The sequence below is a fragment of the Apibacter sp. HY039 genome, from assembly GCF_004023655.1.
GTDB classification, from domain to species: Bacteria; Bacteroidota; Bacteroidia; order Flavobacteriales; family Weeksellaceae; genus Apibacter; species Apibacter raozihei.
The window spans coordinates 57672-173014 of the sequence record NZ_SAYM01000005.1 but is presented as its reverse complement, the minus strand read 5'-3'; the positions used below and the strand labels follow the sequence as shown (position 1 = coordinate 173014).

The window sequence follows — 115343 nt, the reverse complement described above, 5'->3', positions numbered from 1 at the left end:
TGACTTTTATTTCATTTTATAATCTACCGGCTTTCCAATAGCTCCACTCGGCATTTGTATTTTTAATAAAGCCGAAATCGTGGGTGCAATATCTGTCATATACACTTCTTCAGTAGTCCGGCCATGTGGAATCCCCCACCCCATTAAGATAAAAGGAATATGCGCATCATCGGGTCCCCAGGTCCCATGCGTTCCTCCTTTAGTAGGATCCGGATAGTCCCAGTCATACCAACCTGCCTTTAAAATAATTTGTATTTCTCCCGAAAGGTCTTTGTTATAACCATTAATAATTTTTTCTTTAATATAATGAGGTACCGTAGCCTGAGATGCTTTCTTCATATCTACGGCATACAAAACTCCATCCATAGTTTGCAGATAATCTATACAACTTTGTTTTAACTCCTCTATGTTTAAACCACTTTCTTTGATAGCATCATAGTTTAAATTTACCTGATAATTCATAAAGCTTCTTACCAAATTATCTTTCCCGAATTTGGATTTTAAGTGATCATTTAGTTTTTTTGCATAGGGTGAGAATACCCAAACATCTGCGGGCATTTTATGATCATTAAGGAATTTTGCATTTGGATTTCCGGCATGATCTGCACTTAGAAATACAAGATAATTACCTTTTCCTATTTTAGTATCCAAATGATTCAATAAATCTGCTATTTCTTTATCCAGCTTAATATAAGAGTCCTCTGTTAAAATTGAATTTATGGAATAATGATGGGCCATCTTATCTGGAGATGAATAACTAACTGCAAGAAAATCGGTATCTCCTGAAGAGTTATTCCCCAATTTTTCATTGTCAATTACCAGTTTGGCTATATCTGTAGTTGTTGTATTACCATATGGTGTATATTGAATCAAACCAACTCCTAAAGTTTTTATCATTTCAGAAGTTTTCATAGGAAATGAGGGAGTTTCATAATTTTTAAATCCTGTTTCATATCTACCTAATAATTTAATATCCGGACTTTGGATATAGGTAGATATCTGGTATTCGGGATTCCAATCTCTTGAAAGATATTTTTCAGGCATTTTTTTTGAATTGTATTGAGATAACCAGGCTGGAAGACTCTGCATATAATATGTACTGCTTATCCAATTTCCTGATTTAGCATCAAACCAATATGCCGCATCTGCGGCATGGCCTGCAGGAAGTATGCTACCTCTATCTTTTAATGACACTCCTATTACTTTAGAACGAAAATTAGTGGCGTATTTCAATTGATCTGTTACTGTTGTCACTTTAAGGTTATAGGGTGACATTTTTCCTACTTTATTTTCCGGATCATCAATACCTACTGTTTTTACTTTAGGATCTTCAGTACAATAAATATTTCTACCGGTTGCCTGTTCGGTAAAATCATTGCCGGCAATTCCATGTATGGATGGTACGGAACCTGTATAAACTGTACTATGACCAATGGCTGTAAATGACGGTATGTAATTGACCATACAATTTTCAAATGAAAATCCTTCATTTAATAATCTTTTAAAACCATTGTCTCCATATCGATCGTACAAACGATATAGATAATCCCATCTCATTTGATCTACAATAATTCCAACGACTAATTTCGGATGACTTTCCTGTTTCTTTTTCTGTGCTTTGACTAATGAGCATAACATTAAAAAGCTCAATAAAGCAAGAGTACATTTTTTAATTTTCATAATCTTTTCGATAAATATTTCGGATAAACCTAAGTATATAAAGGCTTTTTGATGGGTTGTATTTGTTGCTTTATTTGCTTACAACTATTTACAATAGAAAAGCATTTTATCAGATCATATTTTTTGCTTTGATATGATTATTTTTTTTTCAATAAACAATCTGAAAAAATTATTTTATCTGAAAAAATGACAAAAAAATTAAAAATGATTTCGAACTGGTTTATTTTAATAAAAACCAAAAGTTCCGATTTTATATATGGATATTAGATATAAAATAACTCCACATTAAAATTATATGAAAAATTATCTTTACTTATTTAAGGTTCTTACTCTATTATGTTTATTTTCTTGTAAAAAAAATCATTCTTTGCTTCCACTGAATCAGGCAGAATTTTTTTTTGATGATCAGCTGTCATCCATTTCAACAGATTTTACACACTCTATTTGGATAGGTTCTGAGAATGGAAAAGTTTTTAAATTTTCCAATTACGAGGTAAAAAAATTTAATTTAGCTGATGACAGAATATATAAAGTTTCTTCTATTAGTTATAAATCTGATACGTTACTTCTTGTTGCTTCCAGAAATAATGGATTAGAAGTCTGGAAAAATACTAAAAGCAAAAATTTAATAAAAATAAAAACCTACACGATTCACAATAAGGGTTATCAATATTCCCCATATGATTATATTATGGATAAAGATTCTCTTTTTGTAGCTACTTCGTTTGGATTATATAAAACTTCTTTAAAATCAGACTTTATTGATATGAAACCGGTTATCACACTTACTTACGGAACACAAAATAAAAATAACCATTTGCTGATAATACATAATATTTGCATTTATCGGGACAGTTTAATTCTGGGTTCCACTTCTCAAGGACTGGTTTCATACAATAGAAACAAAAATTCATATACGTATTTGATTAAAAATAAAACTATTGAGTATGTTTCTGTTTTCAGAGATACTTTATATGCTTTAAGTGGAAACTATTTGTATAGTAAGTCTTATGATCAGAAAAATTGGAAAAAAAAGCAGGTTAAAGAAAATTCAAAGGTATTTATAAAAAATACTGATACACTTTCAACTCTACTATCTTCCCATCATTTCACGCTTACTTATAGATCCGAAAAATTTTCCATACAAAATTTGGATGGATTTCCGTTAAGTTACGAAGGGAGAAATATTTGTATTACCGATTCTTTGCAAAAACTTATCTATGTCATAAGTAAGAATGCTCTGTGGAAGATTCCTTTTAATTACAATCTTAAATATAAAAATGAGAATAAAAGGATCATTACTTCCTTTCAAAACAGCAGTTTCTCTTATTTCCTGACTTCGCAGAATGATTTATATTGTTTGAAAAATAATTCATTAAAAGCTTATTGGGTTTGCACTTTAGATCAAAATCAGAGCATAGCAGGGATAGATGTTATAGGTAATTATTTGTATTATTATACAGACAAGAATGAGGTTTACAGAATAAAAATTAAATTAAAATCTTTTTACCCCTTAGCTAAATCTGAATTTATATTTAAGTGTCCATCACGTATTATTTCAACATTTTCAAGTTCAGAGAATTTAACTGATTTCACCTATCTCATAGGAACTCAATCCGGTTTGTATTACTTAAATAAAGACTTTCAAATTAAAAAACAATACTCAGCCGAATCATTATATATTACGGCTTTTTATAAGCTGAATAAAAATGTTTATTTTTCAACATTGAACAACGGAATTTATCTTTACTCCGATACTTTAAAAAAAATAAGCCATACTAGAGATTATCCATCAATCAAAGATTTTATATTAAAAAATATAAATAATAAAGAATTTATCATTCTCACTAATAAGCACATCATTTATAAAAAATTTAAATTTCCTGTCTATTCATTGAACATAAATAAGCTGAAGCCTGTTAACGACAGTATGTTTTTAGCGATTTCTAATAAGGGTATTTACCCTTTTTATATACATCAGGATAGTTTTCAAATTAAATCACCCGGCTTTCAAAACTTAAGCATCTATAATTCACTGGTTCAATCGAACGATATACTTTTATGTACGGAATCCGGAGTTTTAAAGATAAATTCTGACAATTTAAAAAAATATGAAGAAATACATCTTAATAAAATAAATTATTGGTCTCTTTTTATCACCTTTTGTTTTTTCTTTTGTTTTATTTTTTATACAATTTATAAAACTGTTTATTTAAAAAATATAAAACTTGAATGTAGAGTTCAAAAATTAAAAGATCTTATTATCGATTTACCTGACTTAATAAAAAATTCTGATTTAGAAATTTTAGATATTTATTGGAACATACAACAAAATTTATCAATAACTGACAAGAAAAAACCAAAAAATCAAAAAAATTTTTATACTAAACAAATCAACTCAATATATTCTTTATTTATATTAATATTATTAAAGCAAAAAAAACAGTTAAAAGAAATAAATTCATTCGAATCTCTTAAAATGATATCCAAGTCGGAAGAAATTCAAAACACCGGTGACTGCTATAAACTTAAAATATGCATTGATACGAATTATCTTTGGATAAATGATTTTTACAAGCTTAAGAATGAGATTACTGAGATAATAAGATTAATTAATTCAGGGATAATTATTGAAGGATATACTGATGTTTTATTAAATCATATGGAAAATATGTACAAAAGTATGTATGATGAAAAGATTGCAGTTCTTCGTTTTAAAAAAGATCATCTAATTTCTGATTTTGTAAAAGATAATAATACGAATATTTATTCTCATATTCATTTAAAAAAAGAAATTATGCTGATACGTGAAACTTTAGAAAAATACACTTTATATAACTCTTATACGGATTCTATGAGGGTATCCTTAGCAAAATACAGTCAATTATCAGATTATGGTCATGAAATATGGAAAATACTTAAAGATTTAAAGGAAATAAAAGTTCAAACTCAAATACTTTTAATTTTAAATACAGTTTTTAATTTGTGTTTGAAATATAAATCAAATATTGATATTCTTATGAAAGAAAATACACTAAACTCTAATACTTCTATCGTAAATACCCTTTATTCAGAAACACAAAATAAAAATTTTATTTTATCCAGAGAAATAGATGAATTACTATCAACTTTTTTTAAGAGTCTCCCTAAAGATGAATTTAACTTAATCACTGAGGTACTGAAAATAAATAATTTTAAGAGTCAAAATGCTAAAATTCTGGTATTGTTGCTTTCAGATAAACATATAAAACGTACGATTATTCCCGGAATCCTTAATGTATACAGTAATTTAAATCCAATCATTAGCCGATTACTTAATAACCGGATTAAAAATAACATAAATGCTATTGAAGAATTTGAGCTTTCCCATCCTAACAGCCTAATAGCTAAAATTTTAAAATCTTTATGTAAATAAGTGCTAATATAATTCATAAAAAAAAGTTTCAGCGTATACGCTGAAACTTTTTTTATAATTGGTTAGAATGAAAATTTTCAAAATCCGGAATAATCTTTTCCGTATGAGATTGTAAGCTTTCTTCCGAATTTGTCGTAGATAGCGCTATCACTTTCATTCCCGCTTTTTTACCTGCTTCTATACCCGCAAAAGAATCTTCAAAAACAACACATTCATCGGGTTTACAGCCAACCAATTCAGCAGCCAGCAAGTAACAATCGGGTGCAGGTTTTCCTTTTTGTATATCATCCCCTGTTACTTCTGCATCAAATGTATTTTTTAAACCCAATTTTTCCAAAGCTATATTTGCTTTGAACTTCATGGAACTTGTTACAAGTGCTATTTTAAATCCCTCAGCCTTCAATTCCTTTATGAAATCATGAATTCCTGGAATAGGTCTATATTCTAAATCGTTTTTTTCAAAATCCGATACTATAGTCGCTAGATCAGTAATTTCTTTTTCTGACATATGTGAAAAGTAATTCGAAACAATATCCGGCCATCTAACTCCTTTGATTTTACTCATAAAATCAGAAGGTAAATTATATTTAGGAATAAACGAATGAAAAAAAGTATCGTATTGCGTTTCTGTATCTGTAACCACACCATCCATATCAAACAGGACTGCTTTTATTGCCATAATTATAATGTTTTTTAAAATTTTAAATTTAATATTTAAGGAAAAAGCCATTGGGTAAAAAAACTGGCTTTACCACGTATAATCAATTTTTATAAGGTAGTGCTTAAACCAGAAATTCTGATTTCGCATATCTATTTCTCTAAGTAATCAGCTTACAACAAATGTACAAATTTTATACTTCTCAAAAACAATTGAACATCTTTATTGCCTGTAGTTATAACTGAATTTAAATTCTTTAAATTATACTGTTTTCAACAAGTTTATTCTTCATTCATGAGTTTCTGAAATTTATCTGTAAACAATCCTACATGATAACCATCCATAAGTCCGTGATGTACGTGAATAGATACAGGCATGGTTTTTATCCCTTCCTTTTCTGTTACTTTACCAAATGTAATTTTGGGTGAGCTGTCGGGGTAAGTAAAACTTCGTGCATGCGAGAAAGCTGTAAAATCAATCCAAGGAATAGCTGAAAAATGAATCACACTTTCTCCAGATACTGCAGGCATTAAATCATTTGACTGCTGTACTCTTTGAATCTCTTTTAAAGCCTCAGCATAAAAAATATTTTCATCCCGGAAATAATTTATATAAGCAAATCCAAAAGTACCATTAGGACGGTTAATGGTTGGTGAAGCACTTATGCTATCAAATAAATATATTTGTTTGTCTATGATACGGTATCTAAAATTTTCTATACTATTAGCTGCTTTTAATGCTCTGAATAAATAACTGAGAAAAAACGAATTATCATTGTCCTTTGCCATTCTATACGCTTGCGTACAATCAATAGTGACTGTAACTCCAAAAAACGGTTCTTCAAATTGAGAAAAAAAAAGAAAATGTTCTTTTCTATCCCATTGTTCCATATCAATTAATGTCTTCATTTCTACAAGTAATTCAAAATATTGTCAATACTTTTTAATTTTATAAAATTATCATTTTGCAGATTGATCTCTTGTTGCTCATGTGCCCAGGTCACATGGTATGGAATGTATCCACCATAACCGCCCAACTCTAATACAGGTAAAATATCCGATTTAATAGAATTACCTAACATTAGAAAGTTTTCGGGTTTACAATCCATATGTTTCAATAACTTCTGATAATCATGGACTTTTTTATCGCTCATTATTTCGATGTGGTGAAAATAGATTTCCAATCCTGATTTTTTAAGTTTCCTTTCCTGATCTAACAAATCTCCTTTGGTAGCAACTATTAATCGGTATTTCCCATTTAACTTCTCTAAAATCTTGTTTACACCAGGTAATAATTCTATAGGCTTTTGCAGAAGTTCCTTTCCTATAAATAGTATTTTATCAATAATATCTGATGAAACAGATTGATTTGAAATTCTATTTGCCGTCTCAATCATACATAAAACAAAGCCTTTTACACCATAGCCATAAAGATGTAGATTTTTCATTTCGGTTTTAAAAAGTTCCAGTGATATTAAGTGCTTAGGAAGATAATTTTCAAGTAAAGTACAAAATTGCTTTTCAGCTTCCTGAAAATAAGGTTCATTTACCCACAATGTATCATCTGCATCAAATGCGATAGTTTTTATATGGTTTTTCATTTTTTTCTTTTTAAAGATATTTTTATATCCTTAACTTACTTACAAATATAATTTAAATTAGTTACAGATGTTTATATTGTAAATGTTACTTAAATGAGTCATTATACTTCAAGTTTTAAAAGTTGAAATAACGAATTAACTGACAAATTTTTAAAATCAGGTATAGCAATCGTAGCAACTTCTTCCAACTGTTCTTTCGAATAATTAGTCATAATACCCACAATTAAATTTACACCGGCTGATTTTGCTGATTCAATCCCATTGAATGCATCTTCAAAAACTATACATTCGGAAGGTAACACATGAAGTTTATCTGCAGCTTTTTGGAAACATTCGGGATTAGGTTTTCCTATCGTTACATCATCAGCCGTCATAAGGATATCAAAACTTTTATCCAGACCAATATCTTTCATAGCTTTTTCCGCTCTTATTTTCAATGCTCCTGTGACTAATGCCAGTTTAAACGGATATTGTTTTAATGAATTTACAAAATCAACAACACCTTCAATCGGAGTATAAACCATCTCATTTAATTCATAGTATTTTATATCATCGGCAACCTGTTGCTGCTGCTCTGAGGATAAAAATGAAAAAAACTGAGCAACGATATCCTTAAGTCGTTTTCCTTTTACTTTATCCTTAAAGTCATCCATTACAAGACCGTATTTATCTTTTAATTGATCCCAAAAAATTTCATATTGTGATTCTGTATCTGTAACCACTCCATCCATATCAAGTAAAATTGCTTTGATTTTTGCCATAATTTCATTCTTTAAATTTTAAATAAGAAAGAAGAATTAAAGTTATTAATTCTTCTTTCCTTACCTTATCCATAAATAACCACAATTATGGATCTATATATGTAAAATATTTAGCCTAAAAATTCTTTAACCTGCTTATAAACATTTTCAGCAGTAAAGCCTAATTTTTCATCCAAAACAGCTGCAGGTGCTGAAAATCCAAAAGATTCCAATCCCCATATTTTTCCGCTGTCTCCCACCAAACCTTGTAGATTAACCGGAAGTCCTGCAGTTAAACCAAACTTTTTCTTGTCTTTTGGTAATACAGAATCCTGATATTCTTTCGGCTGACTTCTGAATAATCCTTCGGAAGGAACAGATACTATTCTTGTTTTTATACCGTCATTTTTAAGTAATTCAGCACCTTCTACCAAAGTGGACACTTCAGAACCGGAAGCTAATAAAATTACATCATAACCAGCATCTTCCTGAACGACATAAGCACCTTTAGATGACTGTAATGCTTCGTCATATCGGTTTTGCTTAGCTGGTAAATCTTTTATATTCTGACGGGAAAAAATTAATCCGGTAGGTGTATGAGTGTTTTCCATTGCAAGTTTCCAGGCTACAGTAGTTTCCTGAACATCTGCTGGACGAAGCACTAACATGGAATTATGTCCTTTATGATTTTGAAGTTTTTCCATTAAACGGATTTGAGCTTCCTGTTCTACAGGCTCATGTGTAGGCCCGTCTTCTCCAACACGGAAAGCATCGTGAGTCCAGATAAATTTAACCGGTTGCTCCATCAAGGCTGCAACTCTGACTACTGGCTTCATATAATCAGAAAAAACGAAGAAGGTTGCACATGCAGGAATTACGCCACCATGAAGACTCATCCCCACGCATAAACAGGCCATTGTAAATTCAGCAACTCCTGCTTGTAAAAAAGCACCGGAAAAATCTCCTTTGGTTAATGCGTGCGTATGTTTTAAAAATCCGTCAGTTTTATCCGAGTTTGATAAATCGGCAGATGAAACTACCATATTTTCAACTTGCTGAGCCAATGTTTCCAGCACCGTTGCTGAAGCTGCACGGGTTGCTGCATTAGGTTTCTGCTCAATTTTCGCCCAATCAATTTCTGGTGTTTGACCTGAGAACCAGAATTTCATTTTCTCAGCCAATTCAGGGTTTGATTTAGCCCATTGTTCCTGTTCTGATTTTTTAACTGCTACAATTTTTTCAAGTTCTTCTGCTCGTTTAGCATATAATTCTTTAACTTCAGGGAAAATTGTAAACGGATTGGCCGGATCTCCTCCCAAATGCTGAATTGTATTTTCTAAACATGCACCTGCTTCCCCTAAAGGTTGTCCGTGTGTTGAAACTTTATTTTCAAAAGAATTTCCATTAGCATCTACAGCTCCTTTACCCATAATGGTATGACCGATGATTAATGTAGGTCTTGATTTTTCTGCTTTAGCTTCGGTTAATGCCTTACGAATTTGTTCCGGATTATTACCTTCAATGGAAATAACCTTCCAACCCCATGCTTGGTATTTGGCAGCGACATCCTCATTATCTACATCTTTCACTTTAGTTGAAAGCTGTATTCCGTTTGAATCATAGAACATAATCAAATTGTCAAGTCCTAAATGTCCAGCAATTCTTCCTGCACCCTGGGAAACTTCTTCCTGAATTCCGCCATCAGAGATAAATGCATAAATTGTCTGATTCATCTGCTCACCCAAACGGGCTTTCAGAAATTTAGCAGCAATAGCAGCTCCAACAGCATACGCATGCCCTTGCCCTAAGGGACCTGAAGTATTTTCGATACCGCGTTCTACATCCAGTTCCGGATGTCCGGGAGTGATACTTCCCCATTGACGGAATTGTTTAAGATCATCCATGGCAAACTTTCCGGTAAGCGCCAGTGTTGAATATAGCATTGGAGACATATGTCCAGGATCCATAAAAAAGCGATCCCTTCCTTCCCATTTCGGATTTTTGGGATCATATTCTAAAAATTCAGAATACAATACATTAATAAAATCAGCTCCACCCATGGCACCTCCGGGGTGTCCAGATTTTGCTTTTTCTACCATTGATGCAGCTAATATTCTGATATTGTCTGCTGCTCTGTTTAATGTTTGAATGTCAGCCATTTTTCGTCTTTTATTATTTTGAATATACAAATTTACATTTTAATTATCCTTAATATTAATTATATATAGTGAATTATACAACAAATATTATTTTTTTCTTTTAACTTAATTTATTTTTTTTATACTTTTCCCTGAATTGCATTCTCTTTTATTTTCTTTAACCTACTCATTACCTGATTGGTTCCTTCTCCAAAATAATCATGCAGGGTTAAGTATTCATTATATAGCTCATCATATCGGACCGACCGATCTTCGTGAGGTTTATAAACATTAGGTATTTTGCTTCCCATAGCGTCCGAGGCTTGCTGCAATGTTTCATAGCAGCCCGCTGCAACAGAACCATAAATTGCTGAACCCAGTGCTCCTACCATAGTAGCTTCCGTAATAGATAATGGTATACGGGTTACATCACTGATTAACTGCATCAACCATTTATTTTTAAGCAACCCACCTGCTGCCACGATCTCTTTAATAACAACTCCATGTTGTTTCATTGTTTCAATAATCTTACGGGCACCAAAAGCACAAGATTCCATCAGAGCACGATAAATATCCTCTGCACGGGTAGTAAGTGATAACCCTAAAACCATACCGGATAAATTATGATCACAAAGAATTGAACGATTCCCGTTATGCCAGTCTAATGCCAACAATCCGTGCTCACCAATTTCTTGTGTTGATGCTTTTCTTGTTAAATAATCATGAAGATTTAAGTTTTCATTTTTTGCCGATTCTGCGTATTCTTCCGGTACACAATTTTGAATATACCACGCAAGTATATCGCCAAAAGCTGATTGACCGGCTTCAAAACACCAGGTGCCATCGGAAACACCTCCGTAGGTTATACCCAGCATACCGGGAACTTCTTTAAATTCAGGTCCGGAAACAATATAACACGCAGAGGTTCCCAAAATTGCAGTCATAATTCCAGGTTCTACCGCTTTAATTGCTGCGGCGGTTACGTGCGCATCGATATTTCCAACGGAAACGGATATACCGGGTTCAAGCCCAAGTCTTTGAGCCCATTCCTGAGTAAGATTTCCACTTTTCGATCCCAATGGTTGTATGGGTGCTGACATTTTATCGATGTAAACTCTTCCAAAACCTGGGGATACCTTTTCTAGATATTCTGGATCCGGATATTTTCCATCCTGATAATGTCTTTTAAATCCGGAATCTGCACTGGCATATACTAAATTACCTGTTAAAAGCCAACTCATCCAGTCTAATGCATCTACAAAATGAACCGTGTTTTTATAAATTTCAGGGTCTTTTTCAAAGGTTTCCAAAACTTTAGGTAAAAGTAATTCTGAAGATAATAACCCTCCATATCGGGGTAACCAGGGTTCCTTCCTTTGCTTAGCAACCTCCAGTAAACGTTGTGCTTGTTCATTAGCTCCATGATGTTTCCATAATTTAGCATAAGCATGAGGCCGATCTGAAAATTCAGGATATTCACATAACGGTTTTCCTTGATCATCGGTAGCCAAAACTGTGGCTGAGGTAAAATCTATACCTATTCCAATTATATGCCTAACCACTACTCCGGAATTAAGTATTGCCTCCTGCGCTGATTTTTGAAAGGATTCGAGATAATCAGAAGGAACCTGTAAGGCAAAATCCGGGGGTAATAATTCATTTTTACTTACTGTAAGATGAGTATCCATTACTCCGTGCTTATATCTTACCGCAGCTGTTCCTTTTTCGAAACCATCACTGACTCTTACAACGGTAGAACGCACGGAAAGTGTTCCGAAATCTACTCCTAAAATATATTGATCTGACATTTTTGTGGTTTATAGTTGTTGTTTGTTTAATCTATTTTCTACATTTATTTCTCTCCTCCAAAAAATTTATTCCAAGGCATCTGTAAAGGTTGGTCATTAACAATGATATCGTATAAATGTCTTAATAAAGGAAAATCTGTGTCTTTAATAATGCCCCGTCTGGTTAAAGGTTCCATCGCTGCCCCTATAACCCTTATTGCCGCAACACCTTCCATAGTTACCCCTTTCATATAATGATCTCTTACTTCGGAAAAGGGTATTCCTGCTCCAACATATCTGCCTGCTTTTACATTTCTGCCGCCCATTGAGGTTACAAACATATCACCAGATCCTACTAACAAATGCTTAGGACTTAAAACATTATTATCTGACAATAACTCCATAAACTGGGTAAGTTCAACCTGTCCTTGGGCAAATACTGCTGAACCATAATTGAAACGAACATATTTTTCTCCCTGCTCATTGTTTTTATCTCTGATACCTTCGTTAAATCCTGCTGCAAATGCGTAAATATTTTTAGTTGCTGCAGCTACTTCCATACCTACAAAATCTGTGGATGTCCAAACATGATAGTAATCTGTACGAAATAACGCAGCTAACTTATTTAGAGAATCCTGATCTTCTCCACAAAAGACTACACATGTATCACGATGTACAGCAACTTCCCCTGCTATTGAAGGACCCACGACTGCAGACCAGGTAACTGATTCAACTAATTCTTTTGTAAAATATTTTTTTATGATATCAGGAAGAATAAAAAGATTACCTTCCTGATCGGCCTGCATTCCTTTAGTAATAGAAAACACCATCATTCCAGGCTTAACTACTTTTGCCAATTGCTCTCCTACCCAGTCAACTCCAAACGAATTCACTCCTGACATAGCTACATCTGCTCCTTCAAAAGCTTTTTCAACTTCTTCTAATTGATATACTTTAACTGATTCAGGAATTTTCAATTCCAGATTTGGATGAATCCCCGTTTTTCTAATAGTATCAATAATATCTTTATCTAAATGTGTCCCAACTAAATGAACTTCATGTCCGTTTTCAGCCAACGGAAACGTTAAAGCAGTAGCCATTATACCTGCACCTAAAATAGCTATTTTATATTTTTCAGTTTCAACTGATATTTCATTTTCTTTCATTTCAATATCTTTTTAAATTTTTAATTAACTATTGATTTACAATAAATTACAAATAATAAATAAGTTTTATGTATTATTTACAACAAAAATAAATAATAAAAAGCATATAATAGTTATGATTTAGAAATAAAAACAAAATTTGTGAAATAAATCATGCACTAAGAAAAAAATAATATAACTTACTATAAATCAATTTTTTAATTAAAAAATGATTTAAATACACTAATTTAAATCTTATTTATTATTTAAATAAAATGTAAGTATTTATTCGTAAAAACAATTTAATAATTTAAGATAAATTTAATTATACTTTTATTTATAAAACATTAATAATTAATGTTATAAAAAACATAATAAATTAATATTATAAAAAAAGCTTATTTTTTATATATACATAAACATAAAATTTGAAATAAAAAAACATTCAATAACCAAAATCTTTACTAATTCGAAATTAAATTAAATTATTTTACGATATTGAAATATCACATACATCTAAACAAAAAAAAACATATATCTAAGATATATAGTAATATATCATGTTTTATATTGAAAAATGTTTCTAAATTTGAGCTAATTAAAATTAAAAACCAAAAAAAATGGAAAGAAATACTTTCGATTTATCACTAAAACGAAAACAACGCTTTAATGATACCCAGCAAGGGTATGATGTAGTTATTGTAGGAGGTGGTGTAAATGGACTAGGCACAGCCTGGGACAGTGCTTTAAGAGGAATGAAAGTTCTTTTAGTTGAAAAAGGAGACATTGGATCCGGCACCTCATCATGGTCAAGCCGAATGATTCATGGCGGATTAAAATATTTGGAAAAATACGATATTCCTCTAGTTCGTGAGTCTTTAAGAGAAAGAGAATGGTTAGTCAAATCTGCACCTCATCTGGTTCGTGAATTACGATTCATTATTCCTTTTTATAAACAAAATCAAAATTCACCTTTTATTCTCAGATTAGGAATGATAGCCTATGATATTCTTTCATTTGATAAATCATTAAAAAGCTTTGATTTTTTTTCGAAAAAAAAGATACTGGAGAAAGAACCAGGACTTAACCCCGATCAACTAACCGGCGGTTGTGCATATTCTGATGCTCAGGTTAATTACTCAGAAAGACTTTGTTATGAGATAGCTTTATCGGCCAGACAAGCAGGTGCAGAAATATTAACGCATGTTAAAGCGACCGATCTTGAAGTTGAACAAGGAAAAATAAAGGCGATTAAAATCAGAGATGAAATAAGCGGTGAAGAAGTGAGGGTTCCAACCCAAGTAATAATTAACAATGCAGGACCATGGATAGACGAAGTCTGGCCTAAAGATCATATTTCGCTACCCCGCATGAATGGAGGCACTAAAGGCACTCACTTAGTTGTAGATTCTTTTCCGGGAGCTCCTACCGATGCATTTTATTATGAATCAGATGACGCTCGCCCCATGATGGTTATACCCTGGAAAAACAGATATCTCATAGGCTCAACTGATATTCCATTTACAGGAAATCTTGACACAGCATCAGCTACTCAGGACGAATACGATTATATTCTACACGAAACCAATAAAGTTCTTCCTGAAGCACATTTGACCAAAAATGACGTAATCTATGCTTATACCGGCGTAAGACCTCTACCTTATAGCGAAGGAGCTAAGGTTTCTGATATTACCCGTAGACACAAAATTGTTGACCATAAACAAAATCAATTAGACGGCCTGTATACACTTGTTGGAGGAAAATTAACAACCTTCAGGCAGGTAGGAGAAGATTTCGGAAACATTTTATCTGAACGATTTCATAAAAATACAAAAAGCAGAACCAGAAAAATGAAATTACCGGGAGGTTCTATTTCATCTATGTATGAACTAAAAAAAGAAATTGAAAATACAGGTATTCCAAATTCTTTAGTCAATCGTATAGCAGACCAATATGGAAAACTAGGCATTAAGCTGGCCGAATTTATTATGGAAAAACCTGAGAGACAAGAAATAATTGACGAATCATTTGGATTAACCCACGGAGAAGTTGAATGGGCGGTAACTAACGAAGAAGCGTACAGACTTTCAGATGTAGTTGCCAGACGTATCATGACCGGATTAGAGGATGATTTAGGTCTCAATTCTCTTGAGGCCGTATCCGTAATTTGTGCTAACCTTTTAAACTGGGATGAAAATAGAAGACAGGAAGAAATAAATAGTTACAAAAATTATATTAAAAGACTTCAGGTGAAGTAAAAATCATTTAAAACTAAAATCAAACATAAATCACAAAAAATAAGTCAAAATTATGAAAACAAAAGTTGTAATAGGAATAGACATCGGTTTAACCGGCATGAAAGCGGTTGCTTTTGATTATCAAGGCAAAATTATAGCCTCGCAATCTGATTCTTCACCACATGACATGCCCAAACCACACTGGTCTGAAAGAAACGGAGAAGATTTTTGGGCTGCAGTCAGTAAAACTTTAAGACATCTTATGGGTAAACTGGAAATGTATGAAGTTACAGGTGTAGGATGCAGTGCTCATGGGGATGGAATCTGGATTTTAGATGAAAACAACCGTCCTTTAAGACCCGGTATATTATCTTTGGATACCCGTGCTTTTGAAACTTCTTTAAAATATTCAAAAAAAATAAAGGATTTGTTATCGGTAACCGGACAAGGTGCTTCACCCTCTTCCCCGGCAACTCTACTGGCATGGCTAAAGGAAAATGAACCGGAAACGTTAGCAAAAGCCCGATCATTTATGTGGGCAAAAGACTACATTCGCTTTCGCTTATCAAGAACTATAGGAACAGATCTTACTGAAGCAAGTACATCGTTTTTTAATTATAAAAATCAGGACTGGGATAGTGAAGCCTTTAAACTTTATGATCTAGAAGAGCTGGAAGCGATAGCTCCCATTGTAAATCAACCTACTGATATTGTAGGAAAAATCGGATATGATACGCACATTCATACCGGTTTACCCGAAGGAATCCCTGTTGTTGCCGGTCTTCACGATGTAGATGCAGGTGCTATTGGTGCCGGAGCAACCCATCCGGGACAATTAGCTGTAATGGCTGGTACTTACAGTATTAATGAAGTTATTTCCGATGAACCCAAGGTTTCTGAAGACTGGTTTTGCAGAAGCTTTATAAAAAAAGGATTATGGATGAATATGGCTATATCACCGGCTTCATCTTCCAATCTTGAATGGTTTGTACAAACTTTGTGTCAGCAGGAATTAGATCTTGCCAGAAGAGCCGGAATAGATCCTTATGGATTTGTAGATAAAGAAATTTCGGAAATTATAAATGATCCTTCCGACATTTTATTCTTTCCTTTTTTATATGGAAATCCACTCGATGTAGATGCAGATTCCTGTTTTATGGGAATGAGAGCATGGCATAAAAGAGGCCATCTGCTTAAAGCTATATATCAAGGCATTGCCTTTAATCATAAATACCATATAGATCCTTTAATTGAAAATTTCAAAGTTGATGAAATAAGAGTGGTTGGAGGCGTTACACGCAGTAGTATCTGGCCTAAAATGCTTGCCAGCGTTTTAAACCGCCCTATCTTAATACCGGAAGTTTCCGAAGGAGGCGCATTAGGTACCGCTATGATTGTTGCTGTTGGTATTGGTCAATATAAAAACCTTGACGAAGCAGCTAAAGCTATGGGCTCTAAATCTATTACCATAGAACCAGATCCAAAGATTCAGGAAAGTATCATTCCTGCATATGAAAAATATAAAAAATATATGAATCAAATTTATCCTCTTTGGAAAGATAAATGATTGAATTTATTCAGCAGGAGATGTTTAATATCTCCTGCTGAAAATTTTCATTTATCTGGTGATTGAATAACTAATTTTATTTATATAATTCTAAAATCTCATCCATGCACCTCTTCTTGATAAACTCAATAAACTTAATACATTCCTTAATCTTTCAAAAATGCTAATGCCGTATCATAAATACCTTTATAATCTATTCCGTAATATTTATAAATATCCTGAGGCTGAGCATTAATAACATTTTCATCCGGAATCCCTAAAATCTTCATCGGTACGGGATAATTTTGACAAACGATTTCAGAAACAATTGCCCCTAATCCCCCATAAATGCTATGCTCCTCTACCGTAATAATTTTACCGGTTTCTATAGCAGATTGAATTATCATTTCTTTATCTATAGGCTTTAGTGTGTGTATATCTACAACTTTAACAGAAAAACCAGCTTGTCCAAGCATTTCCGAAGCTTCTAAGCAATGATATACGGTTTCACCTGTACCTACCAACGTTAAGTCTGTTCCTTTTTTTAAAACTGAAGCCTTCCCTATCGTAAATTTTTCAAAGCCTTGATCATAAATTACCGGTACAGGATTCCTCCCCATCCGAACATATACCGGAAAATCATAATTTATCAAATTTTCTGTCATCCACCTCATCTGCACCGGATCACTCGGAGACAATATATGTATACCCGGAAAAGCCCGAATTGCAGCTATATCATGCAAACAATGATGAGTAGCGCCAAAAGGCCCATAACTAACTCCACCATTAACACCAATTATTTTAATCCTGGAATTTGAGTAAGCAACATCAACTTTAATTTGCTCTAAACTCCGGGAAGAATAAAAACAGGCAGGTCCACAAACAAAAACCTTTTTCCCGACAGATGCTATACCTGCCGCTACTCCAATTGCATTTTGCTCAGCAATACCTACATCTACTAACTGATCCGGTAATTCTTCAGCAAACTGATTGAGAGTTACGGTACCCGCAGCATCAGAAGTAACTATAATGATATCTTTATTTTGTTTAGCCAACTCTAAGATAGTTTGTGTAAAACTTTGGCGATTTGATTTCATTGTCTTATTCATGATTAATTGTAAAGCTTATAGATAATTAACTGATTTCCCTTCCCATTCTTCAATACTTCTGGATATCTCTCTGACTGCCTGTTTATACTGAACTTCATCCGGTACTCCATGATGCCAGTGCAAAGCATTCTCCATATAAGACACCCCTTTTCCTTTAGTGGTTCGGGATATGATAAAATGCGGCTTTTGGATTGTATAATTAATTGAATCTAAAATCTTAATACAATCTTCTATCTTATCTCCGTTAACTTCTAAAACCTCCCACCCCATTGTTTCCCAACGTTCTTTTAATGGCTCAAGAGTCATTACTTTTTCCGTTGAATTACTAATCTGCAATCCATTTCTATCAACAATTGCAACCAGGTTATTTAACTTAAAGTGTCCTCCAGACATGGCTGCTTCAAAAACTGCACCTTCATTTAGTTCTCCATCCCCCATGACAACAAAGGTTTTAAAATCTTTATTGTCCATTTTCGCCCCTATGGCAACACCCACTCCTAAGGATAATCCATGCCCTAAAGATCCTCCGCTAAATTCAATTCCTGGTATTTTATTGGAAGGATGACCTGCCAATAAAGAATTAAATTTCCCATAGGAATTTAGCGTATCTGAATCAATAAATTCAAGGGATTCCAGTACACAATAAAGAGCTTCAACACAGTGCCCCTTACTTAAAATGAAACGATCCCTGTTTTCATGATCCGGATTTTGTATATCAAATTTTAATGTATGATAGTATAAGGCCGCGATCATATTTAGGACAGACAAATCTCCACCTACGTGACCCGACCTGGAATTATATATAACCTCAAGTAACCTCAAGCGCACTTTTTCGGTTTTAAGAGCTATTTTTGATATTTCATTTATTGAAAGCATATTTGAAAAATATTTTTGATAACAAAATTAATCAAAAAATACATAATAATCTTAAAAAGCTATTTTTAAAGTATTTAAAAAAAATATCTAATTAATTAATAAAAACACAAAAGTTTTGATTACTTTCGAAATGACAACAATCATTTCATTTACTTATGATTTGTAATTTATTTTAACAATATTTGTAAGTAATAAAAACTTAGTAATCCGATAAATATGAAAGAGATAATTAATGATCCGGAAAATATAATAAGCGAAGTAATGGATGGCTTTATTAGTGCTTATAGCTACCTCTATGAGAAAGTTCCTGAAGTCAACGGTATTTTATTAAAAGAAAGACGTAAAGATAAGGTAACGCTTGTTATTGGCGGGGGAAGCGGACACGAACCTATGTTTGGGGGATTTGTAGGTGAAGGACTTGCTGATGCTGCTGCATGTGGGAATATTTTTGCTTCACCGGATCCCAACACCATTTATGAAACTGCAAAATCTGCACATGCCGGTAAAGGAGTATTATTTCTTTATGGATGTTATGCCGGAGATAATCTGAATTTTGATATGGCTGAAGAAATGCTTCAGGATGAGGGCATAAAAACTGCTCATATAAGAGTCTGGGACGATTGTGCTTCTGCTCCTATAGAACGTATAGAAGACAGGAGAGGTATTGCCGGAGATGTGTTTATGGTAAAAATTGCAGGTGCTGCCTGTGATGCCGGTCTTTCTCTTGAAGAAGTTGTACAGGTTTTGGAGAATGCAAGAAATAACCTTAGAAGTATAGGTATTGCTACTAAACCCGGAAAAATACCCGGTTTAGAAAAACCAACTTTTGAATTAAAAGATAATGAAATGGAGTTCGGAATGGGACTTCACGGAGAACCCGGTATCCAAAGAACCCAAATGAAACCTGCTGATGAACTGGTAGAGATACTTTACGGTCATATAACTAAAGATATGCCTCTTATCTCAGGCGATAATGTATGCATACTTGTTAATGGATTAGGTTCAACTACCATCATCGAAATGAGTATTGTTTTTAGAAAGGTTAGACAATTATTAGAATCTGATGGTATTCAGATTCACGATGCTGATATTAACAGCTATTGCACTTCTTTGGGAATGGGAGGATTTTCAATCAGCATACTTAAATTAGACAGTGAATTGAAAAAATATTATAATTCTCCTTGTTATTGCCCTTATTACGCTAAACAACAAAGATAAATATTTAGTTGTTTTTTGAGATTAATCAAATTTATCAACTGAATACTACTGATTTAAATATTGAATATAGATTATAATCTTAAATTTTTTATACTATGTCGTTAAATGTTATAAATACAAAAACAGCTAAAGAAATGCTTATATATGTTGCTAATCAGATTATTGATAGTAAGCCATTATTAACTGAAATTGATAGTAAGATTGGAGATGGGGATCATGGTATCGGCATGTCGGGAGGATTAAAAAAAGCAAAAGAGAAATTAATGTCGTATGAAGAATCTTCTAATGTGTATGATGTTTTCAGTTTAACCGGGAAAACCATGCTGATGTCTATGGGGGGAGCTTCCGGAGTCATTTTTGGAAGCTTATTTCTTGCAGGAGCTAAAAATGTTTCTCCTAAAGAAGAACTAAATACCCGTGATGTGACAGAAATGTTTGACAAAAGCTTACAAGCAATTAAAGAAAGAGGGAAAGCCGAAGTTGGTGATAAAACCATGGTGGATGCTCTTGAACCTGCTGTAAAAGCAATGAAATCGTACGAGGATAACAATCTTTTAGAGATGTTTAAACTAGCTGAATCAGCGGCTCAGGAAGGTGTTGAAAATACAAAAAATTATATAGCCAAATATGGTCGGGCAAAATCACTGATGGAAAGGGCTATTGGTTATCAGGATGCTGGAGCAACATCAGTATGGATAATATTTAAATCTATGCGTGAATTTATTGAAAATGATTAATAAAAATTAATTAAAAATCATCCACAAACATGACAGAACAAAAAAAGATATATTTAGGTACCAATACAAAAATGTATAAAAATATATCGCAGACAGAATGTTTTTTGAGAGAACTGAATCAACTTACTTCAGATATAGGCAGGGAAAAACTGGAATTATTTGTAATTCCTTCTTTCACAGCTTTAGCTAATGCAAGAAACTGTGTCCCTGAAGATAAAATTTTGATTGGTGCCCAAAATATGAACTGGGAAGATGAAGGACAGTTTACCGGTGAAATTTCGCCTCTGATGCTGAAAGAAGTGGGTGTTAATTTAATTGAGATCGGACATTCGGAAAGAAGACATATTTTAAAGGAAACAGATCAGGAGATTAATAAAAAAGTTTTAAGTGCTTTAAATCATTCTTTTAAGGCTCTTTTATGCATTGGAGAAACTTTGGAACAAAAAAATTTTCATACTAGCAATGAAATATTAAGAATTCAATTAAAAATAGGTTTACATGGAATTAAGGAAGAGCAAATTACTAATTTATGGATTGCATACGAACCCGTTTGGGCTATTGGTGTAAACGGAATTCCAGCGACTAAAGAATATGCCGCTGAAAAACATTCAATTATTAGGGATACTTTAAAAGAACTTTTCGGTTCTGATAAGGGAAAATCTATACCTATCCTTTATGGTGGAAGTGTTAATTTAGAAAATGCAAATGATTTAATTCAAATGCCAGACATTGATGGTCTTTTTATTGGTAGAAGTGCGTGGGATGCTAATAATTTCAACACCATTATCAGAAATGTTATCCCGTTATTTTATTCAAAAAAATAAACTTGAACGAAAAATTTAAAACAAGCTTGGTACATGGCAACATATCAAGCTTATTTTAAATTTTCATGTTTATTACTACAACTTGTTTGCTGAGCCTAATACATCTTTAATTAAATGAATATAAACTGCTTTCATATCCTCTCTTGCTTTAGCCAAGTATAATCTAGGATCGTATTCCTGAGGCTTTTGTTCAAAAAATTCTCGTAAAGTTGCCGTCATTGTTAACCTACTATCAGAATCTATGTTTATTTTACAAACCGCTTGTTTAGATGCTTTTTTAAGTTGATTTTCCGGAATTCCCACAGCATCGTTTAGTTTCCCTCCGTATTTGTTAATTAATTTTACTTTTTCTTGCGGAACTGTGGATGAACCATGAAGTACTATGGGAAAACCGGTCAGCTTTTTTTCAATCTCTTCTAAGACTGAAAATGCTAATGGAGGAGGTTCCAGTATTCCGTTTTCATTTTTGACACATTGCTCTGCTGTAAATTTAAACGAACCGTGAGCCGTTCCTATAGAAATAGCTAATGAATCACATCCTGTTCTTCTGACAAAATCTATAACATCATCCGGCTCTGTGTATAATGAAAGTTTTGAATTTAAATACCCTTCAGCTCCTGCTATTACTCCTAATTCACCTTCTACCGTTACATCATATTTATGCGCATATTCCGTAACTTTTTGAGTTAACTCTATATTTTTTTCGAAAGGTAAATGAGAACCGTCAATCATTACTGAAGAAAAACCATCATCTATACAATTTTTACATAACTCGAAAGAGTCTCCATGATCCAAATGCATTGCGATTTGAGGTGATTCCAGCCCTAAATCCATTGCATATTTTACCAGACCCTGAACTATGTTGGGAACTAATTTAGCACCGATATATTCTCTATCACTTTTTAAAATCTGTAATATTAGCGGAGATCTGGTTTCAACAATCGCCTGAATGATTGCCTGAGCTTGCTCTAAATGGGAAAAATTAAATCCAGGAACTGCATAGCCACCTGCCAAAGCTTTTGACAACATTTGACGCGTATTTATAACGCCTAAATTTTTATAGTTTATCATTATCTCTGTTTTTAAGGTTTGTTTATTTAATCATTACTATTTAAATTTTTTCTCTGTTTTAAAACAAAAAACCAACATTATAAATGATGGTTTTTTGTTTTCACACGTTTATATATAATAGATTGAATATTTTAATAAGGTGTTAAATCTTTTACTTTTTCTAATTGTAAGTATTTCTGGAATTCAATATTGTAATGTTCATGGTGTTCCTGATTAGGATAATATATGGTTGATATTTCCATTCCCATTTTTTCCTGAGCTTCCTGTACAGATTCATACACTCCGGCGACAACAGCTGCACACATGGCTACTCCTAAAGCACATGCTTCTCTTGTTGCAATTACTTTTATAGGCATACCTATAACGTCAGCCATTACCTGCATCACATAAGGTGATTTTTGAGAAATTCCTCCAACAGCAATAATTTCCTTTAATTCAACTCCATTATTTACAAAACGATCAATAATATTTCTCGCTCCATAAGCCGTAGCTTCAACTAAAGATTTATATACCAGGGGAGCAACACTTGATAGTGCTAACCCTGTTATAGTTCCCTTTAAATCATAATCCACATTAGGTGAACGTCTTCCGTTTATCCAGTCTGTAGCTATGATATGGCTATCTTTAGGCGGAATAACTTTTGCCTGTCTGGCCAGATTAGGTATCATTTCAGCATATACCTCATCTCTTAATTTCTGACGAGTTTCGGGATCACTGATATTAGACTTTAGCATAATATTATCCAGAGGCCACATTAAGAGCTTTTTAAACCAGGCATATAAATCTCCAAATGCTGATTGACCTGCTTCATAGCCTACCATACCTGGTAAAATAATATCATCGGCTTGTTGGGGTATACCGGGAACTAACTTATTTCCGGAACTTTTAGGTCCAACAGTTATAGCACATGTCGAAGTACCTACAATTTCAACCATTGCTTTATCTTTTACACCTGCACCGATAGCTCCTGCATGGCAGTCTAAATTACCTACAGCAATCAAAACCGACTTGGGTAACCCTAACTTATCAGCCCACTCTTCCGTAATAATTCCCGCTGGTTGATCACAGGTATATGCTTCTTTATGAAATGTGTCTACTAAACCGTCTAAAGCAGGATCCATAGCTTTGAAAAATTCATTAGGCGGATATCCACCCCATTCTTTATTCCACATTACTCTTGAACCGGCAATTCCCATTCCTCTCTTCATATCTTCCGGTCGGGTATTACCACATAATACTGCAGGAAGCCAGTCACTTGCTTCTACAAAAGAATGAGCTTTTTGACGAATTTCAGGCTTTTTAAATATATGCAATGCTTTGGTCCAGAAATGCTCGGTTGAATAATCTCCACAACCTGCAGATTTTGTATAGTCAATATGCCATTTTTTAGAAAAACTATTCAAATAATCGTTGTCTTTTTGTCCTGTGTGATCTTTCCAGAGTACAAACATAGCATCGGGATTTTCTTCAAATTCCGGAAGCAGAGATAAGGGTGTCCCTTCCTTATCAACCGCTACAGGTGTGGAACCTGTTATATCAACACTTATAGCTTTTACTTTGCTGGCTGCACCGGGAACTCTATTTAAAACATCTTTAACTATAAACTCTAATACTTCAATATAATCTTTAGGATGTTGTCTGAATTGAGATTTCACTGCATTGCAATACATTCCCTTTTTCCATCTTGGATATTCTTTTATAGATAATGCTAATTCTTTTCCGGTTTCGGCATCCATAAGAATTGCCCTTCCTGAATCAGTACCATAGTCCAAACCGATTACTAAATTATTTGATAATTCCATTTTTGTTATTTTAGTTTCTATTTTTGTGCTTAAAAAGCAACTGATATAGTTTGTTTGATAACTACCTGCCGCTTTTCGTCATTATAGTTATTATGTTAATTCTTTCACCTTTTCAAGTTGTCTGTATTTTTTATATTCATTATTATAATGCTTATGGTTTTCTTCATCTGGATAGTAAATTGTTGAAATACCCATTCCCATTTTCTCCTGAGCATCTTCCAAACGATTGTAAATTCCGGCTGCTACAGCTGCACACATGGCAACTCCCAACGCACAAGCTTCTCTCGTTGCAATTACTTTTATTGGCATACCTAAAACATCTGAGAGCACCTGCATTACATAGGGAGATTTTTGAGAAATACCTCCTACAGCTATGATTTCTTCAATTTCAATTCCATTGGTTATAAATTGTTCTACAATAGCACGAGATCCATAAGCTGTAGCTTCAACAATAGACTTATATAGTAAAGGTGCCGAACTGGAAAGTGTTATACCTGTAATTGTTCCTTTTAATGTATAATCTACATCGGGAGTACGTCTTCCGTTTATCCAGTCTGTTGCTATAATGTGACTGTCTTTTGCCGGAATTGCTTTTGCCTGACGGGCTAGTTCAGGAATCATCTTGTCATATACTTCCTGGATTACTTTTTGCTTTGTAGCTTCATCTATTGATTCTGTTTTAGCAAAAATTTCACGTAAGGGCCACATTAAAACTTTTTTAAACCAGGCATAATAATCTCCATACACAGATTGACCTGCTTCATATCCTACCATTCCCGGTATTACGGAATCATCTGCCTGTCCTGAAATTCCGGGAATCAACTGATTATCAGATTTTTTGGGTCCTACTATTATATCACAGGTTGAAGTGCCTATAATTTGTACAATCGCTTTGTTTTTAACTCCGGCACCAATACCTCCTGCGTGAGCATCAATATTTCCGGCAGTAACTTTAACATGAGTTGTAAGTCCTAGCCTTTCCGCCCATTCTTCTGTTAGTGTACCTATAGTTTCAACGCAAGTGTACACATCTTTTGAAAATGTATCTACAATACCATCCAATGCCGGATCCAAAGATTTAAAGAATTCATTTGGCGGGTATCCTCCCCACTCTTTATTCCAAAGCACCTTAAATCCAGCGGTGCATATATTTCTTTTTAATTCTTCGGGTTTATTTATTCCCACTATAACATTAGAAAGCCAATCACATGCATCTACGAAAGAATGACCTACTTCTTTTACCTGAGCATCAGTCCGGAAAACATGGAGGCATTTTGCCCAAAAATGTTCTGCCGAGTAGTTTCCTCCTCCTCCGGCATAACGTGTATAATCAATATGCCATTTTTTTGAAAACTCATTAATGTCATCACAGTCTTTGATTCCTGTGTGATCTTTCCAGAGAATAAACATTCCGTTCGGATTTTCTGAGAAATCATTTCTTAAAGCAAGTGGTGTTCCTTCTTTATCAACAACTATGGGTGTGGAACAGGTCACATCTATGGATAAGGCTTTTACCTTATTTTTAGAGCCTGGAACTTTATTTATTACGTCATTTACAATAAACTCAAGTACTTCTATATAATCTAAAGGATGTTGCCTAAACTGGTAATTCACCGCATCGCAATATAATCCTTGTTTCCACCGGGGATATTCTTTAACTGAAAGAGCTAGTTCATTTCCTGTTTCTGCATCCATAAGCATCGCTCTTGCTGAATCTGAACCATAATCTATCCCTATCACTAAATTATCTGATAATTCCATTTTTTTGATTTGTTTAGTTTTGTTTTTGTATTGTACCGGATCTTATTGTCCGTAATAAGCATGATAACCATGCTTTCTGTCGTAGTGCTTGTTAATGAGAGCGTCTTTTAATCTTGGAGATTCAGGATTAATCTGTCTGGTTAGATAGGCCATTTTCGCAACATTTTCCAACACGGCACTATTGTATACTGCTTTTTCTGCAGATTCTCCCCATGTAAAAGGTGCATGGTTTCCCACTAGAACCATTTCCATCTCCTGATGTTTAAGTCCTTTGTTTTTCAATATGTCCAGAATTTGAAATCCTGTCTGATATTCATAGTTACCTTCTATCATTTCATCACTCATTGGAGGAGCACAAGGTATATCTGAGGTGTTATGATCTGCATGCGTAGTCCCGAAAATCGGAATATCTAATTGAGCCTGAGCCCAAGAAGTAGCATAGGTACTATGTGTATGAGCAATTCCATTTACATCTTTCCAATGCTTATACAATACGGCATGCGTAGGAGTATCGGATGATGGTTTTAATTTGCCTTCAACCACATTTCCTTCAAAATCTACGATAACCATACTTTCTATAGTTAATTTTTCATAGGGTACTCCACTAGGTTTTATGGCAAAAACTCCTTCATTATGATCTGCTGCACTTACGTTTCCCCAAGTAAATAATACTAAATTTAATTTTGGTAATTTAAGATTTCCTTCGTAAGCTTCTTCTTTTATATAACTATATTTTCCCATTTTATTTATTTATCTCTGGTGTATTCAATTAATTCTCCAAGTACTTCAATACTAGGTACAATTAGATCCAATTCAGGTTCTGCATTTTGTGCGTCTTCCAAAGTTGCCTCTCCTGTCAGAACCAAGACTCCAAATGCTCCTGCATTGTGAGCCATCATCATATCGGTATAAATTCGATCTCCTACCATAGCTATCTGCTCAGGTTTCAACTTTTTACTATTCAAGATCCCGTCTAACATCTCTTTTTGAGGTTTTCCTAAAACCAAATCAGGAGTTCTGCCTGTAGCTGTTTCGATACAAGCATAAATAGAGGCACAATCCACTAATACATTAGGTTGATCGGTTGGACATACCCTATCCGGATTAGTTGCTACATAGAGTACACCTTGTTTAGCCCACCAGGCAGCCCTGCATAATCTTTCGTACGTTAAAGTCATGTCAAAGGCCACGACTAAGGCATCTGGCAAGTCTTCCGCTGAATCTGAGGTGGATATATAGCCTGAATTTTCAAATTGCTCTACCATACTGGGAGTTCCCAGAATGAAAAGTTTTTTTACTTCCGGATGTTCATTTTTAAGGTAATCAATTGTAGCTACAGCTGAAGAATACATTTCTTCTTCTGTTGCAGGTATACCTAATTTTTCAAGTTTTTTTAAGTAATCCGAAATACTTCTTGATGGATTATTGGTAAGAAAAGAATGACTGACTCCTATTTTTTTTAATCTTTCCAAAAAACTTATCGTATAAGGAAAAAGTGTTGTTCCGTTATAAATGGTACCATCCATATCCAAAGCAACATGTTTTAGTTTTTTTATTTTTTCCTGTAATTCGGGAGTTAATTGTTTTATATCTGTTATATAATTTTTCATTTGATAATCTGGACTTTATTAAAACCACATCCGTAATTGTTTAAATTACGGGATGCGGTTTACTTTAAAATATTAACCTTTTAAAACTCCGTTTTCACCGAATAATTCATTTACCCATTGGTCAAAATATCCGGCTCTGTAAGCAAAATCAAGAATTGTATATCTGCTCCTTATTTTATGCGCTCTATAGAAACTTTCTCTAAGCCTGTTTCTGTCCATTCCTATTTCTTCGGGCTCAACTGGTGCTCCTACAGCTGCCAAGCGTTTTTTAGTTTCATTATAAGGTATTACTTGTTTCCTAATACTTTCTTTTAACGCAGGCCAGTTATTTTTGATTTTAGTCAGCTGTTCTTTTAATTCTTCTTTGGATACACATTTATCTGTAGTCTGAGTTGTAGCAAAAGGATGAATGTCCGAACCTCCAAACATTTCATCTATCTCTTTTAACTGCTCTTCCAGCGAAGGCCATTTTTCTACTGCAGCATCAATATCCAATTCTTCTACAGGAGTTTTTAACATCAGTTCATACATGGCCGTAATTGCCAACGTACCTATACCAACTTTAAACCCATGAGAAGGAGCTTGTTCATCCTGATTGGGATATAAACCGAATTTTTTTGCCATTTCACCTTTGAAAGTATGATGTTCCATATCCCATAAATGACTGAACTGATGTTCAGATCCAGAGGCAGGTCTACTTACTCCTGCGCCCCACGATTCCATAGATTGCATTGCAAAACCTCCTAACATTAAACCTTCAGTTAATAATTCGATTGCTTTATGCTCTCCCTTTTTAGCTCCTTCCGGATCTTGTAATGCTTCAGCTAATCCATCCTGTACTATATTCCATGCACTGGTCATGGGTTCAATTCCTTTTTTAGGATTTTGTGGATCTGCCAATTCTGCTGCTAATAACCAATCTGCACCGGAAACAACTTTAGCGTATAAATCTGCATATCCTGAAGCTGTCATTAATGGTGGAGCATCTGCAATAATATCAATATCCGCAAGCAAAGCTTTAGGTGCTTCACAAGCATGAGTAATTTTAGCCCCTTTGTTAGTTATGGAAGCTCCTGCAGAGGAATAACCATCCATAGATGCAGCTGTTGCTACACACATATAAGACCTTTTAAGTTCTGAACTTGCTCTTTTTGCCAAGTCGTTTATTACTCCTGAACCTACGGCTACTGGCGTTACATCTTTATCTTTCAGATAATCTCTTATTTTTTCTACAAACACATAGTCTGCATATAAATTAGGATCATCTAATATATAAGGCTCCTCTCCTTCTAAACCAGCTTCTTTTAGAGCTTTGTGGACTTTTTCACCCGCTACTTTATAAGTATTAGGATCTGCTATCACTATGGCCTTTTTTCCTGGAAACTGTGCAGCAAATATTTCAGGAACTTTATTAATTATATCTGAGCCAATTTCTAAAAACTTAGTTTCGGTTGCCTGCTTCAGGGCTGAGGCTATACTTTCTTTTGACATTTTGTTTTTTTTAAGGTTAATATATTTAAAGGTCTATTAAAGTTTTTTGGCGTCTTCTATAAATTGTGCTAGTCCATTATCGGTTAAAGGGTGCTTTAATAACCCTACTATTGGAGCTAATGGAGCTGTTATTACGTCCGCTCCTATTTTCGCACAATTGATAATATGCATAGGAGAGCGCACGGATGCAGCAAGTATTTCAGTTCTATAGCCATAATTATCATAGATAGTTCGTATGTCTTCTATGAGATTCAATCCATCGGTTGATATATCATCCAGACGACCTATAAAAGGAGAAACGTAAGTTGCTCCTGCTTTAGCTGCAAGGATTGCTTGTCCAGCTGAAAATACCAGCGTACAATTCGTTTTAATACCTTTTCCTGAAAAATATTTAATAGCTCTTATTCCATCATAAATCATGGGAATTTTAACCGTAATCTGATTATCAATTTTAGCCAATTCTTCACCTTCCCTAATCATTCCTTCATAATCTGTGGATAATACTTCTGCGCTTACATCACCGTCTACTATCTCGCATATTGCTTTATAATGCGCATGAATATTCTCTTTCCCTGTAATTCCTACTTTAGCCATAATTGAAGGATTAGTTGTTACACCATCTAATACCCCTAATTCCTGAGCTTTTTTTATTTGCTCTAAGTCTGCTGTGTCAATAAAAAATTTCATCTGATTAAATACTTATAGGTTTATACTTTTATTTTATACGATTACTTATCAGGTAATCTTTTTATATCTAAAAATTAGTTAGTGAAAATGTGCTGATAACAAATTCACGGATGGATTCATCAAAATATCCACCGATAACGCCATACAAAACTCCAGCGATAGATGCTCCGATAAGCGGAGCTATTGAAGCATACAAAAATCCATAGCCCCAATCACTTCCTCCTTTACCTTCAATTGGCAAAATCTGATGCGCCAAACGAGGCATCAAATCTCTGGCTGGATTTAAAGACCATCCTGTAATCCCACCAAATGCCATACCTATGGTAAATATCATGAAACCAGCAGGCAATGCACCGATAGCTCCAAAACCAACGGTTCCGGCTGCTTCTCCTACACTTGCAGCACCTAAAGGTAGAGATGACATACATGAAACTATTAGCACAAGGAAAAATGTTGCAAGCATCTCTGAACTAAAATTGTTTACTGAATTATTCTCGCGTATTGATGAGCTGGTTGCAAATACCCCTAAAAGAGTACCTGGCTGATCTTTAGTTGCTTTAAAATGACCACGATAAACAAACCAAACGGTTATTGCTCCAAGAAAACATCCTATAAACTGAGCTAATACGTATGGCAATACATAAGCCCAATTGAATAATCCGGCTACTGCCAGACCTAAACTCACTGCAGGGTTAAAATGACCACCACTGTTAAAAGGTGAAGATATAATTACAGACATTGCAACTGCGAAACCCCAGGCAAGAGGCCCACTCAAAGCAGCTTTATTTCCGGCTCCGTAACTTTTATTTAAACTGAGATTCATGTTTATTCCACATCCGAAGGCTATTAGTGAAAAGGAACCTATAAGCTCCCCTACGAATTTTGTTGTTAATACTTGATCCATAATTTCAAATTTTTGGGTTTAGTTAAATTTTCTTTTTTATTAAATGATTAATACTTAATTTTAGACACAACAAATATATTTACTAAATCGAAACTAAACAATGATAAATCGCAATTTTTTTCATGACAGTTGACATAATTACGTAAGTGTTTAATTTCGAACATATAATACAAAAATACAAACAAAACATTAATAAACAATAATTTAACACCAAAAAAACATATTTTCTATTTCGAAAGCTTACTTATTTTTCATGTAAGAAAAAATAACTTTAATTTTTTTCATTGATATAAAATATATAATTTTGCGTTAATCTAAAAGCTTTTATTTTTTCTCTTTAACCTATAAACAAAATAAGAACAGTATAATTAATGAAAAATAATAATATAAACAATATAAGACAACAAGAAATATTAGATGAATTAAATTTAAATCATTACGTTTCCGTAACTGAACTTTGTAAAAAGCTAAACGTATCTGCTGTTACGATTCGGAAAGATTTAACTCATCTGGAGAAAATAGGCAAATTATATCGAACCCACGGCGGAGCCACAAGAGAATCTTTTATTGTTGAAGAGCGTCATATTAACAAAAAAGAAACTATACAGGTAGAAGAAAAAACAAAAATAGCCAAAGCCGCGCTCAACTTTATTGAAGATAATGATTTTATAATTATTTCATCGGGCACGACAACACAAATGATTGCTCAGGTGATCAGTAATAATTATGAAAAATTAACCATTCTTACTTCTTCTCTGAAACCTGCAATGCTACTCTATGGAAATCCTAATTTTGATGTGATACAACTGGGAGGTGACGTAAGAACCAAATCCGGATCTGTAATGGGGCCGTATGCAGAACTAATGATTAGCAACTATGCCTGTAATAAGCTTTTCATTGGAGGTGATGGATTAGATTATGAATTCGGATTATCTACATCAAGCACTATGGAAGCTAAAATGAATCAACTTATGATAAATAATTCAGAAAAAATTATTGTTTTGGCTGATTCAACTAAAATAGGAAAACGTGGATTTGGTAAAATTATAGACCTGGACAAAATACATGTCTTGATTACAGATGAGGGCATTTCTTCCAAAGACGTTGAAAAACTTGAAGATCTTGGCATTGAAGTTGTAATTGCCCGTTAGACGCCGGTTGAAAAGAAATTTTCATTCAAAATTATGGAGTTATCTGCCTTTTCAACTTCATATTCACCTATTTTTGCTCTATGTAAAGATGTAAGATATCCGCCAGTACCTAATTGATTTCCAAAATCGTGGGCTAAAGAACGAATATAAGTTCCTTTACTGCAATGTACTTCAAAGTCTACATAGGGTAATGCTATTTGAGTAATTTTAAAATCGTAAATAGAAATCATTCTAGCAGGAACGTCTACCTGCTCTCCTTTTCTGGCTAATTCATACAGTCGTTTACCCTCTTTTTTTAATGCTGAGAAAACAGGTGGTATTTGTTGAATTTCTTCTCCGATAAATTCATGAACCGCTTCGTTAATCATTTTTTCTGTCAAAAATTCGTAATTTTTCGAATTGATTTCCTCTGTCTCTGTATCGTACGATGGGGTTTGAACCCCTAATTTTATTGTGCCCGTATATATTTTTGAGGCATCCTGAATCTGCTGAATTTGCTTGGTTGCCTTTCCTACACACACAATTAATAGGCCTGTAGCCTTAGGATCCAAAGTTCCTGCATGCCCTACTTTAATTTTTTTTATATTAAAATGTTTGCGGATTCTCCATTTTATTTTATTTACAATATCGAAAGAAGTCCAATCTAATGGTTTATTAATTGAAAATATTTTGCCTTCCTGAAGTTCTTCTAATGAATACATAGAGTTAATGATATGGGCAAATATATTAAATAAAGCTGCATTTTTAGTATTATTTATAAATAGTTGTATTTTTGCACAAAGCAAATCAACCTTGTTGCTTCTATTTAATGGTAGAAGAGGAAAGTCCGGACACCATAGGATATCATAGCGGGTAACGCCCGTCCATCGTAAGATGAGGACCAGTGCAACAGAAAGAATGTACAGTTCGGCTGTAGTGAAATCAGGTAAACTCTATGAGGTGCAATGCTATGTATACCGGCGAATTAAGGGCTATCCGTCCAATGCCGGGGGGTAAGCAGTTTGAAATAAGGAGTAATTCTTATTCTAGATAAATAACAGGGCTTTTTTCAGCAATGAAAACTGACAGAATCCGGCTTATTGATTTGCTTTTTTTATTTTCAATGAATGAATTGTATCTAAAATTGCCCATGATGAATCTAAATAGCTTTGTAAAAACCCACGGACTAGGAAATGAATATATTGTTCTGGATGAAAATGCTATATCCTTTGAACTAAATCCAAAGTCTATATCCCGAATATGTAATGTTAATTTCGGTATTGGTTCGGATGGTATTTTATTAAAAACATCATCTTCACGAGCCGATATTGGTTTAAAAATATACAACCCTGATGGTTCAGAGGCTGAAAAAAGCGGAAATGGTTTACGAATTTTTTGTAAATATGTTTACGATTATCATATTGTTACTAAAAAACAATTTACTGTTGAAACTAAAGGAGGAATTGTAACGGCTGATATTATTGAAACTGAAAACGAAAGAGCGAAAATAATAACTGTCGATATGGGAAAAGCTATTTTTACTTCTCATTTAATTCCTACTCAGTTTAAAGATGAGGAAGTTCAAGATAAAATTATTTCAATAGATAATCATAATTTCACCATCAATTGTGTTTCTATGGGAAACCCTCATTGCGTAATTATTAAAGACGATTTGGTTGTTGAAGAGATTAAAGAATGGGGTCCGAAAATAGAAAATTATTTTATGTTTCCCAATCGAATAAATGTACAGTTTGCTAAAATAATATCCAGAAATGAGGTTCAAATTTTAATATGGGAAAGAGGGGCCGGATTTACTCTTGCATCCGGTAGCTCTTCATGTGCTGTTGCGAGTGTTTTAAGAAAAAAGAATCTTATTGATACCAATGTGACTATAAAAATGCTTGGAGGAGAACTCAAACTTGAGGTTAAAAATAATTGGGAGGTTCGTATGACGGGTGAAGTCAGACAAATTTGTGAAGGAACATTTCACCCGGAATTAATACAGGATTTACTTCTATAATTATTATTATTTTCTATATCATAATCTTCTGAATAGTTTCTAATAGTAAAAACAAGATTAACTGGTTAGTTTTTTAAGGTTTCAGCCTTAATTAAAGGTATGAAAGGCTTTTTGTAAAAAGCCTGAAACCCGCAATTACTTAAGCGATAAAAACTTTTTTTTAGGCTATGATTTATTTTAACAAAAAACTATCCATTTTACTAATATTTTTAAAGATATTTGTGCTTTGAACTTTTTTGCAATTATAAAATGAAAATAAAATACCATGATTTAATCCAGCAGACTTTTGATTTTCCTCAGCCAGAGTTCAAAGTCGAAGATGGAAATTTATTCTTTCATGAAATCCCTTTAATGGAACTAATTGAAAAATTCGGAACTCCTTTTAAGTTTACATATCTCCCCAAGATATCACAAAATATACAACAAACTAAACGTTGGTTTAAAAAGGCTTTTAAAGAGAACGATTATAAAAACGATTATCGATATTGCTATTGCACCAAATCCAGCCATTTTTCATTTATACTGGATGAAGCTTTAAAAAATAAAATAAGCATAGAAACTTCTTTTTCTAATGACATGGAAATCATACGTCGTATGTATGAAAAAGGAAAGGTTACACAAGATATAGAAGTTATATGTAATGGTTTTAAAACCGATGAATATTTGCAGATTATTTCTGAAATGATTAATAATGGATTTTCCAACATTATTCCTGTATTGGATAATTTCCGTGAACTTGATCTTCTTTCAGACAGTATTGATACTAATTTTAATGTAGGAATCAGAATTGCTTCTGAAGAAGAACCTAAATTTGAGTTTTATACTTCACGTTTAGGAATTGGTTATAAAGATATTGTTCCTTTTTATGCGCAAAAAATTCAAAATCATCCGCATGCGCGATTAAAAATGCTGCATTTTTTCATTAATACGGGAATTAAAGATACTTCGTATTACTGGAATGAATTGTATAAATGTCTACGAGTGTATGCACGTTTGAAAAAAATTGCTCCGGAAGTAGATTCTTTAAATATAGGTGGTGGTTTTCCTATTAAAACGTCATTAAATTTTGAATACGATTATTATTATATGATTAATGAAATCGTTTATCAAATTAAGAAATTTTGTGAGGAAGAAGGTGTTGAAGAACCTACTATTTATACTGAATTCGGTTCCTATACAGTCGGTGAAAGCGGTGGAATCGTTTATAAAATACTGAACCAGAAAAGGCAAAATGACAGAGAAAAATGGAACATGATCAATAGTTCTTTCATGACCACTCTTCCAGACTCCTGGGCTATTTCGAGAAGATTTTTGATGCTCCCTGTCAACCGATGGGAAGATTCGTATGAAAGAGTTTTTCTTGGAGGGCTCACTTGTGATAGTGATGATTATTACAATTCTGAACAACATGTTAACGCCATATATCTTCCTATTTATAGTGAAGATAAACCATTATATATTGGTTTCTTTAATACAGGGGCTTATCAAGATGCTATCAGCGGTTTTGGTGGTGTTCACCATTGCTTGGTACCTCAACCGAAACATATTCTTATAAACAGAAATAAAGATGGAGAGTTTACCTATGAAGTATTCCGAGAAGAGCAAACTTATAAGGAAATTCTAAATCTTTTAGGATATTGATATTTTAATGAATAATAACTTAAAAAAAAATTAGTTTATAACTTATATACTGCATTATTTCTGTAGTTATATCAGATAAATGAAAAGATTAACCTTATTCATATTTATTAGCTTCTACTCATATTCTTATGCTCAGATGGGAGAGGAAATTTATACATTTATGAATATGACTGTATCTGCAAGACAATCTGCTTTAGGTGGTAATGCTAATTCGTCATGGGATAACGATCCTAATATGGCCATGTTTAATCCTGCAATGATGAACGAACGCATGCATAATCAGGCCGGACTTAATTATTCTTCATATTTAGCAGGAGTAAAATCAGGCTCACTTTCTTATGTATTTAATCCAGAGGAAAGCGAACATTTTTTTGCTGTTCATGGTAGATATATAGATTATGGTGATTTAAAAGGAGCTGATGAATCAGGAATTGCAACCGGAAATTTTTCCGCTAATGATGCTGCTGTAACATTGGGCTATGCTTATCGAATTTCTGATTTTTTTACAGTTGGAGGTAATCTTTCTTATGTAACCAGCAAAATTGAAAGATATAGTTCTTCTGCTATTTTAGCTGACATTGGAGTTGTTTTTCATGATATTGATTATTACACAACCGTTTCTGCCGTAGTGCGTAACTTTGGTAAGCAATTAACGTATTATAACGATAGAAGGGAAAAATTACCTATTCAGGCTAATCTGGGAATTTCTCAGAGATTTGAAAGAATTCCTCTGGAACTAAACGTTACGTTACATGATTTACAAAAATTCAATATATCTTCTCCTACAGATAAAAATGGACAGAAAGTAGGAGTTGGACGTAAAATTATAGATCACGTTTCTATAGGGGCAGAATTGTTCCCTGAAGCTGGATTTAATTTAAGAGCAGGATATAATTTTAAAAGAGGAAATGAATTAGCTATCGCTGATCAAAGATCCTTTGCTGGTATTACTGCTGGTTTTGGAATAAAAATTTCTTATTTCCGTTTAGATTATGCCTGGGGCAGGTACAATGCTGCTGGGAATACTCATACTTTTGGTCTTCGTATAGACATAGAAAATTTACTTGCTCCCAGATACGACTGGTAACTTACTATAATATGAAAAAAGATATAGACAAATATATTATTGCTATTGATGGTTATTCTTCTACAGGAAAGAGTACTTACGCCAAAATGCTTGCTAAAGAATTTGGATGGAAACATATTGATACCGGTGCCATGTACAGGGCGGTAACTCTTTATGGTATTGAAAATTATTATAAAGGAAACTCTATTGATGCAGGTGAATTAATTAAACATTTAAATTTAATTCAGATAAACTTCAAATTTAATCCGGAAACAAAAGAAAACGAAACCTATCTGAATCAAAAGAATGTTGAATCAGAAATTCGTGATATGCAAGTTTCCGAACAGGTTTCATCTGTTGCTAAAGTTGCCGAAATACGTACTTTTTTAGTTGATCAACAAAGAAAAATAGGTAATGTTGGAGGTATTGTTATGGATGGAAGAGATATTGGAACTGTAGTTTTTCCTAACGCAGATCTAAAATTTTTTATTACAGCCAGTGTTGAGGTCCGGGCTGCAAGACGCTTTTTAGAATTTCAAAACAAAAAAAGCCCCATTACTCTTGAAGAGGTTACTGAAAATCTAAAACAAAGGGATTTTATTGATGAAAACAGAGACATTGCTCCCTTAAAAAAAGCTTCTGATGCTTATTTGATAGACAATTCAGAATTAAGTAAGCAAGAAACTTATTCTAAAATTGTAGACATCATTCATGAAAAATTGAATATTTAATTTTTTATATCTTCTTCTTGTTCAAACTTAAGCACAACATTTTCAGCAAATTTCCTTAATTGCTGCATTTGTTTTCTGGATTTAATTTGTCCTAATTTAACAGCAGCATAGGTAATAATTAAACCGATAATGCAAAATATTGAGGCAATTCCAACCCAGTTAAAATCTTCATCATTTTTACTTTTTGCTAAATGCATAGAGTAATAAAGACATCCTAAAGTTATTAATGTTGTTCCTAAACCTATATATAAAAACATAAAAAGTGTCCAGACAGACGGCCTTGGACCAAATATCCCCCTAATATACGTACATTCTCCGGGTTCTTCTTCTGCCCTTAAAGTCAGTCTTGGTTTCCAGACAGGATCATCTGGAGTTAGAACTTCAATATAAGTTTCCTGAGAAGTTATTTTGAAAGAAAATTTTTGCCCTTCACTTTCCACTTCACAAATTCTGCTTTCCTTATATTTTTTTAACTGCTCTGTAAACTCATCCGGAGTTAATGTTGTTTTAATTTTAAAACGGGGCCGATTACGAATTGCATTTAAAGACTCTCCCATTTTTTTAGCTTTTATATAAACTAAATATAATCATAATTTAAAATTAGTACTAAAATAACGTGTACTATTTTTATAATTACTTATATGGATTAATAAAAAGGGAGTTGTAATTTTTATTATTTTATTTAATAAAAATCATTTTTAAGCAATACAGATGAAAGTGAAAATTGTTACCTAATGTAGGTAAAAAATCAAATTTATTATTTACACTATTTTTATTCGTTAATTTCTTCCTGCTTATGATAAGCTTCCAATATTTTCTTTACGAGTTTATGCCTTACCACATCCATTTCAGTGAGCTTAATAAATCCTATACCTTTAACATTTTTTAGTAAAACTATAGCTTCTTTCAATCCTGATTTTTGTTGTTTAAGCAAATCTATTTGACCCGGATCTCCAGTAATGATAAACTTTGCATTTTCTCCCATACGAGTTAAAAACATTTTCATCTGTAAATGTGTTGTATTCTGAGCTTCATCTAATATAACAAATGCATCGTCCAGAGTTCTTCCTCTCATAAATGCCAGAGGTGCTATTTCAATGATACCTTTATCAAGGTATGATGCAAGCTTTTCGTGGCTTATCATATCTTTAAGGGCATCATATAGTGGTTGAAGATAGGGATCTAATTTTTCTTTTAAATCTCCGGGAAGAAATCCCAGACTTTCACCTGCTTCTACAGCCGGGCGAGTAAGAATTAATCTTTTTACTTCTTTATTTTTTAAAGCTCTTACTGCAAGTGCCACGCTAGTATAAGTCTTTCCTGTCCCGGCAGGGCCAACAGCAAAAACCATGTCATTTTTATCAACTAAATCTACCAGTTTCTTTAAATTTTCTGATTTAGCACGTATTAATTTACCTCCTATTCCATGAACAATTACATCATCTTCATTATCAGCTATTTTAATTAAATCGGATCTGTTTAATATTCCTTCCATAGCAAAGTCATTTAACTTATTATATTTATTAATATAATCTGTAATTTCTTTAACTTTTCTTTCAAAAATAGCGATATCTTCATCACTTCCAGAAACTGAAATTATTTGATCTCTTCCCGTTATTTTCAATTTTGGAAAATGGTTTACCAATAACTTAAAATTCTGATTATACTCACCATAGAATATTTTCAGATCTACTCCTTCTAATATGATTTGTAATTGATTCAAATTTTACCGGTTTTAAAATTTTACAAAACAAAAATAAGCAATAACTTTGTGTTAGAGATAAAAATATGGGAATAATAACACTCACAACCGATTTTGGATTAGACGACTTTCATGTGCCTTCAATTAAAGGGGCCGTATATAGTCAGCTTTCTGAGGTTACCTTAGTAGATATATCTCATCAGATTATGCCTTTTGATCTTATTCAAACCGCTTATATTCTAAAAAACTCATATAAAGATTTTCCGGAAGGAACCATACATATTATAGGTGTTGATGCTTTGCCTTCTCCTTTTGTTAAACCTATTGCTGCGGAGATGAATGGTCACTTTTTTATCTGTAATGACAATGGAATACTTTCATTGCTTGATAGTGAGTTCATACCGGATCAATTGGTAGAAATAACAATTAACAAATATGAGGAAATTCGTTTTCTTATAAAAGATATTTTTGTTCCTGTTGCCTGTCATCTGGCTAGAGGAGGAACGCTAGATTTAGTGGGTAGAAAGATTGCTGAATATAAAAAACTGACTCAGCCTAAACCTGTAGAAAAAAGTGAAGATTCTTCATTATCAGGTATGGTTATTTATATTGACAATTATGGCAATGCTATTACAAATATTTCTAAGGAACAATTTAGACAATTCGGAAAGAACAGAAAGTTTACCTTATTTGCAAGAAATGTTGAATTTACTGAAATTGTAAATAAGTATACGGATATCCTAGATGCTGAATCGGAAGAAAACAGATACCACGGGAAAGCTCTGGCCATTTTCAATTCTTCAGATTATTTACAAATATCTATGTATAAAAGCAATTTACGAACTGTAGGAGGTGCAAGTTCTTTAATGGGACTTGATATTGGCACAAATATCAGAATTGTTTTTTCATAAATTTATATAAATGTTAAAAATTTATAAATTGTTTATGTTATCTAAATTCCAATTATTTTTTTATCTATATTAGCATAAATGTATGAAAAAATAGGGTATGCTGGTTATACATATTAGTACTGAATGTTATCCGGTTATTAAAAACGGGGGTCTAGCTGATGTAATTGGTGCATTACCAAAATATCAGTCAAAATATAATATAGACACTCAAACTGTTATTCCTTTTGTCGATAATAGTTTTACACAATCGGAAGAATTGACCACCGTATATGAGGGAAGCTTTTTTTTAGAAGAAGAAAAGATAAGTTTTTCGGTCTATAAAAATGTAAGTTTAAATCATGACTTATATTTTATTTATATACCTAGTCTGCTGGATCGTCCAAATGTTTATGGATATGATGATGATCCTATTCGATTTCTGGCTTTTCAATTAGGTGTATTAGAATGGTTAATTACCTGGAACAGAAAAATTGATATCCTGCATTGTCATGATCATAATACCGGTTTAATTCCATTTTTTATTAAACATACTCAGCCTTACGATTGTTTTAAAGATATTCCTGTTGTATTTACGGTTCATAATACTTTTTTTCAAGGAATTATGCCTTTGGAGATAATAAATAAACTTCCTTCCTTTGATCCGGTTCAGACAAAGTTTATTTTATGGAACAATTCGATTAACTCAATGGCTTCCGGAATATCTTGTGCAGATAAGGTTACAACAGTTTCACCTAATTATATGGATCAACTATGTTTAGATTCAAATGGTTTGGAATATATTTTTCAAATAAACCGATATAAATGCATCGGCTTATTAAATGGAATTGATGATTCAATCTGGAATCCTGAAACGGATCCTATGATTTGTGAAAATTATTCACTAAATAAAGTTGAGAAAGGCAAAACTTTAAATAAAAAATCTCTCTGTAAACAATTTAATCTGGATGATAAAAAACCATTAATTGCTTTTATCGGAAAATTGAATAATGCTAAAGGTGGAGATGTACTTGAAAATCTGATTGAAAAGGTTATTGATACTGGTCTACAATCAAATTTTATAGTTATGGGAAAAGGTGGCTACGAAATAACCAGAAGTTTAGAGTTGTTAAACATATCCAATAAAGAAAGACTATATTTTATTCCTTCCCTTGAGGAAAGCATAGTTCATCAAGTATTTGCCGGTGCAGATTTTTATCTAATGCCTTCACGTGAAGAACCTTGTGGTTTAGGGCAGCTTTATTCTTTAAAATATGGAACTGTCCCTATTGTAAGCAATAAAGGTGGTCTTGAAGACACTGTAAAAAATTTTGAAGATATTGACGGCTATGGTATAAAATTTTCTTATTTTTCGTTAGATGATATTTTATTTTCTATATCCAAAGCTGAAAAAATTTTTCAGGATAAAGGATTATTGCACGTCCTTAGAAAAAGGATGATGAAACTTGATTTTTCATGGCTTAGCCAAGCAAAACAATATATAAATTTATATAAAGAATTAACTGAAAACAAAAAAATAATATGGAAATTGACATAGAAAAATTCCTTGTAAAAGAAGGAGATAAGCTAAATATAAAAAAAATAGGTACTGAAGCTTCCGATAAGTTTCAGGATAAAGAATCAAATAAAAAAGAACTGAGTAAAATTGTTGAACAAATAGATGAATTACAGAATATTCTGTATGCTGAAAACAAACAGTCATTACTTGTTATTTTTCAAGGAATTGATGCTGCAGGTAAAGATAGTTCGATTAGGGCTATAATGACAGGGGTAAATCCTCAGGGTGTTGAGGTTTCTGCATTTAAAACACCTTCATCACTGGAATATGAGCATGATTATTTATGGAGACATATCTTAAAACTTCCTGAAAGAGGTAAAATTGGAATATTTAACCGTTCTCATTATGAAAATGTTCTGGTTTGTAAAGTTCATCCTGAATTTATTTTAAATGAAAATTTGCCCTCTGTTAGCAGCGTTGAAGATATAAATGACGAATTTTTTGCTACTCGTTACAAAGAGATTAAAAATTTTGAAAAATATATGTGTAATAATGGTACTAAGGTGATTAAATTTTTCCTTAATATCAGTAAAGAGGAACAAAAGAAAAGATTTATTAAAAGAATTGAAAATAAAGAAAAAAACTGGAAATTTTCTTCTTCAGATTTAAAGGAAAGAAAGTTCTGGGATAAATATCAGGAAGCCTTTACTTCAGCATTGGAAAATACTTCAACCTCTCAGAGTCCTTGGTATGTGATTCCTTGTGACAATAAATCATATGGTCAGCTTATTATGGCAACTGTTATTAAGGAAACTTTACAAAAAATGAATCCGAAATTCCCTAAAGTTAATCCTTCTGAAGAAGAAGCTTTAAAAAATGCGTATCAGGAATTATTAAATGAAAAAAATTAATAGTTTAATTTAAAGCTTTTTAGTGTTAATTATGCCGTAAATATTATTAATGTAAAGATAGCTTAATTTATCAAATTATTAGATTCGTTATGAGTGTAATAGTTTGTTTTTTATTTCTAATTATAGAATTATAACTGATTATTTTTTCGTTTTATGAAAATTTAAGCAAGTATCTTCATTTATTGGAAGATAAGTTAAGCTATCGTATTAATTTTAAAAAAATTTTAGAAGATTTAAGATTTTTTCTTTCCTAAATTTTCAACGTGCTCATATTGACTTTTGAAAAATTCTATTCTTTGAATTTCACCACTTTGAGAAATCAGTACTGCATATCTTTTTAATGATTCAATCCATTCTTTCTGTGCTTCACATACTTTCGGATCCTGATAGCTAATACTATTGATACTAAACACTCTCATATGGCTAACTTGAAATTGTTCAAATTCATAATAAGAATAACAGGCTTCAAAATTAATATTGGATATATAAATTAAAACCTCGTTACCTTTTTTATTTTTCCCAATCCTTGCAAGTTCTTCCATATCTTCAAGCATCTGTTTAAGCTCCTTTTTTAAACTAAGAAGCTCTTCATCTGTTATAAGATTAAGTTTATAGAAGTATTCAATTTCTATGATAAAAGATGTAAATGTATTTTTGTCTAGTATTATATGCGTGGATGCTAATGATTCTAAATTTTGAGCGTATTTTGTTTGCGTAGTGAGTAGTTCTTTAGATAAATTTATTGTTGAATAAAAAACGGGAGTTTGTAAACTTACTGACTGATGAATCCATCGAAATAATCTAAATTTAAGTATATGTGAATAGGGGGTATAAAGTACAAACGGTAACGAATTATACGCTAATATTGCTTTAGACTTTTTTATATTTTCAATTTTATTAAAAACCTGAATATATTCTTTTATTGTTGTACAATAACTATTCATAAAAATATGAATACTTTCATTATTAAACAATTGAACATCAAAAACGGCTTTTTTATTGTGATAAATACCAATAATATTATCAAGCGATATTCCTAACTGATACGAAATTTTAGCAGCTTCATCAAGAGTAAATATAACCTCTCCTCTCATTCTTCTATAAGCCGCTTCTTTTCCAATACATAAAGTATCCATCAGTATGTTTACTACGTCATTTTTAGGGACATGATTTCTTATATAAGAAATCAAAGCTTCATTAAACGGGTTTCCCATAGTTAATCTATATTCTACTTTTTGTAGGTTTTATGAATTTAAATAAATGATTTTTAGGTGCTAAAATTGAATACCAAATCTGCAAAATATTCTAAACCGAGAAGTATTATCTAATAAATTAACTAATAAATATTATCTGACTTGCAAATTACAAAAAATATTACAAAGTCTTTTACTTTTAGTTTACATTATATGTATTCTAAATTATAAATTTGTAATAATTATATTTTTATAAATTTATATAATAAGAAGTATAACAGTATTTTAATTATGAAAAATCATTATACATTTAAAAAACTTATTTACATAACTATGTAAACTTAATTTAATGATAACTTGAAATTATTTTTTTTCAATTCTTTTAACTTTCGTTATTCCTTCTAAACTGTGAAGTGCCTGAAGTATTTCTTCCAACTGTACCGTATTTTTAACAAATAATGTTAGATTTCCTTTAAAAATTCCATCATCTGAGTTTATATTAATTTTCTTAATATCTACTTTCAACATATTAGATACAGTAGTTGTTATATCATTAAGTATTCCCGTCCTGTCAATCCCCTCTAATGCTACTTCAATTAAAAAATTTCTATTGGCGCTATTAACCCACTTGGCAGGAATAACTCTATAATCATAATTAGCCCGCATATCTACTGCATTAGGGCAGGTTTCTTTGTGAACTTTAATTCCTTTATTAATGGTTACAAATCCGAAAATTCTGTCTCCGGGAATAGGATTACAACACTGAGCCAATTGATAGTCCAGTTTTTTTTCGTCATCACCAAAGACAATCATATCTAATTTACCTTCTTCTTTGGTCTCTGAGGTTTCTTTAGGGTCTACTAATATAGGGCGCTTTCTAAATCGTGAAAGAAAATTATTTAGTACTCCTTTACTATCTGCATATTTTTTTAATTCTTTACTATCTATTACTCCTGTAGCTACCTGATAAAAAATATCATGACTTGTCTTAGCTCCAAAATATTTTTGTATTGAATTAAGTTCTGCTTCTGTAAAGTTTATTTTAAGATGTCTTAATTTTCTAATTAAAAGTTCTTTTCCTTCTTCCGTATATTTTCTCTTCTCTGTATTTAATGCTGCCTTTATTCTTGATCTTGCCTTGGAAGTAGTTACAAAATCCAGCCAATCAGGTTTTGGTTTCTGATTTATAGATGTTAATATCTCAACCTGATCCCCACTTTTAAGTTTATGGCTTAAAGGAACGAGTTTATTATTGACTTTAGCTCCCAAACAATGATCTCCTATACTTGAGTGTATAGAATATGCAAAATCTAAGGCTGTAGCTCCAATTGACAAAACTTTTAAGTCTCCTTTAGGCGTAAAAATAAATATATCTTTTGTATATAAATTAAGCTTAAAATCATCTAGAAGTTCTTTAGTACTAGTTGAATCCTGATTTTCGAGCATTTCACGAACCTGAGTTATCCAGTTTTCAATCTGATTATCTTCTTCTATTTTATATCCTTCTTTATATTTATAATGAGCAGCTATACCTTTTTCGGCTATTTCATCCATTCTTTCCGAACGAATCTGTACTTCTACCCATTTGGATTCTGGTCCTATAACGGTAACGTGAAGACTTTCATACCCTGTAGACCTAGGTGTAGTTATCCAATCTCTCATCCTGCTTGGATTGGGTATAAATTCATCAGTAACTATTGAATATATTTTCCATGCCAGAAATTTTTCATTTTTCACATCCGATTTATAGATGATTCTTATAGCAAATAAATCATAAACTTCTTCAAAAGACACATTTTGCTTTTTCATTTTTTTATAAATGGAAAATATAGATTTGTGTCTTCCTTTTATGTAAAAATTTAAATTTTCATCTTTCAGTCTCTCACTTATAATCTTAGTAAATTCGTCAACATATCTTTGACGATGAATTTCTGTTTCCTCTAATTTTTTTACGATTAATATGTAATTTTCCGGATCTGTATATTTAAGACTTAAATCCTCTAATTCGGATTTAATTGTATATAACCCCATACGATGAGCTAAAGGGGCATAAATATAAGTAGTTTCTGCAGCAATTTTCTTTTGTTTGGAGACTTTCATACTGTCCAAAGTCCTCATATTATGAAGTCTGTCCGCTATCTTAACCAGAATTACCCGTACATCTTCAGATAACGTTAAGAGAAGTTTCCTGTAATTTTCAGACTGCATAGACAGGTTCTGATGATCTATATTGGATATTTTAGTCAACCCATCTATAATTTTAGCTATTTTGGGGTTAAATAATCGACTAATATCTTCTACAGTATAATCGGTATCTTCTACGACATCATGTAATAATGCACAAACGATGCTTGTAGCACCTAAACCTATTTCATCTGCTACAATTTTAGCAACAGCCAAAGGGTGATATATATAAGGTTCTCCAGTTTTTCTTCTTTGGTCTTTATGAGCTTCTTTGGCTATTTCAAAAGCTTTTCTTATAAGAATTTTATTTTCGTCAGTCAATACCCTATAGGTATTACGAAGCATATCCTTATAACGTCTGGCTATTTCTTCTTCTTCTTTATCTAGATCAACCTGGTACATAAACTTGTTCTTTATTATTTTAGCGTATAGAAAACTCTTTGTGATAAAAGTCTTTCATAGGTTAATATACAAAAACTTTATCTGCTTATAACAAATTTAATTAATTAATTTAAAATACATTCAATTTGTTAGTATCTCTAATTAAAATCACTTCAATTTTTTTATATTTGAAAAATACGTTTTTTTATATGAAAATAAATACGAAATTAATTCTGATTACTCTGATCTTACTTGTTAACCAACAAGGGTTTAATGCTCAGCAAGGTGGAGGAATGTGGATTCCTAATCAATTAAATGAAAAGGAAATGAAACAAATGGGAATGAAAATTTCTGCAAAACAAATTTTCGATCCTGATAAAACAAGTATTAAAGATGCAATTGCTCACTTTGGAGGAGGTTGTACATCGGAAATAATTTCGCCTCAGGGTTTATTATTGACCAATCACCACTGTGGATATTCTCAAATACAATCTCATTCCACGGTAAATAACAATTTACTTTCCAATGGTTTTTGGGCAAACAGCTTAGAGAGTGAACTCCCCAATGATGGATTAAATGTTACGTTTATTGTGGATATAAAGGACGTTACTACATCTGTTTTAAATGGTATTAATCTAAATTTGTCTGAAACAGAACGCAGTACTATAATTGATTCAAATATTGCTGCCCTTGCTCAAAGTTTTAAAAAAGAAGACTATCAAGGTATTAAAATTATACCTTTTTACAATGGAAATCAGTATTACTTATTTTTAACAGAAACTTTTGAAGACGTACGATTAGTTGGAGCTCCTCCGTCTTCTATTGGTAAATTCGGTTCTGATACTGATAATTGGGTATGGCCAAGACATACCGGTGATTTTTCATTATTCAGAATTTACGCTGATAAAAATAATAAGCCAGCTAAATTCTCAAAAGATAATGTTCCTTATAAACCCAAATATTTTTTACCTATATCAATTAAAGAAAAAAAATCAGGAGATTTTTCTTTTGTCTACGGGTTTCCTGGAAATACTCAGGAATACTTACCTTCCTATGCATTGATACAGAGAATTGAAACTATTAACCCTGCGAGAATTTCATTAAGAGATGCTACTCTTAAAATTTTGGATAAAAAAATGAGGGAAGACAAAGAAATTAAAATTAAATATTCTTCAAAATATGCTTCTATTGCAAATGGATGGAAAAAATGGATAGGAGAAAAACAAGGATTGGTACAATCTCAAGCAGTAGCTAAAAAGTTAGCTTATGAAAAAGAGTTTTCCTCTTTCTTAAATGCCCACCAGGATGAAAAAAATAAATATGGTGATTTATTAAATTCTTTTAATCAGATCTACTCTAAAAACAATACTTATGTAAAAGGTTTTGTTTATTTTAATGAGGTTTTCTACTATAATTCAGAAACCTTTAAAATGGCCATTTTGTTATCAGATCTACTAAAACCTTTAAGCTCTTTTAGTGTTTCTAAAGAAAAAACAATAGGTACTATAAGCGGAATTTTAAAAAACTATGATGCAGAATTAGATAAGCAAGTTTCGGCACAATTAGTTTCTTTGTATTCTCAAAATATAGAACCTAAATTTCAACCTCAAAATTATATTGAATTTCAATCGAAAGAGTATACAGAAAATTATATGTCTCAGCTTTGGGATCATTCATTGGTAACTGGAAAAAAAGGTAATCTGATACAATTTCTTAAAGATTCAAAACAAGATGAAATAGTTAAAGTGTTAAAAAACGATCCGGTTATTAATTTTGTATCTTCTTATTTAGATATATACAGGAATGGTATTGCTCCTGATTATTATTTATATCAGGACAAACTGGACAGCTTACAAAGGCAGTATATGGAAGCTCAACTAAGAGCTTTTCCTAATAAAAAATTCTTTCCCGATGCTAACTCGACTTTACGTGTAACTTATGGTAAAATTGATGGATATCAGCCCAAGGATGCTGTATATTACGAGCCGTTTTCAACATTAAAGGGTGTTGTAGAAAAATATGTACCCGGAGATTATGAGTTTGATGTATCCGATAAACTATTAGATTTATATAATAAAAAAGAATATGGTTCTTATGCACAAAATGGTGAATTACCTGTCAATTATATTGCTACGAATCATACGACTGGTGGAAATTCCGGAAGTCCTGCTTTAGATGCTGACGGAAACTTAGTAGGACTAAATTTTGACAGAGTATGGGAAGGAACGATGAGCGACCTTAATTATGATCCTAAAATCTGTAGAAATATTATGGTAGATATGCGCTATGTTCTTTTTATTATGGATAAATACGCAAATGCGCAAAGACTGATTAATGAACTAAAAATTATAAAATAGTAAAAAGCCTCTTAAAGAGGCTTTTTTCAACTACCTATTTTCCAACTATTTTCAAAAGCTACATTGGCAATCGTAATTGTTTTAGCAACAATTAACATTTTTATTGACATGGGATCTGAATTTACTGAATTAAATTCTTCAGAAAATTCTATACAATATCCTTTTTCAAATTTTACTTCCTGCAAACGACTCATAGCATCTCTACGATAAAATACTATTGAGGCATCTTTTGTTTTTTCAGAAGATAACATCCAATCTATAAAATTTGATTTCCCATTAGATTCAACAGTCAATTCAATTTGTCCACCTCTTATAGTTGCCTGAGGTTTTCCGGTACTATCAACACCTTGAACAAAACTGTATCTACAATTTAAAACATTATAACTTTCTCCGTCGATTTCTATTTTAGCTAAAAAAGATGACATAATTGTAATTTTATAATTAATACGCTATGAAAAAAGGGAGTCAAAAACCCCCTTTTATTTTTAATTTCCTATGTGTACTTATCTAGGTGAATGTACTAAAAAAAGGTTATACCCATTCATTAATATGTTCTCCAGTACCCATTTTGATCCCCTTTGCTGATATGGTAAAAGTCTCAGTTAAAGGATTTCTACCAATAGCATCAAAATTTTCTTTGTACTTTACAACGTATCCGTCAAAAAAATTAAGTTCTTTGAGAGTTGCGTCAGAGTCTCTTTTTACAAAGACAACTTTTCCGTCCTTTCTCTCAAAACTGTTGGTCATCCATTCAAAAATATCTGTTTCTCCCGTAGATTCTACAGTAATTTCTATTCTACCTCCTCTTGTTTGAGAAGACGGTCGTCCTGTTGGATCTGTTTCTTGAGCAAGCGAGTAATTAATATTTAAAATATTATACTTTTTACCTGCTACTTCTAGTTTGGCTTTAAATGACATAATAAGAATTTTAATAATATTATTTAGTTAAAAAAAATAAATTTCTGTGTTAACAATCGCTTTTTGAGACTTTGTACAAAAATAGTTATTATACCCTATCTGACAATATTTCAAAATTGTTAAAAATATGTTAAATAAATAACAAAAATCAAAGATAAAACATACAAATATTTTTAATTTTATATGTTAAACCTACGAATAATGAAATAAAAATAATTATATCAAAATGCATATAATCTGATAATCAGAAAGTTTTATCTAATCTTGTATTAAAATATCACCTGTCATTTCAACAGGGATAGGTAATCCCATTAAAGTTAAAATTGTAGGAGCTATATCTCCTAATTTTCCCTGTTTCAATTTATATTGCTGTTCATCTACAACAACCAAAGGTACCAGATTGGTTGTATGTTGAGTGTTTGGAGATCCGTCTTCGTTTTTCATTTTATCAGAATTACCATGATCTGCAATGATCAATGTAGTATATCCATTTTTCAATGCAGTCTGACAAATATCACCAGCACATTCATCCACAACTTCCGCTGCTTTTACAGCTGCTTCAAAAACTCCTGTATGACCTACCATATCAGCATTAGCAAAATTCAGACAAACAAAATTAACTTCTTGTTTTTCTAATTCCGGAATAATTGCATCTCTTATGTCATAGGCTGCCATTTGAGGCTTAAGGTCATAGGTAGGAACATCTTTAGGCGAAGGAGCTAAAATTCTTTGTTCATTGGCAAAAACTTTTTCTTCCCCACCCGAGAAAAAGAAAGTAACATGGGGATATTTTTCAGTTTCAGCAATACGTATTTGTTTCATAGCAGCATTTGCTATAACTTCTCCTAGAGTATTTTTAATTGTATCTTCTTTAAATATAACGTGAATATTGGAAAATGTTTCATCATACTCAGTCATAGTAACAAAATATAAATCCAGTTTTTTTATTCCTACTTCTGGATGATCATGCTGAGATAAAACATCAACAATTTCTCTTGGACGATCAGTTCTGAAATTAAAACAGATAACTACATCTCCTTCCTGAATTTTTGCAACTGGATTTCCATTTTCAGAGACAACAATCGGCATTAAAAATTCATCGGTTATTCCCTCATTATAAGATTGTTGAATAGCTTCTAATGGTTGATCTGTTAAATTTCCTTCTGCATTAATCATAACATCATAGGCAATTTTCACTCTTTCCCATCGTTTATCTCTATCCATCGCATAGTATCTACCAACGACTGATGCTAATTTAGCATTGTTTTCTTTACAAAAATCAATAGTTTCACTAATAAACTTTTTACCGCTTTGCGGATCACAGTCTCTTCCGTCTGTAAAAGCATGAACATAGACATTTTTCACATCCGAAGCGTTTGCTGACTCAACTAAAGCCTTTAAATGAGTAATATGAGAATGTACACCTCCATCAGATACTAATCCTATGAAATGTACAGGTTTATTGTTTGACTTTGCAAATTCAAAAGCTTTTTTTAATTCTTCCTCATTTCCAAGTGTTCCATTTTCTACAGCCAAATTTATTTTTGTTAAATTTTGGTAAACAACTCTTCCGGCTCCTAAATTCATATGCCCAACTTCAGAGTTTCCCATCTGTCCTTTAGGCAGTCCTACATCCAGACCGTAAGTAACCAAAGTAGTATTTGAATATTTTTGAAAACAACTATCCATAAATGGTGTATGAGCCTGATCTATAGCTGAGACACTTTTATCTGTAGCTATACCCCACCCATCTAAAATCATCAAGATTACTTTTTTATTCATTGTTTATTTATTTTTTACAAAATTACTCTATTTCTTTATGTATTTTACGATTTTTAAATGGTAATTTCTATGATATTTACTACCCAAAATAAAAAAAGACCTGAATATTCAGGTCTTTTTTTATTTTATGTAATGTTAAGTATTATTCAACAGTAACAGATTTTGCTAAATTTCGTGGCTGATCTACATTAACACCTCTTAAAACAGCTATATAATAAGCTAACAACTGTAAGGGAATTGATGTTAAAATTGGAGTAAAACATTCGGAAACATCTGGTACTTCGATAGATTCTGTAACCATTCCTTTAACTTGGGTATCACCTTCAGTAACAATGGCTATTACTTTTCCTCTTCTGGAGTTAATCTCCTGAATATTACTTACAATTTTTTCGTAATGTTCTGTTTTTGGAGCAATAACAACTACAGGCATGTTTTCATCAATTAATGCAATAGGCCCATGCTTCATTTCTGCAGCAGGATAACCTTCTGCATGTATATAAGAAATTTCTTTCAATTTAAGAGCACCTTCCAAAGCTATCGGATAGTTATACCCACGTCCTAAGTATAAACAATTACTAACGCCAGCATATTGTTCTGCAATCTTTTTAATCTGTTCTTCAGTTACTTTAATTACTTCCTCTACTTTTTCCGGTATAGTTTCCAGCTCGGTAATTAATGAATTAAATTTTTCTTTGCTAATCGTACCTTTGTGTTTAGCTAATTTAATTGCAATCATTGCGAGAACTGCAAGCTGAGCAGTGAAAGCCTTTGTTGAAGCAACTCCTATCTCAGGACCTGCATGTGTATATGATCCAGCATCGGTTAACCGTGCTATGGATGAATCTACAACATTACAAATACCATAAATAAACGCTCCTTTTTCCTTGGCAAGTTTTAATGCGGCTAAAGAATCTGCAGTTTCACCAGATTGAGAAATAGCTATTACTATATCCTTATCTGTTATAATTGGATTTCTATATCTAAATTCAGATGCATATTCAACTTCTACCGGTATTCTTGCCAAATCTTCAATTAAATACTCTCCAACCAATCCTGCATGCCACGACGTTCCACATGATATTATAATGATTCTTTCAGCATTTAAAAATTTTTCCTGATAATCCCATATACCTGCCATCTGAATAATACCTTCTTCAACCAATAATCTTCCTCTCATGGTATCCATGATAGATTTAGGCTGTTCGTGTATTTCTTTTAGCATGAAATGCTCATACCCGCCTTTTTCTATTTCTTCCAAGCTAAGTTTTAATTCTTGAATAATAGGACTTACTTTGGTATTATCTTTAATTTTATATACATCAACTCCTTTTAAAGTAATGCGTGCCATCTCACCATCTTCAAGGTACATAGCTTCTTTAGTAAATTCTATAAAAGGCGATGCATCTGAAGCAATAAAATATTCATTTTCCCCTATTCCTATTGCTAAAGGACTACTTAATCTGGCTACAACAATTTCTTCCGGTTTGTCAACTTCCATTACTGCAATTGCATAAGCTCCGATAACTTCATTTAATGCATATCTAACTGCTGTGGATAAATCTACTTGCTGAGAATCCTGCATAAACTGAATAAGGTTAACTAAAACTTCTGTATCTGTTTCACTTTTGAATGTAAAACCTTTGGAAGTAAGCATTATTTTCAGTGTATCATAGTTTTCAATGATTCCGTTATGTATAAGTGCTATTTTTCCATTGTTTGATAAATGAGGATGAGAATTGGTATCACTTGGTACACCATGTGTTGCCCAACGAGTATGGCCAATTCCGATAGTAGCCTTTGAATTTAAATCTGTACATCTTTCTTCTAAATCAGAAACCTTACCTTTAGTTTTTCTTAACTCAAAGTTACCATTTTCAATCAGTACTATACCCGCACTATCGTACCCTCTGTATTCCAGTCTTTTTAACCCGTTTATTATGATGGGATAAGCTTCTTTACTACCTATATACCCTGTTATTCCACACATACAAATTTAAATTTAGTATTAATTATAAATATAATTTTAATTTTTAGTATAAGTTACTTCTAATCTCAATTTTTTATCCCCGGTAGTTTTATTACCATAAAATACGAGTCTAAATGGTTCGTAAGGTCTCGATGTTCTGTAATATCCTATAGCTACGCTACTACTATTGACTAAGAAATTTCCTATACCAACCTGTAGCTCATCATTAGCTTCATTTTTTTCAACTATGTTTTTAATGGACTGCGTCACATTTAAAACATAATAACCCGGATTATTAGTAAAATCATAGACTGGGTTAAAGGCATATCCTGTTAAACTTCCAAAACTGGTTAAATCAACCATTTGTTTTTTCTGAGTAAAATTATATCCATAAATACGGTTAGGTTTTGATACAGGTTCTTGTGCTATATAAAATTTTAATTTAGCATCAATTACAGCCCAACCTTTATTTTCAACAGAATCTTTTATTGCTGCTAGCTGAGTATCGTCTAACTTTATGTTAATTGAAGGGCCACCCATTCCTTGTAAAAATAATTGTTCTTCTCCAGAAGTTTTGTCAGGAGCAGACATTTGCTGATTGAATTGAGTACTTGCTTTTGTCCTATCGAATCTATATTCACCCAAGGATGAATTATAAGAAGACCCCATGGTGAAAGCATATTGTGCACTTTTATATTCAGTATCCGTACTGGCATCTTTATATCTGTAATAAGCAATCAAAGTGATGGTACTTGTAGGAAAATTAAACATGAATTTTGATGTAATATCCGAAGCTGAAATTCTTATACCTTTAAAGTATTGAATGAATCTTGAATTATCACTTAGATCTGAAGATCCTTTTTTATCAAAAAAGTTTTGTTTAAAATAAGAAGTATTAAGCTTAACTCTATAACCTGGTGTATTAGTTTCCTGTACAACCGTGCCATCAGTTTTCTTTATCCCTGTACTAAAAACTGAATCATTAACCGTTAACGTACCTAGTAAATCTCCAACTGAAACTTCTTTATTAGAATAAAACTGAGATTCTGATGATTCTAAAAAAGTTTCAATTCTATGTACGTTCAAATTCATACTTGTTCCTGTTTTTCCCAAAAAATAAGAAAGTGGATAAGTTGTTACAGTTTTTATTCTATCACCACTTAAAGAAACTTCTTTTGTTTTTGATGATGAAGAGTTGTAGGTTGGAAAAATTGCTAAAACCACAGAATCAACAACCTGTACAGTTCCTGATATTTCATTGGTTGAAGCCAGCCTGACCTGAGTATTGAAAGCTGCTGTAGAAGTACCAAAAACATTATCTTCGAAAATACCTACCAAACCATTGGTTAAAGTTTTGTAGTCAGCACGAATAGAATCGTTATTTGTTACATTATAAGCAACTGCATCTACATAAGCTACTTTCCCTGTAGATTTATCAGGAATTAAATTGGATCCGATATCTGTCGTATCATTTTCACAACTTAATAAAAAAGTTATTGATATAAAACTTAATACCAATAACTTTAACTCATATTTAAATATTTTCATATATCTAAGTTACTCTTGAATCTTAATTTCGTTAGCCTCCTGATAAACGATTGTAATATCGTCATTTTGAAGAAAATCAAATTTTGGGTTTTCTAAATTAGTAAACATATCTTCCAGCTCATCCAAAAGAATTTCTTCACCTTTGATTACTGTATCGGAATCCTGCATGGCCTGTTTTACAACACTAACGTAAGAATTGTCTGTTAAGTATGTAAGATTACCGGTATTTATATTATCAAATTCAAGAATATCTTTCAAATTATCACTGAACAATGCATCTTTACCATGATTGTAAACAGAAGTAACAATTTTGATATCGCTAAAAAAAGCATCTGAAGAGTAATTGGTTCTCAAATAAATAGGCAAAAAACTGGCCATCCATCCATGAACATGTATTACATCAGGAACCCAATTTAATTTTTTAATAGTTTCTAAAACACCTTTTATAAAAAAAACTGCTCGTTCATCATTATCACCAAACCACTGGTTTGAATCGTCCTGATATGTAGCTTTTCTTTGAAAATATTCCTGATTTTCTATAAAATAAACCTGCATACGTTCTCCCGGAAGAGAAGCTACTTTTATAACTAAAGGTTGATCCAAATCATTGATGATCAGATTCATTCCTGATAGTCTGATTACTTCGTGAAGCTGAAACCTTCTCTCATTAATTAATCCAAATCTTGGCATAAAAATCCTGACGTCATTTCCTTGGGCAAACATTTGTTTGGCTAAATTGTATACTCCTGAAGATATAGGATTCTCATTAAAATAGGGGACTAATTCAGAAGTAACATGAAGTATTCTTTTTGAACTCATTGCTCGAAGTATAAACTGATTACTAAAATTTAATTGCAAAGTTACAAAAAATTAATCAAATGTAGTAAGTTTGCACTTTAAAGTATGATATTTGTCACTAAATAAAACGGAATGCTTATACTAAAAACGAGAGAAGAAGTAGTTGATTTTGTTCAGTCAATACGCTCTAAAGGACTAACCCTGGGTTTTGTTCCGACCATGGGAGCTTTACATCAAGGACACATTACACTTATAAAAAAATCAATCGAAGAAAACCAATATACGTTGTGCAGTATTTTTGTTAATCCTACACAATTTAATAATCCGGACGATTTACAAAAGTATCCCAGAACTGAGACTGAAGATATAAAAAAACTGGAAATAACAGGTTGTGATGCTGTATATTTCCCCAGTATAGACGATATCTATCCGGAGGGACCTGAAAGTGAAAATATTTATTTAAACGGATTAGATAAGGTTATGGAAGGTACTTTCAGGCCTGGTCATTTCCAAGGAGTAGCTACTGTTGTAAAAAGACTGTTTTTACAGATACAGCCTACACACGCCTATTTTGGTGAAAAAGATTTTCAACAACTCCAAATTATCCGAACTTTAGTGGATGCAGAAAAATTACCTGTGAAAATTGTAGGAATCCCTATCGTTCGAGAAACTGACGGTTTAGCAATGAGCTCGAGAAACATGAGACTGGAACCTGAATTTAGAAATAATGCAGCAATTATTTACCTGAGCTTGAAAAAAGCTGAAGAACTGGCAGAAAATTCCTCACCTAATGAGATAATTTCCAAGGTTGAAAAAATATATTCAGAATCTAAATTAGAACTGGAATATTTCATTATAGCAGAAGAAGATACCCTGTTACCAGCAGTTAATTTTGAAGAAGGAAAAAGCTATAGGGCTTTCGTATCTGCTTACGCCAAAGATGTTCGTTTAATTGACAACCTGCAATTAAAATAATTTAAAAACAATATATTTGTTATCTGTATTTTTAAAATATAAAAAATGTTGATTGAAGTATTAAAATCAAAAATTCACCGGGTTACGGTTACAGGTGCTGAATTGGATTATATAGGAAGTATAACTATTGATGAAACTCTTATCAATGCTTCAGGACTGATTGCAGGTGAAAAAGTGAGTATTGTTAACGTAAACAATGGAGAAAGATTTGAAACTTACGTTATCAAAGGAGCTGAAAACTCGGGTGAAATAACCTTGAATGGACCTGCTGCCCGAAAAGTTCAAAAAGGAGATATTATTATAATTATCGCTTATGCCTTAATGGATCCTGAAGAAGCTAAAAATTTTCAGCCAAGTATAATTTTCCCGAATGAAAAAACAAATCTTTTAGATTAAAATTTATCTGAAAGTCTAACTATGATTACTATTTATGAATAAAAATTTAAAAAACACTTTAACTATTGGTGTTTCTATATTAATCGCAGGGGGCTTAATGTACCTAGTCTCCAGAAGTCTTGGTGGAGATTTTGTAGAAAAAACAATTGCTGTAGTTAAAAAGGCTGATTATTTTTGGATAGGTATTGCTGCTATATTTGGTATTGGTGCTTATTGGATCAGAGCTATCCGATGGAACCTACTTTTAGAACCTATGGGATACAAAATCAGCAACTCAAATTCACTATGGTCCTTATCCTTTGGTTATTTCTTAAATCTTGGAATTCCAAGGATGGGAGAAATCGGTCGAGCCAGCGCATTACAGACTGTTGAAGATGTACCCTTTACCGAATCCTTCGGAACCATTGTAACTGAGCGCATCATTGATTTATGCTTTATGCTGATATTTCTTTTACTTGCTCTTATCTTCAATTACAATGCACTTTTGGCCTTTTTTGATTTATTGGGAAAATCAGAGCAACCTGAGGCTGTTAAGGATTATACATTATATTACGTCGCGGGATTTTTAGTCGTAATAATTGGACTAATCTTTATTATTTTTAGAAGAAAAATTTTACAATTATCAATATCTAAAAAAATTACTAAATTATTAAAAGGTATAGCAACAGGATTGATTTCTGTTTTTAAATTAAAACAACGAATTAAGTTCATATTACTTTCCTTTGGAATATGGATATGTTACTTTTTTGCTTCTTATCTGGTCATTTTTGCTTTACCTGAGACCTCTTCCATACCATTGCAAACAGGTTTTTATATTCTTGCTGTAGGAACTTTAGGCATGTTGGTTCCAGCTTCTGGTGGAATAGGAGCTTATCACGGAGCTATGATGATTGGGTTTTCTGCTTTATTTTTAAGTCTTGGAAATTCTGCTGTTGAAGGTAAAGATATCGGCTATTCTTATGCATTACTATCTCACGGTTTGCAAATGGTAATTATGATTTTTATGGGCTTGATATCAATCATTATGCTTGCTAAAAACAAAAAAAAGATTGTAAGAAAGGAAACAATATACTAATATCATAGTTTTAAAAAAGGTATTCGTTAAATTTTAAATTTATACTTATTTTTGTTTTTAAGAAATCCTGTAAACAATGAAAACAAAAAAAGTAATAGCTTTAATCAGCAATGATTTTGAAGATTTAGAGCTTTGGTATCCGGTTTTAAGACTAAGAGAAGAAGGTATTGAGGTTATACTTACCGGAGAGAAAAGTAAAGAAAAATATATAGGTAAATATGGTGTTCCTGCCATTTCTGACGATTCTTACTTAAGTATTAATTATAAGGACTATGATGGTATTTTAGTTCCTGGAGGATGGTCTCCGGATTATTTAAGAAGAGTACCCCGCATACTGGAAATGATTCAATATTTCCATGAAGAAAAAAAGCCTATCGGACAAATCTGTCATGCCGGGTGGGTACTTATTTCCGCAGGAATACTTAAAGGGATTAACGTCACAAGCACACCGGGTATAAAAGATGATATGACTAATGCTGGCGCTATCTGGCATGATGCGGCTGTAATAACAAACGGGCATATCATATCCAGTAGAAGACCTCCTGACTTACCGGAATATTTACCCAAATTTATTGAAGCTTTGAAGAAATAAAAAAAAGCTGTCGAATATCGGCAGCTTTTTTTATTGATTTTATTTTTGTTATTCTCCAGCAGATTCTTCATCATCAACTGGTCCGGCTTTAACATTACGAGATGTTTTAACTGCTGCAATAACAGTACTATCCGGGTGTAGAATCTGGAAATTTTTCTTTTCAACTTTAGACACTTCAAATTTATTTCCAACGTCTAATGAAGTTATATCAACAACTATTTCATCTGGTAAATCAGCAGGTATAGCTCTTACTTTTAATTTTCTCAAATTAATACGTAAAGCTCCTCCTCTTACTACCCCTTTAGCTCTACCGGTAATAACAACCGGAACTTCCATAGTTACTGGCTTCTGTGGGTTTAATTCATAAAAATCAGCATGTATGATTTTATCTGAAACCGGGTGAAATTGTAAGTCTTGTAAAATAGCTTCTATTTTTTTACCTTCAACTTCTAAAGTAACTGTGTGTGCTTCGGGAGTATAAACCAAGTTTTTAAAACTTTTTTCGTCTGTTGAGAAGTGTAAAACTTCTTTTTCTCCATAAACAACACAAGGAACTTTTTCAGCATTACGTAAGGCTTTTGATGAATTTTTACCTACGCTTTCTCTTTTTTCTCCTTGAATTGTAATTGATTTCATAAAATATATTTATATTATAAATTTCTTACTTATTGATTCTCTGTTATGTACCAGATTCATTATCTCGCCGAACAGAGGGGCGCAAGATAACACTTTTATTTTACTTATAAAAGTATTTCTTAATGGAATAGAATCAGTTACAATAACTTCTTCTAATTTGGAATCGTTGATTCGTTCATAAGCTCCACCTGAAAATACTGGGTGAGTAGCCATAGCCCTAACACTTAAAGCTCCGGCATCCATTATAATATCTGCCGCTTTAGTCAAAGTTCCGGCAGTATCAATCATATCATCAACCAGAATAACATTCCTTCCATTAACATCTCCAATCAAAGTCATATAATCTACATTATTAGCTTTTTTACGCTCTTTATAGCAAATAACCACATCTGCATTTAAATGACTGGCGTAAGTTCTAGCTCTTTTAGCTCCTCCCATATCCGGAGATGCTATCGTAAGATTATCCAAATTTAACGATTGTACATATTTAACAAAAATACTGGATGCAAACAGGTGATCTACAGGAATTTCAAAAAATCCCTGAATCTGGTCAGCATGTAAATCCATTGTCATCACTCGTGTAGCTCCTGCTGCACTTAATAAATTGGCCACTAGCTTGGCTCCTATCGGAACCCGTGGTTTATCTTTTCTATCCTGTCTTGCCAGACCAAAATAAGGAATTACTGCTGTAATTTTATCTGCAGATGCTCTTTTAGCAGCATCAATCATCAACAACATTTCCATTAAATTATCTGCCGGTGGAAAAGTTGATCCGATAATAAAAACTCTGGATCCTCTTACCGACTCTTCTAAACAAGGTTGATATTCTCCATCACTAAAATCAAAGAAGCTCATTTTTCCTAAAGGCATCCCATAATTTTGTGATATTTTTTCTGCTAAAGCTACATTTTCTCTGGTTGAGAAAATATGAACAGGTTGACTCATTTATAATTAGTTAAATTAGTTTCGAAACGATTGCTGCAAATTTATAATTTTTTCACACACTATTTATAAAAAAACTGAACAAAAATTTTGCTCAGTTTAATCACATTAAATATTTAATCATATTAAGGGAATGTTATTCCCTGATATATATTAGGGTTTACCTGTGGTAAATTGGATAAATATTTCTTATTAATTGCTTTTATAAATTCATTAGCTATGAAAGCATACCCTCTGCTTGTTGGGTGTACTCCATCCAGGGAAAATGCTCCTCCGGTTACAAATTTGCTTGTATAGGTCACTCCATCGTAAATTATTCCGGATTTTCCGCTTAAATCTACCATTAAGCTGTTTACATCAGCAAAAGCTAAACCGTATTGATCTGCTGTACTCTTTATGATAGAATTAAACTGGGTAGTTGCTGTATTAATATTCGCAATTTCATCAGAAGTTAACACCCATTTGTCTGCAAGCGGATATGTAATTCCATTAACTGCTAATTCAGCCGGAACACCAGAATTTATTGCCTCAGAATTCGGTTTCCCTAAAACACCTGATATAGTTAATAATAAGTAATCAGACTTTGTTGCCTGTCTGGATTGACCGTATAATGAACCATATAACGCTGCCTGCGTAGAAGAAATTCCCTGAGAAACCAATACCTGGGTAATCTGTGCACTAAGATCTGTTAGAGCTTTATCTTTAATCAGTACTGGATTTGATGATGTGGAAGAGTAACTTACTTTTCTTTCCGGATGATTTAAATAATCAAAAACTTGATTTAATTGTGAAAAAGCCTGATTTAACTTTTCAATCTGATTAGGATCACTTGCGGTTAGAGTAGCCGGAGTTAATGGATTATAGGGTACTGTTGTAAAAAACGGAATACTGGTAACATTAGGAAGGTTTGCTACTACACCTTTGGCTCCTTTGGCTACTAATCCCTGAACTAATTGTAAATAAGCAGACTGAAATTGCGAGGTTGCAGTGATTGAATTTGAACCGTCTCCACCTGAAGTCGCATATCCCAAGACATCGTTATTTCCAATCCATAATGAAAAAAATGTAGGATTTTGAGAAACGGCATCTTCTAAAACTGTAGCATTCGCACTGGAAGCAAATCTTACGAAATAAGGATTTGCATTACCTGAGGCTAAATTAGCCGGATTTCCATATCCTGGAGCTATCAAATGAAAAGATTTAGCACCTGGAACTCCTAAGTTTTGGAAAGGTCCTTGTGAATAAATATTATCTAATGTGGTGGTTGCTGTACCAGTTGCCAGAACCGGAGCTAAGCTACTGCCTACCACAGATAAAATTAATTTGTTATTAACTCCGACTGATGGTATACCGCCTAGCTCATCAGACATATAAGGAATTTTAAAATCTCCTCCTCCTGCTCGTTTCATTTGCTCTGCAATAATTGCCGGATACGATTCTCTTTGTCCTGATATGTATAAAGCATTATCTCTATAACCGGAAGTAAGTGAATTTCCTAAAGCTACATACTTGGAAAAATCAGCAGTTCCAGATTCTACTTTAACGTCTGAAACATCATTATTGTTACAGGATACTACCAGCGTTAAAAAAATTAATATTACAGTTATTATATTATATTTTTTCATTTTTTTCATTTTTAAAATTTTGTGTAATTGATTAAAACGGATTCCATGTAATTCCAAATCCTAAAATGAAACTGTTAAGTTTTGCATCTCCATAAAAATTATAGAATTCATTGGCAACTCTTCTTTGTTGACCTACATAGTAAATACCCGTCAAATCCAACATTAATTTTTTATCAAAAAAACTATATCCTACCCCTCCTGTTAAAGCATTATTATCAGTACTTGGTGTTTCCGGATTCCAGTAAACATCTTTTACAGGCGATTGATCGTGATAATACCCCAAACGTAAAGCTAAAACATCAGTTGCTAAATATTCTGCTCCTACCCTAAACGTACTTGTTGATTTGTAAAATTTAGGTGATGTTGAAATATTTGGATGTAAAGGATCATTTCCTATTTTATTTTTTTCAAATTCAAAAGTCAGATATTCGTATCTTTCCCATCCGGATACATTCCAATCTGCAGAAACAGATAATTTGGGAATCACTCTATAGGTCACTCCTAAAGTAAATTCAGAAGCTAATGGTAAAGTTGCATGAAATTTATCATGTGCTGTAACAAATAAATCCGTTCCCACTAATGATGAAGGTAAATCAAAATCAGCTTTTCCGTTTACAGCATCCATATCTACTTTTGAACGGTAGGCAATACTAATATCCAAATCTTTGGTAGGCTTAAAATACATTCCCAGATTAAAACCATTACCTGAAGCATTTTTATCTTCCAATTTCATCCTGCCGTTTACGGCTGAAAGAGAACGTTGTAAATTTACACTTCCCACTGCATGAATAAATCCTACACCTGCACTAAACCAATCGTTAAAACGGTATGCGATAGTTGGCTGTAAGAAAAATGAACGTAACTCAATTTTTGTAATCAGATCCTGACCTGCCCAATTTCTCCCCCAATCAACACCACTTCCAAAGGGAGTAGTTAAACTGAAACCTACAGATAATTTATCCGTTGCCTTGTATGCAATATTGAAAGCCATAGGAGTACTTACAGGATTATCGGTATGAGATTTGTATAAAGTTTCTCTATTCTGATATTCTGCTTTTCCAAAAACACCGAAACCTCCGGCTGAAATACTAAGTTTGGAAGGAATAAAGGCTATTCCGGCAGGATTAAAAAAAGCAACGCTGGCATCTCGGGTATGGGCACTTGTATGCGCCATAGCTGCCTGGCGAACTCCTTGCAATGAAACCCTGAAACCTCCGGCCTGCACAAGGATTGTGGTAATAAAAAAGGTGAAAAATAATACTTTTTTCTTCATAATTATAATTTTCAATAGAAAAACAAAACTATATGAATTTTAATATATTTCTAATGTCAGCATTTTTTATTTCGTAATATAATAATGTATATTAAGTTTTTAATTAAGCTAAAAACCAACAATACAACTGATTATAAATACATTAAACATTTTTTAAATTTATTTAGATTAAATACAAATAATTCATATATTTGCGAAAATCATAATATCTAAAATTATGCTTAGCAGTGTTTCTTTATCTATACTTAAACCTACTCAATCAGCAAAGGTTATCGGATTTTCTGAAGAAGAGGTTCCCGCAAAAATATTAGAAATGGGAATTGTACCTGGAGTTGTGGTGAAACTTAAAAGACAAGCCCCATGGAACGGTCCGCTATATCTGGAGTATGGTAAAGAAAAAAGTACTATAATGCTAAGAAAGGAAGAAGCCAAGAGCATTTTGATTGAATTGGTGTAAGAAAAGGAAAATGAACAAAAAAAATATCGCTCTTATTGGTAATCCTAATTCAGGAAAAACTACCCTATTTAATCAATTAAGTGGTTTACATCAAAAAACCGGTAACTACCCTGGAATAACTGTTGAAAAAAAGAAAGGCAAATTTATATTTAAAAATATTGAATACAATCTGCTGGATCTTCCGGGAACTTATAGCTTATGTCCTTCTTCAGCAGATGAGGAACTGGTTTTAAATATTTTAACATCTCCCAACAATCCAGATTATCCTGATTGTATAGTTGTAGTGGCAGATGTTCACAATATGAAAAGAAGTTTATTTCTTTATGAACAAGTTAAAGATTTAGAACTTCCGGTAATATTAGCCATTAATCAGATTGATGATATTGAAAAAGAAGGAATTATTATAAAAGAAAATAATATTCCTGAATATTTTGATACTCCTGTTGTCCTAATCAGCTCAAGAAAAGGCAAAGGAATTACAGAACTGAAAGAAGCTATTTTTAAAGGGACTACTGCTTCATCTTCTCCATCTTTTAAATATCCTAGCGAGTATGAAAAAGCTGTACAAGAATTTAAAGAAAATTTTAAATTAAATGATTATTTAGCATGGTTGCTATTATCGCAGTCTAAAAACGAAATTATTCCTAACCAATTTAGAGAAAAGGCTGCTGAAATTATAAAAGAATATAAATTAGTTCCTAAAAGGCTCCAATTAAAAGAAACTATTTCAAGACATCAGAAAATTGATAGCTTAGTAGAAAAAATAATTCATAAAGATCTTACGTTTCAGACTTTGACCAATAAAATAGATAAAATAGCAACTCATCCTTTTTGGGGCTATATTTTATTTTTTGGTATTTTATTCCTCATATTTCAATCTCTTTTTTATCTATCCAGCTTTCCTCAGGATTGGATTGAAGAAATATTTGCTTATTCTAGCAACCTACTGAAAGAACATTTACCTAGTGGACCTCTTATGGAGCTTGTTGCTGATGGTATATTACCAGGTATTAGCGGAGTTGCCGTTTTTGTACCTCAAATAGCCATTTTGTTTTTTTTCCTTATGTTAATGGAGGAAAGTGGTTATATGTCGCGTGTGGTTTTTCTTATGGATCGATGGTTTAGGCCAGTAGGCTTAAACGGTAAAAGTGTAGTTCCACTATTGTCGGGTGCAGCCTGTGCAATTCCCGCTGTTATGTCTGCCAGAAACATTGAAAATGCTAAAGAAAGACTCATTACCATATTAGTAACCCCTTTCATTACTTGTTCAGCAAGATTACCAGTATACTCTATAATTATTGCATTAATTATCCCAAAAGGTAAAGGTTTCTTCAATTATCAAGGATTAACAATGATGCTTATGTATCTTCTAGGCGTAATTATGGCATTCATTGGAGCAGCTATTGCCAATAAATTTATAAAATCTAAATATAAGAGTTATCTGATTCTTGATATGCCTAATTATAAGGTACCATTCTGGAGAAATGTATTTTATGGTTTATTTGAAAATTCGTGGAGTTTTGTTGCTAATGCTGGTAAAATAATTTTAGCCGTCAGCGTTATACTATGGGCTCTGGGTACTTATGGTTTTGCTAAAAATGAAGAAGATCAAAAATTATACTTTTTAAAAGAAACTTCTTTAGAAGATTCTTATTTGGGAAGATTTGGTAAAAGTATTGAACCCATTTTTGAACCGTTAGGTTACGATTGGAAAATTGATATAGGTATTTTATCTTCATTTGCCGCCAGAGAAGTATTTGTTGGAACCTTAGCGTCTATTTACAGTATGGAAGATGATGGTGAAGAAAACCTAAAATTAAAAGAGCTTATGCGCAAAGATATTAACCATAATACAGGAGAACCTACTTTTAACTTTGCAACAGGTGTCTCTATATTACTTTTCTATGCCTTTGCTATGCAATGCATTAGCACTCTTGCCATTGTAAAAAAAGAAACTAATTCATGGAAGTGGCCCACAATTCAATTATTTGCAATGACTGGCATCGCATATTTATTTGCTTTGATGGCGTATCAATTGCTTAAATAATTGATACATAAGACCATTTGATTTGATTAGCTGTATCCATACAATTATAAACAGTGAGATTATCCTTAGAAACTGCAATCAATGCTTTTTTAAAGTTAAAAAATAATAACTGTTATAATAAATTTATCAGCAATTGTAATTTAATAAAAAAAAGAGAATCTTAGCAAAATAATATTACTTTTTTCCTTAAACATTTAAAAGATTTACACTCATTTATTTACATATAAATGAATTTATTAATTTTTCTCTAAGCTGTTACATTAATGAGTATAAATATTTTTTCACTAATATAAAGTTTTTAATCAAATTTAAAACTGTAACTTTAAATATTACAGAATAATTTATATATTTGAAAAAAATAAGAAAATGAAAAAAGTAATCTTAAGCATTGTCGTTTTAATTTTAGGAATGATATCAAGTTGTGAAAAGAAAAAAAATGAAACGGAAAACAAGACTTCAACTGAACGTGTTGAAACAATATATAATTCGGCAGAAAATAACAAAAAATTAGTATTAGATTTTTATCAGAAACTTTTTGGAGATAAAGACTTATCTGCAATCGACAAGTATGTTGCTGAAGACTATATTCAACATAATCCTACAGTTGCAGACGGAGCAGAAGCTTTAAAAAAAGAAGCTGAAATATGGTTTAAAGGTCAGGGAAAAACTAGTATTGACGTGCAGCACGCAGCAGCTGAAGGAGATCTAGTTTTTTTACACATTAAAAATTCAAATCCTGATGGAACACTTACTTCTACTATAGATATTTTTAAGGTAATCAATGGAAAAATAGTTGAGCATTGGGATGTACATCAAAATGTACCTAAAGAATCTAAAAACCAACACCCTATGTTCTAAGATTTTAAAATAAATTAAAACATATTATGCTTCAAAAACTAAATTTTTTGAAGCATACTTTTTTATTATATTTTCGGATAAAATCTTATTTATATATACTACTGATAGTAAAAAAATTTTGCTAATATTGATTGGTTCTTAATAATACCAATGTACAGGCTTCTTCTGAAACAATATTGTTATCCTGTGCTAATTTTACTAACTCGTTATTTTCTGTTCCCGGATTAAATATAATTCTTTTAGGCTTCAAAGAAATAATATATTCATAATACTCTTTTTGCCTATCAGGATTTAAATATAAAGTTATAGTATCCAAATCAATGATATCAGGCAATTCTTTGGAAAAAGAGACATCTCCTATTGAGCCCTCTTTATTTCCTATAGCTACAACCGGATGCTCATATTGTCTTAAAAGTTTAACCGCTTTGTAACTATATCTTTCTGGATTTTCCGAAGCGCCTATAACCAACGTTTTTTTCATTTAATTATTTATTTATACTGTTATAGAATCAAATGAAAATTCTATACCAAACTTTATTATAAAAATCTCAACGAATTTACAAACATCTGCCTTTCTAAAGAATAGAGTTTTAAAAATTTATATTTAGTAAATGAATTTTGCGTTTACAGCAAAAGGTAACAGGGTTAGAAGATATATTGTAATTTGATGTGTACACTTTAAGAAAAATCATATTTATATTATTAAATTTATTTTTAAAATCAAACGTACTGCACAAAAATGGCATCACTTGCTTACATCTGGAAGTGGCAAAGCATAAAAGATTTAGCATTTTAGTTATTGCAGAATTTTAAGATAAACCGATATTGAACTAACACTTAAAATTCTATTAAAAATAGCTAAATATAAAATAAAAAAGCAGTTTTTATAATCTTAATATATTGGCAAAATTGAAATAAAAAAAATTTAATTCTAAAATAAAAGTGAGAGATAAATTCTGGATATTTATAAAAAAAACATTCTATAAAGATAAGCAAAAATTATAAGATAAATATTTGCATTACTAGCTTAAGACTTATTATATTTGGAAAAACCAATCAATATTTATTATGCAAAAAATAAAAGTACTTAACCCGGTAGTTGAAATGGATGGGGATGAAATGACCAGAATAATCTGGAAATTTATCAAGGATAAATTAATTCTTCCTTATTTAGATATCGACTTAAAATATTTTGATTTAGGAATTGAAAATAGGGATAAAACAAATGATCAGGTAACTATTGATTCGGCAGAAGCTACAAAAAAATATAATGTTGCAGTAAAGTGTGCAACAATCACTCCTGATGAAGCCCGCGTAAAAGAGTTTAATCTTAAAAAAATGTGGAAATCTCCCAATGGTACTATTCGTAATATTGTTGGTGGAACTGTATTCAGAGAACCCATAATCATGAATAATGTTCCTCGTTATGTACAAGGATGGACACAACCTATTGTTATAGGAAGACATGCGTTTGGTGATCAATATAAAGCCACAGACGTTGTCACGAAAGGTCCTGGTAAATTAACCATGACTTTTACACCAGAAAACGGAGAGCCTCAGACTTGGGATGTTTATGATTTTAAAGATAGCGGTGTTGCCTTATCAATGTATAATACCGATGAATCCATCAGAGGCTTTGCCCATTCGTCTTTCCAAATGGCATTAACTAAAAAATGGCCATTATATTTATCTACAAAAAATACTATTCTGAAAGCATACGATGGAAGATTTAAAGATATATTTCAGGAAATTTATGAGAATGAGTATCAGAATAAATTTAAAGAGCTAGGTATTACTTATGAACACAGATTAATTGATGATATGGTAGCATCAGCAATGAAATGGAATGGTGGATTTGTATGGGCATGTAAAAATTATGATGGTGATGTACAATCTGATACTGTAGCACAAGGTTTTGGCTCTTTAGGACTGATGGCCTCCGTATTGGTTACACCGGATGGTAAAACCGTAGAAGCAGAGGCTGCTCACGGAACAGTTACCCGCCATTACAGACTTCATCAGGAAGGAAAAGAAACATCTACTAACCCTATTGCTTCTATCTTTGCCTGGACAAGAGGATTAATACATAGAGGAAAACTAGACAATACTCCTGAGCTGGTAAATTTTGCTGAAACTCTTGAAAAAGTTTGTATAGAAACTGTTGAAAATGGAAAAATGACTAAAGATTTAGCTCTTTTAGTTAAAGGAGATAAACTGACCAGAACAGATTACTTAAACACGGAAGAGTTTTTGGACGCTATTGATCAAGGTTTACAAACAAAATTAAATTAAGAATAATCATTGCCTGTTCATTTTTTAACTATAATTTTTTAATGTAAATAGACTGAAAAAGGTCATTTATTTTTAATAAATAATCTTTTCATTTACATGAAATTAGTAAAAATTAACAGGTAGTCTTTTCTTTAAAAATATATTAATTTTTAAATCTTCTTTTTTTTATTCAAACTTCTTGTCTGTTAGTAAAAAAAATTGTAGATTTGCCACTCAAATTTTTAGCAAAATGAAAAAAGACATTCATCCGGATAATTATAGATTAGTTGTTTTCAAAGACATGAGTAACGACGAGGTGTTTATTTGCCGTTCGACAGCAGAAACAAAAGACACTATTGAGTATGAAGGAACAGAATACCCATTGGTTAAAATGGAGATTTCAAGTACTTCTCACCCATTCTATACCGGAAAAGTTAAGTTAGTTGACACTGCCGGAAGAGTTGACAAGTTCTTTAATAAATACAAGAATTACAAAAAGTAATTTTATTACTTATTAAAATACTCAACCCATTGTATTCATTTACAATGGGTTATTTTCGTTAACATGTATTTGGCACGAATATTGGGCATTTAAATACAATAATAAACAGAATATTGCAAGTATAAATTAATTATTTCAAATACTAACCTGATTTTTTTATACCTTGCAGATACTAAATACATAACTATGAAAAATAAACTTTTAATTTTGTTTTTGAGCTTATTTTCAGTAATTGGATTTTCTCAGGAAAAATATAAATACAGAGAAGATATCCAATCTACAGCAGATAAAGTACAAAGCGTAGAGTCAATAGTTAAGGAAGAATTCGGCAATCCGTCATCACCAGGAATATGGACATCTGACAATGCTGATTATGGACTGATGGTTAGAACTAAAGGTAATACCTTTTCTATCAGTGCTTGGCAGATTTCCGATAAATCGGATATTAAAGCCAGAGTGGAAAGGCTTATGGCTAAGATTAAACCTTCTTTGTGAAAATCTAGTAAATCTTAACATACTAAATGAAACTTCAGTAATTTTACTGAAGTTTTTTTGTAACTATATAAAAACCGATAAAATGAAATTAGATATTTTAGCTATAGGAGCTCATCCTGATGATGTAGAGCTTGGCTGTGGCGGAACATTAGCCAAGATGATTTCTTTTGATAAAAAAGTAGGAATTATAGACTTAACTCAAGGAGAACTTGGTACCCGTGGAACTGCTGAAACCCGTAAATACGAAGCCAGCGAAGCTTCTAAAATTTTAGGAGTTTCAGTTAGAAAGAATTTAAACATGAGAGATGGTTTTTTTCTAAATAATGAAACAAACCAATTGGAGGTTATAAAAATAATACGGAAATATCAACCTGAATATGTTTTAGCTAATGCTGTTGATGACAGACACCCAGATCATGGCAAGGCTTCTAAATTAGTTTATGATGCCTGTTTCTTATCAGGTCTAGTCAAAGTAGAAACATTTTATGATGATAAGCCTCAACCAGTATGGAGACCTAAGTATGTTTTTAATTACATACAATGGAATGAAGCTAAGCCAGACTTTATTATAGATATTTCTGAATTTTTAAATCAGAAAGTAGAAGCTTGTATGGCTTATAAGACCCAGTTTTATGATCCAGACTCCAAAGAACCCACTACACCTATAACTTCTTCTAATTTTAAGAAAAGTATTATTTACAGGGCAGAAAATCTGGGAAGACTTATCGGAACTGATTCAGGAGAAGGTTTTACTACTCAAAAATGGATTGGATTAAAAGATTTTGAAAATTTTATTTGATATTAAGAAATCTATTTATATATTTGCATTCCCAAAACGGTGGCCATAGCTCAGTTGGTTAGAGCGTCGGATTGTGGTTCCGAAGGTCGTGGGTTCGAGACCCATTGGCCACCCTAACAAAAAAGGTGATTTATCAATTGATAAATCACCTTTTTTATTTTAGGAAACCTTTTTACGGTTTTCCTCAATAATTTTTAACTAATAGAGAGTATATTTATATTCTTCAAATCAGAACTTAATTGTTAATAATTCCAAACAATTGATTAATTAGTTTTAAAGCCCTCTAAGTAGGGCTTTAATTATATGTAAAAACCTTGCCGCTAATAATCAAAATCATTAAAAACGGAAATATAAAATCAAGTATTAATTACATCAACTGATTAATTATATCTGAAAGTTGCCTATTGCTTTTCGTAGACTTTAGTCTTAAAAACATTAATATATTCAGAATAGCTTACTTCCTGGCAATCCTTAGGCATTTTCACATCCAGTTCTCCAGTATCTAGCCCTACATACCCATCAGTTAATCCAAAACCGGCATAAAAACATTCATTTTCATCGTATCCGATATAGTCGTTAAAATCTCTAAAATCTACTACCGAAATACCTTTAAATTCAGAAATAATATTTCTTCCATCAATTGTATTAGCCTTCGGGTAATATCCGTTTCTATACTTTTTCCAAACTTTTGGATTAGGATTGGTATCAAACCAGACAGCTGATATCTCTGTTGAGCAATTGTAATCAGGTATCCATCTTTTGAATCCATATTTTTCTGACAACTTTTTAATTTGATTATAAACTTCCTTTCTTTTTTCCAACAATTCTTTGAGCCTTTTTCCTGTCTCAGAATCATCTTTAATAACATAATACATATCCTATATTTTTTAACATATTTTCTTTTTCATGCTTCCTCATTAACTTTTTAAACAAAAAATGTTACAACAAAATTTCCATCATTATTTTTTAAGTATAAATATAGTTATTTTTTTATCTTTTTATATAAATATATTTAAACTTTTTTATAAAAAATCCTTCATATTAAACCTTTTCATATCTAATAATCCTTATTTAGGTAAAAACTTATTTCTAATAAGTTAGTTTTTCACAATCAATTTTAAAATAACATTAGAAAATAAGTATTTTATATTTTAATTTATCATTTATTCAATAATCTTAAAAACAATAAGCTATACATATTTAAAATAAAAAAAACGTTAATTTTTTGAAAATTTCATTAATTAAAGCTAAAAAAATAAATAAATTTCCATATAAACACAATATACATTAACATACGTAATATATAATTAAATTTTAATTTACGAATTTTCTTTTTGTTCAGTACAGATATTTAATTTATAGTGGCTTTATTTTATTGCTATCTTTTTCAAATTGGAAAAGACAATAATTTCATAGACTAAGTACAGATTTATAACTAAAATATTCATGAATTTGAAATAGATAAAAAATACAGCTTATATAAAGAATGTAATAATAGTATTTTTTTTAATGTTTATAAAACAACAGGTTTTATAAAATTAAATTATGATTATATAAAACATAAATTTTACAAATAAGAAAACTTGAAGATAACTATTTAAATTTTTTAGCCACAGAAACAGTATAAATACCCCAGGGATCAATAAGCTGTTCTACTTTTTCAAAACCAAAATTTTCAATTAGCTGATCCATTTCTGCTTGTATTCTTCTTCTTATAATTTGAGGAGTTTTGTTTTTTAAAGAACTTTTATTCAATATTCTGTTTAATATTTCATTATGCGTATGACCGGATTGATTAGTATAGATTAAGTAACCTCCCTTAGGTATAATTCCGGTAAGAAGCTCTAAAGAGTGATTTAATTTATTATTATCAGGGAACAATTCACAAAAACCTGAAATAATGCTTAAAGTGGGTAGGAATTTAATATTTGAAAAAATAGATTCGCTAAAAAAATCAGATTTTAAAAATTGAGCTTTATTTTGTAATTTATTTTGTTTGATACATTTTTCTCCTGCTCTAACATTCGATTCATTTACATCACATAACAGGATACTGTCAATTTTATCTTTATACAGGTCAACGATATTCAGTATGCACCCTCCGTGCCCGGTAGCTACATCTAAAATACTTACGGAAACTTCAGATTTATTTAATTTTTTAACGTATTTACCTACAAGATTTTCCAAGTTACTTTTCCTAATTCTCAATCCTTTCCATATTAGCCGATCTAAATATTTTTTATCTAAATATTTACCTATACCTACATTTTTCATAACCCCTATAGCCTCTGGTTGATTATTATATATGTAATCTAAAGAAATAGGAGAATTTAAACCGAATTGGTGACTTAATTTCAAGCCTTTGGAAATTCTTTTTCCAACCAACTTTATGTATGACTTTAAGAAAAAATAATAAATATTTTTTATACTATAAAAAGGGATAGGAAGAATTGATTGAACGTATTCATCATACGTTACCCCCTTTTGATCTGAATTTTTTAAATTTATCGGAACATAAATAAACTCTACTTTTTCAATAAAATTTTTAATCGCTTTAAATGCTTTGTATCTTTCTTTTTCTCCTAATGTATCGTGAAAAAAGCCACTGAAATTATGTTTTTCTTTAATGGAAGAACCTAATGCGAGATAAAATTCTTCTTGAACTTTTTTATGAACTATTTTATCCTCTTCAGAAATGAGCAACAATGTAGGTACTTGTATTGCTTGTGCATCAGATACAATTCGAGCAGATGTATCAAATATACCAATTAACAAATTAGACGATATCTGCAAGGATACTAAGGGATCATTATGATAAGAAGTAGCCCTGTTTAAATCATGGGAAAGTTCTTTACCTTTGATATATGATTTTAAATAAAAATTGCCTTTAATTTTTTGCCATATTTTAACAGCAATTAGAGCACCGGGATATCTTAAATGTAATTTAAATGCTGGTGAAGTTAAAATTAAAGCTTTAATTTTTGGAGCATAATCATGAACCCAGGTTGTTGCTATTACTGCACCTAAACTTTGTGCAATAATTATAATACTGCTTATAGGTATCTGGTACTTTTCAGATATATGTCTTATAAATAATTCCAAATCATTGACAAGAGTTGCAAAATCAGGACTATATCCTCTCTCTCCTTCCGACTTTCCGTTTCCACGTGCATCCCAGGCAAAAAATGAAGTATCTTTAAATCCTAATTCCTCAACTATATGAGCTACCCTGCCAGAATGCTCATGTCCTCGATGCAATATAACAATAGTACGAACATATTGATTAACCTGATTAGGCTGCCAATGTCTGTAATATATAGAGACCCCATCTGCTGTTGCAAAATGGTTTTCGGAAATAGACCAATCGGGCTCGGATTTATTCATTGTAAATGATTTTAATTCATCGCTAAATTTCTTCAACCATTATTATTTCAAATTATACAAAAACAAAATTTAATTCCTAAATACAGTAAACTCATTAGATTCGGAAAATTTATTTAAAAAAACTTATAATCATAGCGTATCTGCTGATTTTAGCTGATAATAATAATTTTCTACTTAAGTTAAACTACTGTTAATGTGAATTTGCAAAAATGAAATGATAATTTTTCACCCGAATTAATCAGAATAATTTACACCATCATTTTCATTTTTCTTTTAATTCAAAAATTTCTCTTTGAATCTGATCTACTATTTCCTGAGGATCATCTGAACTAATCATTTTAGGAGTTCCGAAGGTAAGCGAAGCTTTATGAGGTAAAATTAAATGATCCCCCTTGGGTAAAGCTTTTCCTAATCCTTCAAGATAAACCGGAATATAATTGACCTGCTTATTTGATAGCAATACGTATGCCACACCTTTCTTAAGTGGCTGAGAAACATCTGGATTCCCTCTGCTTCCTTCAGGAAATATTATAAGCGAATATCCTTCTTTTAAAGCATTATCCATTAAATGTATAGGGTCACCTTGAGAATTATTATTTAATAAAACTTTTTTTCTATCTATTAAGAGGGTGTTAACGAAATAATTACTTAATTTTTCTTGCAACCTTGTTTTACCAAAATAATCTTTTGCTGCAACAGGTTTAACTTTGTCTATAAGTGAAGGCGGTAAAGAAGCCATAATGGAAAGTGCATCCAGATGACTGTTGTGATTAGCCACTATTATAAAGCTCTTTTCTTTTAAAAGAAAAGATGATGAATCAAATTTGACTCCTATTACCCACTTGAGAAAATTTTTAATACAAATGGTATATACAAAAATCAGTATAAGCTTTCTCATTCTTAATATGCAAAATAATATACCAGATGAAAAAATACGGGTGCTGTATAAAATAAAGAATCTACTCTATCCAGTATACTTTTCTGTCCGGAAACAGCATTATTCTCTTCTAATATTCCAATATCTTTTTTTATAGCAGTTATAACCAACGATCCAAAAAAACCAGATACCGAAATCATAAAGCTTACCAATAGCAAGGGCCACAATGACAAAGGAGTCAGAAATCCTAAAAAATATCCAATAATTGTTGTACTTATAATTCCTCCTATTAAGCCTTCCCAGGTTTTATTTTCGCTGATTGTGGGTATTATTTTATGTTCTCCCAGTATCTTGCCCCACACATACTGCGAAATATCATTTATTTCTGTCATAAATACTAAAAATAAAAGAAGACCTCTGCCTCCGTTCAAAAAACCATGAATTTCTGGTAAGGATAATAGAAATGCAGTATGGCTGAGGCAAAATATGGATAAAACAGTAATCCATTGTAATGAAGCCATAGACTTAACAATACCTTTAGTATCACCTTTGATGATAAGCCTTACAGGTAAAAATAAAAACATCCATACAGGTATAAATACTATAAATGCACTATACCAACCTGCATATGCCAGATAATAATTGATGGGTATTGCTAAAAATGACCAAAAAACAGCTCTTCGGTCAGAATCTCTGAAATCCAGTATTGAATATAATTCACGGAAAGATAAAAAAGAAAGAAAAGCAATTCCTACAAAGGAAATTCTTTTATCTAAAAAGATAACAATTATAAATATAAAAACGATAATCCACCATGAATTGGTTCTTGACTTTAACTCTTTTAATATGGGCGTAGGTTTTATCAGTCCTATTATAAAAAATAATAGTGAAGCAACTATTAAAAGGACAAAAATTATTGCTATGACTAATAATATTTCATCCTTTTTTAAAATATCCAACCGAAAAAGTGAATTCATATTTAAAAAAAATACAGCCTCAAATTTACGTTTTTTCAGGCTATCATAAAATTATATATGCCGGAAGTTTTAATACCTTCACTTTAAGTAAAAATATTTTCATTAATATTTAAATTAAAATTTACATTTATTTAGTTGTTTAATACGCTTTTATAATTGTACTATTTCATTTCGTATTTTTTTAGAACTTACTTTGTTTTAGCTTACGAACCAGATGTTACGTGATTAAAATACTTATAAAACCACTTTAAAAATCACCATAATTTACCTGAAAACAAGATAGCTTCAACTCTTTTCTCCACATATCAACGACTTGATTTCTGTCGTCTAATATAAATTCAATGTAATATTGATTTTCAATATATTCTTTATAAATTTCCGTTTTCACTATTGAATCTTTTCTGTAATCGTCAGATTTTCTCATCCATAAATTATCGTATGGAATTTCATATTTTTCAAGAAATTCTAACGTAGGTCCTTTATGCTTTTCTTCTCTCCCGGAAACCAATAATATTTTATATCCTAATTTAAAATAATTTTTAAGGACATTTCCTACTGGTAAATTTAATTCATCTTCATTAGATTTTCCTGCATCGAAAGGATTCCTTCCCTTCATCAGTGCTAATGTCCCGTCTAGATCACAAATTAAAGCTTTAGGCAGATTCATATCCTGAACCTTATCTGCATTTGCCGGTTGAGTTAATATTTTTGGTCTTGTAGAAAAATCATAATTTTGTTTTAAATTCTGAAACTGTTCAAACATTCGTTCTAAAACTCTAACCGGGATATGTTTTCCGGTTTGTTCTTCTCTGTTTATACATCTTTTACGGAGTTCTTCAAGGCTAAGGTCAAAAAGTTTAAAAGATATGTCTGCATATGAGTTAAATTTCTTAATGTATTCGGTAATATACTCTTTTTTACAATGGGTAGCATCTATAAGCACATTAGTCTTTCTTTTAATTAATTCCTGTATGGAAGCATCTACCAATTTTGTTATCAAATGTTCTTTTTCTCCTGAAAGATTTTCCTGGGAAAAGTTCATATACCTAAAGTCATCCCGACAAACTCTCATCCAATTTTCTTCTGTTCTCAAAAAATATTTGGCAAATGTCGATTTTCCGCTTCCGGGTGGCCCTATCAAGAGTAATATCTGTATGTTTTTTTTCATTTTAAATCAGTCTCATTTATTTTAATTAATACACAATTTGTTTATCACAACCTTCTATCTAAATTTATTTCTGCTTTTTCCCCCATAATACGATCATATACTAAATTTTTAAGATAATAATTATCGGACTTAATTTCAGCATAAGGCACTTTAAGTAATTCCCAGTTAATCATCCAATCGTTGATAGAGCATTGTAACTTTCTTTCTATTTTTCTTTTTCTCAAGTAATAGTCATAATCTTCTAAAAAGTTAACTCCATATATCATGGTAAGGTATTGATCATTCCTTATTTTAAATGCGGGGGGAATATTTTTAATAAATGCTTTCCGTGGTTTAATTACAATTCCTTCTTCGTTTTCCGCATTTAATGTTTTATACCATGCATAAATTTCTTCAATGATAATGTCTACATTCTTTTCATTAATTTCTTCCAGATATAATAACCCGTCGTCGTTTACTTCCTGATAGCTCAGATTGTCATTTACCAAGATTTCCGTTCCGTCCTCATATACTTTTTTAAGAATGTTAAAGGGTTTAAAAAACATTTTTTCGGTTTTTCCAAAGTGAGCAATCTGTTCTTCATAAATGTCAATTCCCTGTTTATAAGCTTCAAGATTTTTTATTGTAAAATTTTCTACCGATGCGTATTGACGTATTATATGAGCAGGATACTTTTTAGCTACTTCTTTCTCGGAATGGCTGGATGTAAAGCTTATGAAATTTTTATATTCTTCAGACTTTTTAACCTGTTCAATTTTATGATATAATTCTGAATTTTTTAATTCATTGAAATGATTTTTATGCACGGTTAGATAGCCTCTAAACTCATTTTCAATTAAACCTTTACCTAAAGTACTCCAAGGCATGAGTTCAGATTGTATAATTGCAAGCTCCATAGTACTCCAATCGAGCTTTTTATATATCTCTTTACAGGCATTTAGCGCGTCTTCCTTGCTTATATGCTCTATTCTGAATCCATTGCGACTCACAAAATAGGTGTCCTCTATATTTTTATGTAAATATATATCACAATAGGAACCCATATATTTTCTCTGAACCACCAGTTGTGAGACACCATTTCGTAAAAAATAATATACGGCTTCATAAATACTTTCAATTTCTTTTCTTTCAGCTGATTTGGGTGCTGGAGAAATAGTTGGAGAAAATGCATTTACTTTACTTTTACAAAACCAATCGATTCTGCTTTTTAATTTCCTTAATTCACTGTTTTGCTGCATTTTTCTATTGTTTTTGAATTATTACTGCTTGTGTGGGTTGTATTCCGTTTATAGAGTCTCCTATTCCGCTATATTTTGTTATAATACCAGGAATTGAACTTGCACATTCTTCTATCAACTCTTTAAATTCTTTTTCACTGAGTTCAAAATCATGATCCTCATGTCTTTTATCCAAACTTTCTGAATAGTAAACATTAAAATCTGAATTCGGAGTAGTTATAATCATTTTGTTTATATTAAACTGTAATGCTTGTTTAATTAATTTTTTTGCTTCTTCTAAAGTATTATGTTCAATGACTTCAGTCATAATCACATTCACGCATTCATCGGTTCGAACTTGTTCTAAACGCGTATAAAATTCAAGGTTTTCTGCTTGATAACGCTGGGGAAGATATTCTGCCATACTTGCAAAATTTTCATTTTCATCCACAGCTATATAATGGGATCTAAATCCTTTATTCATCATTTTTTTATAATAAATAAACTCACCACAGCCTATATCCACAATTGGCCGGTCCAACTCAAGCTTATCCGTTATAAACCGAACTCTGTCAGCATGTGTTCCCAACCAGCTTAGTTCTGCTTCCATCCCGTATTTTCTTAAATATTCTTCAAAAACCGGTTTTATATTTTTAAACTGCTTCTCTGATTTGGTTGCCCTTTTTATAAATAAATAAAACACAAAGTACGGCACATGGTCAATATTCGTTAAAATTCGTGCATATTTTTGTGCAAACTGATCATCAATAAAGGTAAATAAGCCGTAATCATTAGTTATATGAGCTAAAAGCGCTACCAGGTTTAAAAGATTTATTGCTTCAAATATAGATTTACCTTTAATTTTAAGATTAAATACTTTACCCTGTACCTGTGTTAACTTAATTCCTTCAAAGTATTTGCTTAACAGAAATTCTTCGTCTCTATACCAGTTGGAATGTATAAAAAATGAGGGAATTTCAATAGTACATTCTTGCGTATCTGCTTCTCCTTGTGTAATTCCTAACCAGGAAATTTCTTTTTGAACATATTCTGATTTTTCTTTGAGTATATGATTAAACAATTCATTAGATATGTGTAATATTACTAAAGGATTGCAGTAACTCTGAAAATCTATCTGATTGGAATCTTCAGGTAAATAGCTGTATTTGGTATCCTGAAAGATTACTTCATATTCATAACTACTCACTATATTCCCTACTATAATACCTTTTTTAAGTGGTTTAAAATATAACCCGGCATCGGTTTCAGGATTTTTATGTAATATATCTAATAAATACTTATTAGCACTCTTTATCTTTAGAATCATGATTTATTTATTTTACCATGCAAAACTAAAATAAAAATGCGCAATACAACTACGCAATCAATCAGATAGTAAAATTTACACTATCAAGAAACGAAATCATTGACTTTACTTATATCATTTCCTATTTAAATCTCACCCTTAAAACAAATAAAAAATTAATATAAAATAATAATAAAATAAAAAAAGCAAACACTTGACATAGTTTTTAAAATAAATAATAACTTAATTATACTTTTATGTTGCAAAGAATTAAATTTTATCTTATATTTGGTTTAAATAATTAATCCTAATAGCCTATGAATTAAAAGTACTCATTTTCAAATATAAATTTTTCAAATTTATATAAACACTAAAAATAAGATACACTAAATTATCTTCTTACATTTAAGCCCATTAACTACTCTATCTATCGTCTACGAACCCTCTCTTGTCATAGATTAGACCTATAACTTGTATTCATTAAAAAACAAAAAATTAACCCTACAAAAAAAATTTTATGAGAAAATTACACCTGATATGTTTATATCTTAGTTTTCTTCCCTTATCAATTATTTCACAAACTAAGGAAGATATTGCAGTCATTCAAAAAGAAAGCAATACCAATCATTTGGAAGCAATATCCAAGCTGTTTGATGTGGAGGCAAAAGCTAATAAAGAAAGAGCTTTACAATTAATGAAAACCCGAAAGCTTCAGGAAAAAATTTATCATGAAGACGGAAATGTGTCGGAATTAATTGGTGTAACTGCAGATATGCGTCCTATATATTATATAACGGAAAATATCAAAGCCGCGAAATCAACAAGAGCCAATTACTTAAATTCAGGAGGAGGTTTACGACTAAATTTAGACGGTCAGAATATGACTGCCTACATTTGGGATGAAAATGCAGTGAGATCTACACATCAGGAATTAAAAGGACGAGTTTCCATAGGAGATGGTTCCACGGGAATGAGCAACCATGCCACCCATGTGGCCGGAACTATGATTGCTTCCGGAAAAGATCCTAAAGCCAAAGGAATGGCTTCTCAGGCAAAAGTGATAAGCAACAACTGGAACTCGGATGCTTCAAAGGCTGCTACTGCTGCCACAAACGGTATGACCCTATCCAATCATTCGTATGGTTTCCGGTTTTCGTCTATTACTCCCTGGATGTTTGGAGCCTACTCAAATGAATCAAAAAGCTGGGATGAAATCATGTTTAACGCCCCTTTTTATCTTATGGTATGTTCAGCCGGTAACGACGGATATGCTACCAATCCTAATCCTCTGGCTACAGGGTATGATAAACTATCCGGTTTTAAAACTTCTAAAAATAACCTTGTCGTTGCCAACGCAGAAAATATTGTTATTGATGCGAATGGAAAATTAGCACAAGCAAGCATCAATGGTTCCAGTAGTCAGGGACCTACGGATGATTTACGTATAAAACCTGATATTGCCGGAAATGGTACTGAAATTTATTCTTCCGTTGCTTCAAGCGATGTAAGTTATGCTACCTATACCGGAACTTCCATGGCATCTCCTAATGTTACAGGTACGCTTATATTACTTCAGCAGCACTACAAAAATTTATATGGAACCCTTATGAAAGCTGCTACCCTGAAAGGACTCGCGCTACATACAGCAGATGACGCAGGAACGCCTGGCCCGGACGCTAAATTTGGATGGGGGCTGCTGAATGCTAAATTTGCCGCTGAGACGATCTCTAAAAAAAACAGCAATTCCCTCATTGAAGAAAATATCCTAACCAGCGGTTCTTCATACAGCATAACCGTAAATTCAGATGGCATCAATCCTTTAATTGCTTCCATTTCCTGGACAGATCCGGCAGGTAATGTTGTAAATAGTGGTACAATAAACTTATCAACCGCTGTGTTAGTTAATGATCTTGATATAAGAATTACAAAAAACGGAACCACTTACTATCCTTATCTACTTACCTCAGCAACTACCAGTAGTAAGGGGGATAACAAAGTAGATCCTTTTGAAAGAATTGATATACCCGGCGCGTCAGGGAGTTATACGATTTCCATCAAACATAAAAATAATTTATCCGGAGGAAAACAAAATTACTCTCTTATTGTTACTGGAATTATAAAAAGCAATTGCTCGGCTCCCACAGGTTTGAAAGCTGAAAGAACCACTTCTTCAGGTACTATCCTAAAATGGAATGCAATTGCAGGAGCCGGAAATTATACTGTAGAATATAAAAAAGCTTCCTCTGCTTCATGGTCCGTTGCCTTAACTAATGACAATTCCTACACTTTAACAGGCTTGCAATCTGATACTTCGTATGACTGGCGGATTAAAGCTAATTGTTCGTCCGGGTCAAGTTCCAATTATAGCCAATCTAACTTTAAAACTTTGACAGTTGTTTCCTGTATTCAGAATTATGAGCCCAATGAATCATTTACCACTGCTGCTCCTATAAATACTAACACCAATTATTATGCGGGAATAGGAAGTGCTACCGATAAAGACTATTACAAATTTACAATCAGCGCTGTTTCAAATATCGTTGCCACTTTGGCTAATCTTCCTAAAGATTATGATTTAAAAATTTATAACAGCTCATTTATTCAAATAGGCAGCAGTACCAAGAGCGGCACATCCAGTGAATCCATCACTTTAAACAACCTCCCGGCAGGTACTTATTATGTACTTGTTTACGGTTATAATGGAAATTTTGATTTGTCTCAATGTTATCATTTAAAAGTAAGCACTACCCCTGTAACTTCATCATGTATCAATAATTACGAACCTAACGAATCTTTTGCAACCGCAGTGGCTTTACGTACAAATACGACCTATTCCGCAGGTATTGGCAGCGCAACGGATAAAGATTACTATAAATTTATTTTAGGTTCAAAATCTAATATCAATATTACATTACAAAATTTACCTAAAGATTATGATTTAAAACTTTATAACAGTTCGAAAACTCAAATTGGCAGCAGTACATTCAGTGGTACTACCAACGAAACAATTGCCATGAATAACTTAGCACCGGGCACCTACTATATATTAGTGTATGGGCATGCAGGAAATTTTGACTTATCAAAATGTTATAATTTAAGAATCAATGTTTCAAGTACGAATGCTTCAAATGCTGAATCAGAGTTAGCAAATCCTAATCCTGAGAATACTTTTATAAGTCCTTCTCTGTACCCAAATCCGGTAGAGAACACACTTTTTATAAAAGATATTAAGTATAGTTCCAACGAAGTGGAAGTAATAACTATTACGGACAGAAATGGAAGAGTGGTTAAAACCGCAACCGTTAAGTCCGGTAGTGAAATCACCTTAGATGTATCCGAATTACCTTCAAATTTATATTTTTTACGTATTCAAGATTATAATTTTAAATTTTTCAAAAAATAACTTCTTAGGGAGTATCTAAAATAAAACCGAAGGATTGGTTTTCTTCGGTTTTATTTTTCATTAACTATTAAACGAAAATAAACAACATTTAAATAGTATTTATTTCACAATCATTTATTATCATACTATTAAAATAATTATTTAAATTAACTATTTAAAAGAATATAAAAAATATATATTTTATATAAATAAAAAATGAATTCTGTATATTTGAATACTAGTAATTCTAACGTATATGCCTATGAAATAACCTTTACTTTCTATTCCCCACACTCTCTTTACTATTTTATTTTAAGTAATCTTAAACCAATTTATGCTGACCTGTTGATTGATATGTTTTTAATTCAATCTTAAGGACACGGATTCATTTAAATATTTTGTAATTAATCAAAAAACTAACTATGTTCAAATTCAAGCATTTTTTAATTGTTATAGGAATTCTTACTTCCTGCTTTTTTAAAGCTCAGGATATTTCTGAGGAAAAAGCCCAAATAGTAGCGAAAAATTTTATATCGCTTTATTCTAAAAATCAAAAATCATCTGAAATTCAATTAATCAACATAACTAATCGAATAAATAATAATTACAACGGTTTTTATGTGTTCAAAAACGCTACCGTAAACGGTTTCTATATCATTTCCGCTACCCGTAAAAACCATCCTATTTTAGCTTATTCATTTGATTCTAATATAGATGAAAATAAAATTCAATCTCCTGAGTTTTTGTATTTACTTAGCGGATATCAGGAATGCAATGCATATTTAAGTAAAAATAAATCAAGCAAAATCAGCTCTGAAGAAGATACAAAAATTTTTGATGAATGGGAAGCTTTACTTTCGGCAAGCAACCTTCCTCCTTCTCAAAATTCTAAAGTAACTTTTGCTTCCAGTGTTTCACCACTAATAAAAACTAACTGGAGCCAGTCAACCTACTACAATAAACTTACTCCGGTTACGTATGAAGGAAAATCATCTCTGACCGGATGTGTAGCTACTGCCATGGCTCAAATTATGAAATTCTGGAATTATCCGGCTAAAGGAAACGGTAGTCATACCTACACCATTTCTGACCAAAGCTATAATTGGAAAGGAAAAACCTTAACTGCGAACTTTGGCAATACTAACTATTCCTGGAATAACATGCCTAATTCACTCTCAGCTTCTTCATCTACCCAGCAAGTAGATGCAGTCTCCACTTTAATGCTTCATGCCGGAATTTCCATAGATATGATGTATGGCCCCACTGCTTCTATAGCTGGTAATTCAAATGTTGTTTCGGCTTTAAAATATTATTTTAAATATAGCTCTGATATTAGTCTTATATATAAGTCCCGTTACACTAGTGACTCCGAATGGCTAAACCTGATTAAAGAACAATTAACAAAAGGATATCCGGTTTATTTTACCGGAACTTCTTCTTTGGGGAGCGGACATGCATTTGTTGCTGACGGTTATGATGCTAATAATCTTGTCCACTTCAATTTAGGATGGGGAGGTTATGCTAACGGCTACTATCAGATTACCAATCCCGGGGGATTTTCAAATAATCAGGCTATAATTACCAACATTTCCCCTTTTACTCCAACGTGTACTTCTCCAACAGGGCTATCTGTTTCCAATATTTTAGCCAATAGTGCTACCCTTAAATGGTATGAGGTAAACGGGGCAAAAAGCTATACAGTAGAGTATAAGCCTGCTACAGCTAACAACTGGACAGTTGCTACGGCTGCTACTTCTGCTTCTTCATTTACCTTATCCGGTTTAAAACCAACTACCGTTTATCTTTGGAGAGTAAAAGCCAATTGTTCCGCCTCTGATACTTCCCTATATGGTCAGAATGATTTCACCACTCAGTCCAGTTGTTCTGTACCTACAGGACTTTCCGCTTCCGATCTATCCGCCAACAGTGCTACCTTTAATTGGTATGTCGTAGACAATGCGCAAAACTATACCTTAGAATATAAGCTTGCTACTGCTTCAACGTGGACCGTTGCTGCTACTTCTACTAACGCCACCAATTTTACCTTATCCGGATTAAAACCCAACACGATTTATCATTGGAGGGTAAAGAGCAATTGTTCTACTTCCGTTAGTTCAGGATATGCTCTAAGTAGTTTTACTACTTTATCTAGTTGTACTAACCCAAAAGGTGGTGTTTATGCAGCGAATATCTCATCCAATAGTGCTGTTCTTAAATGGTATTCGGTAAGCGGAGCTCAAAGCTATACTCTTGAATATAAAGCAGGTACTACTGCTAACTGGACAATTGCAAATGCTTCTATAACAACTTCTTATTTTAACTTAACCGGATTAAAGGCCAATACTGCTTACTACTGGAGAGTAAAAACCAATTGTTCAACCTCCAATAGTTCCGGATATACTGAAGGCTACTTTACCACTTCGAACAGCTGCCCAACTCCAACCGGCGCTTCCACCTACAATATTTTGACTACAAGTGCTGTCCTTAGGTGGCATGCCATGAATAATGCAAAAAGCTATACAGTAGAATATAAGATTGCTTCGGCAACCCAATGGACCGTTGCAGCAACATCTCTTACTTCTACCTCTTTCACTCTATCCGGATTAGCGGCTAATACAACATATTATTGGAGAATAAAGACGAATTGTTCGGCTTCCGATAGTTCCGGATATGATCTCAATGCTTTTACCACTTTACCTACCTGCACTACTCCAACTGGTTTCACTATTTCAGATATCTCTTCCACCAGTGCTATACTCAGATGGTATGCAATGAGCGGAGCTCAAAGCTATACAGTAGAATATAAGCTTGTAACGGCTGCTAACTGGACCGTTGTTTCTGTTTCTACTAAAGCTACCTCATTCAGCTTATCCGGTTTAAAAGCAAATACTATGTATCATTGTAGAGTAAAAACCAATTGTCCAACCGGTAGTAGTTCAGGCTATGTTCAAAGTGGTTTTACCACTTTAAGCAGCTGCCTTACTCCAACAGGAACTTCTACCTCTAATGTCTCTGTTTCGAGTGCTATCCTTAAATGGAATGCAATGAGCGGTGCAAAAAGCTATACCATAGAATATAAGCTTGCAACAGAAGCATACTGGTCTGTTGCTACAACTTCTACCACCGCAACTTCTTTTACCTTATCCGGTCTAAAAGCCAATACAGCTTACCAATGGAGAATAAAAACCAATTGTTCTACTTCCGATAGTTCCGGATATGTTCAAAACGGTTTTACTACTTTTAGTAATTGCACAACTCCAACCAGTATTTACGCTTATGACATCACCACTACCAGTGCAGTGCTTAGATGGTATGCAATGAGTGGTGCCCAAAGCTATACATTGGAATACAGACCTGCTACATCACCTAACTGGACGATCGCTACGACTTCAACTACCGCATCCTATTTCACCTTATCCGGTTTAAAGGCTAATACTTCTTACTATTGGAGGGTAAAAACCAATTGTTCTGCCTCCAATAATTCAGGATATGCTCAAGGAATGTTTACTACTAAAAATAGTTGTTCCACACCAGCTGGTGTTACGGCCTCTAAAATTTCTTCTACAAGTGCCGATCTTACCTGGTATGCCGTGAGTGGAGCTCAGAGCTATACCGTAGAGTTTAAGCAATCTTCTGAAACTACATGGAAGGTTGCCACAGCTTCTACAACTTCTACTTATTTCACCTTATCCGGCTTAAAAGCTAATACAGCTTATGATTGGATGGTAAAAAGTAATTGTTCGGCTAACAGTAGTTCCGGATATGCCCGAACTGGTTTCACAACTTTAAGCAGCTGTGTTACCCCAACAGGTATCTCCGCCTTTGACGTTTCCTCTGGCAGTGCTGTTCTCAGATGGCATGCCATAAGTGATGCAAAAGGCTATACGGTGGAATATAAAATTTCTTCAGACATTAACTGGACAGTGGCAACTGCCTCAACTACTTCAACGTCTTTTATCTTATCAGGACTGAAAGCTGGTACAGCTTATCAATGGAGAGTAAAAACCAATTGTTCAGCTTCCAGCAGTTCCGCATATGCTCAAAGCCGTTTTTCTACTTTACCTGGTTGCTCTACACCGGAAGGTATTTACCTATATAATATTTCAGCCAACAGTGCCGATCTTAAATGGTATACAGCAAGTGGTGTAAAAAGCTACACTGTTGAATACAAGCAGACTTCAGCAACCAGCTGGACTTTAGCTACAGCTTCTACTACAACTCCTTATTTTACCTTATCCGGATTAAAGGCTAATACAGCTTATCAATGGAGAGTAAAAACTAACTGTTCCGCTTCCGAAAGTTCCGGATATGCTCAAGGAAGTTTTTCAACTTTGAATAATTGTTCTGCCCCAACAGGGCTATCCGCTTCTAATATATCTGATTCAAGCGTTTCGCTTAAATGGTACGTAGTAAACGGAGCTCAAAGCTATCGTATTGAATATAAACTACCTACTGAAACTAATTGGAAAGTGGCAACTGCTTCTACCTCCTCAACCTCTTTCACCCTATCCGGCTTACGAGCTAACACATTCTATATTTGGAGGGTGAAAACCAACTGTCCTACTTCCAATAGTTCTGAATACACCCAAAGTAATTTTACTACTTTGAGTAGCTGCACTACTCCAACAGGTCTTTTAGCCACTGATATCTCTGACAACAGTGTTATCTTTAAATGGTATACCACAGCCGGAGCTCTAAGCTACACTGTTGAATATAAAACATCTTCAGCAACTAACTGGACGACTGCTACTTCAATGCCTACCTCCTCCTTTTTCTCCTTAACAGGATTAAAAGCGAATACAGATTATTATTGGAGGGTAAAAACCAATTGTGCCGCTTCTCATAGTTCAGACTATAATCAAAGTAGCTTTAGAACAAATTCATCTTCTACCAGTACTGACTTTAATGAGGATAATCCATATAGTAATAAAAGTAATGCTATCCCTTCCTCAATTTTAGTATACCCAAATCCAGTTGAAAATACAATTTTTATAAAAGGATTAGATTCTAATATTAATAACTATTATTTAATAACTATTCTGGACAGAAACGGAAAATTAATTAAAACTGCTACAATTAAACCCGCCAAGGAAATAACCTTGGATGTATCAGAGTTAACACCGAATTTATATTTCTTACGTATTCAAAACTCTAATTTTAAATTTATTAAAAAATAAAATTTTATAGTAATTAAAATAAAACCGAAGATAACTAAGTCTTCGGTTTTTATTTTCCTTCTTGTTGTCTTTTGATATAAACAAGATATATAAAAGTTAAATATTTAAAAAATATTTTTTTTACTTTTAAGATAATATGCTGTAAAATTATTATCTCAATTGATTGTGAAAAAAAATATAAAAAAAACAAATATTATATAAATAAATAATAAATTTTGTAGATTTGAATACTATTAATTTAAATAAACACGCCTATGATTTAGCTCTTACTATTTATTTACTCGCTCATATTTTTAAATTTATTGTTAAAATAAAACCTGTAAACTATTTTATCCTTAATATATGTTTATACTTACAAATCCAACATTTGTATACGGTTTTATATAAACATTTAACAAATTATCAAAAAAAAACTAACTATGTTCAAATTCAAACACTTTTTAATTGTTATAGGAATTTTTACTTCTTATTGTTTTTATGCTCAGGATATTTCTGAGGAAAAAGCACAAATAGTAGCGAAAAATTTTATATCGCTTTATTCTAAACATCAAAAATCAACTGAAATTCGATTAACTAACATAACTGATCGAATAAATAAAAATTATAACGGTTTTTATATTTTTAAAAATGCTACCGAAAGCGGTTTTTATATTATTTCTGCTACTAATAAAAATCATCCCATTTTAGCTTATTAATTTAATTCCAAAATAAATGAAGATAAAACTCAATCTCCGGAGTTTTTGTACCTACTTAGCGGATACCAGGAATGCAATGAATATTTAATAAAAAACAAATCAAGCAAATTCAGATCTGAAGAAAATACAGTGATTAATAATGAATGGAAAGCTTTACTTTCAGGAACTTTCCTTCCTCTTTCTAAAAATTCTAAAACATCTTTAGCTACCAGTGTTTCGCCATTAATCAAAACCATGTGGAATCAATCTCCCTATTATAACAAACTAACCCCAGTAACATATGAGGGAACCTCCTGTGTTACCGGATGTGTAGCTACTACTATGGCTCAGATTATGAAATTCTGGAATTATCCAGATAAAGGAATAGGTTCTCACTCATATGTTATTTCTAATCGTTATTACAACTGGAAGGGTAAAACATTAACCGCAGATTTTGAAAAATCATACTATCAATGGAATAATATGCCTATTTATCTTTCCGATAATTCAACGTCTCAACAAGTTGATGCTGTAGCTACTTTGATGCTACATGCAGGAATTTCCGTTGATATGATGTACAGCCCTTCAGGATCAGGTGCTTATAGCTCTAGAGCACTTTTAGCTCTAAAGAATTATTTTAACTATAGCAATGATATTGAAATGAAATACAGATCTAACTATACCAATGATACAGACTGGTTAAATTTGGTCAAAGAACAATTATCAAAAGGATTTCCGGTTTATTTTTCCGGAAACTCTTCTTCCAGCGGTCATGCTTTTATCGCAGATGGCTATGACTCTAATAACTTAATACATTTCAATTTAGGATGGGGTGGTTTCTTTGATGGATATTACCAGATAACTAATCCTCAGGGATATTCTATTAATCAATCTGTTATCATTAATATAAAACCTCCCTGCTCTGCTCCCACAGGACTTACTGTATCAAACATTTCTTCCCATAGTGCTACCCTTGCATGGAACACAATGAGTTTGGCTCAAAGTTATGACGTGGAATATAAACCTTCTGCTGATACGGAATGGATTGTAGCCACTTCTTCTACTACTGCTAATTCAATTACTTTATCAGACTTAAACCCTAACACCAAATATTCGTGGAGGGTGAAAACAAATTGTTCTGATTCCATTTTTTCTGAATATAGTCAATACGACTTCACTACCATTGAAAAATGCCCTACTCCAACAAATCTTACTATTTCTAATTTATCTACTAATGATGTTATTATTAAATGGGATGAGATTAGTATGTCAAAAGGTTATACAGTAGAATACAAAACTTCAATTAACTCTGACTGGATAGTTGCAACTACATCGCTTAAAACAAATACTTTGACTCTTTCTAATTTAATTTCTGATACAAAATACTTATGGAGAGTGAAAACAAACTGTTCTGATTCTAATTTTTCTGAATATAATCAGTATGAATTCACAACCTTGAAAGGTTGCCCTGCTCCAACTGGTCTTACTATTTCAAATTTATCTACTAATGGTGTTTACCTGAAATGGAATGACATTAGTAGCGCCCTGAGCTATACCCTTGAATACAAAGCTTCTGATGAAGATAAATGGACAATCATAAAAAATATTACTTCCGGTAGTTCTCTTACACTCTATAGATTAAAAGAGAATACCGCTTACCTCTGGAGAATCAAAACCAATTGTCCGGATTCTAAATCTTCGTATGTGCAAGGTAGTTTTAATACATTAAGTAGTTGTTTTTCACCTTCAAGATTAATTGCATCAGATATTACTGAAAATAGTGTCAACCTAAGATGGAATGTCATTAGCAGTGCACTGAGCTATACCCTGGAATACAGAGCATCTTCCGACAACGAATGGACTAAAACTACTGTTTCTAATGGAGATAGCTCAATCACTCTTACTGGATTGAAAGAGAAAAAACGTTATTACTGGAGAGTTAAATCAAATTGTTCTAACTCTGAAAGCTCTGAATATACTGAAAACACCTTTTTAACTTTAGCTATTTGTCCTTTACCTTCCGGACTTGCAACTACAAATATATTAACCAACAGTGCCATCCTTAACTGGAACGCAGGGAAAGATAATCAAACTTTCAGAGTTGAATATAAAGCTTCTGATGAAGATAAATGGAATGTCATACTACTTAACACTAAAGGAACTTCTTTAATATTATACGGATTAAAAGAGAATACCGCTTACCTCTGGAGAATCAAAACTAATTGTACGGATTCTAAATCTCCATATGTGCAAGGTAGTTTTAATACATTAAGTAGTTGTTTTTCACCTTCAAGATTAATTGCATCAGATATTACTGAAAATAGTGTTAACCTAAGATGGAATGTCATTAGCAGTGCACTGAGCTATACCCTGGAATACAGAGCATCTTCCGACAACGAATGGACTAAAACTACTGTTTCTAATGGAGATAGCTCAATCACTCTTACTGGATTGAAAGAGAAAAAACGTTATTACTGGAGAGTTAAATCAAATTGTTCTAACTCTGAAAGCTCTGAATATACTGAAAACACCTTTTTAACTTTAGCTATTTGTCCTTTACCTTCCGGACTTGCAACTACAAATATATTAACCAACAGTGCCATCCTTAACTGGAACGCAGGGAAAGATAATCAAACTTTCAGAGTTGAATATAAAGCTTCTGATGAAGATAAATGGAATGTCATACTACTTAACACTAAAGGAACTTCTTTAATATTATACGGATTAAAAGAAAATACCGCTTACCTCTGGAGAATCAAAACTAATTGTACGGATTCTAAATCTTCGTATGTACAAGGTAGTTTTAATACTTCTTCATCTATGAGCGATATGCTTAATGATGATTTTGATACGCAAAATAAAAAAGAAAGCAAGTATTCCTCAATATCATTATATCCTAATCCTGTAGAAGAAATTGTATATATTAAGGGTATTGAATTTAAAGAGAATGACAATTTATTGATTACTATTATTGATAGAAATGGAAAAATTGTTAAAACCGTTACTGTTCAACCTCACAAAAAAATTACAGTGGATGTATCCGAATTAACTTCAAACCTATATTTCTTACGTATTAAAGATCAAACTTTTAAATTTATAAAAAAATAATATTTACTGAAATTGTATAAAAAAACCGAAGAATTTATTTTCCTCGGTTTTTTTTTATTTTTAAATGTTGTACTTAGAAAAAGCACCAAACTAACAAAACATTAATAAAATAATTATAAAGAAATTTTTAAGTATTTCATAATTTATTTTATAATATAAAAAGTTACAAATATTAAAAATTATAACTGTTCTTTCTTTCTCTTTTTATAAAGCAAATAATAACAATAAATTTTATTACAAAAAATTGCAACCAAACATAAGTTACATATATTTTTTATTAAAATATATCATAAATTAAACATATTTTATACATATTAATTATAAAATTAGTATATTTGAATAGACTAACATTAATTACTACTGCCTATGATAATGTACTACATCTAATCTTTGTCTTATATTAATTATACTCGGATTTAAAATTAAGACGGCTCTGAACCTTTATATTCTATTATGTCATTACTATTTGCTACTATTATATAGAATACTTATTATTTTTTACCAATTATTATTACTAATTTACAAATAAGCTTTTATGAATAATTACAAGTACATTATTATAGTTATGGGTATTCTTATACCTTATCTATTCCATGGACAAGATGTTTCCGAAAAAACTGCGGAATATGTAGCAAAAAATTTTCTAATTTTTAAATCAGAAAAGCATAAGTCTGGAAATATTGGATTGACGAATGTTACAGACCAACTTGATAAAAAATACGATGGTTTTTATATTTTTAAAAATACTGATGGAAATGGTTTTATTATTATTTCATCAGAAAGTGAAAATCACCCCGTTTTAGCTTATTCTCTTGATTCTCCCATTACCTTAGACCAATCAATTTCTCCTGAATTACTATATATTCTTAACAATTACCAATTGGCTAATGAATATCTAAGAAAAAACAAAGCTCAAAAAGTTATCAATCAAGAGAATTCGTTAATCGAAGAAGAATGGAAAGCTTTACTTACAGGAAAAGCACTTCCTCTAGCTAAAAGTTCCAATGTTTCTCTAGCTTCTAACGTTGATCCTCTACTTAAAACCATATGGAATCAGTATCCATACTATAATAAGCTGGCACCTGTTACTTATGAAGGAAAATCTTCTCTGACCGGGTGTGTAGCTACAGCTATGGCTCAAATAATGAAATTCTGGAATTATCCTGACAAAGGGAGTGGATCACATACGTATACAATAGCTAATAATTTTTACAACTGGAAAGGGAAAACGTTAACTGCTAATTTCCAGAATACAAACTACCAATGGAATCATATGCCTAATTTTCTTTCGAGCTCCTCATCCGCCCAACAGGTGGATGCTGTGGCAACTTTAATGTATCATGCCGGAGTTTCAGTGAATATGATATATGGACCTTCAGCTTCCGGAGCTTTTGACGCTAATGTTGTCCCCGCTTTGAAAAATTACTTTAAATACAGTCCTTCAGCTGAAATAAAGTACAGATCAAACTATACCAGTAATGCGGAATGGCTAAACTTAGTAAAAGATCAGCTAACCAAAAACTATCCTGTTTATTTTATGGGAAGGTCATCCTCCGGCGGACATGCATTTGTTGCTGACGGTTACGACTCAAACAATCTGATTCACTTTAATTTAGGATGGGGTGGAAAGGCTAATGGATATTATCAAATAACCAATCCTCAAGGATTTACCAATAATCAGGCTGTAATTATCAATATTTTTCCTCCCGTACCCACATGCTCTGCTCCAGACGATCTTAGCATTACTTATATAAATGGTAGTGGTGCTATACTTAACTGGAAAGCAGTGAACGGAGCTAAGAACTATACCGTTGAATACAAAATGGAATCAGAGGATAACTGGATTGCCACTACTATTGAAAACACTGCTACATCTTTCACTTTATCTAAATTAAATGCAGGTACATCGTATCTATGTAGAATCAAAACAAATTGCTATAATTCAAGCAGTTCTATATACAAACAAAATTCTTTTACTACAAGAAACTGTCCATTTACTACCGGACTTAACGTTTCTAATATATCCGATACGAGCGCCTTACTTTCATGGAATCCTGGTAATAGAGTTAATAAATACTCAATTGAATTTAAAGCTTATTCTGATACAATATGGACACGTGCCTATACAACTTCCAATTCATTTGAACTGAAGGGCCTACAAACTAACACATCGTACGACTGGAGAGTAAATACGTATTGTGATATGAGAATGAATTCAGGATATTCACAAAGTAGTTTTGTGACCTCCGGTGGCTGTATATCCCCTTCTGGACTAAACACAACCAATATTTCAACTAATAAAGCAACTCTTAATTGGAATTTGGTAAATGGCGCAGTAAATTATATAGTGGAGTATAAATCTCTTTCAGATACCAACTGGAATACAGCCAGAACAACATCTAATGTTTATACAATTTCAGGATTAGAAGAGAATACTTCATATAGCTGGAGAATAAAAGCAAACTGTACCACGTCATCAAGCTCCGCTTATTCTCAAAGTAATTTTAATACTTCCGGGACTTGTATAAATCCTTCGGGGCTCAATACTAATAATATATCAAAAAATAGTGCTACTGTTAATTGGGAACAAGTTTCCGGTGCCTTCAGGTACAAAGTTGAATACAAAAATGATACACTTACCAATTGGGTAACTGCTACGGTAACAACGGATAATTCTTTCACATTTACCGGACTTGAACCGAATACCTTTTATAACTGGAGAGTTATAACTTACTGTTCTCCCTCAATCAGTTCCGGATTTTCTCAAAGTGTTTTCAGGACTGCTAGCGATTGCTCAGCCCCATCGGGACTTAGGGTAATTAATATCACAAATAACAGCGCTTCACTTAACTGGAATCCAATTGCCGGAGTCTATAAATATAAGGTTGAATATAAAGCTGCTTATGATACTATATGGATAATGGTTAGAACAAAATCAAATGCTTTTACCATATCAGGATTGAAAGAGAACACTTCTTACACTTGGAGAGTGAAAACATACTGTTCCACGTCTTCAACCTCTGCTTATTCTCAAAGTGATTTTATTACACCAGAAACCTGCATTACTCCTTCAGACTTATCCGAAACAAATATATCAAGCAATAGTGCTAAACTTAGCTGGTTATCGGTTAACGGAGCCTACAGATATAAAGTTGAATTTAAGCCTACTAATACTTCTTTTTGGACCACAGCTGCTGTAACAGCTAACAATTATGCATCTTTAACTGGTTTATTACCTGATGTATCTTATGATTGGAGAGTAACAACCTATTGTTCTCCTTCAGTTCAATCCAGATACGCTCAAAGTAGTTTTAGAACCAATTTATCATCTACAAATGATATAACTTTTGGAGACACCCTATCTTCCTCAGTTTCATTGCATCCTAATCCTGTAGAAGATATCATATATATTAAGGGGATTAAAGTGGAAGGAAGTAAAAATATAATAGCTACAATTATTGATAGAAATGGAAAAATTGTTAAAACTTTTGCCATTAAACCTGATAAAGAAATTTGTTTGGATGTATCCGAATTAACCTCAAATGTATATTTTTTACGTATAAAGGAGCAAACTCTTAAATTTATAAAAAAATAATATTTATTGAATATATATAACAAAAAACCGAAGGCAAGGATTCCTTCGGTTTTTTATTAATTTTATATACTGTTTGTAAAAAATACAAAATAGCTATTTTTTAACAAGACTTTCGTAACAATCATTTATCCAACCTACTATTTTACTTGTTAATTTAAATAATTTCTTTTCTGACATAAATTCTAATATATCATCCGTATCACTCAGCATAATATAATTTATATATACTGATTTTGTATCTACCCCTGATTTTAGATAAACTTGAACATCTGGCATATCTGTCATTACGAACTTTTCAAAATCATATTTTTCTTTCATTAATGATGAAACCAATTGCCTAATATCATTGGGTAGATGGGTTTCTATTACAAAATGAAGACCATGTTCTGTGCTATCTTTAAATTTATCAAATGAGCCTAAGTAACATAAAAGCTTAAAATTTTTATCAATAAAAAAATCAGCAGACAATAATCGTTCTGTAAAACCGTCAGAATATCTAAAAGCCATTATAAAGTCTTCATGCAAACTCCATAATTTATTTTGATTATCATAGTTTAAATAATTGCAAGCTATATACTTACTCATCTTAATTCTAATTTAACACTAATGTTAAATTTACAAATATTCCAATTATTATATCTTATATTAATTAAAAGACTATTTTATTCTTTAATCATTTTATTCTTATCGAAAAAATACAAGATACCTCCAACTAATATTATACCTAAACCTATAAAACTTTCTCTTGGATGATTTGCAAAAGTAAAGTACAGAATGTAAAAACTAAAAAGTAAAAATATACTGGGTAATAGTAAAAACCAGTTACCTTTGAATAAAGTCCGGTCTTTTTTCTTAAGAAATAAAGAAGTGCTTACTGCCGCAGTGGCAAGTAACTGAAGTACAAAAGAGGTATAGATAAAAATTTCCTCGAATTTTCCACTAAGTATAATTATTATACTTATCAAAGTATGTATTAATACTGCCCGAATAGGGATTCTATTTTTATTTTCTTTTTCAAGATATTTCCATAAACGATTTTCTCTGGCTGTAGCTTGAGTAACTCTGGAACCTACCCATAAATATCCGCTTATAGTTGCTACTAATTGCAATGCAATAAAATAATTTACCCATTTTACGCCATCAGCTCCCAATACGTTATAAAATGCTATATTGGCAACGTCTTCCTTTCCGCTTAATTCACTGATAGAGGCGTGATACAGAAATACAAAATTAACCAGTACATAGCTTATGGTTACAAATGACGTACCTATAATTAATGCTTTGGGAAGGTTAACCTTTGGCTTATCCAGTTCTTCGACTATATAGGATGCTGAATTCCATCCGGTATATGCATAGGTAACAAAAACCAAAGAACTGGCAAATGCGGGCATCAATAATTCATTTTTCCATGTTGAATCCCACAATAAAGCATTAGGCTGACTGGGAAAAATAATAAAACCTATAATGATCAAAACTACTATAAAAACCACTTTAAGTATGGCAAAAATGTTTTGAAAATGACTACTTACTTTAAGGCTAAAACACTGAAAAACAGCAATAAATATAATAACAAAAATAGCAAATGTTTTAACTTGTTCTATTCCCAGATATTTAGCCATAGCCAATGCAGCTAAAGAAACGGGAGCAGAAAAGCCGACTATTAAAGACACCCAGCTGGTTAAATATCCGGCTAACGGATGATAGGTTCGGGAAAGATAAATATAATCACCACCGGATTGCTTAAAATGTGTTCCTAATTCTGCATATACAAATGCCCCAATTAAGGCCAATACCCCTCCTGCAAACCAAAGTAAAAGTAAGGTAAATGTATTATGCAATTCAGGAACCTGATACCCTAAACTGGTAAATACTCCTGTTCCTATCATATTGGAAACAACAATAGCTGTTGCTGTTTTCCATCCAATTTTTTTCATTTTACTTTTTTCGTGGTGAATAATTAAAAGTTCATATTTAACCTGGCAAACCAGTTGGCTCCTGTAATCCCCATTTGGACAGGAGCATATTTAAATACATTATAATATGAATTTTCATAAATTTGTTTATCAGGAAATATATCAAATACATTATTACCTCCCAAAGTAATTCCCAGATTTTTAGTCAAGCTATAACTGATACTAAAATCAGTAACGTACTTGGAGGAATGGTATTGTATTTCTCCATATGGATAACCGTTACGCGTAACTTTTCCATAATAAGTATTTCTCACTAAAAAATTCCATTTATTAAGCGTATATATTAATCCCAGACTTGCTTTTGATTTAGGTGTCAGCGATTCAATGATGTTTACCTGATCCGGGCCGAAGTACTCATTTCTGTCACCTCCGAAAACTTCAGGAAAATGATAATCAATAATTTTAGTTTCCGTATAATTACCTGACAAACTGACATCTAATTTTCCTGCCCCTACATAAAAACTATAAGCAGCTACCCAATCAATACCTTTAGTTTCTGTATCTACGGCATTCGTAAAAAACCGTGCCCCTTCTACTCCGTAAGATTGAATCAGGTCATTTACAAATTCACTGGTTAAAACAATTCTGTCATTTACTCTTATATAGTATCCATCTAAAGTTATATAAAGTTTATTTACAGGACGAAAAGTTAAACCTGCACTCACATTTACAGACTTTTCATCTTTTAATTTTTCTATTCCTAAAGCTTTTGCCAGATTACTATCATTTGTAAAAATACCTTTAGCTACAATTTTATTTCCTGTAGTTGAAATATCTGTATATGAATTATTAAAATATTGTTGTTGAAGAGAAGGGGCTCTAAAACCAGTACTAACCGCGCCTCGTATTGCAAATCCCTGAGCATATTCATATCTCACAGCTAATTTTCCGGTTACTGAATTACCAAAATCACTGAAATGTTCATACCTGCCCGCTATATTTCCTGACAGACGCCCTAAAGTAAAAGCTAAATCTGCATAAGTAGCCACACTTGTCCTGTTTTTATTTATAGAATTTAATGGTGAGAATCCGACAAATCCCTGTGAGCCTCCTGCTCCTATTATATCTTCAGGCTTGGTTACTTCAGATACAATATTTCCATATTTATCATATCTGGCCCATGAAGCTTCTTCTCCTGCTGTTATTTTATATTGTTCATATCTGAATTCAGTACCTAAACCCAAAGAAAAATACGAATTTATTTTTTTTGAAACATCAAGGTTTATAGTGTTTTGTAAAAAACTGTGTCCGCCTGCATTAAATCTGGTTGGAGAATGTATTCCTAAAGAAGCATTGTTTGTATTTGCAACCTGATAATTGAAAATATTCTCTCCAAAAGTATTGCTTAAATCAATAATCCAGTTATCGTATTTATATTTGATCCCAGCTACCTGTGAGATATCATAGATGTTCGATTTTAACAAAGGCTGAAATCCATTAGGATAAATTTCTGTTACGACATTATCCGTTTCACTGGGTAATCTTCTGAACTCAGCTCCTTCCCCTTGCCTTAGACTAGCTCCTCCGAAAGTGTAAAACTCCAATTTCTGTGATAATGGATATATTACATTTATAAAAAATTGTTGATTTTTTATTTTGGCATCTCCTATTCTAAATCTGAAATCTTTTTGTGATAAACCTCTTGCAGCCATAATCGTTTCATCATTGGCACGAGCTTGAGCTGGATCCGGAGCAAAGTCATAAGCAAAATTATCTCCAAATTTATCCAGATTATTTTCGTATGACCTATTTGTAGCATTCCTTTGACTAACGACAAATGATAAATTTATAGATCCTCCATCATTACCTAATTTAGTACCATAGTTACTACTTAAACTGTAGTTTTCTCCATCATTTCTGTTAGTTACCCCATAAGTAGCAGATATACTACCTCCGAAGCTTTTTTTTAGGACAATATTTATAACTCCTGCAATTGCATCAGATCCATACTGCGCGGCTGCACCATCCCGTAGGACTTCAATTCTTTCTATTGCTGAAGCTGGAATAGCACTTAAATCGGTTCCTACAGAGCCGTTTCCTACTGTATTCTGATAATTGACTAATGATGTTGTATGTCTTCTTTTCCCATTTATAAGAACCAGAACCTGATCCGGTCCCATTCCTCTTAATGTTGCCGGATCAACATGCTCCGTACCATCGGATGAAGATTGTTTTACGGAATTGAATGAAGGTACCAAATAGTTTAACAAATCATTTACAGTCGCCTGAGGTGATAATTTTTCTATTTTTTTCACATCGATAACATCAATAGCTACAGGAGAATTAATGGCTGTTCGCGCAGTATTTCTTCCCCCTACTATCACTATATTCTCCAAATTACTTATATTTTGCTGCAATGAGTCTGACTCTTGAGCATTTAATGTGAATAGGGAAAAAATAATAACACTTGAAGTAAAAAAATATTTGATTTTCATTCTTTAATTTTTCAATAATTTATACAAAAATGAGACTTGCTCTTCAAGAAAAGAAAAAACGAAATATCCCTGTGTAACATTTTTGTAATAAAATTGTTATCTTTCCCAAACCGGGCAGGAATTAGCACCTTGTTTACTAAAATAACCGGTTGCCAAGGTTTCTCAGGGCCTGTCCCTCCGCCTTTCTCGATAAGCTATGACAAAAGTATTACTTTTTTTCTTTAAAGAAAACTTGTTTCTTTTTAATTTCATTCAGGAAATTTTTATTTATAAAAAATTGAATATCAAAAAATTAGATATTTAAAATTAATTAACTAAAAAAAAACAAGATAAATTAAATGTTTTTTAGTACATTTGTCATATAAATTATATTTTTTTAAACATCAATTATTAATCCATAAATACAGCTCTTATGTCATTTAAAGCAAATTTACAAGTAGCAGGGAAAAAGTATAACATTCTGAATGTTAATTATTCACTAGCTCAAGAAACAGACCCAACCGGACGTCCTTCTTCTCAGACAAGAGGAGGAAGAATTGAAGTAACTGTTGAATCTACCGGAGAAACTGATATCTTCGAGTGGATGACTAATAGTTTCGAAAGAAAAGACGGTAAAATAACTTTTATTAAAAGAGATTCTGATGCTACGCTGAAAGAATTAAACTTTTCTGAAGGTTATGTTGTTAAATACCGTGAAAATTTTGATTCTATCGGAAGAAATCCATTAACTGAGACTTTTGTTATTTCTGCAAAAGGTATCAAAATGGGAACAGGAGAATTCATTAATGAATGGGTTTAGTGTTACAACACAAAATTTAGGAAATATAAAAAAGAGGTAGTATTACCTCTTTTTTTTGTTCCAAATCTTTTATAAATAAAAAAATGCCGATATGTATATATCGACATTCATCTATTTTATTTTTTTAATTATTAGTACTTGAAGAAGTCTCTTTTCCTTCGATTATTTTAATCACCGTATTGTCTTTTTCTTCATTTACTCCTACTTCAATAGAATCTCCTTCATGAATGGATGAACTTATAATTTCTTCCGCCAATAAGTCTTCGATGTATTTTTGAATAGCTCTTTTTAACGGACGTGCACCAAAACTTTTGTCCCAGCCTTTATCAATAATAAATTCTTTAGCTTCTGAAGTTAGTGTTACTTTATATCCGATTTTTTCAATTCTTTCGTAAACTTTCTGCAATTCCAAATCTATAATTTTAGAAATGTCATCTTTATCAAGACTATTGAATACAATTACATCGTCAATTCTATTTAAAAATTCAGGAGCAAAAGTTCTCTTCAGAGCATTTTCCAATGTCGACTTTGCTCTGGCATCGGAAGATGTCTTTTTAGCAGATGTACCAAAACCTACTCCATCTCCAAAATCTTTTAGTTCGCGTGTACCGATATTAGAGGTTAAGATAATGATGGTATTTCTAAAATCAATTTTTCTTCCCAAACTATCTGTAACATGTCCATCGTCTAAAATTTGTAAAAGTATATTAAATACATCCGGATGAGCTTTTTCTATCTCATCTAACAGTATCACGGCATATGGTTTTCTTCTTACAGCTTCAGTAAGTTGTCCTCCTTCTTCGTAACCGACGTATCCCGGAGGCGCTCCTACTAGTCTTGATACTGCAAATTTTTCCATATATTCACTCATATCAATTCGTATTAATGAATCATCAGAATCAAACAATTCTTTGGCCATAACTTTTGCCAACTGAGTTTTACCAACTCCTGTAGAACCTAAAAATATAAAAGTACCTATGGGTCTGTTTGGATCTTTTAATCCGGCTCGGTTTCTTTGTATTGCCTTAACTACTTTATTCACAGCTTCATCCTGACCAATGATTTTTCCTTTCATCAAATCTTTCATTTGGGCAAGCTTCTGAAGTTCACCTTCAGCAACTCTCTGTACAGGAACTCCACTCATCATTGAAACAACTTCTGCAACATTATCTTCAGTAACAATCTCTTTGTGTTCTCTGGAAGATTTTTCCCATTCTCTCTGAGCATTTGCAAGCTTAGCTTCAATTTCTTTTTCTGTATCTCTGAGCCTTGCTGCCTCCTCATATTTCTGACTTTTAATTACCTTGGTTTTTTCTTCTCTAATTTTTTCCAAGTCTTTTTCATAAGTTAGAATTTCCTGAGGAACCTTAATGTTTTTTATATGAACTCGCGAACCTGCTTCGTCCAAAGCATCTATGGCTTTATCCGGCAAGAAACGATCGGTTATATATCGGGTCGTTAAATTTACACATGCTTTAATTGCATCATCCGTATAGGTAACATTATGATGTTCTTCATACTTATCTTTAATTTGATTCAGTATAATTACGGTTTCTTCCGGAGAAGTCTGCTCTACCATTACCTTTTGAAAACGTCGCTCAAGGGCACCATCTTTTTCAATGTATTGACGATATTCGTCTAAAGTGGTAGCTCCTATGCATTGAATTTCTCCTCTAGCTAAAGCCGGTTTAAACATATTTGAAGCATCAAGAGAGCCGGTAGCTCCTCCTGCTCCTACTATTGTATGTATTTCATCTATGAACAAGATTATGTCTGAATTTTTTTCCAATTCATTCATAATCGCCTTCATTCTTTCTTCAAACTGTCCTCTATATTTGGTTCCTGCCACCAGACTAGCGACGTCTAAGGTAACTACTCTTTTATTGTATAAAACCCTGGACACTTTTTTCTGTACAATTCTTAAAGCTAACCCTTCAGCAATGGCGGATTTACCCACTCCAGGTTCTCCTATTAACAAAGGATTATTCTTTTTTCTACGGCTTAAAATCTGAGAAACTCTTTCAATCTCTTTTTCTCTTCCTACTACTGGATCTAATCTTCCTTCTATGGCAGCAACTGTTAAATCCCTTCCGAAATTATCAAGCACCGGAGTTCTGCTTTTTGCAGAAGCTCCACCAGTATTTCCTGAAGGTTTTGAACTTTCGTATTGACTACCTTCTGATGGTGAATCCTCTTCAAATTCTGCTGACGGTTGATCTGTAAAATCTTCCTGAAACTGAAATCTATACTCTTCTCTCACTGTATTTGCATCTATATTATACTTTTTAAAAACCTGAGTTACCGGATCGCTTTCAATTCTAAGAATGCATAGTAACAGGTGTATAGTTTCTATCTCAGGACTCCTGAAAAGCTTAGCTTCCAAGAAGCTTGTTTTTAAAGCTCTTTCTGCAGCTTTAGTGAAAGGAATATTATTTCTATCTACTTTTATAATTGAGTTCGATGTATTTAGATTTTCAATTTGTTGTCTCAAATCACCCAAATCAACATTCAGACTTTGCAATACAGTAATTGCCTTACTATTACCTTCACGCAAAATTCCAAGAATGAGATGTTCGGTTCCTAAATGGTCATGCCCCAATCGTAATACTTCTTCATTACTGAAGCTTATTACATCTTTTACTTGTTGTGAAAAATTCTCGTTCATGTATGACTCTTATATTCTAAATTATCTGAATTATACAAATATAATAATTCCGTTAAGATAATTGCATTTATCATGCCAGTTTATTATTCGGATATTCTGTCATATATATCTCTGAAAACAGGCTGTGTATTGCATCTAAAATAATTTTTAGTCCTTAAAATTCTAAAATTTTAAGGACTAAAACTTCAGGCAATATACAAAATTTACTTTATTTTATTTTAGTACAAAATATATATTTTTTTAATATAATTACTAATTTTCCGGAATATAAATAATTTCACCGTTTTCCATTTCATAGGCAATTCCAACCTTTTTCCCTTTTTTACCGGAAGATTTCTCCTGAGAGGGAGTGTATTTATTAATTTTATTGCCTTCTTTAGTGATTATTTCCATATTATCTTTACCCGGATTTTTTACAACAGTGAAATCTTCTTTGGAAAAAACCTCAGTCATATTAAGATTCATTACCATAGCCACCATAAGAGCAACTGCAAATACCATAGCCACGTCAAATAAATTAACAACTACACTAAGCGGATCTGTATCTTCTTCTTTTGAAAATTTATTAATTCTCCTTGGTCTTCTCATAATCTGTCTGATTTTCAGTTAAAACACGAGCAACAAAGTCCAAATTATTAAGATCGTTTGAGTACCAGCGTTGCTTAGTCTGAAGAGTAATTAAACCAATCGCACTGACTACTAATCCTACAACAGTGGTAGCAAAAACCACTTGCATATTATAAGCCATATCTGCGATATCTCCGGTGGATAAGCCTACTAATGCAGGACTCATAGCTATTAAAGTTCCTATTAATCCTAATACCGGCCCTAATTTTGCTAATACTTTAGACAAGGATAAGTCTTTGTCTGCTTCATTTTCAAAATTTGAAATTGTATAATCTGAATATGCTTCTGTTAAAGGTTTATTTAAAATATTTCTTAAATATTTTATGTATAATGAATTATCATTTTTTGGCAATATTTCTTTAAGTTTATTAACGTCTGATTTTGAAAATGTTTCAATTAATCCGTTAATTTTTTTGTTGTTTTTACCTCTAACTATAAATTGATTGTAAAAACTACCTATTAGAAGTAAAGCCCGGGCAAATAAGAATAAAAGTATTATAATATCGGGTATTAATAAACTGTTAGCTACCCAAAATAATATTTTTGAAATTAATTCCATTTTTTTATTTAATTTTCTTTTTTTATTTTTCTTGATTTAAGTATCCAGCTTATTTTATTTCCATAAAAACCAATTATTAATGCAAAAAATAAACCTGTAAGCGTATAAGCTAAATGTTTTAAATTTAAAGGTTCTTCTACTGCCTGATACACTACTTTTTCATTTACTGTTACAATTAACCCTGCAAAAGCTGTAATTAATCCTATTAGAAAATGCATTTCCAATCGTAATTCATTTTCAGGGATCAATTTCTTAATTAACAAACTTCCTATATTGATTAGTAGGCATACTGCAATCGCTACCACCATAGTTATCATTAAAAAATTTTCTCCGGTAAATATGAAAATGGCCTGTGTTTCTACGTAAAATAATACAGGAAACAACAGAATACTTGGGTATGCTCCTAAAATTCTCTGCCATTTATTGGTTTTATTTTTCAATATTCCATTCAATGATACAAAACAAAAAGCAATACATACAGCTGACTCTATAGTTACTAAAACAGCCGTATCCTGCATCATGATGTTATTATTAAGAAATTCTGTAATCTGAACTTTGGATTGTTGAATGGCGTAGGGATAGCTTAGCAGAATGAAAACACCTGCTGCTAAGCTAAAAATTCCAGTTTGCCACCATTTCCAGAAACTAAGCTTTATTATACTATTAAAAACTATAAAGCCCATTACTATCTGAACAACTATTTCCATTCGATTAATAAATGTATATTATTGGTTATCCTGATGTTTTTTTCTTCTTTTAACTATAAACAAAATAATAAGAATGACTAAAACAGCTACTATTGAGACGATAATAAGTCCATTGAATGATTTTTTTCCAGTAATTGATTCACCTCCTTTTCTTATTTCATCTTTTTTAAGAACCATAGCATCTTTATTATTAGATCCAGCATCTACTCCTTTTTCCATAGCTGCTAAATTTTTCTTGTATTGGTCTGCTTGTTCCTTATTTACTTTTGTAGTAATAAAATTCTGAAGCTTAGTATTACTTCCGGAAAAACCTGATCCGGAATGACCAAATTCCTTAACTATTTCTGTATGTAGTAAGGCTGTTTGTTTCAATTGATCTTCAGAAGCTTTCCACATTCCTTTACGTGCTGTTTCCAACATGATTGCTGTTATTTCTTCTAAAGCTGCAGGACTGGAATTTTTGAAAAATTCTTTTGTTCCCAGATTTTTTTCATCTTTCACATAAGTACTATATATCTGATTCCACATTTCATTATCAATTACTTCCGGCTTCATTACATTCCAACCGTACGTATTTGTTATAATTTCTGTGAAATTAGCAGCACTACTAGCCCCACCTTTCATTCTTTCTTTAATATAAACCTCATTAAAAATAGTACTTCGCGCTTCTACCCCAATGGCTTCTTTTAAATCCTGCATTTTAAAGTTATTATGGTTACGGTAGTCTGCAAAAAATGCATCAGGCTCTTTTCCGGTAACACTTTTCACAGCTAAATTAACACCTCCCATAAATTCGTAAACATGATCTAAGCTTAATGCTCCCCAGGTATTGTTTTGTCTTGGCTGAATTACCATATCTGTATTCTTTAATGCTGCTCGTAATAGACCTTTATGGAATTGTCCCCAATCTTTATCACTAGCATATATAGCTCCCATATTATTAATATATGTATCTGCTATTTCATTTTTGTCCTCCCATTTATCTCCGCTTTTTACCATTTCTTGAATAGAAGCACCATACATCCCATTAATACCTCCGAAGATTCTTTGCGTGGAAAGCTGCCTTGCATCTTTAGGAGAAACCCCTTGTTCTACTAATGTTTTTTCAATATCAAGAGTACCTTTTGCAACTAGATTTTCATAGCGTGTATCTTTTGCTGTTGAGGCCATTTCTATAGCCCTTGATAATAAAACCAGTCTTGATGCTGCCAAATCCCTGAACTGTCCAGACGTTTGAACGACTACATCTATTCTTGGCCGGCCTAGGGTCTCAGAAGGTATAAGCTGTATATCTGATACTCTTCCAAAAGCATCTCTCACAGGCTCTACTCCAAGCATGTATAAAGCCTGAGCTATAGTGGTTCCTTCACTTTCTATAAATTCTCCACTCCAAAAAGTATAACTTACTTTTTTAGGATATTTTCCATGTTTCGCAACATATTGTCCTAATGTCTGATTAACTAACTCTTTTGCTCTATCCCAGGCTATCTCTGTTGGAGTTGCTTCTGCATTAATTGAGTATAAATTTCTTCCCGTAGGAACAGCGTTTGGATTTGCAACAGCATCCCCTCCTGAAGAAGGTTCTATATATCCTCCTGACAAAGCATTTAATAATGATCTGAATTCATATTCAGGACTTTTCTCCAATCCTTCTTTATAGTTTAAAATATTGGTTATTGTCCTTTCAATTTCAAGTATTGAGCGGGCTTTTATTTTTTGTTCTTTTGTATATTCAACTTTTTTGGGATGAGAAGGTTTCACATCTTTTCCTGAAGGTTTCATTGCTTCTGAATGTGGTGATTTTCCTTTACCCGTTTCTGACTTTTTAGGACTTCTGGTAAAAGTTCTCTTTACAGGGGTCATTATAACTTTAGCTTCTTCCAGCTCTTTTTCATTAATTCCGGCTATTGAGCATATTGTAGAATTATTTATAACCTTTCCTGATAGTATTTGTTTCACCAGTTCTTTAGATGGATTTAAATATTTTTGAGAAAAGAAAACTTTATTTTTCAACTGTTGCTCCGTGACTTTGCTTCGTTGCTTATCAAGTGCAGCCAGACTATATGCAATAGGATCTGCACTCATAGCAAGGACTGATGAATTTATTTTATCTGAGGTATACGGAACTCCTGAAGTATATAATTGCCCGTTCATTTTTTCATTAGCAATTTCTTCTGAAAAATTTTCTATTTTTTCAACTTCTTCTGTTGTGTACGGTTTTGTTAGTATGCTATCTAATCTCAAATCTCTGTGAATTCCCATTTGTACAGCTATTTTTTTCACTTCCAGTGATACCTGAGGCTGTTTGGATTCTTCAGATTTATAATAATATTGAATTTTATTTTGTAAATCTTTAAATTGTGAACGTGTCTGGCTCTCCATAAACGCTGGTGAGAGATAAGATATAAGTGTAGCATAAGACCGTCTCTTAGCCATCATACTTTCGCCTATATTAGCAATTGTGTAATAATAAAAATGAGGAACTGTTCCAACCATTCTATCCGGCCAGTCTTCATTACTTAGAGCAATTTGTTTCTGTGGCGTGAACTCGAGACTACCATGAGTTCCGAAGTGTATTAATGCATCAGCTTTAAAACCATACTGAGTCCAAAGATAAGAACCGATGTATGTATGAGGTGGCGGACTCTTTGCACCATGAACTATAGCAAATGAGTCTCCTCCCAATCCCGCCATAGGTTGTGGCAATAAAACAATATTTCCAAATTGAACACGGGAGACAGCAATATAGGATTTGCCATTTTGACTTACATTCATGTAATTGCCCGGCGCTTGTCCATATAAATCGGTAACTTCTTTATATTTTTCTTTAGTTAATGATTGATTTACCCATGATTCATATACAGATTTTTCAATTAATTCCGGATTTCCATTTTTTAGAAATTCATCAAAAGCACCTTCGGCGTAGGTGCTCATAACAGATCCCTGAGACATTACAATTTTTTCGAATTCCTTTTCTGTAGCAGGCAGATCCTCTACTTTGTATCCTTCGGCTTTTAATCTTTTCAGTAAATTATATAAAGAAGGTATAGTTTCTAATCCCTGTGCTACTAATGATTCTTTCCCAGGACCTTTAAAGAAGTATATAGCTATTTTTTTATCTGAATTATTTTTCTTTTTCAGATTAATAAAATTTGTAATAATCTGAGTAAAATTATTTAAACGCTCAGGCACAGCTTTAAATACATATAAATTATCTTTATCTAATTCCTGGGTATTTAAAACATAAGGATAAATTCCTCCATCTATTTCCGGCATAACTACACTTTGAGATAAAAAACCTCCCATTAACCCCATAGGATCTTTTATCCATTCATTTTTTGTCTGCAATATGGTTACAGGTACGAAAACTGGAATATTTCTTTCTTTTAACCATCCAACTACCGAATCGGCCTGTCCAACGACCAATCTACCATGAGCAAAATGAATAACTGCATCCGGCTGAATTTCTTTCAAAAACTTTAATCTATCAAAAGTTGAAGAAACAGGATATACATTGAATCCTTTATTTTGGAGTTTTACTATTAAGCTATCCAGATTTTCTCTGTTACCGCTGTAAGGATCATTTAGCCCTCCAATAATTGCTATTTTATTTGCACTTTCTTTGAAAAAGTTATTTTTTTTCAAATATGATTCATATTCATTGATAGTTTTGAATGATAAATTTTCATCTAAGTGATAATAAACATCTTCGGCTAATTCAACTAATTTATCAGGAGGGGTTACAAAAAACCTTTTTTGATCGATATTTTGACGTATATATCTTGCTAAACTCTGATAATTTTTTTTATTACCATTTTTAAGATATAAATCTATTTCTTCTTTTTGAATACTATCCAGATTGCATAAGTTATTTTCCGGATTAGTTGCACTATAAAGATACATATGTGTACCTTCTTTCATCATTTTTTTTAAACGCTCTCTTTGTTCAGCATCCAATTTCATTCCCATTGCAAAACCTAATACGAAATCATAGTTTTTCAATTCGTCTAGATTATCGAAAGAAACTTCTTTAAACTCAATAAATTTATCTTTATTGGATTGGATTAAACTTGTGGTTTGGAATTTTTGAAAATTTACAAGTGCTACTTTTGTTTTTGATGCTGTTTTTTGCCAAATCAACCATCCGGCAACCATCAAAATGACGAGTATTAAAATGCCAATTGTTAGTTTTACTTTTTTCATATCCTATTTTTTTAAAAAATATTTTATTTAGTGAATTAATAGTTTTTATATTGTTTAGTAATTATCATTTTTAGTAATTACTATTGTAAAATTTGTATCAAATAGTATTTTGAATAACAAATTAAATAACTTCGTCTTACAGTATCATATCCCAACAATTACATAAGCACCTAATTTAAAACATTTTAGCTTATAAAAAATTAAACAATAAATTGTTTTAAATTTTTAACAGATGCAAATATAAAATTAATTTAGAACAAATCTAAGTAATATTTAGAACCAATCTAAATTAATTTTATATTTGCAAAAAAAAACTATGATAAACAACCTTGATAAAAAATTTATTTTAAGTTCTTTTTTATTTCTATTTAGCATTTGCGTTTATTCTCAAAATAAAGAAGACAGCTTAAAAAGTAAGGTAAAAGACCTTGACCATCTGGTAATTACCGGACAATATTCTCTTCAAAGTGTGGACAAATCTATCTATCAGGTAGAAGTAATTTCCCAACAAGACATAAGAAACAGAGCTGCAAGCACGGTAGCGGATATTTTAAGTTATAATTTAAACTTCACTGAAACTACAAGCAGTAAGTCGGGTGATTCACAAGCATCTTTATTCGGACTTGATAATCAATATTATAAAGTACTTATTGATAATGTTCCTCTGGTTAGTGATAACGGACTGGGAAGAAGCGTGGACTTATCCAAGATAAATCTGGATAACGTTGAGCAAATTGAGATTGTTAGAGGAAGCATGGGTGTTGATTATGGTTCTAATACACTTACGGGTCTTATTAACATTATAACAAAAAAACGCAGCTCTTCAAAATGGAAAATTTCCGGATATGTACAGGAAGAAACTGTGGGTAAAGAATATGACTGGAAAGAACAAGGCAGACATATTCAATCACTAAATGTTTCTCACAATATATCGGATAAATGGTCAGTAACTCTTGGTGCAAATCGTAATGATTTTAAAGGTTATTTAGGAGATTTAAATGGAAAAAGAGCCATAACAGACCGAGGATACGAATGGCTTCCCAAAGAACAATTAAATCTAAATGGGCTCGTTAACTATCGCTCTAAAAAATTTAATGCATTTTATAAATTCCAATATTTAAACGAGATGGTAAATTTATACAGAAGCAATATCTTGTATGCTCCACTATCTGAAAACGGTCTTTATACATATTCATCACAGGATAGAGATTATAAAACGGATCGTTGGCTCAATCATTTATTTTTAAATGCAACATTATTCAATCAAATTGATTATAAAGGAGATTTTTCTTACCAGAAGCAAGAGAGAAATTACAGAGACTATACTTATGATATCGGTAACCGTAAAGTATTTGGTTCAAAAGCACCTTACTCAAAATATGCATCAACAGATGTTTGGTATAACAGAGGTACTTTCAGCAGATTAATAAATAGTGATATAGCCAATCTGCAAATTGGTTACGAATTCAGTTTTGTTGAAGGATACAGATCTTCCGGCTCAAATGCTATCGGAGGTTCTGATACTGGTTATGGATTTGATGATAATTTGAAAAAACATATGGATAATTATGATGTTTTCATAACCAGTGAACTGTTTGGTCAATCTGCATTTTCTATAAAGCCAGGTTTTAGAGCCAGTTTTAATACACAATTTGAAAACTTATATTCTTATTCCCTTGCAATGAAATATGAACTTTCAAAAAATTCAATTATACGTGCAGAGGTAGCTTCAAGCAACAGGACTCCAAATTATGACGAGCTTTATACTTATTTTGTAGATAGTAACCACAATGTACAGGGTAATAAAGATTTATCTCCTGAAAAGGGATATTCTACTTCTATACACTGGAATCAAAAGCTTACTACTAAAGGTGATTTTAAAGGGGAATTAGATTTAAGCACATTATATACAAGCCTGACGGATAAAATTGAGTTGCTTGCTATTAATCTTCTTCCTTTAGAATATAAATATATTAACGTAGACAAATATAAAAACTGGGGGCTTATGTTTGGAAGCAGATTTGCCTATAAAAATGTTAATTTAAACCTTGGTGCTTCTTACATAGGAATAAGCCGCTCTATGGCTGATAAGGTTAACGGGATTGAAAAAGCAGTGCCAAATAATGATTTTAGATACACATTTCAGCTTAATTCTAATCTGAATTACAGAATAAAAAAATGGGGTACTACTTTATCTTTATATTATAAATATCATGGAAAAGAAACCGGTTATGTACTTAATAATATTAGCGATACTTACAGTCTGGGAAGACAAAGTGACTTTAGCCTGCTGGATGCTTCAATACGTAAATCTTTATTCAAGGATGCTATTGAATTAACTATAGGAGCCAGAAATATTTTTGATGTAAAAAAGGTTAAAAATACTTTAAGTAATACCGGAGCCCATCAGGAGAGTGCTTCCAGCATCAATTTATTTTATGGCAGATCGTATTTTGCTAAACTTGGATTTAATATAAACATTTAAAATTATGAAAAACACACTTATTATATTCATTCTATCCTTCGCTTTATTTTCAAGCTGTTCGGAAGATAACAGCCCTATAGATGTACCTCAACCTTCAGGTGCAATCTTAGACCTTAATGTAGGAGGACCTTCCGAACCTAATCAGGTCTGGGTTGCCCTGGATGTAAAAAACATGAAAGTTACCCCGAGAAATGCCTGGGATTTTGGATTTTACTGCGGAAACGAGTTTAGAGTTATTATTAATACTTCTTTGCAAATGGCTGCCGGAAAATTAGATGTAACCGATATAGATTCAGTTTCAGAAACAGATGTTGCCTCGCTAAAACCAATTATAGCCATCGGAACTTCCCAAACTGATAACATTAATTACGTAGACGATGTTAAGGGCAATTATCTTCAAAGAACTGCTATTGATGCTGTCAGCCAAAATAATGATGAAAACAAAGTATATCTTATAAACATGGGATATGATTTGTATTATGGTTCAAGTACTTCTTTAAATATTAAAGGAGAGCACAGAGGATGGAAAAAGATCCGAATATTGAGGAATGGTACGAATGGGTACAAAATTCAATATGCAAATCTTTCTGATACTACTCATGAAGAATTTGTAATTAACAAAAAAGCAGATTATGATTTTAATTTTTTAAGCCTTGAAAAAGGAATTGCAGATGTACAACCTCCAAAAACGGATTGGGATTTATGTTATACTGTCTTTGTTAATGAAATTCCTGGACACGGCACTTATTCATACTCAGATTTTATAACAACAAATATGATGAATAATGTTTCGGTATATATGGCAAGCGTTTCGGAAGTAGGAAGCTATGATGCTTTTGAAAGAAAAAATGTTGATTATACTAAATTTATTACTGATGATCAAAGAGTAATCGGCGCTAGCTGGAGAACTACATTTGGTGGAGCTACTGCTTACACTGACAGATTTTACATATTAAAAGATCATGTTGGAACCCTTTATAAAATCAGATTTATCAAGTTAACCGACAGCAATAATAACCGGGGATATCCTCAATTTGAGTTTGATGTTCTTAATTAACCTGCAAATGTTATGCTAAACTTAACAAGCTCAGTTTATATAAATAAACTGGGCTTGTTTATTGAATTATTGTATATTATTTGTGTAAGCCTGCATCGTATTTTTAAGCAACATAGCTCTAGTCATAGGTCCTACTCCACCAGGAACAGGGGTAATCCAGGAAGCTTTTGCTGCAACTTCGGAAAAATCAACATCACCTGCTAAATAGAAACCTCTTTCTTTCGTAGAGTCATCTACTCTTGTGATACCTACATCTACAATAACAGCACCGTCTTTGATCATTTCTGCTTTTAAGAAATGAGGAACCCCTAATGCAGTGATCACAATATCCGCTTTTTTTGTATATTCTACTAAATCTTTAGTTTTTGAGTGAGTAAGAGTAACGGTTGAATCTCCCGGATTGCCTTTTCTGCTCATTAAAATACTCATAGGTTTTCCTACAATACGGCTTCTTCCAATAACAACTACATCTTTACCTTGTGTAGATATGTTATATCTTTCCAACATTACCATGATTCCATATGGTGTTGCGGGAAGAAAACCATCCATCTCTAAAGCCATTTTACCGAAATTCTCCGGATGGAATCCATCTACATCTTTATCAGGATTTATTGCCATAATTATTTTTTCCTGATCTATATGTTTGGGAAGAGGTAGTTGTACAATGAATCCGTCTAATGAATCATCAATATTTAATTTACTTATTTCATTAAGCAATTCTTCTTCAGAAATTGTTTCGGGGAGTCTTACCAAAGATGAACGAAATCCTACTGCCTGACAATCTTTAATCTTATTATCAACATAGGTTACGCTGGCCCCGTTTTCGCCCACCAAAATAGCGGATAAATGGGGAGCTCTATTGCCTTTTTCCACAAATTTAGAGACTTCCTCTTTAATTTCCTGTTTAATCTGTTTGGATAATTTTATTCCATCTAAAATATTAGCCATAGTTTATGTTGGTTTAGTTTAGCAAAGATACTTAAAGTTACCAGAGCAAAAAATGCAATATCTGAAAATTATATTTTAACTTTATATAAATTAGAGACTATGAATTTAAACAAACCATCTTTACAAAAAGAACATGATTTTAGCAATGAGTTGAAAACCATAGATTTTGAAGATCTTCATTTTTGGATTTTAGATGTTGAAAAAAGTTACAATATTGAATTTGAAGATGGGGATTTATCAATAGAAATGACTTTTGGTGAATATATAGATGCAATAATCAATAAAATAAAATTAGAAAATTCAGATGAATGCACTACCCAACATTTATTTTATAAGGTAAGAAATTCTCTTTCAAAACAATTTAATATTGAACATAAAACTATTGTAACAAATTCGTGTTTGGATGAAATAATTCCTTCGAAAAAAAGAATCTCAATTCTTAAGGATATAGAAAGTTCGACAGGAATTAAATTTATTACACATTTACAATCTCCTGTTGACAACTATTTAATTTTTACCGCATTAATTTCTTTTCTTATTGCTGTTCCCTGGTGGTTTGCTTGCGATTTTATGAAACTGGGAAATTTATACTATAGTTTTCCATGTGTTACTTTTGTTATTTGCGTAATAGGAATGGAAAATTTTTATAAGATAAAGAGTAATTTCAATGAGAAAACCATTAGAGATATCATTGAATATTCCGTTTCTCGAGACTATTTAAAAAACAGAAAAAATCCTGAAACATACAATCGTAAGGAATCTGAAAAATTACTTGTAAGCTGGTTCTGTGAGAATATGGCAATTAATAAACAGAATGTCTTTCGCCATTCAAAATTTATTTAAAAAAATCTATTATTTTAATCTGGCTATAACCCTTTTTCCTCCATCAGGTATTACATCACCTACTTTAACTAAAATTTCTGTACCTAATGGAAGAAAAACATCCATTCTTGAACCGAATTTTATAAAACCAAATTCTTTTCCTGCATTTGCTGAATCATCTATTTCAGAATACATCACAATTCTTCGTGCCAAAGCCCCTGCTATTTGTCTGAATAAAACTTTTTGACCGCCCGGGTTTTCAACCACTACAGTAGTTCTTTCATTTAATTCAGATGATTTTTCATGCCATGCTACCAAAAATTTACCCGGATGATATTTTTTAAATATAACTTTACCAGTTACAGGATATCGACAAACATGTACATTCAAAGGAGACATGAAAACCGAGACCTGAATGCACTGAGCCTTTAAGAATTCTTTTTCATAAACTTCTTTAACAATGACTACTTTACCATCAACCGGTG

Annotated in this window: 86 protein-coding genes, 1 tRNA gene, 1 other RNA gene and 1 riboswitch (1 of these 89 only partly in view); of the genes, 37 read left to right on the top strand and 51 right to left on the bottom strand. The window is 32.3% G+C overall.

Translation table 11 applies throughout. The annotated features are described in order from the left end of the window. Nucleotides 1-6 precede the first annotated feature (6 nt). Nucleotides 7-1680 carry an alkaline phosphatase PafA gene (pafA, locus tag EQ921_RS11330; protein ID WP_128331732.1) on the bottom strand — a complete coding sequence of 558 codons (1674 nt, stop codon included), beginning with the start codon at nt 1678-1680 and terminating at the stop codon, nt 7-9. Nucleotides 1681-2047: 367 nt separating this feature from the next. On the opposite strand from pafA, the gene EQ921_RS11325 reads away from it, so the two are divergent. Beyond that, nucleotides 2048-5095, top strand: coding sequence for a hypothetical protein (locus tag EQ921_RS11325; RefSeq protein ID WP_164875630.1), 3048 nt, complete (start codon nt 2048-2050; stop codon nt 5093-5095). Between the two features lie 52 nt (nt 5096-5147). Here EQ921_RS11325 and EQ921_RS11320 read toward each other — a convergent pair whose 3' ends face one another. The 7 genes from EQ921_RS11320 to EQ921_RS11290 form a co-directional block, all read right to left on the bottom strand. Further along, the gene (locus EQ921_RS11320; RefSeq protein WP_128151837.1) at nt 5148-5774 is read right to left on the bottom strand and encodes an HAD family phosphatase; all 627 of its coding nucleotides are present in this window, start codon (nt 5772-5774) and stop codon (nt 5148-5150) included. 260 nt (nt 5775-6034) lie between these two features. Next, complete coding sequence (locus tag EQ921_RS11315) at nt 6035-6661, bottom strand: chloramphenicol acetyltransferase (protein WP_128151835.1); 627 nt, start codon at nt 6659-6661, stop codon at nt 6035-6037. A 2-nt stretch (nt 6662-6663) separates the two neighbouring features. Next, nucleotides 6664-7353 carry an HAD family hydrolase gene (locus EQ921_RS11310; protein WP_128331730.1) on the bottom strand — a complete coding sequence of 230 codons (690 nt, stop codon included), beginning with the start codon at nt 7351-7353 and terminating at the stop codon, nt 6664-6666. A 101-nt stretch (nt 7354-7454) separates the two neighbouring features. Further along, nucleotides 7455-8114 (bottom strand): HAD family phosphatase, encoded by a 660-nt coding sequence (locus tag EQ921_RS11305; RefSeq protein WP_128151831.1) that lies wholly within the window; start codon nt 8112-8114, stop codon nt 7455-7457. Nucleotides 8115-8224: 110 nt separating this feature from the next. Further along, on the bottom strand, nt 8225-10252 hold the full coding sequence (locus tag EQ921_RS11300) for a transketolase (RefSeq protein ID WP_128331729.1): 2028 nt from the start codon (nt 10250-10252) through the stop codon (nt 8225-8227). A gap of 119 nt (nt 10253-10371) precedes the next feature. Then, nucleotides 10372-12039 carry a ribulokinase gene (locus EQ921_RS11295; RefSeq protein ID WP_128331728.1) on the bottom strand — a complete coding sequence of 556 codons (1668 nt, stop codon included), beginning with the start codon at nt 12037-12039 and terminating at the stop codon, nt 10372-10374. 44 nt (nt 12040-12083) lie between these two features. Beyond that, nucleotides 12084-13184, bottom strand: a complete 1101-nt coding sequence (locus tag EQ921_RS11290; RefSeq protein ID WP_128151825.1) for a 2-dehydropantoate 2-reductase N-terminal domain-containing protein — start codon at nt 13182-13184, stop codon at nt 12084-12086. A 599-nt stretch (nt 13185-13783) separates the two neighbouring features. Here EQ921_RS11290 and EQ921_RS11285 point away from each other — a divergent pair. Together EQ921_RS11285 and EQ921_RS11280 are read left to right on the top strand one after the other, a co-directional pair. Further along, complete coding sequence (locus tag EQ921_RS11285; RefSeq protein WP_128331727.1) at nt 13784-15421, top strand: glycerol-3-phosphate dehydrogenase/oxidase; 1638 nt, start codon at nt 13784-13786, stop codon at nt 15419-15421. 52 nt (nt 15422-15473) lie between these two features. Next, entirely contained in the window at nt 15474-16967 is a 1494-nt protein-coding gene (locus EQ921_RS11280; protein WP_128331726.1) for an FGGY-family carbohydrate kinase, read from the top strand. A gap of 146 nt (nt 16968-17113) precedes the next feature. On the opposite strand, the gene EQ921_RS11275 is transcribed toward EQ921_RS11280, so the two are convergent. Both EQ921_RS11275 and EQ921_RS11270 read right to left on the bottom strand, forming a co-directional pair. Continuing rightward, a complete protein-coding gene (locus EQ921_RS11275; RefSeq protein WP_181950998.1) occupies nt 17114-18055 on the bottom strand; it encodes a transketolase family protein in 942 nt (313 codons plus the stop codon). Nucleotides 18056-18070: 15 nt separating this feature from the next. Beyond that, nucleotides 18071-18931 carry a transketolase gene (locus EQ921_RS11270; protein WP_128331725.1) on the bottom strand — a complete coding sequence of 287 codons (861 nt, stop codon included), beginning with the start codon at nt 18929-18931 and terminating at the stop codon, nt 18071-18073. A 216-nt stretch (nt 18932-19147) separates the two neighbouring features. Between EQ921_RS11270 and EQ921_RS11265 the strand changes: the two genes are divergently transcribed. The 3 genes from EQ921_RS11265 (at nt 19148) to EQ921_RS11255 (ending at nt 21710) form a co-directional block, all read left to right on the top strand. Beyond that, entirely contained in the window at nt 19148-20149 is a 1002-nt protein-coding gene (locus tag EQ921_RS11265) for a dihydroxyacetone kinase subunit DhaK (RefSeq protein WP_128331724.1), read from the top strand. 95 nt (nt 20150-20244) lie between these two features. Beyond that, the gene (gene dhaL / locus EQ921_RS11260) at nt 20245-20886 is read left to right on the top strand and encodes a dihydroxyacetone kinase subunit DhaL (RefSeq protein WP_128331723.1); all 642 of its coding nucleotides are present in this window, start codon (nt 20245-20247) and stop codon (nt 20884-20886) included. A 29-nt stretch (nt 20887-20915) separates the two neighbouring features. Then, nucleotides 20916-21710 (top strand): triose-phosphate isomerase, encoded by a 795-nt coding sequence (locus tag EQ921_RS11255; RefSeq protein ID WP_128331722.1) that lies wholly within the window; start codon nt 20916-20918, stop codon nt 21708-21710. Between the two features lie 75 nt (nt 21711-21785). On the opposite strand, the gene EQ921_RS11250 is transcribed toward EQ921_RS11255, so the two are convergent. The 8 genes from EQ921_RS11250 to EQ921_RS11215 all read right to left on the bottom strand — a co-directional run bounded on the left by EQ921_RS11250 (nt 21786) and on the right by EQ921_RS11215 (nt 31036). Continuing rightward, complete coding sequence (locus tag EQ921_RS11250; RefSeq protein ID WP_128331721.1) at nt 21786-22781, bottom strand: ketose-bisphosphate aldolase; 996 nt, start codon at nt 22779-22781, stop codon at nt 21786-21788. 131 nt (nt 22782-22912) lie between these two features. After that, the gene (locus EQ921_RS11245; protein ID WP_128331720.1) at nt 22913-24583 is read right to left on the bottom strand and encodes a ribulokinase; all 1671 of its coding nucleotides are present in this window, start codon (nt 24581-24583) and stop codon (nt 22913-22915) included. A gap of 90 nt (nt 24584-24673) precedes the next feature. Further along, the gene (locus EQ921_RS11240) at nt 24674-26344 is read right to left on the bottom strand and encodes a ribulokinase (RefSeq protein ID WP_128331719.1); all 1671 of its coding nucleotides are present in this window, start codon (nt 26342-26344) and stop codon (nt 24674-24676) included. A gap of 42 nt (nt 26345-26386) precedes the next feature. Then, entirely contained in the window at nt 26387-27085 is a 699-nt protein-coding gene (locus EQ921_RS11235) for an L-ribulose-5-phosphate 4-epimerase (protein WP_128151804.1), read from the bottom strand. A gap of 5 nt (nt 27086-27090) precedes the next feature. Continuing rightward, on the bottom strand, nt 27091-27954 hold the full coding sequence (locus EQ921_RS11230) for an HAD-IIA family hydrolase (RefSeq protein WP_128331718.1): 864 nt from the start codon (nt 27952-27954) through the stop codon (nt 27091-27093). A gap of 72 nt (nt 27955-28026) precedes the next feature. After that, complete coding sequence (locus EQ921_RS11225; RefSeq protein ID WP_128331717.1) at nt 28027-29445, bottom strand: sn-glycerol-1-phosphate dehydrogenase; 1419 nt, start codon at nt 29443-29445, stop codon at nt 28027-28029. Nucleotides 29446-29481: 36 nt separating this feature from the next. Further along, nucleotides 29482-30132 carry a fructose-6-phosphate aldolase gene (gene fsa, locus EQ921_RS11220; RefSeq protein ID WP_128151798.1) on the bottom strand — a complete coding sequence of 217 codons (651 nt, stop codon included), beginning with the start codon at nt 30130-30132 and terminating at the stop codon, nt 29482-29484. Between the two features lie 67 nt (nt 30133-30199). Beyond that, nucleotides 30200-31036, bottom strand: coding sequence for an MIP/aquaporin family protein (locus tag EQ921_RS11215; protein ID WP_128331716.1), 837 nt, complete (start codon nt 31034-31036; stop codon nt 30200-30202). A gap of 371 nt (nt 31037-31407) precedes the next feature. Between EQ921_RS11215 and EQ921_RS11210 the strand changes: the two genes are divergently transcribed. Further along, nucleotides 31408-32187: a DeoR/GlpR family DNA-binding transcription regulator gene (locus EQ921_RS11210; protein ID WP_128151794.1), complete on the top strand. Its 780-nt coding sequence runs from the start codon at nt 31408-31410 to the stop codon at nt 32185-32187. On the opposite strand, the gene truB is transcribed toward EQ921_RS11210, so the two are convergent. Further along, nucleotides 32184-32888, bottom strand: coding sequence for a tRNA pseudouridine(55) synthase TruB (gene truB, locus EQ921_RS11205; protein WP_128331715.1), 705 nt, complete (start codon nt 32886-32888; stop codon nt 32184-32186). The genes EQ921_RS11210 and truB overlap by 4 nt on opposite strands. A gap of 77 nt (nt 32889-32965) precedes the next feature. On the opposite strand from truB, the gene rnpB reads away from it, so the two are divergent. The 5 genes from rnpB to cmk all read left to right on the top strand — a co-directional run bounded on the left by rnpB (nt 32966) and on the right by cmk (nt 37624). Then, an RNA gene (gene rnpB / locus EQ921_RS11200) (RNase P RNA component class A) lies at nt 32966-33282 on the top strand. Between the two features lie 37 nt (nt 33283-33319). After that, on the top strand, nt 33320-34186 hold the full coding sequence (dapF, locus tag EQ921_RS11195) for a diaminopimelate epimerase (protein ID WP_128151789.1): 867 nt from the start codon (nt 33320-33322) through the stop codon (nt 34184-34186). Between the two features lie 249 nt (nt 34187-34435). Continuing rightward, entirely contained in the window at nt 34436-35827 is a 1392-nt protein-coding gene (locus tag EQ921_RS11190; protein ID WP_128331714.1) for an arginine decarboxylase, read from the top strand. A gap of 79 nt (nt 35828-35906) precedes the next feature. Then, a complete protein-coding gene (gene porQ, locus EQ921_RS11185) occupies nt 35907-36914 on the top strand; it encodes a type IX secretion system protein PorQ (protein ID WP_128331713.1) in 1008 nt (335 codons plus the stop codon). Between the two features lie 11 nt (nt 36915-36925). Continuing rightward, entirely contained in the window at nt 36926-37624 is a 699-nt protein-coding gene (cmk, locus tag EQ921_RS11180) for a (d)CMP kinase (RefSeq protein ID WP_255424485.1), read from the top strand. On the opposite strand, the gene EQ921_RS11175 is transcribed toward cmk, so the two are convergent. Together EQ921_RS11175 and EQ921_RS11170 are read right to left on the bottom strand one after the other, a co-directional pair. Then, entirely contained in the window at nt 37621-38181 is a 561-nt protein-coding gene (locus EQ921_RS11175; RefSeq protein ID WP_128331712.1) for a hypothetical protein, read from the bottom strand. The two genes, cmk and EQ921_RS11175, sit on opposite strands and share 4 nt — an antisense overlap. Before the next feature lie 215 nt (nt 38182-38396). Beyond that, nucleotides 38397-39347 carry a PhoH family protein gene (locus EQ921_RS11170; protein WP_128151781.1) on the bottom strand — a complete coding sequence of 317 codons (951 nt, stop codon included), beginning with the start codon at nt 39345-39347 and terminating at the stop codon, nt 38397-38399. A gap of 65 nt (nt 39348-39412) precedes the next feature. Between EQ921_RS11170 and EQ921_RS11165 the strand changes: the two genes are divergently transcribed. From EQ921_RS11165 to EQ921_RS11155, 3 genes are all read left to right on the top strand, one after another. After that, nucleotides 39413-40237, top strand: a complete 825-nt coding sequence (locus tag EQ921_RS11165; protein WP_128151779.1) for an S-adenosyl-l-methionine hydroxide adenosyltransferase family protein — start codon at nt 39413-39415, stop codon at nt 40235-40237. Nucleotides 40238-40334: 97 nt separating this feature from the next. Further along, nucleotides 40335-41771, top strand: a complete 1437-nt coding sequence (locus tag EQ921_RS11160) for a glycogen synthase (RefSeq protein ID WP_128331711.1) — start codon at nt 40335-40337, stop codon at nt 41769-41771. After that, nucleotides 41756-42643 carry a PPK2 family polyphosphate kinase gene (locus tag EQ921_RS11155; RefSeq protein WP_128331710.1) on the top strand — a complete coding sequence of 296 codons (888 nt, stop codon included), beginning with the start codon at nt 41756-41758 and terminating at the stop codon, nt 42641-42643. The genes EQ921_RS11160 and EQ921_RS11155 overlap by 16 nt, the downstream gene beginning before the upstream one ends. A gap of 233 nt (nt 42644-42876) precedes the next feature. Here EQ921_RS11155 and EQ921_RS11150 read toward each other — a convergent pair whose 3' ends face one another. Together EQ921_RS11150 and EQ921_RS11145 are read right to left on the bottom strand one after the other, a co-directional pair. Next, complete coding sequence (locus tag EQ921_RS11150) at nt 42877-43857, bottom strand: hypothetical protein (protein WP_128331709.1); 981 nt, start codon at nt 43855-43857, stop codon at nt 42877-42879. A 342-nt stretch (nt 43858-44199) separates the two neighbouring features. Further along, a complete protein-coding gene (locus EQ921_RS11145) occupies nt 44200-46422 on the bottom strand; it encodes a bifunctional (p)ppGpp synthetase/guanosine-3',5'-bis(diphosphate) 3'-pyrophosphohydrolase (RefSeq protein ID WP_128151770.1) in 2223 nt (740 codons plus the stop codon). A 188-nt stretch (nt 46423-46610) separates the two neighbouring features. Between EQ921_RS11145 and EQ921_RS11140 the strand changes: the two genes are divergently transcribed. After that, nucleotides 46611-48758, top strand: coding sequence for a S46 family peptidase (locus EQ921_RS11140; protein ID WP_128331708.1), 2148 nt, complete (start codon nt 46611-46613; stop codon nt 48756-48758). A gap of 26 nt (nt 48759-48784) precedes the next feature. On the opposite strand, the gene tssD (EQ921_RS11135) is transcribed toward EQ921_RS11140, so the two are convergent. The 6 genes from tssD (EQ921_RS11135) to EQ921_RS11110 form a co-directional block, all read right to left on the bottom strand. Continuing rightward, the gene (gene tssD / locus EQ921_RS11135) at nt 48785-49183 is read right to left on the bottom strand and encodes a type VI secretion system tube protein TssD (RefSeq protein ID WP_128331707.1); all 399 of its coding nucleotides are present in this window, start codon (nt 49181-49183) and stop codon (nt 48785-48787) included. Nucleotides 49184-49289: 106 nt separating this feature from the next. Next, entirely contained in the window at nt 49290-49676 is a 387-nt protein-coding gene (gene tssD / locus EQ921_RS11130; protein WP_128151764.1) for a type VI secretion system tube protein TssD, read from the bottom strand. Nucleotides 49677-49934: 258 nt separating this feature from the next. Next, on the bottom strand, nt 49935-51458 hold the full coding sequence (gene gpmI / locus EQ921_RS11125; RefSeq protein WP_128331706.1) for a 2,3-bisphosphoglycerate-independent phosphoglycerate mutase: 1524 nt from the start codon (nt 51456-51458) through the stop codon (nt 49935-49937). A gap of 142 nt (nt 51459-51600) precedes the next feature. Further along, nucleotides 51601-53445 carry a glutamine--fructose-6-phosphate transaminase (isomerizing) gene (gene glmS, locus EQ921_RS11120; RefSeq protein ID WP_128151760.1) on the bottom strand — a complete coding sequence of 615 codons (1845 nt, stop codon included), beginning with the start codon at nt 53443-53445 and terminating at the stop codon, nt 51601-51603. Between the two features lie 36 nt (nt 53446-53481). After that, nucleotides 53482-54972 (bottom strand): DUF4270 domain-containing protein, encoded by a 1491-nt coding sequence (locus tag EQ921_RS11115; RefSeq protein WP_128331705.1) that lies wholly within the window; start codon nt 54970-54972, stop codon nt 53482-53484. Nucleotides 54973-54981: 9 nt separating this feature from the next. Beyond that, a complete protein-coding gene (locus tag EQ921_RS11110) occupies nt 54982-55791 on the bottom strand; it encodes a glycogen/starch synthase (protein WP_128151756.1) in 810 nt (269 codons plus the stop codon). A gap of 111 nt (nt 55792-55902) precedes the next feature. On the opposite strand from EQ921_RS11110, the gene panC reads away from it, so the two are divergent. The 4 genes from panC to EQ921_RS11090 all read left to right on the top strand — a co-directional run bounded on the left by panC (nt 55903) and on the right by EQ921_RS11090 (nt 58808). Continuing rightward, nucleotides 55903-56745 (top strand): pantoate--beta-alanine ligase, encoded by an 843-nt coding sequence (gene panC / locus EQ921_RS11105; protein WP_128331704.1) that lies wholly within the window; start codon nt 55903-55905, stop codon nt 56743-56745. 45 nt (nt 56746-56790) lie between these two features. Next, nucleotides 56791-57141 carry an aspartate 1-decarboxylase gene (panD, locus tag EQ921_RS11100; RefSeq protein WP_128151752.1) on the top strand — a complete coding sequence of 117 codons (351 nt, stop codon included), beginning with the start codon at nt 56791-56793 and terminating at the stop codon, nt 57139-57141. Nucleotides 57142-57175: 34 nt separating this feature from the next. Further along, a complete protein-coding gene (locus tag EQ921_RS11095; RefSeq protein ID WP_128331703.1) occupies nt 57176-58216 on the top strand; it encodes a lysylphosphatidylglycerol synthase transmembrane domain-containing protein in 1041 nt (346 codons plus the stop codon). Between the two features lie 76 nt (nt 58217-58292). Then, on the top strand, nt 58293-58808 hold the full coding sequence (locus tag EQ921_RS11090; RefSeq protein ID WP_128331702.1) for a type 1 glutamine amidotransferase domain-containing protein: 516 nt from the start codon (nt 58293-58295) through the stop codon (nt 58806-58808). Nucleotides 58809-58856: 48 nt separating this feature from the next. On the opposite strand, the gene EQ921_RS11085 is transcribed toward EQ921_RS11090, so the two are convergent. The 4 genes from EQ921_RS11085 to EQ921_RS11070 all read right to left on the bottom strand — a co-directional run bounded on the left by EQ921_RS11085 (nt 58857) and on the right by EQ921_RS11070 (nt 63284). Beyond that, a complete protein-coding gene (locus EQ921_RS11085) occupies nt 58857-59444 on the bottom strand; it encodes a 50S ribosomal protein L25/general stress protein Ctc (RefSeq protein WP_128151746.1) in 588 nt (195 codons plus the stop codon). 9 nt (nt 59445-59453) lie between these two features. After that, nucleotides 59454-60389 carry a ribose-phosphate pyrophosphokinase gene (locus tag EQ921_RS11080; protein ID WP_128151744.1) on the bottom strand — a complete coding sequence of 312 codons (936 nt, stop codon included), beginning with the start codon at nt 60387-60389 and terminating at the stop codon, nt 59454-59456. 122 nt (nt 60390-60511) lie between these two features. Next, nucleotides 60512-62011 carry an SGNH/GDSL hydrolase family protein gene (locus EQ921_RS11075; RefSeq protein WP_128331701.1) on the bottom strand — a complete coding sequence of 500 codons (1500 nt, stop codon included), beginning with the start codon at nt 62009-62011 and terminating at the stop codon, nt 60512-60514. A gap of 31 nt (nt 62012-62042) precedes the next feature. After that, the gene (locus EQ921_RS11070) at nt 62043-63284 is read right to left on the bottom strand and encodes an OmpP1/FadL family transporter (RefSeq protein ID WP_128331700.1); all 1242 of its coding nucleotides are present in this window, start codon (nt 63282-63284) and stop codon (nt 62043-62045) included. Nucleotides 63285-63501: 217 nt separating this feature from the next. Here EQ921_RS11070 and EQ921_RS11065 point away from each other — a divergent pair, with 217 nt between their 5' ends. From EQ921_RS11065 to EQ921_RS11055, 3 genes are all read left to right on the top strand, one after another. Continuing rightward, complete coding sequence (locus EQ921_RS11065) at nt 63502-63741, top strand: FeoA family protein (RefSeq protein ID WP_128151738.1); 240 nt, start codon at nt 63502-63504, stop codon at nt 63739-63741. 10 nt (nt 63742-63751) lie between these two features. Further along, nucleotides 63752-65788 (top strand): ferrous iron transport protein B, encoded by a 2037-nt coding sequence (gene feoB / locus EQ921_RS11060; RefSeq protein ID WP_128331699.1) that lies wholly within the window; start codon nt 63752-63754, stop codon nt 65786-65788. Between the two features lie 366 nt (nt 65789-66154). Then, nucleotides 66155-66646 carry an ester cyclase gene (locus tag EQ921_RS11055; protein WP_128331698.1) on the top strand — a complete coding sequence of 164 codons (492 nt, stop codon included), beginning with the start codon at nt 66155-66157 and terminating at the stop codon, nt 66644-66646. Between the two features lie 121 nt (nt 66647-66767). On the opposite strand, the gene EQ921_RS11050 is transcribed toward EQ921_RS11055, so the two are convergent. Then, the gene (locus EQ921_RS11050) at nt 66768-67127 is read right to left on the bottom strand and encodes a CoA-binding protein (protein WP_128331697.1); all 360 of its coding nucleotides are present in this window, start codon (nt 67125-67127) and stop codon (nt 66768-66770) included. Between the two features lie 587 nt (nt 67128-67714). Between EQ921_RS11050 and EQ921_RS11045 the strand changes: the two genes are divergently transcribed. The 5 genes from EQ921_RS11045 (at nt 67715) to EQ921_RS11025 (ending at nt 70826) form a co-directional block, all read left to right on the top strand. Beyond that, entirely contained in the window at nt 67715-68938 is a 1224-nt protein-coding gene (locus EQ921_RS11045; protein WP_128331696.1) for an isocitrate dehydrogenase (NADP(+)), read from the top strand. A 229-nt stretch (nt 68939-69167) separates the two neighbouring features. Next, nucleotides 69168-69419, top strand: a complete 252-nt coding sequence (locus EQ921_RS11040; protein WP_128151728.1) for a type B 50S ribosomal protein L31 — start codon at nt 69168-69170, stop codon at nt 69417-69419. Nucleotides 69420-69605: 186 nt separating this feature from the next. After that, on the top strand, nt 69606-69914 hold the full coding sequence (locus tag EQ921_RS11035; RefSeq protein ID WP_128151726.1) for a hypothetical protein: 309 nt from the start codon (nt 69606-69608) through the stop codon (nt 69912-69914). A gap of 82 nt (nt 69915-69996) precedes the next feature. Continuing rightward, the gene (gene bshB1, locus EQ921_RS11030) at nt 69997-70713 is read left to right on the top strand and encodes a bacillithiol biosynthesis deacetylase BshB1 (RefSeq protein ID WP_128151724.1); all 717 of its coding nucleotides are present in this window, start codon (nt 69997-69999) and stop codon (nt 70711-70713) included. Nucleotides 70714-70752: 39 nt separating this feature from the next. After that, nucleotides 70753-70826: transfer RNA gene (locus tag EQ921_RS11025), tRNA-His, on the top strand. A 288-nt stretch (nt 70827-71114) separates the two neighbouring features. Here the strand turns inward: EQ921_RS11025 and EQ921_RS11020 are convergent. From EQ921_RS11020 to EQ921_RS10990, 7 genes are all read right to left on the bottom strand, one after another. Next, on the bottom strand, nt 71115-71588 hold the full coding sequence (locus tag EQ921_RS11020; protein WP_128151722.1) for a hypothetical protein: 474 nt from the start codon (nt 71586-71588) through the stop codon (nt 71115-71117). 718 nt (nt 71589-72306) lie between these two features. Next, nucleotides 72307-74097 (bottom strand): bifunctional alpha/beta hydrolase/class I SAM-dependent methyltransferase, encoded by a 1791-nt coding sequence (locus EQ921_RS11015; RefSeq protein WP_128331695.1) that lies wholly within the window; start codon nt 74095-74097, stop codon nt 72307-72309. A gap of 262 nt (nt 74098-74359) precedes the next feature. Further along, complete coding sequence (locus EQ921_RS11010; RefSeq protein WP_128151718.1) at nt 74360-74995, bottom strand: lysophospholipid acyltransferase family protein; 636 nt, start codon at nt 74993-74995, stop codon at nt 74360-74362. A 2-nt stretch (nt 74996-74997) separates the two neighbouring features. Then, nucleotides 74998-75951, bottom strand: a complete 954-nt coding sequence (locus tag EQ921_RS11005; RefSeq protein ID WP_128151717.1) for a phosphatidate cytidylyltransferase — start codon at nt 75949-75951, stop codon at nt 74998-75000. 247 nt (nt 75952-76198) lie between these two features. Next, nucleotides 76199-77119, bottom strand: coding sequence for an AAA family ATPase (locus EQ921_RS11000; RefSeq protein WP_128331694.1), 921 nt, complete (start codon nt 77117-77119; stop codon nt 76199-76201). 44 nt (nt 77120-77163) lie between these two features. After that, nucleotides 77164-78357: a hypothetical protein gene (locus EQ921_RS10995; protein WP_128331693.1), complete on the bottom strand. Its 1194-nt coding sequence runs from the start codon at nt 78355-78357 to the stop codon at nt 77164-77166. Nucleotides 78358-78361: 4 nt separating this feature from the next. Further along, nucleotides 78362-79663: a hypothetical protein gene (locus EQ921_RS10990; RefSeq protein WP_128331692.1), complete on the bottom strand. Its 1302-nt coding sequence runs from the start codon at nt 79661-79663 to the stop codon at nt 78362-78364. Between the two features lie 496 nt (nt 79664-80159). On the opposite strand from EQ921_RS10990, the gene EQ921_RS10985 reads away from it, so the two are divergent. The 5 genes from EQ921_RS10985 (at nt 80160) to EQ921_RS10965 (ending at nt 95578) form a co-directional block, all read left to right on the top strand. Further along, the gene (locus EQ921_RS10985; protein WP_128331691.1) at nt 80160-83045 is read left to right on the top strand and encodes a S8 family serine peptidase; all 2886 of its coding nucleotides are present in this window, start codon (nt 80160-80162) and stop codon (nt 83043-83045) included. A gap of 401 nt (nt 83046-83446) precedes the next feature. Continuing rightward, nucleotides 83447-88201, top strand: coding sequence for a fibronectin type III domain-containing protein (locus EQ921_RS10980; RefSeq protein WP_128331690.1), 4755 nt, complete (start codon nt 83447-83449; stop codon nt 88199-88201). A gap of 419 nt (nt 88202-88620) precedes the next feature. Next, nucleotides 88621-88896, top strand: coding sequence for a Spi family protease inhibitor (locus tag EQ921_RS10975; RefSeq protein ID WP_128331689.1), 276 nt, complete (start codon nt 88621-88623; stop codon nt 88894-88896). A gap of 45 nt (nt 88897-88941) precedes the next feature. Next, the gene (locus EQ921_RS10970; RefSeq protein ID WP_128331688.1) at nt 88942-91983 is read left to right on the top strand and encodes a C10 family peptidase; all 3042 of its coding nucleotides are present in this window, start codon (nt 88942-88944) and stop codon (nt 91981-91983) included. A 535-nt stretch (nt 91984-92518) separates the two neighbouring features. Next, a complete protein-coding gene (locus EQ921_RS10965) occupies nt 92519-95578 on the top strand; it encodes a C10 family peptidase (RefSeq protein WP_128331687.1) in 3060 nt (1019 codons plus the stop codon). A 93-nt stretch (nt 95579-95671) separates the two neighbouring features. Here the strand turns inward: EQ921_RS10965 and EQ921_RS10960 are convergent, their stop codons facing one another. The 3 genes from EQ921_RS10960 to EQ921_RS10950 form a co-directional block, all read right to left on the bottom strand. Then, nucleotides 95672-96163, bottom strand: coding sequence for a hypothetical protein (locus tag EQ921_RS10960; protein ID WP_128331686.1), 492 nt, complete (start codon nt 96161-96163; stop codon nt 95672-95674). Between the two features lie 77 nt (nt 96164-96240). Further along, nucleotides 96241-97512: an APC family permease gene (locus EQ921_RS10955; protein ID WP_128331685.1), complete on the bottom strand. Its 1272-nt coding sequence runs from the start codon at nt 97510-97512 to the stop codon at nt 96241-96243. Between the two features lie 23 nt (nt 97513-97535). Beyond that, nucleotides 97536-99986 carry a TonB-dependent siderophore receptor gene (locus tag EQ921_RS10950; protein WP_128331684.1) on the bottom strand — a complete coding sequence of 817 codons (2451 nt, stop codon included), beginning with the start codon at nt 99984-99986 and terminating at the stop codon, nt 97536-97538. Nucleotides 99987-100079: 93 nt separating this feature from the next. After that, nucleotides 100080-100182: riboswitch (SAM riboswitch) on the bottom strand. A 216-nt stretch (nt 100183-100398) separates the two neighbouring features. On the opposite strand from EQ921_RS10950, the gene tssD (EQ921_RS10945) reads away from it, so the two are divergent. Further along, nucleotides 100399-100785: a type VI secretion system tube protein TssD gene (gene tssD, locus EQ921_RS10945; RefSeq protein ID WP_128151696.1), complete on the top strand. Its 387-nt coding sequence runs from the start codon at nt 100399-100401 to the stop codon at nt 100783-100785. A gap of 124 nt (nt 100786-100909) precedes the next feature. On the opposite strand, the gene EQ921_RS10940 is transcribed toward tssD (EQ921_RS10945), so the two are convergent. From EQ921_RS10940 to EQ921_RS10920, 5 genes are all read right to left on the bottom strand, one after another. Beyond that, the gene (locus EQ921_RS10940) at nt 100910-103450 is read right to left on the bottom strand and encodes an ATP-dependent Clp protease ATP-binding subunit (RefSeq protein ID WP_128331683.1); all 2541 of its coding nucleotides are present in this window, start codon (nt 103448-103450) and stop codon (nt 100910-100912) included. Nucleotides 103451-103702: 252 nt separating this feature from the next. Continuing rightward, entirely contained in the window at nt 103703-104038 is a 336-nt protein-coding gene (locus EQ921_RS10935) for a DUF2149 domain-containing protein (RefSeq protein ID WP_128151692.1), read from the bottom strand. Continuing rightward, complete coding sequence (locus tag EQ921_RS10930) at nt 104016-104636, bottom strand: MotA/TolQ/ExbB proton channel family protein (RefSeq protein ID WP_128151690.1); 621 nt, start codon at nt 104634-104636, stop codon at nt 104016-104018. Before EQ921_RS10930 ends, EQ921_RS10935 begins: the two co-directional genes overlap by 23 nt. A gap of 8 nt (nt 104637-104644) precedes the next feature. Then, nucleotides 104645-105343 carry a hypothetical protein gene (locus EQ921_RS10925; RefSeq protein ID WP_128151688.1) on the bottom strand — a complete coding sequence of 233 codons (699 nt, stop codon included), beginning with the start codon at nt 105341-105343 and terminating at the stop codon, nt 104645-104647. An 18-nt stretch (nt 105344-105361) separates the two neighbouring features. Then, nucleotides 105362-109546, bottom strand: a complete 4185-nt coding sequence (locus tag EQ921_RS10920; protein ID WP_128331682.1) for a cobaltochelatase subunit CobN — start codon at nt 109544-109546, stop codon at nt 105362-105364. Nucleotides 109547-109862: 316 nt separating this feature from the next. Between EQ921_RS10920 and EQ921_RS10915 the strand changes: the two genes are divergently transcribed. After that, the gene (locus tag EQ921_RS10915) at nt 109863-112031 is read left to right on the top strand and encodes a TonB-dependent siderophore receptor (RefSeq protein WP_128331681.1); all 2169 of its coding nucleotides are present in this window, start codon (nt 109863-109865) and stop codon (nt 112029-112031) included. A 4-nt stretch (nt 112032-112035) separates the two neighbouring features. Beyond that, nucleotides 112036-113088: an HmuY family protein gene (locus EQ921_RS10910; protein WP_128151682.1), complete on the top strand. Its 1053-nt coding sequence runs from the start codon at nt 112036-112038 to the stop codon at nt 113086-113088. Between the two features lie 66 nt (nt 113089-113154). On the opposite strand, the gene folD is transcribed toward EQ921_RS10910, so the two are convergent. Then, complete coding sequence (gene folD, locus EQ921_RS10905) at nt 113155-114036, bottom strand: bifunctional methylenetetrahydrofolate dehydrogenase/methenyltetrahydrofolate cyclohydrolase FolD (RefSeq protein WP_128331680.1); 882 nt, start codon at nt 114034-114036, stop codon at nt 113155-113157. A 99-nt stretch (nt 114037-114135) separates the two neighbouring features. On the opposite strand from folD, the gene EQ921_RS10900 reads away from it, so the two are divergent. Then, nucleotides 114136-114879 (top strand): hypothetical protein, encoded by a 744-nt coding sequence (locus tag EQ921_RS10900; RefSeq protein WP_128331679.1) that lies wholly within the window; start codon nt 114136-114138, stop codon nt 114877-114879. Between the two features lie 9 nt (nt 114880-114888). Here EQ921_RS10900 and EQ921_RS10895 read toward each other — a convergent pair whose 3' ends face one another. Then, a protein-coding gene (locus tag EQ921_RS10895) for a phosphatidylserine decarboxylase family protein (protein ID WP_128151676.1) crosses the window boundary here: on the bottom strand, nt 114889-115343 show its 3' portion. It continues 199 nt past the right edge of the window; 455 of the gene's 654 nt are visible here — the last part of the coding sequence; its start codon lies beyond the right edge, outside the window; it ends in the stop codon at nt 114889-114891.

Coding starts and splice junctions, on each gene's coding strand:
- pafA (WP_128331732.1), bottom strand. CDS start 1,680: ATGAAAATTAAAAAATGTACTCTTGCTTTATTGAGCTTTTTAATGTTA.
- EQ921_RS11320 (WP_128151837.1), bottom strand. CDS start 5,774: ATGGCAATAAAAGCAGTCCTGTTTGATATGGATGGTGTGGTTACAGAT.
- EQ921_RS11315 (WP_128151835.1), bottom strand. CDS start 6,661: ATGAAGACATTAATTGATATGGAACAATGGGATAGAAAAGAACATTTT.
- EQ921_RS11310 (WP_128331730.1), bottom strand. CDS start 7,353: ATGAAAAACCATATAAAAACTATCGCATTTGATGCAGATGATACATTG.
- EQ921_RS11305 (WP_128151831.1), bottom strand. CDS start 8,114: ATGGCAAAAATCAAAGCAATTTTACTTGATATGGATGGAGTGGTTACA.
- EQ921_RS11300 (WP_128331729.1), bottom strand. CDS start 10,252: ATGGCTGACATTCAAACATTAAACAGAGCAGCAGACAATATCAGAATA.
- EQ921_RS11295 (WP_128331728.1), bottom strand. CDS start 12,039: ATGTCAGATCAATATATTTTAGGAGTAGATTTCGGAACACTTTCCGTG.
- EQ921_RS11290 (WP_128151825.1), bottom strand. CDS start 13,184: ATGAAAGAAAATGAAATATCAGTTGAAACTGAAAAATATAAAATAGCT.
- EQ921_RS11285 (WP_128331727.1), top strand. CDS start 13,784: ATGGAAAGAAATACTTTCGATTTATCACTAAAACGAAAACAACGCTTT.
- EQ921_RS11280 (WP_128331726.1), top strand. CDS start 15,474: ATGAAAACAAAAGTTGTAATAGGAATAGACATCGGTTTAACCGGCATG.
- EQ921_RS11275 (WP_181950998.1), bottom strand. CDS start 18,055: ATGAATAAGACAATGAAATCAAATCGCCAAAGTTTTACACAAACTATC.
- EQ921_RS11270 (WP_128331725.1), bottom strand. CDS start 18,931: ATGCTTTCAATAAATGAAATATCAAAAATAGCTCTTAAAACCGAAAAA.
- EQ921_RS11265 (WP_128331724.1), top strand. CDS start 19,148: ATGAAAGAGATAATTAATGATCCGGAAAATATAATAAGCGAAGTAATG.
- dhaL (WP_128331723.1), top strand. CDS start 20,245: ATGTCGTTAAATGTTATAAATACAAAAACAGCTAAAGAAATGCTTATA.
- EQ921_RS11255 (WP_128331722.1), top strand. CDS start 20,916: ATGACAGAACAAAAAAAGATATATTTAGGTACCAATACAAAAATGTAT.
- EQ921_RS11250 (WP_128331721.1), bottom strand. CDS start 22,781: ATGATAAACTATAAAAATTTAGGCGTTATAAATACGCGTCAAATGTTG.
- EQ921_RS11245 (WP_128331720.1), bottom strand. CDS start 24,583: ATGGAATTATCAAATAATTTAGTAATCGGTTTGGACTATGGTACTGAT.
- EQ921_RS11240 (WP_128331719.1), bottom strand. CDS start 26,344: ATGGAATTATCAGATAATTTAGTGATAGGGATAGATTATGGTTCAGAT.
- EQ921_RS11235 (WP_128151804.1), bottom strand. CDS start 27,085: ATGGGAAAATATAGTTATATAAAAGAAGAAGCTTACGAAGGAAATCTT.
- EQ921_RS11230 (WP_128331718.1), bottom strand. CDS start 27,954: ATGAAAAATTATATAACAGATATAAAACAATTAACTCCCGAATTACAG.
- EQ921_RS11225 (WP_128331717.1), bottom strand. CDS start 29,445: ATGTCAAAAGAAAGTATAGCCTCAGCCCTGAAGCAGGCAACCGAAACT.
- fsa (WP_128151798.1), bottom strand. CDS start 30,132: ATGAAATTTTTTATTGACACAGCAGACTTAGAGCAAATAAAAAAAGCT.
- EQ921_RS11215 (WP_128331716.1), bottom strand. CDS start 31,036: ATGGATCAAGTATTAACAACAAAATTCGTAGGGGAGCTTATAGGTTCC.
- EQ921_RS11210 (WP_128151794.1), top strand. CDS start 31,408: ATGAAAAATAATAATATAAACAATATAAGACAACAAGAAATATTAGAT.
- truB (WP_128331715.1), bottom strand. CDS start 32,888: ATGTATTCATTAGAAGAACTTCAGGAAGGCAAAATATTTTCAATTAAT.
- dapF (WP_128151789.1), top strand. CDS start 33,320: ATGAATCTAAATAGCTTTGTAAAAACCCACGGACTAGGAAATGAATAT.
- EQ921_RS11190 (WP_128331714.1), top strand. CDS start 34,436: ATGAAAATAAAATACCATGATTTAATCCAGCAGACTTTTGATTTTCCT.
- porQ (WP_128331713.1), top strand. CDS start 35,907: ATGAAAAGATTAACCTTATTCATATTTATTAGCTTCTACTCATATTCT.
- cmk (WP_255424485.1), top strand. CDS start 36,926: ATGAAAAAAGATATAGACAAATATATTATTGCTATTGATGGTTATTCT.
- EQ921_RS11175 (WP_128331712.1), bottom strand. CDS start 38,181: ATGGGAGAGTCTTTAAATGCAATTCGTAATCGGCCCCGTTTTAAAATT.
- EQ921_RS11165 (WP_128151779.1), top strand. CDS start 39,413: ATGGGAATAATAACACTCACAACCGATTTTGGATTAGACGACTTTCAT.
- EQ921_RS11160 (WP_128331711.1), top strand. CDS start 40,335: ATGCTGGTTATACATATTAGTACTGAATGTTATCCGGTTATTAAAAAC.
- EQ921_RS11155 (WP_128331710.1), top strand. CDS start 41,756: ATGGAAATTGACATAGAAAAATTCCTTGTAAAAGAAGGAGATAAGCTA.
- EQ921_RS11150 (WP_128331709.1), bottom strand. CDS start 43,857: ATGGGAAACCCGTTTAATGAAGCTTTGATTTCTTATATAAGAAATCAT.
- EQ921_RS11145 (WP_128151770.1), bottom strand. CDS start 46,422: ATGTACCAGGTTGATCTAGATAAAGAAGAAGAAGAAATAGCCAGACGT.
- EQ921_RS11140 (WP_128331708.1), top strand. CDS start 46,611: ATGAAAATAAATACGAAATTAATTCTGATTACTCTGATCTTACTTGTT.
- tssD (WP_128331707.1), bottom strand. CDS start 49,183: ATGTCATCTTTTTTAGCTAAAATAGAAATCGACGGAGAAAGTTATAAT.
- tssD (WP_128151764.1), bottom strand. CDS start 49,676: ATGTCATTTAAAGCCAAACTAGAAGTAGCAGGTAAAAAGTATAATATT.
- gpmI (WP_128331706.1), bottom strand. CDS start 51,458: ATGAATAAAAAAGTAATCTTGATGATTTTAGATGGGTGGGGTATAGCT.
- glmS (WP_128151760.1), bottom strand. CDS start 53,445: ATGTGTGGAATAACAGGGTATATAGGTAGTAAAGAAGCTTATCCCATC.
- EQ921_RS11115 (WP_128331705.1), bottom strand. CDS start 54,972: ATGAAAATATTTAAATATGAGTTAAAGTTATTGGTATTAAGTTTTATA.
- EQ921_RS11110 (WP_128151756.1), bottom strand. CDS start 55,791: ATGAGTTCAAAAAGAATACTTCATGTTACTTCTGAATTAGTCCCCTAT.
- panC (WP_128331704.1), top strand. CDS start 55,903: ATGCTTATACTAAAAACGAGAGAAGAAGTAGTTGATTTTGTTCAGTCA.
- panD (WP_128151752.1), top strand. CDS start 56,791: ATGTTGATTGAAGTATTAAAATCAAAAATTCACCGGGTTACGGTTACA.
- EQ921_RS11095 (WP_128331703.1), top strand. CDS start 57,176: ATGAATAAAAATTTAAAAAACACTTTAACTATTGGTGTTTCTATATTA.
- EQ921_RS11090 (WP_128331702.1), top strand. CDS start 58,293: ATGAAAACAAAAAAAGTAATAGCTTTAATCAGCAATGATTTTGAAGAT.
- EQ921_RS11085 (WP_128151746.1), bottom strand. CDS start 59,444: ATGAAATCAATTACAATTCAAGGAGAAAAAAGAGAAAGCGTAGGTAAA.
- EQ921_RS11080 (WP_128151744.1), bottom strand. CDS start 60,389: ATGAGTCAACCTGTTCATATTTTCTCAACCAGAGAAAATGTAGCTTTA.
- EQ921_RS11075 (WP_128331701.1), bottom strand. CDS start 62,011: ATGAAAAAATATAATATAATAACTGTAATATTAATTTTTTTAACGCTG.
- EQ921_RS11070 (WP_128331700.1), bottom strand. CDS start 63,284: ATGAAGAAAAAAGTATTATTTTTCACCTTTTTTATTACCACAATCCTT.
- EQ921_RS11065 (WP_128151738.1), top strand. CDS start 63,502: ATGCTTAGCAGTGTTTCTTTATCTATACTTAAACCTACTCAATCAGCA.
- feoB (WP_128331699.1), top strand. CDS start 63,752: ATGAACAAAAAAAATATCGCTCTTATTGGTAATCCTAATTCAGGAAAA.
- EQ921_RS11055 (WP_128331698.1), top strand. CDS start 66,155: ATGAAAAAAGTAATCTTAAGCATTGTCGTTTTAATTTTAGGAATGATA.
- EQ921_RS11050 (WP_128331697.1), bottom strand. CDS start 67,127: ATGAAAAAAACGTTGGTTATAGGCGCTTCGGAAAATCCAGAAAGATAT.
- EQ921_RS11045 (WP_128331696.1), top strand. CDS start 67,715: ATGCAAAAAATAAAAGTACTTAACCCGGTAGTTGAAATGGATGGGGAT.
- EQ921_RS11040 (WP_128151728.1), top strand. CDS start 69,168: ATGAAAAAAGACATTCATCCGGATAATTATAGATTAGTTGTTTTCAAA.
- EQ921_RS11035 (WP_128151726.1), top strand. CDS start 69,606: ATGAAAAATAAACTTTTAATTTTGTTTTTGAGCTTATTTTCAGTAATT.
- bshB1 (WP_128151724.1), top strand. CDS start 69,997: ATGAAATTAGATATTTTAGCTATAGGAGCTCATCCTGATGATGTAGAG.
- EQ921_RS11020 (WP_128151722.1), bottom strand. CDS start 71,588: ATGTATTATGTTATTAAAGATGATTCTGAGACAGGAAAAAGGCTCAAA.
- EQ921_RS11015 (WP_128331695.1), bottom strand. CDS start 74,097: ATGAATAAATCCGAGCCCGATTGGTCTATTTCCGAAAACCATTTTGCA.
- EQ921_RS11010 (WP_128151718.1), bottom strand. CDS start 74,995: ATGAGAAAGCTTATACTGATTTTTGTATATACCATTTGTATTAAAAAT.
- EQ921_RS11005 (WP_128151717.1), bottom strand. CDS start 75,951: ATGAATTCACTTTTTCGGTTGGATATTTTAAAAAAGGATGAAATATTA.
- EQ921_RS11000 (WP_128331694.1), bottom strand. CDS start 77,119: ATGAAAAAAAACATACAGATATTACTCTTGATAGGGCCACCCGGAAGC.
- EQ921_RS10995 (WP_128331693.1), bottom strand. CDS start 78,357: ATGCAGCAAAACAGTGAATTAAGGAAATTAAAAAGCAGAATCGATTGG.
- EQ921_RS10990 (WP_128331692.1), bottom strand. CDS start 79,663: ATGATTCTAAAGATAAAGAGTGCTAATAAGTATTTATTAGATATATTA.
- EQ921_RS10985 (WP_128331691.1), top strand. CDS start 80,160: ATGAGAAAATTACACCTGATATGTTTATATCTTAGTTTTCTTCCCTTA.
- EQ921_RS10980 (WP_128331690.1), top strand. CDS start 83,447: ATGTTCAAATTCAAGCATTTTTTAATTGTTATAGGAATTCTTACTTCC.
- EQ921_RS10975 (WP_128331689.1), top strand. CDS start 88,621: ATGTTCAAATTCAAACACTTTTTAATTGTTATAGGAATTTTTACTTCT.
- EQ921_RS10965 (WP_128331687.1), top strand. CDS start 92,519: ATGAATAATTACAAGTACATTATTATAGTTATGGGTATTCTTATACCT.
- EQ921_RS10960 (WP_128331686.1), bottom strand. CDS start 96,163: ATGAGTAAGTATATAGCTTGCAATTATTTAAACTATGATAATCAAAAT.
- EQ921_RS10955 (WP_128331685.1), bottom strand. CDS start 97,512: ATGAAAAAAATTGGATGGAAAACAGCAACAGCTATTGTTGTTTCCAAT.
- EQ921_RS10950 (WP_128331684.1), bottom strand. CDS start 99,986: ATGAAAATCAAATATTTTTTTACTTCAAGTGTTATTATTTTTTCCCTA.
- tssD (WP_128151696.1), top strand. CDS start 100,399: ATGTCATTTAAAGCAAATTTACAAGTAGCAGGGAAAAAGTATAACATT.
- EQ921_RS10940 (WP_128331683.1), bottom strand. CDS start 103,450: ATGAACGAGAATTTTTCACAACAAGTAAAAGATGTAATAAGCTTCAGT.
- EQ921_RS10935 (WP_128151692.1), bottom strand. CDS start 104,038: ATGAGAAGACCAAGGAGAATTAATAAATTTTCAAAAGAAGAAGATACA.
- EQ921_RS10930 (WP_128151690.1), bottom strand. CDS start 104,636: ATGGAATTAATTTCAAAAATATTATTTTGGGTAGCTAACAGTTTATTA.
- EQ921_RS10925 (WP_128151688.1), bottom strand. CDS start 105,343: ATGGAAATAGTTGTTCAGATAGTAATGGGCTTTATAGTTTTTAATAGT.
- EQ921_RS10920 (WP_128331682.1), bottom strand. CDS start 109,546: ATGAAAAAAGTAAAACTAACAATTGGCATTTTAATACTCGTCATTTTG.
- EQ921_RS10915 (WP_128331681.1), top strand. CDS start 109,863: ATGATAAACAACCTTGATAAAAAATTTATTTTAAGTTCTTTTTTATTT.
- EQ921_RS10910 (WP_128151682.1), top strand. CDS start 112,036: ATGAAAAACACACTTATTATATTCATTCTATCCTTCGCTTTATTTTCA.
- folD (WP_128331680.1), bottom strand. CDS start 114,036: ATGGCTAATATTTTAGATGGAATAAAATTATCCAAACAGATTAAACAG.
- EQ921_RS10900 (WP_128331679.1), top strand. CDS start 114,136: ATGAATTTAAACAAACCATCTTTACAAAAAGAACATGATTTTAGCAAT.